Origin of the sequence: Pseudomonas sp. BT76 TE3572 (assembly GCF_050435365.1) — a bacterium.
GTDB lineage: Bacteria > Pseudomonadota > Gammaproteobacteria > Pseudomonadales > Pseudomonadaceae > Aquipseudomonas > Aquipseudomonas fluorescens_W.
Genome location: NZ_JBNDKE010000001.1, coordinates 1,254,942 through 1,370,284 on the forward strand (window position 1 = coordinate 1,254,942; position 115,343 = coordinate 1,370,284).

Below are 115,343 nucleotides of genomic sequence, written 5' to 3' on the forward strand. Positions count from 1 at the left end.
TCCATGGCCTTGCAGAGCCAGTTGTTTCTGACCCGCCGCGCAGAACTGGGCAGCCGCTTGCAGATCATCGAACACGAAGCCGCGGCATTGCAGCAGCAATTGCACGGCTACGAAGGCGTCAAGCGCAACTACGACACACAGATGAGCTTCCAGCAGCAAGAGCTGGAAGGCCTGCGCGAATTGGCCCGTGAAGGCTACATTCCGCGCAACAAACTCTTCGAGGCCGAACGCAACGCAGCCCAATTGGCCGGGCAGATTTCCTCCGGGGTGGGCGACGTCGGCAGGACCCGCCAGGCGATCAATGAAAGCCGGCTCAAGGCCTTGCAGGCGCAGCAGGAATTTCGCCGCGATGCCGAAACCCAGCTCAGCGAGGTCTCTGCCGAGGCGGCAGGTTATGCCGATCAGATTCGTGCCTTGCAGTTTGAAGTCGACAACGGTGCGATCCGTGCGCCGGTGTCCGGGCAGGTCATGGACGTGAGCATTCATACAGTCGGGGGTGTTGCGCAAGCCGGCCAAACCCTGATGCAGGTGGTGCCGCTGGATGCGCCGATGGCGATCACCGCGCATTTCGAGCCGCTGATGGCCAACAAGTTGCGCCCGGGTCTGCCGGTGCATGTGCATTTCACCGCGCTGCAACGGGTGGATACGCCGACGGTCACCGGCACCGTGAGTACGGTGTCGGCGGACCAGTTGATCAATGAACAAACGCACCAGCCGTACTTTTCCGCCAAGGTCGAAATTCCCGCCGACACCGTCGCCTCGCTGCAGGCCGCCGGCCTGCTGGTGCGCCCCGGCATGCTCGCCGATGTCACGGTGGTGACGGGGGAACGCACCTTGATGAATTACCTGATGAAGCCTTTGCGTGAACGCTTGCTTGCCGCCTTCAAAGAGGAGTGAGCATGACCGTACAGTTCCGATATAGCGCCCGCTTGTTGCTGAGTCTGTGTGCCGGTTGGGGGGCGATCAGTCCTGCCTGGGCGGTCCAGGGGAAACTGAGCCTGACCGCTGCCTACGATGCTTCGCGCCTCAACGACCCGACCGTGCAATCGGCCGCCCATGCCTTTGATGCTTCGACGCATGAAGAGGCGATAGGCCGCGGCGGCCTGTATCCGCAAGTGTCGTTGACCTCGCGCTATGGTTACGGCGGTCGGACCGATGGCGGCAGCGACAGCAGCTATGTCAACAGTAACGATTACCAGGCGAACAACGTCACCCTGGCGGCGCAGCAACCGCTCTATGACAAAGGGCGCTGGGCGGCGTACCAGGAGGGCAAGGCGCGGGGGCAGTTGGGGAACCAGCTGTTCGATGTTGCCGGCCAGACCCTGTACGACAGAGTTGCCAAAGGCTACTTCGATGTTGCCCGTGCCGAGAACGAGATCAAGCTGATCGCCCAGCAAAAGACCGCCATCAATGGTTTGGTGACGCAGAGCAAAAAGCTTTACCAGGGCGGCCAGGGCGCGATCACCGATGTTGATGAAGCCCAGGCGCGGCTCGACCTTGTCGAAGCCCAGGAGACTGAAGCCCAGGCTCGCCGTGTGGCTGCATTACGGGCGTTGTCCGGTCGCGCCAGTGTGGCCATCGATGACATCCAGTCGATGCGCGAAGAACTGCCGACCGGGAGTCCCATTCTGCCGGAGCGGGATTTGTCGTACTGGACGGCGATTGCCCGAGAAGCCAACCCCGAGCTGGCAGCCCGGCTGGCGGCGGTGAAAGTCGCCGAAGCGCAGGCCGACAGCCAGCGCGCCGGGCATTATCCGACCTTGTCGCTGACCACTCAGCTCAGTCGCCGGGAAAGCCGTCAGTATCAGGAGCAAGACCCGCGGCAGGACTCGTATTACGTGGGGGTTCAGCTGGATATTCCGTTGTATCGCGGCGGTGCGGTACGCGCCTCGGTAGCGAAGGCCGAAGCGCAAGTGGCCGGTGCCCAGTCCGACTACGACGTACAGCGTCAACAGTTGGCCGAGGACATCGAGATCGACTATCTGGGCGTCGTCGCCGGGTTCGCCAAGAGTAAGGCGATGCTGCGGGCGGTGGAGTCTAATCAGCGGGCGCTGACCTCGACGGAAAAAGGCTTCCAGGGTGGAGTGCGCTCCACGGTGGATATTCTTGATGCGCAGCAGCGAGTGTTCCAGGCCCGTCGAGATTTGCTCAACACCAAGCTCGACATGCTGCAAAGCTACGTGAGCCTGCACACCCACACTGGTCAGATGAACCGCGCAGTCCTGGAACAAGTGCAAAACCTGTTCTGAGAAATGAAGCCGGGCAGAGAATGCCTCACGTCTCTGACCCACGCCCACTCCTTCAAGTCTAAACATACAAGCGAACCTGCTCGCGAAAGCGGTGGGTCAGCTTGCATCCATGTTGGATGGGCCGCCGTCATCGCGAGCAGGCTCGCACATTGTTGATCGGTGGTGGTCCTCAGTTGTTCGAGCACTGCACAATCCCTGTGGGAGCAAGCAGGCTTGCTCCCACAGGGTGTTGACTTGACTCAGGCGGTAAAATCGCTGGCGTGCAGCTCCTTGACGCCCACCATTTGGACTTCGAACTCGGGGGTGGCGTCGGCGTTGACACTGCCGTAGAGAATGCCATCGGCAAAGCGCAGTTGGCCGGTAGCGTTGGTGGGGTCAAAGGCGTTGCTGCCGATGAAGGTGAAGGCGTCCATGTTGGCGGTCAGCGGGTTGGCGTCCAGGCCGGTAAAATCCAGATGATCACTCTCTGTGGTCTTGAAACCGCTGATCACATCGCGCAAAGCCCCGACGCCCATGTCCGACAGCGCACCAAACGCGTAGGTATCCGCGCCAGTGCCACCGGTGAGGTTGTCGGTGCCTGCACCGCCGATAAGCCGGTCATCGCCCGAACCGCCCACCAGCGTGTCATTGCCCGCACCACCACTCAAAACGTTCGCCGCGCTGTTGCCCGACAGAGTGTCGCCGTAGGCGCTTCCCGTCAGGTTTTCGACGAACTTCAAGGTGTCGAGCCCGGAACCCCCGGTGTTTTGTTGTGCGGACGTCGAGAGGTTTGCGGTAACGCCGGACAGGGCGCGTTCAAAAGACACCGTGTCATTGCCATCGCGCCCGTCCAGCACGTTGTTGCCGGCTCCGGCGAACAGCGTGTTGTCCAGTGCGTTACCCGTGCCATTGGCGGCGCCAGTGCTATCGATATAAAGACGCTCGACGTTGTTGCCGAGGGTATAGGCCGCCAGTCTGCTGTGCACGCTGTCGATCCCTCCAGGCACCGCATTGCTGTTGGTCTCGATCACGGAGTCATCGGCGTTGTCGACATAGTAGGTGTCGTTGCCATCGCCGCCGCTCATGCTGTCGGCTCCTGCGGCGCCATCGAGCACGTTGGCGGCGGCATTGCCGGTGATGAAGTTGCGCAGTTCATTACCGGTGCCGTCGATGTCCGACACGCCGGTGAGCACCAGATTTTCGAGATTGGCACCCAGGGTCCAGCTGACCGAGGCCTGCACCGCATCGATCTGCGATGGCGAGGAGTTGGTTTCCGTCACGCTGTCGGACGCGTTATCGACCACATAGATGTCGTTGCCGTCGCCACCGGTCATGGAGTCGGCACCCAGGTCACCATCCAGTGTGTCGTTGCCCGAGCTGCCCACCAGGGTATCGTCCTGGTCAGTGCCGGAAATCATCCCGCCCTGGTTTTGAGCATTGTCGAAAATCGCCTGTACGCTGTTGTTGTCGCTGGGGTCACCTTGAAAACCAAGGTCACCGGCGATGTAGTCGGCCAGGCGCTGGCCGACGATTTCCGCCGATTCCTCGTGCAGGTGCCAGACGTCGTCGGGATACACCAGCGGATCGACTTCGTAGCGCAAGGGCAGGTCGGTGTAGTCCACTGCCAGCTTGACGTCGGCACGCTCGGTGGCGATGGCTTCCTGGACGCCGCGGACATAGCCTACGCCCTCGACGATGGAGGCAATTTTCTCTTCGGAATAACCCCGGGCACGTGCCGCATCCTCCTGGTAGTGACCGGTTTCCATGATGTACACGCCGAAGTTGCCGAACTGGGCATGCAGGTAATCAAACACCTTCAGGGTCGCGTCTTTGTAGGCAGCGGCGGCCGCTGTTTTGTCCGTGGCACGGCCGATCTCCTGGGCGGCTTCCTCGCCCTGGCCCCAAATGATGCCCATGGTGACGTTATCGATCGATTTCAGTTCGCTGAGCTGGTCGCCCAGCAACGCGGCGGCACGCAACAGTGCAGGCCCGGGCTGGTTGGTGTCGGTCAACCACCAGCACAACTTGAGTTCCTCGGCGCTCATGGTCGACAGGCCATTGACCGTGCTGCCTCCCACCGCGAGGTCGATGCCATTGCCATCGGCATCGGTGAACTGGCTACGCACGTCATAAGGGGTGTAGCGATCCAGGTCCTTGACCAGCATCGAGGTGCCGGACTGATCGTCGTCCTCCGTCATGCGCAACAGGCGCGCATTGGATTGGCCGAGGGTGGGCAGGTAGAGGATGTCCTGTTGGGCGCGCTCGCCGAACACGAAGTCGCTGGCGGTCAGGGTGTTGAGGTAGTTGCCGTTGAGGGCGATTTCAAAACGATTGCCATCGGCATCCACGTCGGCGGATTTGATGTAGGTCTTGTCACCGGCCGTGTTGAGGGTCATGTACAACGTGTGATTACTGCCATCGCCGAGGCCGACAAAGCCCAGGCCCGACACATCGATCTTGTCGACGCCCGCGGTGAAGTCATAAATCGTATCGGTGGCCGTGATGCCGCCGGCGTCGTAGTCGCGGTAGCTGTCGAGCACATTGGTGTAGCGGAAGGTGTCGGCACCGTCACCGCCATACATTGCGTCACGTCCGGCGCCGCCGTCGACGATGTCCGCGCCGGTACCAGCCTTGATTGTGTCGTTGCCACCAAGGCCGAGGATCAGGTCCGCACCCGCCGTGCCGTTGAGGGTTTCGGCATTGTTGGTGCCGGTGATGGTGTTGGCAGGCGCATCGGCCACCGCCAGGGCGAAGCTGTCACTGACCGACGCACCTGAGGGATCGGTGGCCTTGACCAGTACGCTGTAATTGCCCGAAGCCGTGCTGATCGGCGTGCCGCTGAACGTCAGGCTGGTGGCGTTGAAACTCAGCCACGCGGGCAGGGCGCTACCGTCGGCGAGGGTTGCAGTGTAGGTCAACGCATCCTGGTCGGCGTCGGTGAAGCTGTCATGGGTGACGGTGTAATTGAACGGCGTGCTTTCGGTGGCGTTCTGGTCGAGGAGGGGTATGGTCACCACCGGCGCTGAATTGCTGGACGCGTTCTGGCCGGCGAAAACAAAATGACTCGCCGTCAGGCTGCTCACCAGGTTGCCTGCCATCGACACTTCGAAGCGGTTGCCGTTGGCGTCGACAGTGAGATCCTTGAGGTAGGTGCGGTTGCTCGAAGCGCTGTAGGTCAATTGCAGCGTGCCGTTCAGGCCGTTGCCCAGGGCCGTGTAGCCGAGCGCCGAGACATCGATCTTGTCGGCGGCCACGTCGAAATCGAGGATCTGGTCACTGACGCTGGTGGAGCTGGTGCGGTAGCTGTCGAGTGTTGAGGCGTAGCGGAACACATCGGCGCCTGCACCGCCGGTGAGTTTGTCCACGCCGGTGCCACCGACCAGGATGTCATTGCCGGCGCCGCCATTAAGAGTGTCGTTACCCGCGCCACCGAACAGTTGTTCGTTGGCTGCGGTGCCGGTCAGGGTGTCATTGTTCGGCGTGCCGTTGATCACAGTGGGTGAGGCGGGCACGTCCTGCACGGCGAGGGTAAAGCTGTCGCTGACGGTGGCGTTGCTGCCGTCGGCCGCGGTGACCTGTATGGAGTAGGTACCCGAGGCGGTGTCGTTGGGTGTGCCGCTGAACGTACGAGTCGCGGCATCGAATGTCAGCCAGCCGGGCAGGGCGCTGCCATCGGCCAGTTTGGCGGTGTAGCTGAGGCTGTCGTTATCCGGATCGGTGAAGCTGGTGGCCGGAACCACGTAGCTGAACGGCGTGTTTTCGCTCGCGTTTTGATCCAGCAACGCCGTTGCCACCACCGGCGCATGGTTGACCGTTGGCGTAGTGGCGAAGACGAAATTGGCGCTGGTGAGCTTGTCGACGTAGTTGCCGTTCAGCGTGATTTCAAAGCGGTTGCCATCGGCGTCGGCGGTCAGGGACTTGATGTAAGTCTTGGTGCCGGCACTGTTGAGCACCACGGACACGGTGTTGTTCTTGCCATCCCCCAGGCCGGTGAAACCTATGGCCGAGAGGTCGATCTTGTCGGCGCTGATATCGAAATCGGTGATCACGTCGCTAAGGTTGGCGCCGCCGGTGTTGTAGTTGTGGTAGCTGTCCAGGCGACTGGAGAACACAAAGGTGTCCGCTCCGGCGCCACCGGTGAGGGTGTCCATGCCGGCACCGCCGTCGAGTTTGTCGTCGCCCGCGCCGCCACTGAGGCTGTCGTTACCCGCCAGGCCGAGCAAGGTCTCGGCCGAATCGGTACCCAGCAGCGAGTCGCTGGCGCTGGTGCCGGTGACCACCCGATTGAAGATGAAGTTACTGGCGGTCAGGGTGCTGGCGAGATTGCCCGAGAGAATCAACTCGAAGCGATTACCGCTGGCGTCGGCATCGTAGTCCTTGATGTAGGTGCGGTCGTTGCTGGCGCTGTAGCTGACCTGCAGGGTGCCGCCACGGCCATTGCCCAGGCCGGTGAAGCCTAGGCCGGCGAGGTCGATCTTGTCCTGGGTGACGTCGAAGTCGGTGATGGTGTCATCGAAGCTTGCGGTTGCGTTGCGGTAACTGTCGGACTGAGCGACGAAACGGAACGTATCGGCGCCGGTACCGCCGGTGAGTTTGTCGGTGCCTGCACCGCCCACCAGAATGTCAGCACCGGCCCCGCCATTGATGGTGTCGTTGCCGGCACCACCGTAGAAAATCTCGCTTTCGGCGCTGCCCAGCAGGGTGTCGTTACCAGCCGTGCCTTGCACAGTGATCATCGGCACCGTGTCGCTGACGTAGCTGCCGTCGCCATAGACCAGCGTGGCGCCCTTGCTGGTGTGGCTGATGGTGTTGCCAATAATGGCGTTGCGATCGGTGCCGTTTTCATCGCGCTCTGCAACACCGTAGGTCGACAGGTTGCTGCCGCTGATGAGGTTGCCCTGGATCGTGTTGTCGCTGCCGTTGAAGTACTTGCCGGACACGCCCAGGGTGTCGTCGTAGGACTGGATGATGATTTCCGGTACGGGGTTGCCCAGGGAGTTGTTGTTGAGCGTGTTGTCGATGATCTCGACGTGGTTGCTGCCGTAGACGCGGATCCCGGCGCTGGTGTTGTCGTGGATATTGACGTCGCTGACGGTCACCTCGCTGGACAGCTTGATCAGCACCCCTTCGGCGCCGTTGCCGTACACCTCGCCACCGGTGATGGTGATGTTGCTGGGGGAGGGGATGTCCTCGCTGCCGCGCTGCACCACGATGCCATTGCCACCATTGTTGTAGGCAACGTTGTTGGTGAGGGTGAAGTCGTGGGTACTGGTGACGACGTTGAAACCGTGGCGATCATTGTCGTAGGCAACGTTGTTTTCGAAGGTGCTGTCGCTGAGGAAGTCAGCAACGAAGCCGTCCAGGCCATTGCCGTGGGACACGCTGTTCTTGATGACCATGTTGACGGTTTGCTCGTGGGGGTCGAAACCGTACCCGGAGCAATCCTTGATCTCGACGCTGTCGAGGGTGACGTTGGAGTCGTAGCCTTCCTGGCCGGGAATGAAGCCGTTGAACCAACCGTCGACCTTGCCGGTGGTGTGGTCACGGTTGCCGTCGATGGTGAGGTTGCTGACGCCAAAGTCGTGGGTTTCTTCGCCATAGGCCGAGCGGATGACACCCGTGATCTTGGTGTCGGAGCCGTCAGCTACCTTGACGGTGGTTTCGCCCATGCCGTCTCCGTACAGGTAGACGTTGCTCTTGAGCATCAGGCAACCGTCGGAGGGTTCCTCGCCTCCCGAAACGATGTAAGTGCCGGTCGGCACATACACCTGCCCCCCACCTGCCGCGGCGGCTGCATCAATTGCACTTTGTATCGCCGCGGTGTCATCAGTGATGCCATCTCCTTTGGCGCCAAAATTTTGTACGTTAAAAATCATGAGCTTATCTCCGTATCGGGCTAAAACGTCAAAAGCTGCCAATATTCCATCGACGACCAACGTGTTAGGGCCCAGCGGAGCGCGAAAGTTGTGACCGCATATCGGGGAAGTGTCAAAAAATCGCACTAACTGATCAGCGGTTGTGAACCTATTCGAAAAAACAACGTTCTGTTGACGCTCGCTCAGAGAGCGAACAAGCCCGCGGCCACAGGCTCCGCGATTACCGACGTCGAGATCGAGAAGCCTTTTATCCATCAGGCTGGCGTTGCGCTCAGGATTGGCTTGTCTCGCAAGACTCGACCGTTGAGCGGCTGAAGGCGATAGAGGGTCAAGGCATCGACCGTCGGGCCGATAAGTTCAACAAGTACATGACGGACTGATCCTGCCAACAGTCCGGAGCTGAAGGCGAGGAATCACTTCGAGTCAGGGAGCATTTTCAACGCATGTTTTTTAAAGCCTGCGTCGTCTCCTGTGCTGGCCTGTAGCCGTTGCACCGCCTGGAAGCCCTATGAAAAGCAAGTCTCTCGACCCTCTGCCGCAGATGCGAACCTCCAATCTTTCCCTGACCCGCAGGTCTTTGACGGGCTTCTCTTGCCTGTTGTTGTCGATCTTCCTGTTGGCCAGCACCTTGATTGTTTACATCGCCTTCGAGCAAAACCAGGACGCCGAGCGCCGCAGTCGCTTCTATGCGGAAAAGGCCATGCAGTCCTTGGAGAAGTCGGTTCTTTTGACGATCAAGGACTACGCATTCTGGGGCGACGCCTATGAGCACCTGCACAGGACGGTGGATACCGACTGGGCATTTGTCAGCCAGAATGCCGGCTCGACGCTGTTTGAGGATTTCGGGTTCGAGGGCGTGTTTGTGATCGATCCGACCGATCGTACGGTCTACTCGGTCATCAATGGGCAGCTGGAGTCGGTCACCGCTGAAGACTGGTTGAAACAACCCATCACCGCGCTCATCGAACGTGCTCGCATCGATGTCGAAAACGAAAAACCCATCAAGGCGTTTCTCGATGTCGACGGCACCCCGGTGTTGGTCGCTGCCGCGCCCCTGACGCCTGGTACTAACCCCCAGGTCGAAACGGATGACAGGCCAGCCTCAATACTGTTGTTCGTCTCCAGGCTCGATGCTGCCCGATTGAGCACCATTGCCAATGATTTCGGGATTGCGCAATTGCGTGTGGCCTCAGGTGATAGTGCAACGCTGGGCACATCGTTTTTGCGTCTGGGGGAAACCGGTACGGCAGGCACCCTGCAGTGGACACCGGCGCAGCCGGGGTATCGGTTGATGACCGTGGTGTTGCCGCTGATTGGTATAGCGGGGCTGATTATCGGAATAATGACCTGGTTTTTTCAGCGGCGTATCACGGCGGCTGCGCAAGTGATGGATGCCAGTTACACCTCTGTGCAGGTCAGTCGCATGGCGTTGGCGGCCAGTGAGGCGCGGTTTCGTGATGTCGCCGAAGCGTCCTCCGACTGGATTTGGGAAATCGATACCGGGTTGCGCTTCACCTACCTGTCAGAGCGCTTCGAAACCGTGACGGGACTGCGCAGGGCCGAGTGTCTTGGCCGGCCTATCGATGACTTGCTGGTGTCTGATCAGGGCCCGCTTTCCCAGTGGTTGAAAAACCACTCGCGACGGGCCAATGCCATCTTGCAATGCAGTTATCTGGCAGGGGACGGGCAAGCCAGGATTTTCCGTCTATCCGTGCGAGAAATGGAGGGGCTGGGCTATCGCGGCACGGCCTGCGATATCACCGAAGAAGTGGCGGCCCGCCGACGGATCGAATACCTGTCGCAACACGATGCGCTGACGGGCCTGGCGAACCGCGCCCGGATGCAGGAATTCCTCGACGGCAAACTCAAGGCTGCGCCGACCCTGGCCGATCCGTTGGTCATGCTCAGCGTCGACCTGGATCGCTTCAAACCGGTGAATGATTTGCTCGGGCATGCCGCCGGCGATCAAGTGCTCAACGAGGTCTCCAAAAGGCTGGGACAGTGCTTGCGCGCCGATGACCTGGTCGCGCGAATCGGTGGCGATGAGTTTGTGCTGGTGGTGGCGAATATGGTTTCTCAGGAGGAGGTCGAGCACCTGTGCCAGCGCCTGATCGACTGCATCGAACAGCCGTTCCAGATTAATGAGCATGAGGTGTTTATCAGTGCCAGCATCGGCATTGCCATGGCACCGGCTGACGCCACCCTGGCCGATGAGTTGCTGCGCTATGCCGACATCGCGCTGTATGAAGCCAAGGATGCAGGACGCAATACCTGGCGTTTTTACGCGGGCGACATGAATGCTCGAATCCTCGATCGTCGTCAGTTGGAAAGCGATCTGCGTCACGCGATCAAACATGATGAGTTGCGTCTGCACTTTCAGCCGCGCTATCAGATTGCAGGCAGGGTCATGGCCGGTGCCGAAGCGCTGGTACGTTGGGAACACCCGCTGAGAGGGTTGTTGTCGCCCGACGTTTTCATTCCCATTGCGGAAGAAACCGGGTTGATTCTGCCGCTGAGCAACTGGGTGCTGCACACCGCTTGCAGGGCCGCGTCGACCTGGCCCGAAGAGCTCTTTGTCTCGGTAAACCTGTCGCCGACAGAGTTTCAGCGCGGGCAACTGGTGTCCAGGGTTCAGGCGGTGTTGGCGCAGACCGGTTTGAATCCGGCGCGGCTGGAATTGGAACTGACCGAGAATGTCATGCTGGACGACGCCAAGGGCGCACTGCAGATCATGCACGACTTGAAAGCCTTGGGTGTCCGCCTGGCAATGGACGATTTCGGCACCGGCTACTCGTCATTGAGCTACCTGCGTTCATTTCCTTTCGATGGGTTGAAGATCGATCGCAGCTTTATTTCCGGGCTGGCTGCCAGCGGTGATGATCAGTCGATCATCGAGGCCATCGTCGGGCTGGGCAGGGCACTGTCGCTGACCGTCACGGCGGAGGGGGTGGAAACGATCGAGCAACTTCAGGCGTTGCAGGATGCGCGGTGCGATGAGGTTCAAGGGTATTTCTTGAGCCGGCCTATGGATGCGCAGGCGATCGGACAGTTGATTGACGTCCACGCGAAGCATTCAGGGCTGCGAGCGCTGGCCGAAAGCGCTCACGCTGAAGTTTGACACGTCAGCTGCGCACGCTTCACTGCGCCAGTTGCTCGACCAACTCTGGCGTCACGTAGTGCGGCCCATCGAACAGGTAGAGCGGATATCCGTCATAGGCCGCCAGTTGCGGTTTGAGCTCGGCAGCGGTCGCGGAGCGGAAGCCGCCGCCAAAGTTGGGGCGGAAGGCTTCGACGATGATCCGCACACGGTCTTTGCCCAGGCGCTGGCGCAGGGCGTCGGCGTAGGTTCGGGCAACCGGTGCAGTGCGGGCGTAGACGCCAACACCGTCCTGGAAGAACACGCCGATGTCATTCGGCAGCCACTGCTTGAGCCATTCGGCGGTGGCGACAGGGCCGATATTGGCACCGTCATACACGCTGATCCACAACGGTCGCGGCAGCTTGGCCAGCAGCGCGGGCAGGTCTTTGGCGCGGGTCCAGCTGGGGTCGACTTCAGCCGGGAAATACCAACCGGTCACGTGCAACGGCGTAGGCAATTTGGCGATCCGTTCCGAGACAGCGGCCAGTTGCTCGATGTTGTCCCGTGAGCGGTTCTCGCTGAAATAACCCGCCAGCCCCAGGATCACATCCTGCGCCCAGGGTGCCTTGGCGATGCGCGCCCAATCGGGCAGCACCGGTACGGCGGGCAGGCCGGTACCGGGAACGAAGGCCTGATCGTCGACGACTGTCCATTGCACCAGCAGCTCACGCGCGCCCAGTTTTTCCCAGTGTCCGCGGATACCGACGGTCTTGTTGTCCGGCTGCCAGACGATGCCGACAATCCCCGGATCCAGGGCCTTGGTCTTCGTTACGTAGAGCATGCTGGTACCTGCGCTGATGGTGACGGCAATCAATAAAGCAGCAACGGTCGCACGACTGACGGTGTAGCCGAAGATGTTCACGGAAGTGCCTTTTGAATGCGTTGATGCCATTGGCTCAGCGAGGTGACACCTTTGGCGTTCCAGTTGGCTGCCGCATCAGGGCCAAGGTGGAACTGGCCCTCGTTGAATTGCCAGACGATCACTTGCGGCTTGTGCTGGGCAAAATCCGCCGACTCCAGGTATTGCAGCAGCGTAGCCCACGGACCGACGTCGCCGGGGTTCCAGGTCAGTGCGACGGGACGGTCCAGGGCATTTGAGAGCTTCTGGGTAAAACCCAGGTAAGGCTGGACAAAGCTGTTGCCGATAACCTGGACCGGTGACGGCGCATCGTCGATCAGCAAGTCGTTTTCGGCCTGATGGCGAACGGTGTAGATGTCGCGACCAATCGCCTTGCGCTTGATCGCTGGCAGAAAATTGCTGGCCAGGTCGCCAAACGCGCGTCTGTCGAACCATTGGCCCAGCACCGCGCCACCACCGGGGTCACCTCGCAGGCGGTAGCGCTCGGTAATCAGTTGCGCCGTGGAGTCGGCGGTGTTTTCGGCGCTCCAGGCTGTCCAGTGGTAGTCGGCGCGGTAAAACGCGGTCTGTTTGCCTTGCTCGGTCCGTTGCAGGATCGGCTTGATGTTCAGCGTGGTCAGACCTGCTTGGGTCAAGTCGTTTTGCAGGTGGTCATAACGCTGCATCACGGCCACGCTCAAGGGTTGATCGGCGGGCAGCCTCTGGGCATAAAACGGCGCTTTCATCGGCACCACCAACACGACCAGCCCAATGTGTTCGCGTTGAAGTTGCTGCTGGAGTTCTTTGACCAGTGCAACGCTACGGGCAGTGCCGGTGTTGTCGACCTTGCTCAGGCTTTCCCAGGCCGGGAATAACCAGCCGCCGTTGCCGGTGATCACCGCCGAGGCGGCTTGAACGCAAGTGCCCGACAGACTCAACAACAGGCCGGCGATCAGGGCGGGAACCGGTAGGCGACATTTCAATTGAAGGGTCATGGCGCGGTCTGGTCGACAAGGCCGATCAGGCGTGGGGCCTGGCGGGAGCCGATCAAGAACAGGCTATAACGATCGCCGGCTTTGAAGGGCGCGAGCTTCATCGGCAGGCTTGCGTTCTCATTGCAGGTGGCAATCAGCGTTGCCTGCACCGGGTTGATCGTGCGCTGGGCTTGCCCGTTGAACGGCAGCTGGTTGAACACAGGAGCACCGTTGGCGAGTTTGACCTCGGCCTTTTCGCAACCGTTGGCCAGGTTGTAGACATTGAGTTCGGCGCGCAGGTCTTTACCGCGCAGCGGCGGGTCGATGACCAGGCGTGGCGCCCGTGCCGGGTCGCTGTCGAGAATCAGCGTGACCCACGCACTTTTGGGTGCGCTGAGGCCTTTTATCTCGCGACCATTGATGCTCACCTGTAGCGGCTGCAGCGAGTCCACGACCTGAAACGGACTGGCCAAGGCGGTTGAGGCGGCAAGGGCAAAACTCGGGCCTTGGCCGACCCGGACCTGCATGGCGGTATCGGACGGATTGACCACCCGCACCCAGGCCGAACCCTCGGGCAGTTTCGGCGCATACAGCTGGGCGATTTCAGGGGCCGCTTGTGCCCCCATTGAGACCAGGCCAAGACCCAGCCACAAACACATTCGAACGTTCATGCAAGTCCTCAATAGGAATAGGTCAGGCGCGCGAACACGCCTTCAGCGTTGTCTTCGCCCAGCACCTTCACGCGGTATTGCAGGGAAAAATCCACATAGGAGCGGGGGGCGTTGTACGCATCTTCGCGAAACCAGTACCGCACGTTGTTACCGATACCAACGCCGCCGGCCTTGCCCGATGACGAGTCCGTGCTGCCGTCGGCAGCGGTTTCGCTGTTCATCTTCGAGTCGTAGTCGAACGCGGCCACCACATGAGGGAACGTCACCCAGCGCGAGCCCGCGCCGCCGATGGCGTAGCTGCGGCCCACCTGCCATTCGCTGTTGAAGTAGTTGCGCGAGTCGTTGACGTAATGACCGGCTTCGGCGAACAACTGCGAGGTCCACCAGCTGTCGGCATCGACCCGCAGATCGGTGCCGATGCTGGAACCGTAGCCCAGGCGCAGCAACCAGTCACCGTCGACGTCCGACGAACCCAAGGGGAAGGTGCGCTCGACGGCGGCCATCACGTTCAGCGAGGTGAACGGTTTGACTCGCACACCCACGGCGCCTTGCAAGGCGTCGAATCCGGTATCCGAATCGCCGTTCTTGCTCCACAAAGTGTCGGTGACCCGTCCGTAGAGTTCGACAAACCGTGCGTTGCGGTAGCCCAACGGACGCCAGGAGAGCTCGGTACTATTTTGCACATTGTCATTGCTGCTACTGCCGCCGCTCGGTGCTGAGCTCAGGCCGCTGCTGGTGCTGTTGCCGCGATAACTGGTGGTGTTGGTCAAGCCCCAGGTGCGCGACACATCGGCCACGGCGCGGCGGGTGTCGAACAGCTGCTGCTCGGACATGTCGAGCTCACCGGCATTTTTCGCGTCGATGACTCGCTTGAAGTAGGTGACAGCTTGCTCGTCGTCATTGACCCGCATGGCGTTATAGGCCGCATCCTGCGTGGCTGTCGGCGTGAGGCGGGTGTCGGCATCGGCCTTGCGGAACGAAGTATGGGCAGCCTCATCGTCGCCGGCCTGGACCGACAGATAGGCGATTTGCAGTTCGCTCATCGATTCAAGTTCACCCGTGTCCCGCGCTTGTTGCAGGCGTTCGCGTGCAGTCCGACGCTGGCCGATGGCGGCATACAGGCTGGCCTCCTCGTAGGCGGGCAGGCTGCCTGACGCCAAGGCCTGGGTGAAGTCCTTGCGAGCGCCGGCATCGTCACCCGATTGCTGGCGCAGACGACCCCGTTGGGCCAGCAGCCGCGCATCATCGCCGGTGACTTTTAGACCGTCGCTGGCTGCCGCGATGGCCTCGGGCACACGTTTCTGATCACTCAGGGCGCTGACCAGCAGTCGGCGGTACGCCGGATTCTGTGGCGCGCGGGCAATGGCTTCGTTCGCCAGGGCAACCGCCGTCGCAGGGTCTTTGCGGGCCAGGGCCGCGTAGGCTTGGCCGGCCATGTCGGTGCCGCCGTCGCGCTGGTTGCCCGGCCAGATATCGCAGACCAGGCCGAAGGCCGTTTCTTGACAGTTCAGTGCCGGGGCAGGGAAGTGGGCAATCACGTTCGCGCCGTTGTCTTTCTGCCGCAACGCCATACGGGCGGCGGTGCGGCGGCGGGCCACTTCACCGCCTTCATCGTCGGCCAATGGCTGCAGATGATCGAGCGCTTGTTGCGGCTCGCCATGGGCCAGTGCGGCGTCGGCGGCGAAGAAACGAATGTCACGGGTTTCCGCTTCCAGCAGGCCATCGATGGCCAGGGCGTGATTCAGGTCAGCCTGGGCTGCCTGAGTTTTACCCTGACGATCACGGGCGTAGCTGCGCAGAATCCACGGAGCGATTTCCCCATCGTCTTGCGCCAAAGCGCCTGACGCGGCCTGTTCTGCAGCTGGGTAGTCCTTGGCGGCGAGGAGGGCGCTGATCAGCAGTTGCTGATTGGCACCGATTTCCGGAGCCCAGGCGACGGCTTTTCTGGCCTGGTCCACGGCCACGGACACCCGGCCTTGCTCCAGGGCACGATAACCCTCAACCGCCAGCGGGGCGGCCAATTGACGACGAATCGCTTCGCGACGCATCAGCAAGGTATCGTCGTCCGGGAACACGGCCAGTGCCTGGGTGGTGGCTTGATCCGCTTCCTGCAAATGCTGTTGGCGCTGCAAGGACTCGATCAGCAGCAATCGATAATCCATGCGTTTGGGTGCCTGGGCGATGGCTTTGCGTGACGCCTGGGCAGCCGTGCCGAAGTCATCGCGATCGTAGGCCTTGAACGCCTGGGCCGCGGCGCCGAAGCCTGGGGCCTGACGCGACTGCGGGTAGCGTTTGGGATGATCACGCAGTTCCTTGTCGCGCTGAGCCAGCGCAATCAAGGTGTTCAAACGGGTGATGTCAGCTCGCTGACGCAAGGCTTCGCGGGCCTTGGCGATGGCCAGGTCGTAATCTTTGCGCTCGTAGGCGCTGTAGGCCTCGTTGGCGGTGACATAGGCCGGGCCGGTCAACGGCAGCGGCAACGTCTCGGCAAGAGCAAGCGCAGGTAACAGGCTTAGCCCCGTGGCCATGAGGGTCAGGAAGGGGCGATTCATGCCGGAAGCTCCGCAGGGTAGTGGCTGTGCTGACGCGCCACGGCCTTTTCGATGGTGGAGCGGGGCAGCACGCCGCTGTCGACCAGATAGTCGCCGATGCGTCCGTGACGCTGCGGGCGGTACTGCAACATGGTGCGATTGAATACGTCGCGATCCAGCAGGCCCATTTCGATCAACAAGTCACCCAGCAGTGGCGCGCAGGCATCCGGCACAGACTGGCCTTCGCGCACGTTCAGTTGACGCAACTGCGCGACGATTTCGCTTTCCCGGGCAATCAGCTGCACCGGTTCGCCACCCAACACCTCGCTGACCTGTTGCAGACCTTCGGCCGGCAACGGGCTGGCCACGGCAAGTTGTGCTCGGCCGTCGGCATTCAAGCCAACCGGCACCACGCGCCAGCGCAGAGCGAATTCATCGTCCAGGGTAAGGGTCGACGCCTGCGCCTTGTTGGCCACATCGAACACCCGCGGCAGATCGTTCTGAAAGGCGATGGCTTCCGCCAGTGTTTCGTCGTCCAGCCAGCCATTGCTGAGCAAGATCCGCCCCAAGGGCATGTGCCGGGTTTTCTGTTCGTCGAGTGCGCTTTGCAGGTCGGTTTCGTTGATCGCCTGCCAGGACAGCAACACGCTGCCCAATTTGCGCGGTGCGAAGGCAACCAGGTCGGTGGACGGGAAGTCGTGCATGGTCTTGTCCCACACCAGTTTGCGGTTCATGACCTTGCCGACGATGAACATGCGCCACGCGCGGGAGGCGGCCATGAAGTTGACGAAGTTGCCCACCACCATGCGCGGAAGTGACAGCAAACCATGCTGCCAGCCGTACAGCACGGTGGTGAAATAGCAACGGTGCGCGATACGCCAAACCAGCGCGATACCGTTGGCCAGCAGCAAGTATTTGATGAAGCCGTTGGTTTCAAACGGCGTCGGGAAGCTCACATCCCACAGGCCACTCTGGCGCAGGACGACCAGGCCCAGCAGCTGTACCAGAATCACGTAGGCGATGATGCTGACGAACGCCGTCACCACGCCCTTGCGGTCACGGAACAGCAGATAACGGTTGGCCAGCGAACCGCTCCAGCCCATTTGCTCCCAGCCTTGCAGGCCGATGCCCAGGGTCCAGCGGGCTTTCTGGCGGAATGCGGTACGGAAGGTATCGGGAAAGAATTCGCGCACGCACAACGGCATCTTCAGGGTCGATTCGTAAGGCTTGCGAAACCAGGATTTGCGCAACACGCGAAACTGCACCGGGAAACGCACAAAGATCGCGTTCATGCCAACCTTGGCCAGGCGTGCGCCGACGTCGTAGTCCTCGGTGAGGCTGTCCGTGTTGAACGGCTGGTTCTGGGTTTCCCCGGCCAGCACTCGCAGGGCACGGTGGGAGAAACAGGTGCCGACCCCGGCAGACGGCACCGTGTCGGTCATGCTTTCACGCACCACCAAATCCTTGCCATGCCATTCGGCGAATTCGTCCATGTAGGTGCCGGCCACCCATTCGTACCAGTTGCGCTCCAGCGAAACCACAGGCAACTGGATCATGTCCTTACGCGGCAGCAAGTAGTTGAACAGGCGCAATTCCAGCGGGTGCAGCACGTCTTCGCTGTCGTGCAATACGACGCCAGCGAAGGTCATGCCGTGGGTTTTCTCGTGCAGGAAGATCGCCTGGATCACCCAATTCAGGCAGTCGGCCTTGCAGGTCGGCCCGGCATGCGGGACTTCCACGCGATGCAGCTGCTTGTAGCGCCGACGCATGCGTTCCACTTCATCGATGGTGCGCTGGTCATTGATGTAGGTGCCGACGAAGACAACATAGTTCTGGTAATCCAGGGTCGACACCATGTTCTCGATCATCGGTGCGATGACGTCATATTCCAGCCAGGCCGGGACCATGATCGCCAACGGCTGCTCATCCCGGGCCATCAGTTGCTCGGCAGTCAGCGGCCGGTATTTGCGATCCACGGTGAACTTGCGAAACAGGCGGCGAGACCAGTACCACAGGTCAATGAACAGATCGTCCAGGCTGGAAATCAGGATCAGCACCGCGATCACGATGGTCGAGATTTCCAGGAAGCTGTAGTAGTGGGCCAGCCAATAGGGCCAATAAAGCGACGTCATCGAAAGTTACCGTTATTGGCGATTGCGACGGGCGTTACGGCCGGCCAGCAACAGGATGAGGACCAACAGGATGCCACCCGGAATCAGCCACAACAGCGACGGCGTGCGCCAGGCGTCCAGGCCCTTGGGTTCTTCGTTGTCGATCAGTTGGCTGCCGCTTGGGTCCTGGGTGTCGAAGGTGGTCAGTGCACCGTTGTCACTGAGGATGGCCACGTCGCCGCGGGTCAGCAGAATCTGCTTGGCGAAACGTGGGGCGTCATTGCCCAGGGCGCGATAGACCAGACCGTGCTGGCCGGCGGCATCCACCACTTGCAACGAGGCCAGGTGGTTGAGGGGATGCACGTCCAGTAACACCTGATCCTTGTGATTGATGCGCAGGCGACCCTGTTCATCAACCTGCACCGATTCTTTGCTGTCCTTGATCGGCAGCTCGAAGGCGAGGAAGGCTTTGTCCGGTGTGACCGAGTCTTTCGGGTCGGCACTGACCTTCAGTTGCGCCCGCAGCGGCGAAACACCAGCGGCGTCAGCCACCGAAATCACTTGCGGCAAGCTGCTCGCCGGATGCTCGAGGTAGGCCTGTGGCACGAGGAGTTGCGTGTCCACTGCAAAACGCGCGGCCATGCCGGAGAAGTCATCGCCCAAGGCCGTTTTATCCAGCACGATGTGGCTGGTCGGCAGCACCGAGACCGGGAACGCCTGTGGCGTTTCCAGGCAACGATCGCTGACCGGCTGACGCTGGAACGACACGCGCAAAACGTTCTTCGAACCCAGGGCGTAACGCGGGATACGTGCTTCGATGCGTTGCTGTTCGCCGTTGGCCACGAGCTGTTGTGCGCCAATCAGGTAATCGTTGAGAAACAGCGAGGCCACCGGCGCGGTGTCCGAGGCGCCGGGTGCGGCAGATACATCGACTACCGCTTTCACCGGCAGGCGCCCGTCGTAGGCCACGCTGCCCAGAGGGAACGAAGTGCTCCAGTCGGACTTGGCCAGCACGTCGATGGCACCGGGGTTACCGCCCAGGCGCGACAAGGCCACACGACCGTCGGCGCTCAATGGCATTTGTGCTTCGCTGATCGTCAATTGGCGGCTGCGTGCCAGTGCGTTCCAGGCCGTGCTGAACAGGGCCAGCGCCTTGCCGGTTGCTTGCGGCGCGATCATCAGCACCGGGCGGGTGCCCAGCAATGCCAGGCGCACGTTGTCAGTGCCGGTGGCGGCCAGACCTGCATTGATATGCCGCTGACGCCATTGCGCGAAGGCGCTGGCGGCTGTGGCGTCGAGGCCTTGAATCTGGCTCGACAGCGCGTCCAGCGATTCGTTGACGGCTTTGAGCAGTTGCGGGTCGTTGATGGCCAGATCGGCCTGGACATTCGCCGTTTGCCCCAACATCAGCAATGCGCCGATTTCCGCAGGGTTGGCCAGTGTGTGCGGGCCTTTGCCGTTGAGGCTGGCGAACGCTGGAATGCTTTGCAGTTCGGCCGGGATGCGCAGGCCGCTCAGGTCAACGCTGTCTTTTACGGCAGGGAAGGGCAGGATCTGGCTGTGCTTGCCAATTCGCTCCAGTGCCACGCCCAGGCGCCAGGCTGCATCGTAGCTTTCGGCAGACAAGGTGCCCGGCGCGACCATGATTCCCGGTTTGCCAGGCAGTGCCGTCCAGGCAGCGCCGACGTCCTGCAACAGGCTGGCGTCGTAGCTGTAAGTGAGGCGGGTGTCCGGTTCGATACGCAAGACGTTGCCGATGGCGCGTTCGTCTTCGCACAACACACGAGACACGATCGACGACCAGGCAATGCCCAGGCGCAGCGAGCCGCTGTCCCGCGCTTTCTTGTCCACGCCGAGTGTGGCGCTGGCATCACCCTTTGGTTCGCTGAGGCCCTGGGCGCTCACCGGATAGCCGTCCAGCGACAGCAGCAAGGTGTTGCGTCCACCTTCGCCATTGAGGTAACTGGCGTCGAAATTAAGCGTCGCATCCGTCAGCGGCACGCCCGCCGGCACCGGCAGATACAGTTCCCGTCGGGCATCGGTGGAGCCGAGGATGATCGGCGCGTCGATCCCCAGATCGCTCAAGCGCACCTGACGCTCTTGTCGGGTGTCGGCGTTGAGTCGGTTGATCGCCTGGGTGAGCGGGCTGTCCGCGGCCAGAGCGAAAGTCGGAATGAGCGCGAGCAGGCTCACACCACAGGCAAGGGCGCTAAGCGTGCCCGTATGGATGGCAACGGAAGACTTCATTCAGGTAGATCTCGAGCTGATAAGGGGAGGGGCGGTTTGGTTTATAGAGAGGTGAAAGCCGGAAGACTTTTCTCAGGTGCAGGTAGCCCTGACAGGTAGTGCTGGAACTTGGGCAACCGCCCCCCAGTCACGACGAAATCATCGACCGGACGGCCCACCAGGGCATCGACGATGCGCGCACTGGCCTTGCCATCGCCGTAAGGGTTGGCAGCCTGGGAGCATCGGCGCCACAGCAGGTCATCATCGAACAGGGCGTTGACGCCAGCGATGATCGAGTCCGGCGAGGTGCCGACCAGGCGAACGGTGCCCGCGGCGACAGCTTCGGGGCGTTCAGTCACATCGCGCATCACCAGCACCGGTTTACCCAGCGACGGCGCTTCTTCCTGTACGCCACCGGAGTCAGTGAGGATCACATGCGCCCGTTGCATCAGGCGCACGAAGGCCAGGTAGTCCAGCGGCTTGATCAGGTGCACGTTGGGCAGATCGCCCAGATGCTCGGTGACCGGGCCCATGACATTGGGGTTCAAGTGCACCGGATAGACGATCTGGATATCAGTGCGCTGCGCCAGATGGCTCAAGGCCTTGCAGATATCCAGGAAGCCTTCGCCAAAGTTTTCCCGGCGATGCCCGGTCACCAGCAGAACCTTGCGGCCGGCTTGCAGGAACGAGAATTGTTGGTCCAGGCTTGCCCGCAGGTCAGCGTCTTGCTCAATACGCCGCGCCGTCATCTGCAACGCGTCAATCACCGTATTGCCGGTCACGAAGGTGCGACCTTGAAGACGTTCGTCGAGCAGGTTTTGGCGCGATTCGTGGGTCGGCGCAAACAGCATGTCCGCACTGAGGTCGATGCAGCGGCGGTTCATTTCTTCCGGCCACGGGCTATAGATATCGCCGGTACGAAGCCCGGCTTCGACGTGACCGACCGGGATGCGTCGATGGAACGCAGCCATCGAGGCAACCATGGCTGACGTGGTGTCGCCGTGTACCAGCACCCGGTCCGGGCGGGTCATTTCCAGCACGGGGTCAATCGCCCCGTAAAGCGCTGCGGTCAACGAGTTGAGTGATTGGTGCGGCGTCATCACATCAAGGGTGTAATCGGCCTTGAGGTCGAACAGATCCAGCACCTGTTTAAGCATGCTTTGATGTTGGCCAGTGATGCATATCTGCGAATGAATGCCAGGTTCCGCAGCGAGGGCTTTGACCAAAGGCGCCATCTTGATGGCTTCTGGACGGGTACCGAAGATCGAAAGGATTTTAATCCTTGAATGATGGCGAGCGATGATGTCTTCCTTGCGCAGTTTTAGTGCGCAGCACAACAACGACCCAGGTTTTATTCATACCGGAGTACGTCATCGTTATTTGAATTTAGTAAGACCGGGGTAATCAGCGTGAGTCTAATGTTCACTTCATACGAGGTGGCACATTGCCTAAGAACCCGGAGCCGGCCGGATTATTAGCATTAATATTTAATGTTTTAAAGCGTTATACGTGCAATTTTTTTAAATAATTAAAGTTTGAAACTTTTGTGATTGTGGTCGGTCTTTTTTAGGTTTTGATGATTTTTAGAAGTTTTCGATAAGTTGTTTTTACACCGCCAACTCATTGTTTTTTAAGACATTTATTTATTTTATATCCATTCGTCAATTTAAATGAATTATTCACTCATTATAACGGTCGTGATCGCATGCGGTTACGACCTGGATTTCTAGCGTGACGGTTATGATAGTCACTGAACTGACGCCTGTATATTGTCATGACGAAATAAGTGTTTATTTTTGAGTAATAAATGAACTTTCCCTCAGCCTTCAATTATTGATAAGCCTTTTGCCTATTTTGGTTAGGCAGGTGACTCGAAGAAGGGTTCTTTGAGTCACCCATAACAGTGAAGCAACATTCCATCTTCCACCGTTAGAAATGGCGCCGCCGCAGTCCGACGAAGACACCGCGGCGGCCGATCAATCAGGCGGCGGGGAGCAAGCCTTTCTGTTTGGCGACATGAGTTGCCATTGCGTCCATCAAGTCCGGGGACAGGCAGTCGTAGGGCTCAAGGCCGATCTCGCGCAGGCGCTCACGGATGGCCTTCATTTGCGCTGGCGGTGTGCCGGTTTCGATGATGGAGGACACGAACGCCGCGAAACCCGGCGCAGCCCATCCGCGCTGGGGAGAGAGCTCGGTATGGACGAAGTCCAGGCCATAAAACGCATGGTCCTTGTTCTCGATGCGCCCGAAGAGATGGGCATGGCACTGCTTGCAGGCGTGCCGCTGGATGGTGGCGGTTTCGTCGACAATTTCCAGTTTTTCGCCGTGGGCAATGACGCTGACCTTATCCCGAGGTACTACGGCAATGACGGCGAATGTCGCGTTTTGCGGTTTCCAGCATTTGCTGCAGCCGCACGCGTGGTTATGCAGGGTTTGTGCGTCGATCTTGACCTCGACCTTGTCGGTCGCACACAGGCATTGCAGGGTGCCGCCTGTGAAATTCGCGGCGGCGGGTTGGATACCGTTGTCCAGTGCGGGGTGAAGCTTCAAGGTGCTCACGTTGGCTTCTCCGTTTCAGGGTGTTAGACGAACGTGCCCGGGGGCGAGCTGTTGCCTCCGGGTAGGCCTGAGAAAATCATAGTTCAAAGGCGCACTAAAAACTGAGTAGACGGACCCGTTAGCCAGAAACCGGGTTAGAGTGCTCATCAATGTCTGTTCGACCTTCCACTCGATTCGTGTAGTCGCGCCAAGCGGTTTCAGCGAACGAAGCGGGCCAAAAAACCGTATATCAATCGTTATGTGAAGAATGAATCGTTCGCTATTTGTTTCTCTGGATGGGCCCAAGGGAGTCGGCAAAACCACGCTTTTGGAGGCCGTTACGAAAGCACTGAGGGCAGACAACAAGAAGGTGATCCGACTTTGCGAGAGCAAAAGCGATCCCTACAGGGGTGAAACAATGACCCTCGTGAACAAACTCGTCAGAAATCCCACCCGGGATTTGGAGATGCGGGTTTGTGAGCGCTTTGCTGATAGCCGTACCTGGATTTCCCAACACGTGCTGACTAAACAGCCACCAGACAGCATCATCCTGATCGATCGCTGGTATCCGTCTGATGCCGCGTTTCGACGGATAGTCCCGTTTGCAGAAATTCTACAGTTGAACCTTGATCGAAACGTGCGAGTGCCAGACCTGCATGTCGGGGTTGTCACTGCCCCTGAAATTTCATGGGCGAGGGCATCGGCACGACAGCGTGGGCTGAGCAGTACTGTGATCCATAAGCTGGAAGAACATGTTGCTTGTACCAAGTCGTTCGAGCGAGCGGTTGCGGATCACGGCTGGGTTTTATGCCGTAATGAAGGAACGATCGAAGACGCAACGATGCAGGTGATTTCCGAGATCTATAAAGTCCTTCGATGCCCGTAGGCGAAGTTCACTGAGAGGCCCTTGGAAGAAGTTCCATCCAGACACATCATTTAACATAATATACATTACACGTAACAAGATGTTTCGAGATTAGCCGGTTGCACGCAGATTTGGCAGCGATCAAATCGCCTCAACCACTCATTCTCTCATCAGCTTCTCAAACAGCTCCGTGTGCTCGGGAAATTGCTCGCTAAGCTTTTGCTGACTGCCCATCTCCATATCTGCAAAATCATACCCTGGTGAAACCGCTTCACTGATCAGACCGTATCCCGCCAGTCCGCTTGTAAGCTGCGAAGCTTTCCAGACGCCGCCCGGTACATGCAACTGCAGACATTGTCCGGCGATTATGTCGCTGCCCATCACAACCGTTTTTAATGTGCCGTCCGGAAAAATCAGGCTGTACTGAATCGCGTCTCCCACATGGTAGTAATGGACGATGTCCGATTGGTTCAGATGAAAATGGCCTATTGGCGAATCCTTGGTCAGCAAGTAGTAAATCGATGTCATCAGGTAGCGCCGACCCCCAGCGGTTTCGACCATCGCGTGGTGATCGGTTTGAAAGGTTCTGCGGTAGAAACCGCCTTCCATGTGGGGTTCCAGGCTCAGTGCTGCGATCACAGACTCAGCGCTGGGAATGGGTTTATCAATGGTGTTGGTCGTCATGTAGATTGAGCCCTCCAGCCTTTGAAATAGCGACCAACGCATACATGCACTCTATCGACATAATGCGCATAATTAATAATAACTATGCTAAATAGCTCTTTAGTAGAGCTAGCCATTAGAGCTTGAATGCACGAGTACTCACTACCCTCGCCCACTAAATTCATTCACGCCGCACTCGTGTTTGCGACACGGGCGGTGCGAATAAACAAGGCGCGCACTTTCTCCCAGAAATTCCCGCCCAATACAAAAAAGCTACCGATCAGCATGAGGTCGCCCAGCGCTTGAACTTGCCAGAGGTTGGGTCTGAGCCCCGGCCAAATGTTGTCGACGTAGGGTTCAAGAAAGGAGGAAATCATCGGCACGAAGAACATCACGAGGCCAATTCTATGACGCCATGGGCCCACTTCGACGTCCGTGCTGGGTGCAAGTTTGGACACATAACCGAACAGGGTACGCTTTAACTGTTGGAATCCGGACTTGCCCATGATGGCAATGGCGAGAATCAGCAGGATTTTGTTGCTGATGAACAGCACGCCAGTCAGTGCAGCGATTTTTGTGCCCGGCACATCGGCTGCGGCTGCGAGTGGCACCAACAGCCAGGAAACCAGCATCACGCAGATAATGACTATTCCCAACTTGAAGCGCCAACCGGCTGAGTGGGGTTCAGCAACACCCGGGGTGTTATTCATAATCGTCGTACCTTTCTAACGGATCACAGTAGATTTGATGGCACGTTAAAAAGCGTAGCAGCCGTGTGCTCATTTGGACGGCTATGCTCCAGTGATCTTTGTTGGTCGGGAAATGCGTAATGCATCCAGATACAACCCTGCTGAACTGGCGTGGCCGGTTCGTGCTGCTTGGCGTACTCGGCCTCAGTGGCTGCGTACGGCTTGGGCCGGATTTCCAGCCGCCCGGTGAAGAATGGGTCAAACACTGGAGCACCCCTGCCCTCGAGCAATCCAGCCAACGCAGCCCGAACCCGGACATTCGCCAGTGGTGGCAAGTCTTCGCCGATCCGGTCCTCGATCAATTGATTGCCGAGTCGGATGCACGTAACTCCAGCCTCAAAATCGCCGGCCTGCGCGTCATGGAAGCCCGCGCCCAACTCGGCATTGCTCAAAGTGGTCTTTACCCCCAACTGCAGCAAGCCAGTGTCGACAGTCTTTACTTCAACCGAAGGCAATCCGGCGGGACCAACCCGCGAGACAGCCATTTCTGGCAACACAGCGTGGGGTTCGACGTCGGTTGGGAACTGGACTTCTGGGGCCGCTTCAGTCGCGCCATCGAGTCGTCCGATGCCAGCTACTTCGCCGCCCAGGCCAACTATGAAGACGTGCTCGTACTGCTGCGCGCGCAAGTGGCCGACACCTATTTCTCGTTGCGCACCACCGAAGCCCGTTTGCGTGTCGCCCGGGAAAACGCCAAACAGCAAAAGCGCAACTTCGAGATCACCGAGAAGCTCTTCAACAGTGGTCAGACTGCCGAGCTCGACCTGCAACAAGCCAGGACCCAGTACCTGGGCACGTTGAGCACCATCCCCAATTTCGAAGACCAGTTGCAACGGACCCGCAATGCGTTGGCGGTGTTGATTGGTCAGCCGCCCGGCGCACTGCCGCAACTGGTCGAGAACATGGGACTGATCCCGCTGGTCGACCGTGCCGTTTTGCAAGATGTACCGGCCAACCTGCTGCTGCGTCGGCCCGACGTGCGCGCCGCCGAGCTTAATGTCGCTGCCCAGTCAGCGCTGATCGGTGTGGCCGAGAGCGATTTCTATCCGTCGCTGACCTTGCTGGGCAGCATCGTCTGGTCCACCGACACGCTCAGTGGCACGCCCCGGAATCTGGATTTGATCGGCGGCCCCAGCCTGCGCTGGAATCTGTTTGATCACGGCCAGATCAGCAACAACGTGCGCGTGCAGGATGCGCGGTTGCAGCAGCTGATCGAGGCTTACCGCGACAAGGTTCGCCAGGCGGCACGCGAGGCAGACGATGCGGCTTATGGCTTGATCAAATCCCTGGAGCGCGAAGGCATCCTGCGTCAGGCTGAAGTGGCCGCAAAACGTTCGCTGGTGCTGGCCAGCGCGCAGTATCGCGAAGGTTATTCGGACTTCCAGCGGGTGCTGGATGCGCAGCGCGCCTTGCTCGAACAACAGGACAATTATCTGGTCGCCCGCAGCAATGCCGTCAGCAATGTCATTGCCTTGTACAAAGCCGTGGGCGGTGGCTGGTACAGCGCCCAGCCGAAAGTCGATCCGACCACCCGCCAGCAAATGGAAAAACGCACCGACTGGGGCGATCTGCTGGAAGAACCCTCCACTGCTCAGCCTGCCATTCCAATGTCTTACAAGGTAAAAGACCAATGAGTGAAGCCGCCCAGTCCACGCCCGAGACACCTGTCACCCAGGCGCCAGCGCCGGCTGCCGACCCGGCAAAAAAAGGCATCAAGTGGGTGCTATTACTGATCCTCTTGAGCCTGGCCTGGTACCTGCTGGCGGATCGTTTCACACCCTATACACAACAGGCCCGGGTGGGTGCCTTTGTGATTCCGGTCGCCTCGGAAGTGGCGGGCCGCGTGGTTCGGGTGAACGTGCGCAACAACCAGGACGTCAAGGCCGGCGAAATCCTTTTCGAGGTGGACCCACAGCCGTACCAGATTGCCGTCGACCGTGCGCGCGCCGACCTCGAATCGACCCGCCGACAAATCGGTGCGAGCACCGCCGGCATTGCCTCGGCGCAAGCCAATTTGCGGGCCGCCCAGGCCAACGAGCTCAAGGCGCGCCAGGACAATCAGCGTCTTGAGGGTTTGTATCGCGAAGACCCCGGCACCATTTCCGTACGTCTGCTCGAAGTGTCTCGCGCCAACCGCGAGCAGGCTGTGAGTAAGGTCGCCGCTGCCCGCGCCGAAGTGCAGCGCGCGCGTGAGCAGGAAGGTGGCAGCGAGGAAGACAACGCCTTGCTGCGCAGTGCCGCCACGGCGTTGTCCAAAGCCGAACTGGATCTGTCCAATACGCAGATTCGCGCTCGCTCGGCCGGGCTGATTACGGATCTGCGTACTGACACAGGGCAATTCGCCGCTGCCGGTAGCCCGGTCATGACCCTGATCGCCATTCATGATGTGTGGATCAGTGCGGACATGACCGAGAACAACCTCGGTCTGGTGAAGCTCGACACGCCGGTTTCGATTGTTCTGGATGCGCTGCCGGGCGAGGTCTTCGAGGGCCGCGTGCGCAGCGTCGGTTACGGCGTCAGCGTGGGGCAGACACCCGCCCCTGGCACCTTGCCCAGCGTGCAGAACAGCCGCGACTGGTTGCGGCCGGCCCAGCGTTTTCCGGTGATTATCGAGTTTTCGCCAGACTCGTTGAGCACGTTGCGTGACAGTCGGGGGATCCGTGCCGGTGGGCAGGCCGAAGTCATGGCCTTCCCCACCGAGGGTAATCCGCTGAACCCACTCGGCCATGTGTTTGTGGGGTTCATGAGCTGGCTGAGCTATGCCTATTAAGGGTATGTCGACTCGGCGCACGCCGCGGGATCAACGGGCACTGCGCCTGGCCACCGGCACGGCGTTGAGCCTCGCCGCCAGTTTCGGCCTGGGCTTGCCGATTCCTTTTTTGGCGCCGGTGCTTTGCCTGCTGTTGCTGGCCTCGGTCAATCGCCCGCTGCCGTTCAAGGCCGGACTGGTTCTCGCACTGGCCGCCATGTTGACCACCGGCATCGGCCTGCTGTTGATCCCGCTCCTGCGTTATTACCCCGTCAGCGGCGTGCTATTGATCAGCATTGGTCTGTTCCTTGCGTTCCGCTTTGGCCTGCGGGGTGGCAACGCATTGATCATGACCTTCGTGGTGATTGGCCTGACGATGATTTCCTCGGCCGGTATCGCCAACTTCGATCTGGCGGCGACGGTCATCGGCGCACTGGTCAAGGGTTTGCTGCTCGCCGTTGTCGTCGTGGCGTTCAGTCATGGGTTATTCCCTGATCCACCCAATGCCCCTTCACCGCCCCCTGCCCCACCTCTGCCGGAAGAGGAAGTCAGTCGGATTGCGCTGCGTGCCACCCTGATCGTGTTGCCGGCATTCCTGCTGGCGCTGATCGACCCGGCCGGTTATCTGCCGATCATCCTGAAGGCCGTCGGCCTGGGTCAGCAAAGCTCCACGACGAACGCCCGCATCGCCGGTCGCGAACTGCTCGGTTCAACTTTGCTCGCAGGCCTGTTGGCGATTCTCTTCTGGAGTGCTCTCAGTCTGTTTGTGCATTTGTGGATGTTCTTTCTGTGGATGCTGCTGTTCGGCCTGGTGCTGGCGCGCAAACTCTATGCCCTGAGCCCGACGCGGTTTACCCCGGGGTTTTGGCTCAATACCCTGATCACGCTGATCATCCTGTTGGGTCAGTCGGTACAGGACAGCGCCGCAGGCAAGGACGTTTACACAGCGTTCGCCATCCGCATGGGGTTGTTCATCCTAGTGACGCTGTATGCCTGCCTGATGGTTCATCTGCTCGATCAACGGCGGCCAAATGACGTTCAAGGGTTAACCTGATACCCCTTCCCTTGCAGGCAACTGGTATAGGCCGTTGAACTGGTCGCAGCGCTGGTTTTCTCTTGCGCCCGGCGCTCCTGACGCTGACGCGAGCCTCCGACGACCGCTCCTGCCGCGGCGGTTTCCTTGGCGCGATTCTGGCGATAGTCCTGCTTGACGTTATCGTCGACGCGATCATAAAACTCGTCATGCTGACGTCCGCGTACTTGCGCCCCTGCGGCACCGGCGGCAGCGCCCACAGCGGCCCCTTTCAGCCTTCCACCGGAAGGCGTCGATGCAGTCGAGGCGCTCTGACTGGCCGCGATGTTGTGGCATTCGGTCATGTCCGCCTGGGTTTGTTGCGAACTCTGCCCTTTCATCGGCACGACCGTTTCCGCCCACCCCTGGGTCGAGGAAACCGCCAGCGCGATGCACAGGCTAATGGATGACAACCTTTTCATAATGACCTCCGACAGCTCAATACGTCACACCTCGTGATCCTGAGCGTAATTCAGCATAAAAGATTGTAGATCACCCCTTCTCACCCGCTCCCCTTCCCTACTACTGGTCAGCATGCGGAACAATTTTTCGCGCCAGCACACGCCATGACCTAACCTGAATGGCTAAAGCCGCTGGAGGCATGCCTATGCGTCCCGCATTGAAATTACTCATATTCGTTGTGTTCGCGCTGATGGGGGCGAACATCGGCGAACTGTCGGCGGACGAACTACCCAATGCGCCAGGCAGCAGTGAGGCCAGCGCCACCGCGACTGTGTCAAAAAGCGAGCTGGAAGCCCTGCAATTAAGGCTGGATGAACTTAAACAGCAGGTGTCACTGACCAGTAACTACACCCAGTTGGTAGGCTTTCAGGACAACGTTCAGTTGCTCTTCAGTGATGCAGACAAGTTGGCGACCTTGTTACTTCCCGAGCAGGTGCAACTGCAAGCGCAACTCAGTGTTCTCGGGACAGCATCCAACACCAGCCTTGCCGTGGAAAAGTCCGATCTTGTGAAACAGAGGTCTTATCTCACTGCACAAAAAGACAAGGTGGATGGCGATCTCAAGATATTGCAGGCCATCAAAGAAGGCGCGACTAACCTCATCACTCAGATCGCAAGCATTCGGCGCACCCAACTGGAGACCGAACTCGCCCAGCGAACCGCCAGCCTCCTCAACCCCCGGTTCTGGTTACCGCTGTTCTCTCCACTGGAGGAGGATACAAACCGTCTGAGGTTTTTGATCGAGCAGTCCAACAGTGTCATTCAGTCCGTCTGGCAACCCGGCCGGCGTGCCACGACCGTCACGTTGTTAGTATTGGCCCTGGCCTTCTGGACGACAGGGCGAAGACTGGCTGAACGTGGTTTGACCTGGATCTGCATCCATCGAGTACCGGAGGGTCGCCTGCGCAGAAGTTCATTGGCGATAGCGACGGTAGTTGCCACGATGCTGAGTGCGGGTTGTGCAATACAGCTCATCTCCGCCGCGGCTACCCGCCTACAACCATTGCCGCAGCCACTGGAAGGTTACTTCGACGATGTCGAAAAAGTCGCTTACGCCTGCGCCCTGATTATCGGCCTGAGTCGGGCCCTGCTGTCGAAACGCAATCCCTCATGGCGGTTGCCTGGCATCGCCGATGAAGTGGCAGTTGCAATAAGCCCTTTTCCGGCGCTGCTGGCCGGATCGATGCTGATACTCATCTCGCTGGTACAAGTCACCAATGCGACGGGTATGAGTTCGCAGGTGGTTCTCTTCAGCCGGGGCGTCGTGTCGTTAGTCGTCATCATGATTATGGGTGCGCTATTGATACGCGTCAGTAGAACCCGCCGAGCGATGGTCATTGCCGGAGAACACCCTGAGTCAGGTACTACGCTGGCGGGAGTGATTTATACCGGCGTCAGTATCGCCATGTTGATCTCGGTTTTTGGCCTGCTGGTCGGTTACATCTCCCTGGCCCGGTTCATCACTTACGAAATTGTCTGGCTCTATATCGTTATTGCCAGCTTCTATTTGCTGACGCAGTTGTTCAGGGACCTGTGTGATTACCTGTTTTCGCCCAGGCACCCAAGCGGCAAGGCAATCAAACAGTTGCTGGGGATCGGCGACGTACGGCTTGAACAAATCGAGGTTGTTGTGTCGGGTATTGGCAGAGCGGCCTTACTGTTGATTGCCGCGATTACAACGTTTGTGGGAGGGGTTGGAGCGACCTTTGGACAGCTGACTGACCGGGTTTCAGCGATCCTCGGCGGCGATGGCTTGCGCAAGCTGAACATCATTCCGGGCAATCTGTTGAATGCGGTCCTCGCACTGTTGATCGGTATTTACCTGATTCGATCGCTGCGCAGATGGCTGGATAACGAGTTCCTGCCGAAAACCGATATGGACCCCGGCATGGGGGCGTCGCTGAGCACCCTGTTCAGCAATATCGGGTACGCGCTGGTCATTCTGCTGGCGTTGTCTTCCTTGGGCGTAAAATGGACAAACCTGGCCTGGATCGTCAGTGCGTTATCGGTGGGGATCGGCTTCGGTTTGCAGGAGATCGTCAAGAACTTCGTATCCGGGTTAATCCTGCTCACCGAGCGTCCGGTCAAGGTCGGCGACTTGATCAGCATCAGCGGGGTCGAAGGCGATATCCGGCGGATCAATGTCAGGGCCACCGAGATACAGCTCAGTGACCGTTCGATCGTGATCGTGCCCAACTCGCAGCTTATTTCCCAGAACCTGCGCAATGTGACCATGGGCGGCAGCGCCCAAGGGGTGGCCACACTCGAACTGGTGTTCCCTCTGGATATCGATCCCGAGCAAGTCAAAAACCTGCTGTACACCACCTATCACGAGCATGAAACCATCCTCGAAAAACCCGCCCCCGTGGTCCGATTCAGCAATCTGAGCCCTGAAGGCATCACATTGACCATCACCGGCTATGTCAGCAGCCCAAGGATTGTCAGTACGACCAAGAGCGATCTGCTCTTCGAAATCCTGAAGCGATTGAGTGCGGCCGGCATCGAATTGGCCAAGCCTGTTCCCCCCGCGTAATGCCCATCAATAGCCTGCCTGGCGCCTGAACGAGCTCGTGATCACACGGATTCGTTGTGAATTTTTGCGCCATCGAGTGACACGTTTATTTTCATAGCGTTGCAATATGAAATAAAACATGTCATTTATAGCCACACAAAATCATCAGGACTGATACACCGCGCCAGATCGGATGGCCTGTACCACCCCAACGCCCCTCCAAGGAGTCAACAATATGAACAAGACAGAACTTCTAGGTGCTCTGGCACTGTGCGCCGCAAGCCTGTTGGCTCACGCCGACGAAGACAGCCTGCGTATCGGTATCGAAGCCGCCTACCCGCCCTTCTCTTTCAAGACGCCGGAGGGCAACGTCAGTGGTTTCGACTACGACATCGGCAACGCCCTGTGCGAAGAAATGAAGGTCAAATGCGAGTGGGTCATCCAGGAATTCGACGGCATGATTCCGTCGCTGAAAGTGCGCAAGATCGATGCGGTGCTGTCGTCGATGTCGATCACTGAAGACCGTATGAAGTCGGTCGACTTCAGCAAAAAGTACTACCACACACCCGGCAAGTTCGCGATGAAGGCCGGCAACGTGATCAACGACCCGCTGGTTGATCTCAAGGGCAAGAAAGTTGGGGTGCAACGCTCATCGACTTACGACCGTTTCGCCACCGAGCAGCTGGAAAAGGCCGGGGTCGAAGTGGTGCGCTACGGCTCACAAAATGAAGCCTTCCTCGATCTGGCGTCGGGTCGTCTGGACGCCACGCTCGCCGACATCGTCAACACCGACGAGAGCTTCATCAAAACGCCGGCAGGCAAAGGCTTCGCGCTGGTTGGACCGGACATCAGCGACCCGAAATATTTCGGCCGCGGCGCCGGGATCGCGGTGCGTAAAGGCGACAGCGTGAACGTCGCACGTCTGAGTACAGCGATCGACGCCATCCGCGCCAACGGCAAGTACCAGCAAGTGATGGCCAAGTACTTCGCGTTCGATATCTACGGCGAATAAGCCTTTACCCCAAACCCCGGCGCCGGCCCCTTGCGGGCGCCGTTTTGGGCTTGTCTCGCGCGCCTCTCGGCGCTCGTTTGAGGAACTTCATCATGCTTCACGGCTACGGATCGAGCATTCTCGATGGCGCCTGGCTGACCATTAACCTGGCCCTGACCTCCATGAGCATGGCGATTGCTTTGGGTCTGATCGGCGCGGCCTTTCGGTTGTCGCCGCTCAAATGGCTGGCGATGCTGGGCGAAGGGTACACCACCCTGATTCGCGGTATTCCTGACCTGGTGTTGATCCTGCTGATCTTCTACGGCGGCCAGGATCTGGTGAACCGCATCGCCCTGGCACTCGGTTACACCCGCTATATCGACATCAATCCCTTTATCGCCGGCGTCTGCACCATGGGCTTCATTTTTGGCGCCTATCTCTCGGAAACCTTTCGCGGCGCGTTTATGGCGATCCCTAAAGGTCAGGGTGAGGCCGGTGTGGCGTATGGCATGAGTGGCACCCAGGTGTTCTGGCGGATTCTGGTGCCGCAGATGATTCGTTTCGCCATCCCGGGGTTCACCAACAACTGGTTGGTGCTGACCAAATCCACCGCGTTGATCTCGGTGATCGGCTTGCAGGACATGATGTTCAAAGCCAAGAACGCAGCGGACGCCACCCATGAGCCGTTTACGTTTTTCCTCGCGGTGGCGGCGCTTTATCTGATGCTGACCAGCGTGTCATTGCTGGTCCTGCGTTACCTGGAAAAACACTACTCGGTCGGCATCAAAGCCGCCGAATTGTGATTGGGAGCAACCCCATGATTCTCGACTACAACCTGATCTGGGAAAACCTGCCGCTGTATTTCAATGGCGCCTTGTTGACCCTCAAAGTCCTGCTGATTTCCCTGGCCTTCGGCCTGGTGCTGGCGATTCCGTTGGCATTGATGCGGGTGTCCCGATCGCCCCTGATCAACTTCCCGGCGTGGCTCTACACCTACGTGATTCGCGGCACGCCGATGCTGGTGCAATTGTTCCTGATCTATTACGGCCTGGCGCAGTTCGCAGCGGTACGTGAAAGCGCGCTCTGGCCGTACCTGTCCAGCGCAACCTTTTGTGCTTGCCTGGCGTTTGCGATCAACACCAGTGCCTATAGCGCGGAACTGCTGGCCGGTAGTTTGAAGGCCACGGCGCATGGCGAGATCGAAGCCGCCAAAGCCATGGGCATGTCGCGCTTTACCTTGTACCGCCGCATTCTGCTGCCGTCGGCCTTGCGCCGGGCGTTGCCGCAGTACAGCAACGAAGTGCTGATGATGCTGCAAACCACCAGCCTGGCATCGATCGTCACATTGGTAGACATCACCGGCGCCGCGCGTACGGTCAGTTCGCGGTTCTATCTGCCGTTCGAGGCGTTCATTACGGCCGGCCTCATCTACCTGGCCCTGACCTTCATCCTGGTTCGCCTGTTCAAGCTGGCCGAGCGTCGCTGGCTGGCGTACCTGGCACCGCGCAAGCACTAAGGAGCTGTTATGGAGCACATTGAATACCTGTTGCCGTGGAGTGCTTCGGGCACTGAACGGAAACTGTCGCTGTTTCGCTTTGGCAGCGGACCGCGCAAGGCTTACCTCCAGGCGTCCTTGCACGCTGATGAGCTGCCGGGGATGCGCGTGGCGGTTGAACTCAAACGACGTCTGCGGGTGCTGGAAGAACAAGGTCGCCTGAACGGAGTGATCGAGCTGGTGCCAATGGCCAATCCGATTGGCATCGCCCAGATGTTCCAGGCCACCCATCAGGGGCGCTTCGAGTTCTCCAGCGGGAAGAATTTCAATCGGGATTTCCCGGAGCTGACTGAAGCCGTGGCGGCGCTGGTGAAAGACCACCTGGGCGACAATGCCGGCGGCAACACCGCTCTGATCCGCCGGGCCATGGCCGATGTCCTCGCCGACATGCCACCACCGACGTCGGAACTCGATGGCCTGCGCCGCCTGTTGCTGCAACATGCCTGTGATGCCGATGTGGTGCTGGACCTGCACTGCGATTTCGAGTCGATCATGCTGCTTTACGCCATGCCGCAAAACTGGCCGCGATTGCGTTCGTTGGCCGCTCGACTCGGTGCCGGTGCCGCATTGCTGGCCGAGGGTGCGGGCGGCAGTGCCTTCGATGAAGCCTGTGCGATCCCTTGGTTGCGGTTGGCCGAGCTGTTTCCTGAAGCCGATATTCCGCTGGCCTGTGCGGCCACCACCATCGAGTTGCGCGGCATGGCCGACACCGAACGCGAACAATGTGTCGATAGTGCCGAGGCCATTCTGGGCTATCTCGCCGAACAAGGCCTGATCAGCGGTGACTGGCCAGCAGCGCCAACGACCTGTTGTGAAGCGACGCCGTTCGCCGGCGCGCAGTACGCCTATGCGCCGCATCCGGGGGTGGTGAGTTTTCTGCAACCGCTGGGTGCCCGGGTCAGGGTGGGTGATCCGCTGTTCGAAGTGCTGGATCCGCTGACCGATCGCCACAGCATCGTGCGCGCCAGCACCGACGGCATCCTCTATGCCCGAGAACGCCTGCGCTTTGCCCAGCCCGGTTTGTGGCTGGCCAAAGTCGCCGGCACCCGCCTTATTCGCCAAGGTCGCTTGCTCAGCGACTGATTCCAGAGAATAAAAACCATGTACAAACTTGAAGTTCAGGATCTACACAAAAGCTACGGCAGCCACGAAGTGCTCAAGGGCGTGTCTCTGGAAGCGAAAGCCGGTGACGTGATCAGCCTCATCGGCTCCAGCGGCTCGGGCAAAAGCACCTTCTTGCGCTGCATCAACCTGCTGGAGCAGCCCAACGCCGGCAACATCGTGCTCAACGGCGAACAATTGAAACTGGTGTCCAACAAACTCGGTGGGCTCAAGGCTGCCGAACCCAAACAGTTGCAACGCATGCGTTCGCGGCTGTCGATGGTGTTCCAGCACTTCAACCTGTGGTCGCACATGAGCGCCCTTGAAAACGTCATGGAAGCCCCGGTGCATGTGCTGGGCATCAGCAAGAAAGAAGCCCGGGAAAAGGCCGAGCACTACCTGAACAAAGTCGGCGTGGCGCACCGCATGGGCGCCTGGCCGGCCCATATGTCGGGCGGCGAGCAGCAGCGTGTGGCGATTGCCCGCGCGCTGGCCATGGAGCCGGAAGTGATGCTGTTCGATGAGCCGACCTCGGCACTCGACCCTGAGCTAGTCGGCGAAGTGCTGAAAGTCATGCAGGACCTCGCCCTCGAAGGCCGCACCATGGTGGTCGTGACTCACGAAATGGGCTTTGCCCGCGAGGTCTCCAATCAACTGGTGTTCCTGCACAAGGGGCAGGTCGAAGAACGTGGCGACCCGCGCGAAGTGCTGGTCAACCCGCAGTCCGAACGCCTCCAGCAGTTTCTTGCCGGGAGCTTGAAATAACCCGCCCAGCCTAATGCCAGTCAGTTAAGCCATTTCAGTTGCAACGCATACTTTGTAGCAGCTGGCGAAGCCTGCGTTCGGCTGCGTAGCAGTCGTGAAATCAGGCGATGCGGTTCTTCAGGACTACCGCGCGGTCAGGTTTTACGACTGCTGCGCAGCCGAACGCAGGCTTCGCCAGCTGCTACAGGGACTGCGTTACGGCTCGACCGGCCTGATCACCGCCCCTTGGCAAGCGTTGCACACCAACGGTTGGCTTCGGATACACTCCAGCCAACCTTGTGCCACCCCTTCTCCAACCCTCAGGAAATGTTGAGCCGGATATGCCGACCCCATCGAAAAACACCACGGTCTATGCCGCACCGGTTATGCGCAAACTGGCGGAGATCGTTGGCGATTTGCAGCCGTCACTGCGCAAGGTGGCGGACTTTATCCTGCGTCACCCGCTGAGGGCTGCGACGCTGACCATCGAGGAGATGGCCCACGAAACGTCCACTTCGCCAGCAGCGGTCAACCGTTTGGCCAAGGCCCTGAACCTGGGTGGCTACACCGGCATGAAGGCCGAGCTGGTCGCGACATTGCAGCAAATGGTGTCGCCGGTCGACAAATTGCGCAACGAACTGGCGCATCGTCCTGGCGGCGCGTTTGGCCTGCATGAGCAAATCCAGAGCGCCAGCAGCAACCTCGCCACGGCGGCGACCAACAACCACGCAGACACCTTTGAAGCGTTCGTGACCCGCCTGACCCAGGCTCGCAAAATCTACATCCTGGGCTTTGGCAACAGCGTCTACTTCGCCGGTCTCGCCGCTTCGACCCTGATGCCTTTCTGCGCGGATGCCACCGCCATCAGCATGGAGGGCGGCAACGAAAACGCCGCGTACCGTCTGGCCGCGATTACCGATCAGGATGTGTTGCTGGCGATCTCCCTGCCGCGCTATTCCCTCGACACCCTGCAACTCGCCCGTTTCGCCAATGAGCGTGGCGCCACGGTGCTGGCAATCACCGATTCACCCGCCTCGCCGCTCACCAGCATTGCCGAACACGTGCTGTTTGCTCCCGCTGACCATCCGGTATTGACCAGTTCCAACATCGCGGTGCTCGCCTTGATCGAAGGCCTGGTGGCGGGCGTGATGGCGCGCAACAAGGAAGCCGTCAAGTTGGCGACCGAGCTGACCGAAAGCGTGATGGCTTACCTGCACATGCCGGGCAACAGCAAATCGACGAAAGCCACAAAGCCGCGCTGACGTGTCCCCGGCTTACCCGCGACCTGTTGCGCCACGGGGGTTGCGGGCGAGCGTCTGACTGGGAAGTTCGTTGAACAACGCGCGATAACTGCTGGAAAATCGCCCCAAATGCCAGAACGACCAGTTCATCGCCACTTCGGCAACGGTGGTGTCCATCGTTGTGCGGCTGAGCAATTCGCGGCGTGCGCTGTTGAGTCGGCGCAAGCGCAGCCAATGGGTCGGGGTCATCCCGGTATACGCCTTGAACGCATGCTGCAACTGCCGCAGTGAAACCCCCGCAACCTGCGAAAGCTCAAGCAGATTCAGGGTCTCTTCCGGGGTGTCAGCCGCCCATTCACCGATGCGTTTCATCACTGCACGCTCTTCGGCGCGGCGCTGTAAACCGCCGCGATCAAGGCAAACACACGCGTTGTCGAGGATGTAGAGGCAGTCTTCCAGCAACTGCTGGGTCAACGCCTCCTTGCTCGGCGGATCGAGCGTCTGCGCCAGTCGGGTCAACGTCCCGCTGAGCCAGCGACTGAACAACGCGTTTTGCCCCGAATTCAGTGGCGCCATGAACAGGCCTTCGAGCCTCGCCACGTTCAAACCGTGACGCTGCACAAACTCCGGACCGAACACCACGGCGATTTCCTGGTAGTTCTCCGGGGTGATCCAGATGTTGCGGCTCTCACCATTCAACACATAGAGCGCGTTGTCGCTGCGGTCGAAACAGAACGCGAGCGAGCCTTCGGGCGCGCTGAAATTCTGCTCGACCCGCGTGTTCATCTGTTCCTCGTAAATCTCCACGCCTTGCAGGTCCAGGTAGCGTACGCGCCCGGCGAAATGCCCCGGTGACATCTGCTGGTAATGCTGCACCCAACCCGGTGTGGCGCGGATTTGCTCGGCGACATCGGCGGTGTCGAACGCTTGGACTTGGAGAGGATTGCACGTTGTCATGGGTGACCTTACGCACTCGTTTGGTGCGTTTTGGTGCTGCTGAAAGTGGATAGATGGAACGTCAAGGCTCGCCCAAGATAGTCGTCAACGCGCCACAGGGGAAGTGTGTGGTGGATGAAACCAGCCTCCCCGGCGTTAATAAAACCAATAACGAGGTCTTTATGAATGTCCCTTTCGATCAGCTGCTCACGTGGCTGAAAGATCACAAGATTACCGAAGTCGAGTGTGTGGTCAGCGACTTGACCGGCATTGCACGCGGCAAAATTGCACCCACCAACAAGTTCCTGCATGAGCGAGGCATGCGCCTGCCGGAAAGTGTGCTTTTGCAAACGGTAACCGGGGACTTTGTCGACGACGACATCTACTACGACCTGCTCGACCCGGCCGACATCGACATGGTGTGCAAGCCCGTCTCCGACGCGGTGTACGTGATTCCATGGGCCATCGAGCCCACCGCCATCGTGATTCACGACACCTTCGACAAGTTCGGCAACCCGATCGAGCTGTCACCGCGCAACGTGCTGAAAAAGGTCTTGCAGCTGTACACCGACAAAGGCTGGCGGCCGATTGTCGCGCCGGAAATGGAGTTCTACCTGACCCAGCGCTGCGAAGACCCGGACTTGCCGCTCAAGGCACCGCTGGGGCGTTCGGGCCGTGCGGAAAGTGGTCGCCAGTCGTTTTCCATCGACGCCGCCAACGAATTCGATCCGCTGTTTGAAGACGTGTACGACTGGTGCGAGCTCCAGGGCCTGGACCTCGATACCTTGATCCACGAAGACGGCCCGGCGCAGATGGAAATCAACTTCCGTCACGGCGACGCACTGGACCTGGCCGACCAGATCACCGTGTTCAAACGCACCCTGCGCGAAGCGGCGCTCAAGCACAACGTCACCGCGACCTTCATGGCCAAACCGATTGGCGATGAACCCGGCAGCGCCATGCATATCCACCAAAGCGTGGTGGACATCGCCACCGGCCAGCCGATCTTTGCCGATGCCGACGGGCAGATGAGCGAGCTGTTCCTGCACCACATCGGCGGCCTGCAAAAGTACATCCCCAAAGTGCTGCCGATGTTCGCGCCGAACGTCAATTCGTTCCGCCGCTTCCTGCCGGACACATCGGCGCCGGTAAACGTCGAATGGGGCGAAGAAAACCGTACGGTGGGCCTGCGTGTGCCGACCTCCACGCCGGACGCAATGCGCGTGGAAAACCGTTTGCCGGGCGCCGATGCCAACCCTTATCTGGCCATCGCAGCGAGCCTGTTGTGTGGGTATCTGGGGATGGTCGAACGCATCGAGCCGAGTGCGGCGGTGCAAGGTCGTGCCTACGAACGCCGCAACCTGCGCCTGCCGATCACTATCGAAGACGCTCTGACGCAGATGGAAGAATGCGAAACCATCGGGCGTTATCTGGGCAGCAAATTCGTCCGCGGTTATGTAGCGGTCAAGCGCGCCGAACACGAGAACTTCAAGCGGGTGATCAGCTCCTGGGAGCGTGAGTTCCTGCTGCTCAGCGTCTGAGATCTGCGCCGCCCGTGAGGGCCGTCATCGCGAGCATGCTCGCGATGACGGCCGCAAGAACACCAAAGAAACTCCAGAAGAATCCAATAACTATAAGAGGTGTCGATATGCGTCTATTGAAATCCGTGGTTCCAGTCGCCCTGGCGCTACTGTTCAGCGCCGTTGCGCAGGCTCAGCCAACGGTCAGCGTCTACAACTGGACCGATTACATCGGCGAGACCACCCTCGCCGACTTCCAGGCGAAAAGCGGGATCAAGGTGATCTACGACGTGTTCGACTCCAACGAAACCCTGGAGGGCAAATTGCTCGCTGGCCGCACCGGGTATGACGTGGTGGTGCCGTCCAACCACTTCCTCGCTCGCCAGGTGAAAGCCGGCGCGTTCCTGAAGCTCGATCGTTCGCAGCTGCCCAACTTCAAGAACCTCGACCCGAAACTGTTGGCGCTGCTGGAGAAAAACGACCCGGGCAACGAACACTCGGTCCCGTACCTGTGGGGCACCAACGGCATCGGTTACAACGTCGACAAGGTCAAGCAAGTGCTGGGCATTGACCGCATCGATTCCTGGGCGGTGTTTTTCGAACCGCAGAACCTGAAAAAACTCAGTCAGTGCGGCGTATCGATGATGGATTCGGCCGATGAAGTGTTCCCGGCCGTTCTCAATTACATGGGCATGGACCCGCGCAGCGAAAACCCTGAGGACTACAAGAAGGCTGAAGCCAAGCTGTTGGCCATCCGTCCTTACATCACCTACTTCCACTCCTCGAAGTACGTTTCAGATTTGGCCAACGGCGACATCTGCGTGGCTTTCGGTTACTCGGGTGACGTGTTCCAGGCCGCGAACCGGGCCAAGGAAGCCAAGAACGGCGTAAACATCGCCTACGCGATTCCCAAGGAAGGCAGTAACTTGTGGTTCGACCTGTTGGCGGTTCCCGCAGACGCCAGCAACCAGAAAGAAGCACACGCCTTTATCAACTACTTGCTGGACCCACACGTGATTGCCAAGGTCAGCGCGTCGGTCGGTTACGCCAACCCGAACCCGGCGTCCAAGCAAGACATGGACCCTGAGCTGGTCAACAATCCTGAGGTTTATCCGCCTCAGGCAGTCCTCGACAAGCTCTACATTTCCACCACCCCGCCCCAGGCAATCATGCGTTTGATGACCCGTTCCTGGAGCAAAGTGAAGTCCAACCAATGAATCAGTACAGCAACGAACATGCCCGTTCCTATTACGCCGCGTCAGCCAATGAAATGGCGCGCTACCCCACACTGACCGCGGATCTTGAAGCCGATGTCTGTGTGATCGGTGGCGGCTTTACCGGCGTTAACACAGCGATCGAATTGGCGCAGCGCGGGCTCTCGGTAATTCTGCTGGAGGGACGACGGATCGGTTGGGGGGCCAGCGGGCGCAACGGTGGTCAGTTGATCCGCGGTGTCGGCCATGACGTCAGCGGTTTTGCCCGTCATGTCGGTGAAGAAGGCGTGCGTTACCTTGAGCGTGCAGGCGTCGAATCGGTAGCGCTTGTGGGCAACCGCATTCGTGAACACGGGATTGATTGCGACCTGCGCTGGGGGTTCTGTGAACTGGCCAATACCAAAGCGCAGTTCGCGGCGTTCAAGGCTGAGCAGCAAGGCCTTGCCGAATCGGGTTACGCCCACGAAACCCGACTCGTCGGGCCGGAGCAGATCCGGCAGCAGGTGGTGAACTCAGGCGTGTATGCCGGTGGTCTCGTCGATATGGGCTCAGGTCACTTGCACCCGCTCAATCTTGTCCTTGGCGAAGCGCTAGTGGCGCAATCTTTAGGCGTGCAGATCTTCGAGCAGAGCCCGGTGCTGGAGTTGATCCATGGCAGCACCGTGCAGGTTCGCTGTGCCGGCGGCACGGTGCGCGCCGGCAGTCTGGTGCTGGCGTGCAACGCTCACCTGGAAGAACTCGAACCGAAGCTTAGCGGTAAGGTTCTCCCGGCCGGCAGCTACATCATCGCCACCGAGCAGTTGACGCCCGAACAGGCTGCGCAATTGATCCCGCATAACCTGGCGCTCTGCGACCAGAAAGTCGGCCTGGATTACTACCGGCTCTCGGCGGACCGACGTTTGCTGTTCGGCGGCGCCTGCCATTATTCTGGGCGCGATCCGGCGGACATCGAAGCTTACATGCGCCCGCACATGCTCAAGGTCTTCCCGCAATTGGCCAACGTGCGCATCGACTATCAATGGGGCGGCAAGATTGGCATCAGCGCCAATCGCTTTCCACAGGTCGGGCGCTTGAGCCAGCATCCGAACGTGTTTTACGCCCAGGGTTACTCCGGTCATGGCCTGAACGTGACCCACTGGTGCGCAAAGCTGTTGGGTGAAGCGATCCACGTCGGACACAGTCAGGGCTTTGACGTGTTCAGCGCCGTGCCACACATGACCTTTCCCGGCGGGCCCATGTTGCGTTCTCCTTTATTGGCTCTCGGCATGTTCTGGTATCGCCTGCGCGAACTGCTGGGGTGATCAGTAAGACGCTGGTTGCCTGACAGGCCGCCTTCGCGAGCAAGCAGTTGTTTGAGCCTTTCGATTTGCTCTATCGCGAGGCGCTTCTATATTGAGGGAGTGCTCTGACTTTCCAGCCTCCTTTCGAGCCCGCCCCATGGCTACGACTGAATCACTGATCATCTGCGAGCACTGCGACTGCGTGTATCAAAAAGTCACGCTCGCCAAACATCAGAAAACCCTCTGTACACGCTGCGGCGGCGTGCTTCAGCGCTATAACGGCCTGACGGTGGAACAACGTCTGGCGTTGACCTTCACCGCGTTGATGCTGTGGATTTTCGCCAACTTCTATCCCGTCATGAGCATCAGCCTCAAAGGCCTTAAAAACAGCGCAACACTCTGGGATTCGGTGCTGGCCCTGAGTCTGGGGCCGATCACTTTCATCGCCATGGTGGCGGCGATCTCGATGATCATCGCGCCGATTTTCCAGCTGGTGCTGCTCATCTGGGTGCTTAGCTTCGCCCTTGCCCACCGGCGCTCGCCCGGCTTCAAGTTCTGCATGCGCTGGCTGGAAACCCTCAGGCCCTGGAGCATGCTGGAGGTCTGCCTGCTGGGGGCGATGGTCGCGGTGATCAAACTCGCCGGATTGCTGGACGTGCTGCCCGGCATCGGCCTGTTTGCCCTGGCCATTCTCAGTCTGATGATGATCCGCATTGCCGGGCGCGACATCCGTGATCTATGGGACACCTTATGAACCGGCCCCCGCTGGCGAGTGAACTCAACCTGTGCCTGTGTCATAGCTGCGGCCTGGCCTGCGACATGACCGATGAACCTCACGAATGCACACGGTGCGGCGCGCCGCTGCATCGGCGCAAAACCAACTCACTGGCCCGGACCTGGGCCTACATGTTCACGGCCCTGGCATTTTACTTCCCGGCTAATCTGCTACCCGTGATGAACACCAAGATGGTCGGCAACGGCGCCGATAGCACGATCATGAGCGGTGTGATCGAGTTCTGGCAGCACGGCGCCTGGGACATTGCCCTGATTATTTTCATCGCCAGCATCGCGGTGCCGGGCATCAAGTTCGTCGCCCTGACGCTGTTGCTGGTGACCGTTCAACGCGACAGCCAATGGGCGAGTAAGCAGCGTTCAACGCTGTACCGTTTCGTCGAGCTCATCGGTTACTGGTCGATGCTCGATGTGATCGTGGTCGCCCTGGTGGCCTCACTGGTGAAGTTTCAAGCCCTGGCCGATATCGAACCGCGCCCGGGCATTCTGTTCTTTGGCCTGGTGGTGGTGTTCACCATGCTGTCGGCAATGAGTTTCGACCCACGCCTGATCTGGGATAAAGAAGAGCGGGATAACCCAAACGAGGAGGTCATGGATGAAGTCGCAAGCCACTGATGGGCCGCAAACCCCTGGCCAGGCCCCTGTCAAAACCCGCCGTTTCAGCGTTTCGCTGGTATGGATCGTGCCGATCGTCGCGGTGCTGGTGGGGCTTTCCCTGGTCGTGCACTCCATGTTGCAGGAAGGTCCGACCATTACTGTCACGTTCAAGACCGGCAGCGGCCTGACGGCCAACAAGACCGAGGTCAAATACCGCAATGTGGTGATCGGCCAAGTCTCGGACGTGGAGCTGAGCAACGATCAGAAGAGCGTCAACGCCACCATCAAACTGTCCAAACAGGCGGAAAGTTTCACCCGCGAAGACTCGCAATTCTGGGTCGTGCGTCCGCGTATTGGCGCCGGCGGGGTGTCGGGGATCGATACCCTGCTGTCCGGGGACTACATTGGCGCCGACATCGGCCAGGCCAATGCTCGCTCGAAGAACTTTACTGGCCTGGAAAACCCTCCGCCAATTACCTATGGCGAGCCGGGCAAACGCTTCACCCTGCGCACCGATGACCTCGGTTCGCTGGACATCGGCTCTCCGGTTTACTACCGCAAGATTCCGGTCGGGCAAGTGGTGGCCTACGCCCTGAATGCCGACGGTAAAGGGGTCGATATCGAGATTTTCGTGCATTCGCCCAATGATGCCTACGTGACCGATAACACCCGTTTCTGGAACGCCAGCGGCATCGACGTGAACGTCGGCGCCAACGGCTTTTCGGTGAAAACCGAATCGCTGTCATCGATTCTGGTGGGCGGTATCGCCTTCCGCGCTCCTGATTACAGCCCCAATGATCAACCGGCCGCAGAGGACAAAGCCTTCGACCTGTTCGAAGACCAGCTAACCGCCCTCGCCCCGCCCAGCGGCAAGGGGCAATTCTTGAGTTTGCGTTTCGATCAGGCCTTGCGCGGGCTCAAGGTCGGTGCACCGGTGGAATTCCTTGGCATCGAGTTCGGCAAAGTGGTGGCGGTCAATCTGGATTTCGACGCGAAAAAACGCAGTTTCCCGGTCAATGTCGGCATCGTGATCTACCCCCAACGACTCGGCCAGGCTCACGCCAAAATGCTTGAGGTCTTGAAGCATGACCCTAACGACGAAGCCGCTGGCGTACGTCTGATGGGCAGTTTCATCGAAAACGGTCTGCGGGCCCAGGCCCGTAGTGGCAACCTGTTGACTGGTCAGCTCTACATTGCGCTCGACTTCTACCCCAAAGCGGAGAAAGTCGTATTCGATCCGACCGCCCGTCCAGTCTCAATCCCGACCGTACCTGGCAGCCTCGAACAATTGCAGGAAAAACTGGAGGGCATGATTACCAAGATCAACCAACTGCCCATCGAGCGCATCGCCGGCAATCTGGACAGCAACCTCGTCGAACTGCGTAAAGGTCTGGCGCAATTCAACGCCAAGACCCTCCCCGGCGTGCAGACCACCCTGGCGGACGTCAGCAAGACCCTGCAATCGGCCAGTTCGACCTTGGCCGAAGACTCGCCGCAACGCGAACAATTGGGTCAGACCCTCGAGGAACTCGGGCGCATGTCGCGCTCCTTGCGTGAACTCTCGGATTACCTGGGTCGGCATCCGGAATCGCTGATTCGCGGTCGTCCCGACAATGCCGCGCCGATGGACCTGCAGGGGCCGCCGCGCAAATGACCACAGGAGCATCACTCATGGTTAATCCGCTGAAGATCAGCTTGGTCACTGCATTGTTGCTACTCGCCGCGTGCCGCAGTGAGCCGATTCAATTTCACACCCTGACCCCGGCTCAACCGAGCGGCAATTCAAGGACCAGCGCTGCGGATATCCAGATCGAGGGCCTCAGCGTCCCTCCCCAGGTCGACCGCCCGCAAATCGTGATTCGCCAGGGCAACAGTGGCCTGGCGATCCTCGAAACCGAATGGTGGGGCGCGAGCCTGTCGGATGAATTGCGCAGTGCCCTGGTCGATCAACTGGTCAACAGCAATCCCCAGCGCAAGGTTTCGGTGCGGCTGGACGTGCAACGGTTTGATTCGATCCCCGGCCAATACGCGCTGATTGACGTCAAATGGCGCCTGCGTCGCCTCGGCGAAAGTGATAACGCGCTGGTCACTTGCCGCAGCACGTTGCAGACACCTTCGGGACCTTCCATCGATGAACTGGTGATCGCTCAACAGAACAACGTCAAACGTCTTGCCGCGCTGATTAACCAGGCCGCTGCCGGAACACCGAAAGGTTGTCCATCGGCCCAGTAAAACGTTTACTCGCGGTCCAGCTCAACGGTGAAACAACAACCGTTGGGCTGGCGGCTACTGAGTTGTACTCGCCAGTTCTGATTGCTGCAGATCCGTTGTACCAGTGAAAGGCCCAACCCCAACCCTTCACCTCGACGCTCGTCACCGCGCACGAACGGCTGAAATATCGCATCGCGTTCTTCTTCCGGGATGCCTATGCCACTGTCTTCGATAGTGAAGCCGTGTTCACGCAGGGTCAGTCGGATGAGGCCTTGATCCGTGTAGTGCCAGGCATTTCGCAACAAATTGCCCATGACCGATTGCAGGAACGTCAGGTTATGACGAACCGACGAAACGTGCTCGATGACGTAAATGAATTCGATGCCCTTCTCCCGGATCAATCGCCCCCAGATATCAACCAGCGCATCGGCGACTTCCTTGAGGGTGGCATTGGCCTGCGAACCGGAATCCTCTCGAGCGCGAGCCAGCATCAAAAACGTTTCGACCAATTGACGCATTTCATCGGTGGCCCGGGCGATTCGGCTGACCTGAGCCGCGGAACGAGGGTCCAGCGTGGGATTGCTCAGCAACAGCTCACAGGAGCTGCCCAACACCATGAGCGGTGTACGCAATTCGTGACTGACATCACTGGTGAAGAGTTTTTCCCGGCCCAGTGCTGCGCGCAGACGTCCCAGGGTCTGGTCAAAGGACTGCGCCAGCTCTCCCACCTCATCAGCCGCATAGTCGGGTCGAAGCGGCGACGCGAGGTCCAATAGTTGATCGCGATGACGCACCTGGCGTGCCAGGCGAATCACTGGCGCCATCACACGCCGGGCCAATAACCGGCCCAGCAGAATCGCCAACAGAATGCTTAAAACGAAACTGACCATGACGACAGCAAACAACATCCGCTCGCGCTGTTCGAGACTTTGCTGATCGCGCAGCAACACATACTTGCGCCCATCCACGACCTCGACCATCGCGTAGAAATCGGCGCCGTGATACAGGATTTCCTGAAATCCAAGACGTAGCGATTCCAGCTGCGAATCAAGCGCCATGAGGCCCTTTCCGCCCTGGGTAAAAAACAGCTCGTCTTTTTCCGGTTGATGGGTCCACTGAGCGGGATTGTCCATCGACAGCAGACGGTGCATCCCTCCGGCTAATCGCGTCGTCGTGAGCTTTCGGTCAACCACGTGCACTGTTGCGACGATGCCCACTGCAAATACGCCTGCCACCAACGCGCTCATCAGGGCGAATACGATGACGATCCTTTTCGTCAGGCTCTGTTTGAAATCCATTCTTTGTTTCCACTAACAAGGTGTAAAAGATAAGAGTTCGCAAACATGAACTAACCAGGCGCTGCCCATAGGCCGTGCAAATTTTTCACATCCATTTCACTTGCCCCACACCTGCCGATATTTAGCCTCTCTTATACCACCTCGATTTTTAATCCGCGCTCTGGCTTGACTGATATGTCATTCGGCATGGGCGTTGTAAGTAATTCGCTATTGCGTACTGACGGGTAAATAAAACGTGATTAAATCTTCATTGCGCAAGCAGTTACCCAAGCGAGTCTTGAGCCCGCGGCTGACCAGGCTGACGTTGTCGGCGGTGGCGCTCATCGCTGTAGCGTTAGTGACGGGTTTTGTCTTGTGGCCAAGATCGCCGGACAATCTGGCCACGACCGGAACCGACGCTACCACGCGCTTGATCAATCAGTGGCAAGCGGGCGAGATCATCGCACTGGTTCGTCATACCGAGCGCTGCGACCGCTCCACCAATCCTTGCCTCGGCCCGGCCGACGGCATTACTCGAGTCGGCAGCGATGCCGCCGCGGCCGTGGGTCAAGGGTTCCAGCGTCTGGGTATGGACCAGACCGATGTCTTGAGCAGCCCGGTCACCCGTACGGCACAAACCTCGCATTCCATGTTTGGCAAAGACGCAATGACCCAGGAATGGTTGGCCAGCTGTGGCAAAACCCTGCGTAATGATGTGGTGGCGCACAAACGTGCCCAGCACAATCTGGTGCTGGTGACGCACAGCGGTTGCATCAGCGATTTCGAAGCCCAGACCGGTTTTAAACACTCGGCTTCGAGTGAGTATGGTAGTTCGTTGTTTGTCCGCATTGATGCCAATGGTCAACTGCAAGTACTCGGCATACTTAATGCCGGTGATTGGCACTCCTTGTTTAAAGATCCGCGGATCAAGCAATAAGTTTGCAGTCTTGATGAGCGGCCCTCGATAAAAGCGCTCAGCGCTCGTCGCAACTAACAAATACAGGATCTGATGTTTGCAGTTCGGATCAGTATTGACCCACGACATAGATAAAGTTACGCGCACGCTGAAATACCCTGCGCACGTCCCCCTCCGAGCAACCTCTGCTGCGCCAAGGTCGAATCATGACACCTGATAACTTGCAGTCCTGCGCTGCTGACAATTTACTGCGCCCCGCTTTCCAGACCTCCACCCTCACCGAACGCTGGGCCCTACCTGCGTTGCTGCTGGCGTTTTTGGTGTTTTATCTCTTGCCCCTGATGTCCCATGGACTGTGGACGCCAGACGAAACCCGTTATGGCCAGATCAGCCAGGAAATGCTGCTGAGCGGGAACTGGACCTCCCCGCATTTCATGGGCATTCGCTACTTCGAGAAGCCGATCGCCGGGTACTGGATGATCGCCATCGCGCAGGCCATCTTTGGCGACAACCTGTTCGGGGTACGTATCGTCTCGGCACTGAGCACAGGACTGAGTGTCTGGCTGGCTTACCTGATGGCCAGCCGCTTATGGGGCGAGCGGCGCAAAAGCGTTGCCTGCGCAATGCTGTACATGAGTTTCGGGCTGATCGCCGGTCAGGCCGGATATGCCAACCTCGATCCGCAATTCACGTTGTGGGCCAACCTGAGCCTGGTCTCGCTGTGGTTCGCCATTGATAGCCGTTCTTTAAGTCGTCGCCTCGGCGCCTGGGCGCTGTTGGGCGTTGCCTGTGGAATGGGTTTCATGACCAAGGGTTTTCTGGCGTGGCTACTCCCTGTGTTGATCGCCCTGCCCTACATGCTCTGGCAACGACGCATGGGAGAGCTGTTGCGCTACGGGCCGTTGGCGGTGCTTGTCGCCGTGGTGGTTTGCCTGCCGTGGGCGCTCGCAATCCACCATCAGGAACCGGATTTCTGGCGGTTTTTCTTCTGGAACGAACACGTTCGCCGCTTCGCTGCCGATAACGCTCAACACGCCCGTCCATGGTGGTTCTACCTGCCACTGCTGGTCGTGTCGAGCTTGCCATGGGCTGCGTTATTGCCCACGACATTCGTCCAGGCCTGGCAGCAAAAACGCCAGCCAGCGATCGCTTTCCTGTTGCTCTGGCTGCTGTTGCCACTGGGGTTCTTCAGCCTGAGCAGCGGCAAGCTGCCGACCTATATCATGCCGTGCCTGTTACCCCTGGCGTTGCTGATGGGCCATGCTTTGACCGAGTTGCTGAACAACGCGCGCGGCCGAGCGATTCGTATCAACGGAATGATCAATGTCGTCATTGCTACCACAGCCCTGATCGTCCTGCTCTATCTGCAGACCACCAAAGAGATCTACGAAAACACTGAAATGTTCAGCCTGTCGCTGGTGTTTTTCGTGCTGGTTGGCTGGATCATCGCTAACGCGTTGCAAGTCTTGCGTCCATTGATGTTCTGGGCCATGCCGGCCCTGGGCATCTGGCTGCTGGTCGCGTTGCTGCCGGCGGCGATGCCCGGCCAGATCGTCGATAACAAGATGCCCGATCAGTTCATTGCCGAGCATCTGGGTGCCTTGAGTCAGACCACCTCGTTGCTGAGCAACGATTTGGGGGCGGCGGCAGCGTTGTCCTGGCGATTGAAGCAGCCGCAGATCGCTCTTTACAACACCATCGGCGAGCTGAAGTACGGTCTCGATGATCCCTCCATGGCCTCAAGAATCGTCACGATGAAAAGTATTGGGCCATGGATGACCGAGGCCCGCAAAAAAGGCGCGGTCGGCGTGGTGATGCGGGTCAACAGTGTCCAGGAAGTGCAAGAAGTCGAGTTGTTGCCCATCGATGGCAAGCGTTATCAGCGCGGCAATCTGGAGATTCTGATTTTCCCGCAAAGCCAGCCCTGACAAGACCGGAAAAGAAGAGAGGCCCCTGGGGCCTCTCGATTCATTCGGGTTTAAGAAACTGTCAGTGCGCGCCTGACTGTTTACGAGTCAGAGTTGCTGGCACGCAAACAACTGACGCCAGGCTGGGTCGTCCATGACGATGAGTTGCAGCGGGTGGACCAGTTTCTCGGCGCCCTGGGGATCACTGAACTATTCTTTCGCAACCTTGGGGAACAGTGTCCATCGCAATCCATGACCTGAATCAGGCGCTGCGCTTTGCCGATCAGGTATTAGTGATCGCCAATGGCACCAGCCAGGGCAGCGGTCCGAGCGATCAAGTGATTACGGTGAAGATGCTGCGCGATGTCTACGAGGTTGAAGCAAGGATCGAGCAATGCAGCCGTGGACAGCGCCACATTCTGATCGACGACATCGTTTGATACCCGATCCACCGCGCAATGGGCTGAGGTGCTGCTAATCTGAATGAAAATGACATGTATTAACGGTTTCTTTAACGTTTTTTTCTCATGTTGTTCTCTACATTCGCTGCAACTCAAAACATGCCAATGATTCGCATTGTTCTGCCAGCGAGTCTGCATGCATGACTTCTAAAAAAGACCAGGAGCTGCCCACAGAATGAATGCCCGTATCCCTTCTTTCCTGAAAAAAGCATTGCTGGCCACCGCGCTGCTGAGCGTCGGCCACGTGTATGCGGCGGATGCCGATGGCATCGTAGTCTACAACGCCCAGCACGAAAGCCTGACCAAATCCTGGATCGAGGGTTTTACCAAGGAAACCGGCATCAAAGTCACGGTGCGCAATGGTGACGACACCGAGATGGGCAATCAGATCGTACAGGAAGGCGCCGCCTCCCCGGCCGACGTGTTCCTGACCGAAAACTCCCCGGCCATGGTGCTGGTCGACAACGCGGGGCTGTTTGCGCCGGTTGCGCCGGCCACCCTGGAACAGATCGGTAATGCTTACCGCCCGGCCCATGGCAAATGGGTGGGGATCGCCGCACGCTCCACGGTGTTTGTCTATAACCCGAGCAAACTGCCCGAAGCCGAGCTGCCCAAGTCGCTGATGGACCTCGCTGGCCCGAACTGGAAAGGTCGCTGGGGCGCTTCGCCGGCCGGTGCCGACTTCCAGGCCATCGTCGCCGCCGTGCTGGAACTCAAGGGTGAAGCCGCCACGCTGGAATGGCTCAAAGGATTGAAGGCCAATGCCACGATCTATCGCGGCAACAGTGCGGTACTGAAAGCGGTCAACGCCGGGCAGGTCGACAGCGGCGTGATCTACCACTATTACAGCTTCGGCGACCAGGCCAAGACCGGCGAAAACAGCAAGAACACCGCCCTGCACTACTTCAAGCACAAGGACCCGGGCGCGTTTGTCAGCGTCTCCGGCGGCGGCGTGCTAGCGTCCAGCAAACACAAGGAACAAGCCCAGGCGTTCCTCAAATGGGTTACCGGCAAAGATGGCCAGGCCATCCTCAAAACCGGCAAATCGTTTGAATACGCGGTGGGCAAGAACGCTGAATCCAATCCAAAACTGGTGCCTTTGCAGCAACTCGACGCGCCGACAGTCGATGCTTCAAAACTCGACAGTAAAAAAGCCGTTGAGCTGATGACTCAGGCAGGACTGCTCTAATTGATGCCTGAAACCTTGCCCGCGGGTGTCGCCGAGGCAATACCCGCGAATTTGCGACGACGAACCCGCGGCCTCTTCGCGGGGCGCGGTGGCGCGTGGGTGATCGGCTTGTCGGTGCTGGTTTCGCTGCTGTCGCTGCTGCCGATTGCCTTCGTCATCGGCGTGTCGTTTCAGACAGGCTGGGCGACCCTTGTACCGCTGGTATTCCGGCCGCGGGTCGCTGAACTGTTGATCAACACTGTTTTACTGGTGGTGATCACGATTCCGTTGTGCGTCACGTTAGGTCTGTCTCTGGCCTGGCTGACAGAGCGCACCAACCTGCCGGGGCGGCGCTGGTGGTCGTTATTGGCGACCGCGCCGCTGGCGGTGCCGGCGTTCGTGCACAGCTATGCGTGGGTCAGTCTGGTCCCGCCGATTCACGGGCTGTTTGCCGGGGTTCTGGTCTCGGTCATCGCCTACTTCCCGTTCCTGTACTTGCCGATTGCAGCGACCCTGCGCAGGCTCGATCCGGCCATCGAAGACGTTGCCGAATCGCTGGGGCTCAAGCCTTGGGCGATATTTTTCCGCGTGGTGCTGCCGCAATTGCGCCTGGCCATCTGCGGCGGCGCGTTGCTGGTGGGCCTGCACTTGCTGGCCGAATATGGCCTGTACGCGATGATCCGTTTCGACACCTTCACCACCGCCATCTTCGATCAGTTCAAATCCACCTTTAACGGCCCCGCCGCGCACATGCTGGCCAGCGTGCTCGCCCTGTGTTGCCTGGTGATGCTGACCGCAGAGTCGGCCGCTCGCGGTACGGCGCGTTACGCCCGGGTCGGGTCGGGAAGTGCTCGCGAACAGCGAGTGGTGCGTCTGAAATCTGGAACCACCCTCCTCGCCCTGATCGTACAGATCGCGACCTGCGCGCTGACGCTGGGCGTGCCACTGGTGACTTTAGGCAGCTGGCTGATAGCCGGCGGTCTGCAGGTCTGGCAGATGGACGAACTTCTGCCGGCGCTGGAACAGACGCTGCTGCTCGGCGTCGCGGGTGCAGCCCTCACCACGTGCGCCGCCATCCCGATTGCCTGGCTGTCGATTCGTTCTCCGGGTCGGTTGCAACGTGTCCTGGAAAGCTGCAACTACATCACCAGTTCGTTGCCCGGGATCGTCGTGGCCCTGGCGTTGGTGACCGTCACCATCCATTTCGCCCGGCCGATTTACCAGACGACCATCACGGTGCTACTGGCATACCTGCTGATGTTTTTGCCCCGCGCCCTGGTGAGTTTGCGCGCCGGGATCGCCCAGGCGCCGGTGGAACTGGAAAACATGGCCCGCAGCCTCGGCCGCTCCCCCGCCCGGGCATTGTGGCTGATCACCCTGCGCCTGGCCGCGCCCGGCGCTGCCGCTGGCGCCGCGCTGGTGTTTCTGGCGATCACCAATGAGTTGACCGCTACCCTGCTGCTCGCCCCCAACGGCACGCGCACCCTGGCCACCGGGTTCTGGGCCATGACCAGCGAAATCGATTACGCTGCGGCTGCGCCCTATGCCCTGCTGATGATTTTGCTGTCGCTTCCCTTGACCGGACTTCTTTATCACCAATCCAAACGAACGGCTGGCCGATGAACGCTCTTGAACTCCATTCCATTTCCAAGTCCTACGGCTCCTATCAAGCGCTGGAGAGCATCAACCTGTCGGTGCCAACGGGCAGCCGAACGGTTATCGTCGGCCCGTCCGGCTCAGGAAAAACCACGTTGTTGCGGATGATCGCCGGCTTCGAATTCCCGGATACGGGCCGTCTCTCACTCAATGGCCAAACGCTCGTCGACGACACCCACGAAGTCCCGGCGCATCAGCGTTTGATTGGTTATGTTCCCCAGGACGGCGCCCTGTTCCCGCACATGACCGTGGCCGCAAACATCGGTTTCGGGCTTTCGATCAAGGGCGGTGCAAAACAGGAGCGCGTCGCAGAGTTGATGGACAGCGTGGCGCTGGATGCAAACATGGCCAACCGTTGGCCCCATGAACTCTCCGGCGGCCAGCAACAACGCGTGGCACTGGCGCGGGCATTGGCGCAGCAACCGCGCTTGATGTTGCTGGATGAGCCGTTTTCGGCCCTCGACACCGGACTTCGGGGCGCCATGCGCAAAATGGTCGCACGGCTACTGACAGACGCCGGCGTGACCACCATTCTGGTCACCCATGACCAGAGTGAAGCGTTGTCGTTTGCCGATCAGCTGGCGGTGATGCGCGACGGTCGGCTGGTGCAGTCGGGCCATCCGCTGGACCTTTACCGCTACCCCGAGGATGAACAAACCGCGCTGTTTCTGGGGGATGCCGTGGTCATGCCCGCCAGAATCGAGGCCGGCTGGGCCCATTGCGATCTCGGTCGGATACCGGTGAACAACCACCGGAACAACAAATCGGCGCAGATCATGCTGCGTCCCGAACAACTGCAACTCGTCAGCATCCAGCCCAACCCAACCGAGGCTGCCGGGTGTCGCGCCGTTGTGACCGAGCGGGATTTCAGCGGCAATACCTGCACGTTGACGGTGGAATTGGAGACGTTGGCTTCCGGGCAACAACCTGGACGATCATTGATGGTGCGCAGTTCGGGCCTGTATGCGCCACCCGCCGGCAGCGAGGTTCACGTCTCGACGATCGGCCATGCCCACGTACTGAGCGAATCCTGAACCCCGCCCATCAAAGATCGAACCGGTCCACGGCCCGACGCCGTTCGTTGTCATCGCGCACATCGTAGTTGGCCGTGGTCTGGATGTTGCTGTGATGGGCGAGTTTCTGGGCGATCGACAAGTCGTACTCCTCAATTACTCGGGTAATGAACGAACGTCGAAAATCATGCGGCATGATTTTCACCCCGACCTGCGCGCCGCGCTGTCGGGCGATGTAATAAATCGCATGTTTGGTGATGCGCTCGCGGGTGATGTGACTGCCGCGGCGGATGCGATTGAACAGGAACGAATCGTCCACTTCACCTTCCTTCAGTAGCGAGCGCCGCAGTTCCAGCCAGTCGTTGAGTTTGGCGAACGCCCAGGCCGGTGCGTACTTGATCAATTGCTTGTTGCCCTTGGCGGTCACACGCAGGCTGCGCTCGGCAAAATCGACCTGGCTCAGGTCCAGGTTCACCGATTCCGATTTGCGCATGCCTGAGCCATACAAAATCCCGATGATCGCCGCATCCCTCAACCCTTGTGGCCGTGGATCGGCAGCGCAGACCGCCATCAATTCCTGGATCAGCGTGCGCCTGAGGTTGCGCCCCTGGGACAATCGCGTGCCGGCAATCCCTTTCACCGAACGCATTTTCAGCAAGTGCTCCTGACTGATCAGGCTCATGCGCCATGCCTCGTTCATCACCCCGCGCACCGCGTTGACGTACAGCGAAGAGGTGTTCGGCGCGTAGCCGTCGGTGCGCAAAGTGGCCACCAGCGCGATGACATCTTCCGGTTGCAGGTTGTGCCAGGGAATCTCCTCGACGTTCATGTCTTCGAAGCCCAACCGGTCAGCGGCATCCTGCAACACATAACGCATGGTCAGTTGGCTGGAGGGCGCCAGACGCGCCAGATACAGGGTCAGCGGATTGGTCTTTGAGGGAATTGGGTCGGTAGCGGGTAAGTCAATCAAACGAAACGGCCTTCAGTGGAAACAGTTCATTAAACAACTAAGGATTGAAACATCCTTCATGTAAAGCAGGACACTTCTGTAGGACCTTCTACTAGAAAACTCGATGAACGGCTGAAGGCTGAACAGTGGCTGTATGACCTCCAGATAAACGATTCGCCGACCGGTTTTTCATGTCCCTTTCACAAATTCAGGAATAACCTCATTGAGTCCGGCCTGTCTCTTTGCGAGGGACCAACCTGCCGACCATGGCAGAAAATGTCAACCTATCTAAATCGTCAGGTATTTCAAGTAACTTGTTGATGCAGCTTTTGTTTTAGCGTCTACACTTGCACTGGATCCAAAATTTTTTTAGCCTCACAGGCTATTCACTCTTTAGCCCCGAGGTGCCCATGAGTCAGGCTTTTCTCCCCTTCTCCCGCCCCAGTATCGGCGATGAAGAAATTGCCGCCGTAGAGCAAGTACTGCGCTCCGGCTGGATCACTACCGGGCCGAAAAATCAGGAGCTGGAAGAGCAATTCGCCAACTACGTGGGGTGTCGTCATGCCGTGGCACTGTCCTCGGCCACCGGCGGGATGCACATCACGTTACTGGCATTGGGCATTGGTCCGGGCGATGAAGTCATTACACCGTCGCAGACTTGGGTCTCCACCGCGAACATGATCTGCCTGTTGGGCGCGACCCCGGTGTTCGTCGACGTTGATCGCGACACGCTGATGAGTGACCTGGCCAGCATCGAAGCCGCGATCACGCCGCGCACCAAAGCCATTATCCCGGTGCATTACGCCGGTGCCGCGTTCGATCTCGATCCGCTTTATGCGTTGGCCGACAAACATGGCATCCCCGTCATCGAAGATGCCGCTCACGCCGCAGGCACCTTCTACAAAGGGCGGCATGTTGGCGCGAAAGGCACGGCGATCTTCTCGTTCCACGCGATCAAGAACATGACCTGCGCCGAAGGTGCCATGTTCGTCAGCGATGACGAAGCCCTGGCCAGTCGCGTGCGCATGCTCAAGTTTCACGGCCTTGGGGTCGACGCGTATGACCGCCTGACCCATGGCCGCAAACCCCAGGCTCAGGTCATGGAGCCCGGCTTCAAGTACAACCTGGCCGACATCAACGCCGCCATCGCTTTGGTGCAGCTGAAGCGACTGGACGAAATCAACGCCAAACGCACGGAGCTGGCCGGCGCTTATTTACAGAGACTGGAAGGTTTGCCGGTGCAACCCCTGGCCCTGCCAGCCTATGCGCAACAGCACGCCTGGCACCTGTTCATCCTGCGCATCGACACCGAGCGCTGCGGGCTGGACCGTGAAGCGTTCATGAAGGCTCTGCAGGAACAGAACATCGGCACCGGCATTCACTTCATCGCCACTCACCTGCACACCTACTACCGCCAGCGCTTCCCCAACATCTATCTGCCTAATACCGAATGGAACTCGGCACGGCTGTGCTCGATTCCGTTGTTCCCCGACATGACCCTCGATGACGTCGATCGTGTGGTCGGTGCCATTGAAAACAGTGTGGAAAGAAGCCTGTGAAACCTTACCCGATCCGCTGCGTGTCGATCGTCATCCCGGTCTACAACGAGCAAGACAGCCTGCCCGAGTTGCTCCGGCGTACCGAAGCGGCGTGTCAGCAATTGCACCATGACTACGAGATTGTGTTGGTCGATGACGGCAGCCGCGATGACTCGGCGCAAATATTGGAACAGGCCGCATCGCTCAAAGGCAGCCCGTTCGTAGCGGTTATTCTCAACCGCAACTACGGCCAGCATGCGGCAATCATGGCCGGTTTCGAGCAGTGCAAGGGCGATGTGGTCATCACCCTCGACGCCGACCTGCAAAACCCGCCCGAAGAGATCCCGCGGTTGGTGGCTCAGGCCGAGCTGGGTTATGACGTGGTCGCCACCGTGCGCAGCAATCGTCAGGACTCGGCGCTGCGCCGCTGGCCATCGAAGCTGATCAACCTGGCGGTGCAGCGCTCCACCGGTGTCGCCATGACCGACTACGGCTGCATGCTCCGCGCTTACCGGCGAACCATCGTCGACGCCATGCTCGCCTGCCGCGAACGCAGCACCTTCATCCCGATCCTCGCCAACAGCTTCGCCCGGCACACCACGGAAATCCTCGTGACCCACGCCGAGCGCGAACACGGCGAATCCAAGTACAGCCCCATGCGCCTGGTCAACCTGATGTTCGACCTGATCACCTGCATGACCACCACCCCCCTGCGTTTGTTGAGCATTGTCGGCTTCGGCATGGCAGCGCTCGGCGTGCTGTTTGCCACGACGTTGATCGTGTTGCGCCTGGCCTTCGGCGCCCATTGGGCCGGCGACGGGACGTTCGTGCTGTTCGCCGTGCTGTTCATCTTCACCGGCGGCCAATTCATCGGCATGGGCCTGTTGGGTGAGTACCTGGGTCGCATGTACGGCGACGTCCGCGCCCGCCCCCGGTTCTTTATCGAAAAAGTCCTGCGTAACCAACCCGCTGCCCCGGCTCCCGTTGTCACCGTTGACGGTCTCACCTCCATTTCTACAGATCAGGTTCACTCATGAGTGCAAAAGCTGTTGTCTTCGCCTATCACGATATTGGCTGTGCTGGCATCGAATCCCTGCTCAGCTCGGGCTTTGAAATTGCCGCCGTGTTCACCCACGCCGATGATCCGAAGGAAAACGCGTTTTACGGCTCCGTTGCACAACTGTGCGCACGCAAGGGCATCCCGGTGCACGCCCCGGAAGATGCCAACCACCCGCTATGGATCGAGCGCATCGCCAAGCTCAACCCGGATTACCTGTTCTCGTTCTACTACCGCAACCTGTTAAGCGAGCCGCTGCTGGCCACGGCCAGCAAAGGTGCCTTCAACCTGCACGGCTCGTTGTTGCCGCGCTACCGTGGTCGTGCGCCGGCCAACTGGGTACTGGTCAACGGTGAAACCGAAACCGGCGTGACCCTGCACCGCATGGTCAAACGGGCCGATGCCGGCGCCATCCTCGCCCAGAAAACGGTGGCGATTGAGCGAAACGACACGGCGCTGAGCCTGCACGGCAAATTGCGTCTGGCCGCTACTGACCTGCTACGCGACACCTTGCCAGCGTTGCTCGCCGGCAAAGTCAGTGAAACGGCGCAGGACGAATCCCAAGCCACAGTGTTTGGTCGTCGCACCCCGGCCGACGGCAAACTGGTTTGGCAAAAACCGGCGGAAGAATTGTTCAACCTGGTTCGCGCCGTCACCCAGCCTTATCCGGGCGCCTTCTGCGCCGTGGGCGAGCACAAGCTGATTGTCTGGAGCGCAGAAGTCGCCAAGGGCAATGAAGGCCAGGCACCGGGCCGGGTCATCAGCGTCGACCCGCTGCGCATCGCCTGCGGCGAAGACTCCCTGGTGATCACCGCCGGCCAGCGTAACGACAACGGCCTGTACCTCAGCGGCCCGCAACTGGCCAACGAGCTGGGTCTGGTGGACGGTTCCGTGCTGCGCGGTGCCGAATCCGGTCGTGCTCCACGTCGTACCCGCGTGCTGATCCTCGGCGTCAACGGTTTCATCGGCAATCACCTGTCCGAGCGCCTGCTGCGCGACGACCGATACGAGGTGTATGGCCTGGACATCGGCTCGGACGCCATCGAGCGCCTGCGCAGTCATCCGAACTTCCACTTCGTCGAAGGTGATATCAGCATCCACTCCGAGTGGATCGAATACCACATCAAGAAGTGCGACGTGATCCTGCCACTGGTGGCGATCGCCACGCCGATCGAGTACACCCGCAACCCACTGCGCGTGTTCGAGCTGGACTTCGAAGAGAACCTGAAACTGGTTCGCTACTGCGTCAAATACAACAAACGTGTGATCTTCCCGTCGACCTCCGAAGTGTATGGCATGTGCCAGGACCAGAACTTCGACGAAGACACTTCCAACCTCATCGTCGGTCCGATCAACAAACAGCGCTGGATCTACTCGATCTCCAAGCAACTGCTCGACCGGGTGATCTGGGCCTACGGCCAGAAAGGCCTGAACTTCACGTTGTTCCGCCCTTTCAACTGGATGGGTCCACGCCTCGACCGCCTGGACTCGGCGCGGATCGGCAGTTCCCGCGCGATCACCCAGCTGATCCTGAACCTGGTGGAAGGCACGCCAATCCGCCTGTTCGATGGCGGTGAGCAAAAACGCTGCTTCACCGACATTGCCGACGGCGTGGAAGCGCTGGCGCGGATCATCGACAACGACAACGACGCCTGCAACGGCCAGATCATCAACATCGGCAACCCGGACAACGAGGCCAGCATTCGCCAGTTGGGCGAGGAGCTGTTGCGTCAGTTCGAAGCGCACCCTTTGCGCAACAACTTCCCGCCGTTCGCCGGGTTCCGCGACGTCGAAAGCAAAGCGTTCTACGGCACCGGCTATCAGGACGTGTCGCACCGCAAACCGAGCATCGCCAACGCCAAGCGCCTGCTGGACTGGACGCCGACCGTGGAGATGAGTGAGACCATCGGCAATACGCTGGATTTCTTCCTGCGTGAAGCCATGCTCGAAATCGCGGACAAGCGCTGATGCGGGCAGGTCTGCGGATTGATGTCGACACGTACCGAGGCACCCGTGAGGGGGTGCCGCGGCTGCTGGAAATCCTCGATGAAGCGCAGGTCAAGGCGACGTTTTTTTTCAGTGTCGGGCCGGACAACATGGGGCGCCATTTGTGGCGCCTGATCCGTCCGCAATTCCTCTGGAAAATGCTCCGTTCCAACGCGGCAGGCCTGTACGGCTGGGACATCTTGTTGGCCGGCACCGCGTGGCCCGGTAAACCAATCGGCCGTGATCTTGGGCATTTGATGCGTCAAACCGCGGCAGCCGGGCATGAAGTCGGCCTGCACGCCTGGGATCATCACGGCTGGCAGGCGAATGCCGGGCGTTGGAGCGACGCGCAACTGGTGGAGCAGATTCGTCAAGGCGTGGATGAACTCAGCGACATCATCGGGCAACACATCTGGTGTTCGGCCTCCGCAGGTTGGCGGGCGGACGAGCGTGTGATCGAGGCCAAGCAAGGTTTCAACTTTCGCTACAACAGCGACTGTCGCGGCCAGAGCCTGTTCCAGCCGAGATTGGCCGATGGTGGTTTGGGTGCGCCGCAGATTCCGGTGGACCTGCCGACGTTCGATGAGGTGGTCGGCCCCACCGTGGCGGCCAAGGACTTCAACGCTTTCATTCTTGATCGCTTCACCCCCGAAAAACTCAACGTCTACACGATTCACGCCGAAGTAGAAGGGATTCTGATGGCCCACGATTTTCGTCAACTGCTGGCCGATGCGCGCCAGCGAGACATCCATTTTCAACCCTTGGGCGATCTGCTGCCCGAGGCTCCCGAAACCTTGCCGGTCGGCCGGGTACTGCGCGGCTCCCTCGAAGGACGCGAAGGCTGGTTGGGAGTGCAAGGCGTATGAGCAAGCGCTGGGCATTACCGTTGTTGCTGGCCATCTTCGCTCTGGCGTACCTGCTGCCGCTGGGCAGCCATGGCTTATGGATTCCCGACGAAACCCGCTACGCCCAGATCAGCCAGGACATGCTCCTGAGCGGCAATTGGGTGTCGCCGCATTTCATGAGCCTGCGCTATTTCGAAAAACCGGTGGCCGGTTACTGGATGATCGCCGCCAGCCAAGCGTTGTTTGGCGACAACCTGTTCGGCGTGCGGTTTGCCTCCGCATTGAGCACCGGGTTGAGTGTGTTGCTGTGTTACCTGATCGCTCGCCGGATGTGGAACGAACCGCGCAAAAGCTTTGCCTGCGCGCTGCTCTACATGAGTCTAACCGTCATCGCTGGCGCCGCGGGCTACGCCAACCTCGATCCGCAATTCACCTTCTGGGTCAATTTGAGTCTGGTGGCCTTGTGGTTTGCCCTCGACAGCGTCAGCCGAGGCCAGCGCCTGATCGGTTGGGCGGTGTTGGGCCTGGCCTGCGGCATGGGGTTCATGACCAAGGGTTTTCTCGCCTGGCTGCTGCCGGTGCTGATCGCCCTGCCCTGGATGATCTGGCAAAAACGCTGGCGTGAACTGCTGATCTACGGCCCGCTGGCGATTGTCGTGGCCATCGCCGTCAGCTTGCCGTGGGTCTTGGCCGTGCACGCACAGGAACCCGATTACTGGCGGTTCTTCTTCTGGCATGAACACATTCGCCGCTTCGCCGGCGACGATGCGCAGCATGACGCACCGTGGTGGTACTACTTGCCGTTGCTGGTGGCGTTCAGTCTGCCGTGGGTGGCGTTGCTGCCGTCGGCGCTGAAGCAGGCGTGGGACACACGACGCCAGGCCAACATCGCTTTCCTGCTGCTGTGGCTGCTGATGCCGCTGATTTTTTTCAGCCTGAGCAAAGGCAAATTGCCGAGCTACATCCTGCCGTGCCTGTTGCCATTGGCGTTGCTGCTGGGGCACGCACTGGTGGACCGCTTGAAGCTTGAGCAAGGCCGGATTCTGGGCATCAACGGTCTGCTGAACCTGCTGCTGGGCCTGACGATCCTGGTGGCCCTGGTCTACCTGCAACTGAAAAAACCGCTCTACAACCATGAACTGCACAACCTGGTGCTGGTGTTCATCGGCCTGACCGGCTGGATCATGGCCAACCTGCTGCAAGCCTTCAGACCGTTGCAATGCTGGGCGGCCCCGGCCTTCGGCAGTCTGTTGCTGATCGCCCTGTTGCCGGCCGGGCTGCCCGAGTCGGTGGTCGCCAACAAGATGCCCGATCAATTCATCCTCGAGCATGCCCAGGAACTCGGCCAGACCGACCAGTTGCTGAGCAACGACCTCGGCGCCGCCGGGGCGTTGGCCTGGCGTCTGAAACGCCCGGACGTAGCGTTGTACAACACGATAGGCGAATTGAAATATGGCCTCGCCTATCCTGACGGCGCACAGCAGAAAGTCCATCCGAACCAGGTTCAGGCATGGATGCGTAACGCCCGCCAGAGTGGCTCGGTCGGCGTGGTCATGCGCGTCAAAGGTGACGAGGAATTGCGCGAAATCGAACGACTGCCCAAGGATGGCAAGCGCTATGAACAAGGCAACATTGTGATTCTGATTTTTCCTCAGGAGGCGTCATGAGCTTGTTACTGCTCTTGGCCGCCTGCCTGCTGACCTGCCTGGGCCAGATCGCCCAGAAATACGCCGTTGAAAGCTGGCGCGGCCAGTTGTCGGGCTGGAGCGAGAAACTGCGTTCGCCGTGGTTATGGCTGGCGCTTGCCTCTCTGGGATTGGGCTTGCTGGTGTGGCTGCTGGTGTTGCAACGCCTCGAAGTCGGCATTGCCTACCCGATGCTGAGCCTCAATTTCGTGCTGATCACCCTGGTCGCCCGCTTCGTTTTCCACGAAACCATCGACCGTCGCCACTGGTTGGGTGTCGCGCTGGTGATCGGTGGCGTGGTGCTGCTGGGGCAACACACATGAACCTGCGTCGCGGAATCACCTTCGCGTTGGGCAGCGTGTTGCTGGTCAGTGCCGCGCAACTGGGCATGCGCTGGAGCATGAGTCGCCTGCCATCGCCCGAGCACTGGTTCACCACCAGCATCGATCTGTCGGCGGTTGCCGTGGTGCTGGTCGCGATTCTGGCCTACGCCCTGTCGATGCTTTGCTGGCTCGCCGCCCTGCGGGATTTACCGCTGGGCCGGGCCTATTCGCTGCTGAGCATCAGCTACGCGCTGGTGTACCTGCTGGCCGCCAGCCTGCCGTTGTTCAACGAAGCATTCAGCCTTTCCAAAAGCCTCGGAGTGGCCCTGGTCATCCTTGGCGTCATTACCATCAACTCTCGGCCTGCTCGCTCGCGCGAACTCAGGAGTGCCCCATGAAAATCAGTGTATTTGGTAGCGGTTATGTTGGTCTGGTGCAAGCCGCCGTCCTGGCAGAAGTTGGCCACGACGTGGTCTGCATGGACATTGACGAGAAGAAAATCGAACTGTTGCGGCAAGGCCACGTGAGCATTTTCGAACCGGGGCTGGCCAGCCTGGTGCGCGAAGGCATCGACGCCAAACGTCTACAGTTCACCACCGACGAAAAACTCGCGGTTCAGCATGGTCAGGTGTTGTTTATCGCGGTCGGCACACCGTCCCGGGACGACGGTTCCGCGGATCTGAGTTACGTGCTGTCGGTGGGAGAAGCCGTGGCGCGTCATCGTGAACAACCGGTGATTCTGGTGGAGAAATCCACGGTGCCGGTGGGCACGGGTGACACCTTGCGCGCGCATATCGACAAGTGCCTGATCAAGGTCGGCCGCTTGCTGCAGTTCGATATCGTCTCCAACCCGGAATTTTTGAAAGAAGGCTCGGCCGTGGCCGATTGCCGGCGCCCGGACCGGATCATCATCGGCTGCGAACGCGATGAGGTACGTGACGTGATGCGTGACCTCTACGCGCCCTTCAACCGCAACCATGACCGAGTCATGTTCATGGACCTGCGTAGCGCCGAGCTGACCAAGTACGCCGCCAACTGCATGCTGGCGACCAAGATCAGCTTCATCAACCAGATCGCCGAACTGGCCGAACACCTCGGTGCCGACATCGAATCGGTGCGCCTGGGCATCGGCGCCGATTCGCGCATTGGTTACCACTTCATCTACCCCGGCTGTGGTTATGGCGGCTCGTGCTTTCCCAAGGACATGCGCGCGCTGATCCACAGCGCCGAAGAAGCGCATTGCTCCAGCGATCTGCTGCAAGCGGTGGAAGCGATCAATCAGCGTCAGAAGCACAAGCTGTTCGAACGCATCAACGCGTTCTACAAGGGCGATTTGCGCGGCAGGACCTTTGCCGTGTGGGGCCTGGCGTTCAAACCCAACACCGACGACATGCGCGATGCACCGAGCCGGGTGCTGCTGGAATCGCTGTGGGCCGCCGGGGCCAACGTCCGCGCGTTCGACCCGGAAGCCATGCAGGAAACCCAGCAACTGTATCCCGATGAACCCAAGTTGATGCTCATGGGCACACCGGAATCGGTATTGTCCGGCGCTGACGCGTTGATCATCTGCACCGAATGGCAGCAGTTCAAGGCCCCGGATTTCAGCCTGATCCAGCAGCGGCTCAACGCACCGGTGATCTTCGACGGACGCAACCTCTACGACGCCGATCGCCTGACTCGCTCCGGCTTCAAGTACTTCCCGATGGGCCGCGGTGAATCGCGCAATCTGCCGATTCCTTATCAGCAGTGGCCCGCTGCTTCGGTCACCGCTTGATTGCGACATCACCCGGTATCCGCCGACAGTCGCTGGGGTTAGGGCTGTTGGCGCTGCTGCTGTTCAGCGCCGGGGTATATCAGCAGGCAGTGATCGGCTTCGATTCGCGCTTTGTACTGTTCGCTGAGGAAATGCTGCGCCACGGGCCGAGCTTTTTTCCGACCACCTATGGCCAGCCGTATGCGGATTATTCTGCGCTGACGACACTGTTCATCTGGCTGCTGTCGCTGCCGTTCGGGCAGGTCAACAGTTTGGCTGCCTGGTTGCCGAGCGCCATTGCCGGGGCGGTAATCGTCACGTTGATGTACCGGCTGCTGGCGCGCTATTCCCAGCGCTGGGCGTTGCTGAGCATCGCCCTGATGATGCTGACCAACACCTTTGTTACTGAAACCCGTGCCGTGTCCCTGGATTTGATGCTCGCGGCGGTGGCTTTTTCGGTGTTCTACCTGGGTTATGCCGCCGATCATTTCGCCGCAAAGCGTCGGTGGTGGTTGATTTTTGTATTGTTACTGCTGGGTTTCGGGGTTCGCGGGCCGATCGGGTTGGTGATTCCAACGGGCATGCTGTGCAGCTATTTCTTGCTCAATCGACAATGGCAGCATTTTTTTGGTTTTGGCCTGATTGCGGCGGTGCTGCTGGCCGTGTGCGTTGGCGTGCTGCTGTGGCTGGCGGAAACCGTCGGCGGCCCGGACTTCATGCACGACGTGGTGCGCATGCAGTTCATGGGGCGCATGGACGGTAGCGAAGGCGTCAGCGGTTCGCTGTATTACTTCACCGGCTCGGTGGGCAACTATGCGCTCGCGTATCCGTTGGCGTTGCTGGCACTGGCCGCCGTCTGGCTGACAACGCCTCGGCAGGCCGGTCCCGCCTTGCGCCTGTTGCAGTACTGCACGGCGGCCGCCTTGATCGTGATGGTCGGGCTCTCGATCCCCCAGGCCAAAAAGGCCCGGTACCTGCTGCCGATGTTGCCCATGGCGGCGATCATTGCGGCGTATCCGTTTCAGGTGATGCAGGGTCGGGTATTCGAGTGGTTGCGGGGGTTGATGCAAGGGCTGTGGCTAGTGATCCCTGCCCTGTTGATCGGCGGACTGCTGGTCGCCCAGCGACGGTTTCCCGATGAACTAACAACGCTGACTTCGATACTGATCATTCTCGGCGTGCTGCAAGTCATTGCCCTGGCGGTGCTTGTACGACCGCGCTGGCGGGCGCAAACACTTGCCTTTTGCGCAGTCCTGGCGCTGTGGTCGGTGTATGTTTTGGTGTTCGAGCCGGTCGAACGCCGACTCTACGACACCCAGACCTTCAGCCGTGCGGCATTTGCGCTCGTACAAAAAGACCCGGCACCGCTGGTGTTGCATGTCATGGGAAAAGACGCCAAGGCGATCAAGTTCATGGTCAACATCGAGCAGGACTTACAGCCGGTTTTCACCGAATCGACCCAAGAACTGGAAAGTCTCGCGGCGCCCACCTGGCTGATGATGGACCAGAACGATTACAAGGCGTTGCAAGGCACTCGCATGGGTAACTTGCAACCGGTGTTGAGCGGGCGTTTCGACAAGAACGATTTCGTGTTGCTGCATAACCAACAACCGTAGGTGTTGCCGGCAAAAAAGTTACTGTTACCTGAGCACGCTTATCATCAAGCCGGCGCCTTCAAATCAACCCCCAACGCCTGGGCAAACGCCTTCACCAATGGACTGCGCACAGTGTTGTGGCGCAGGATCAGATTGAACGGCGTGACGATGTTGATGAGGTCCGGACGCACCGCGCGGAACTGCCCCTGCGCCACCATCGAGGCGGCGTAATGCTGGGGAAGAAAACCCACGAAACGCCCGGTCTTGATCAACAATGCCACCGCTTCGACCTGGCTGGCCGACGCGGAAAAGCTGTCGTAATGGGCAAAGTTCAGTTTGTCGCGATGGATCGCATAGCGGTGGTTGATGCACTCGTAATCCTTGAGCACATGACTGCCGATTTCTGCGTCCGGCACCGAGAACAATGGATGGCCGACCGCGCAATAAACTTCGGAGCGTTCTTCATAAAGTGCGTAGTAATCAAACTCTTCGCGTTTTTGATAAACCGGCACAATCCCTGCTACTAACCGCCCCTCTACCACGCCTCTTTCCACCTCATCCAACTGAGAGGCTTGAAGTTGGAACCTTACTTTCGGCGATGTCTCATTAATTATTCTAAGCGCAGCAACTAACGGCGAATTAACGTCGGAAATCGTATTGTCAATAACCCCCACGCCAAGGTCACCGATCAGTTCGTTTTGCGCTGAACTAAGGCGATCACGAAAGTTGTCGACCGAGGCAAATAAATCAATGGACGCCTGATACACCAGGCGGCCCTCTTCGGTCAGGTGAAACCCCTCGCGGCCGCGGGTGCACAGGCGCATGCCGATGCGGATCTCCAGGTCGGAGATCTGTTTGCTGATGGCTGCCAGTCCCACATTCAGCTCGTTCTGGGCGGCACTGAAGCCACCGGCCTCGACCACGGCCTTGAACACTTTGAGCAGTTTGAAGTCCAGACCGCTGAGGGTCAGCGATGCCCGATGGCCCGTTTTCAACGGCGGGTTTCCGGAATTGGAAAGTGGGGTTTCCATAATGCCTATTTACCTCTGGCGCCCTATTCAACAACCTGTGTCCAACAACAAAAATAGTGCTGGTAAATAATAATGACCACAGAAAACCAGGCTTGGCAACCGCTAATAAATCCCGCACATCAGTGCCAACTCACTGATTTCGAACTATTAAAAGCTGACACTACGATCAGCTCTCGTAACGATGCAACTGCGCTTTTCCCCTGCCCTTGAATAATGTTTAGGCCTCACCACGCCCCATTGATTTGCGGCGAGTGTTTCAGGCCCGGCACACCGATTTCAGTTCGCTTTACCGACGAGGAAAACAACAATGTCTCAAACCACCGACCGTCTCTGGGGTGCTCGCTTCAAAAGCGGCCCATCCGAAGCCCTGGCGGCCTTGTCCCGTTGCCCCGAGCGCTACTTTCGCCTCACCCCGTACGACCTCGCCGGCTCCAAGGCGCATGCCCGTGAACTGCAACGCGCCGGGCTGCTGAGTGAGCAAGAAACCCAGACCATGCTCGACGCTTTGGAGCGCATCGGTGATGACTTCCGCGCGGGCAGCATTGCACCGACCCTGGACGACGAAGACGTCCACACCTTCATCGAACGCCTGCTGACCGAACGCCTCGGCGCCCTCGGTGGCAAGCTGCGTGCCGGTCGTTCTCGCAACGACCAGACCGCCAACGACCTGCGCCTGTTCCTGCGTGATCACGTCCGCACCCTGGCCGTTGAAGTCCTGGCCCTGCAACAAGCGCTGGTGGATCAGGCCGAGCAACACATCGAAAGCATCTGCCCGGGGTTCACTCACCTGCAGCAAGCCCAGCCGATCGTTTTCGCCCACCACTTGCTGGCCCACGCCCAATCCATGCTGCGTGACGTGCAACGCCTGGTGGATTGGGACGTACGCACTTCGCTGTCGCCACTCGGCGCGGCGGCCATGGCCGGTTCCGCCATCGCTCGCCTGCCTCAGCAGTCGGCCAAGGAAATGGGTTACAGCGGCGTGTGTGAAAACTCCATCGACGCCGTGGCCAGCCGCGATCACGTTGCCGAGTTCCTGTTTATCGCCAGCATGCTCGGGATCAATATTTCCCGCCTCGCCGAAGAATTCTGCCTGTGGTCGTCGCGGCAATTTCGCTGGGTCGCCCTGGACGATGCCTACGCCACCGGCAGCTCGATCATGCCGCAGAAGAAAAACCCGGACATCGCTGAACTGGCACGCGGCAAGGCGGGTCGCCTGATCGGCAACCTGACCGGTCTGCTCTCCACCCTCAAATCCTTGCCACTGTCGTACAACCGCGACTTGAGCGAAGACAAAAACGGCGTGCTCGACAGTGTCGACACCCTGTTGTTGGTGCTACCCGCCATGGCCGGGATGGTCGCAACCATGAAGGTCAACGTCGAAGAGCTGCGTCGCCAAGCGCCACTGGGTTTCACCCTCGCCACCGAAGTCGCCGACTGGCTGGCCATGCGCGGCGTGCCGTTCAAGGAAGCCCACGAAATCACCGGTGCGCTGGTCCAGGCCTGTGAGAAACACGACATCGAATTGTGGGAAGCCTCCCCGGCGTTGTTGGCCGAGATTGATCCACGGTTGACTGCTGAAGTGCGCGAGAGCCTGACCCTCGAAGCCGCCATCGCCGCCCGCAGTGGCTGGGGCGGCACCGCGCCGCAACAGGTGCGCGAGCAGATCGGCCGGTTGAAAACGGCCCTCGCCGCGCAGCACGAATGGACCGAAAACTATCAAGGCTTCCGGCTCTGAAGCAGAACACAAACCCTGTAGGAGTGAGCCTGCTCGCGATAGCGGTGGGTCAGTCAACATCGATGTCGATGTAATACCGCCATCGCGAGCAGGCTCACTCCTACAGGGAATGTGGTTGGCCTGAATTACCAAGTGTACGGAGAAGCAACATGAGCCAGACTCAGGCAGAACGACTCCAGGCGGAGCGCAAACTGGCGGAAAACCAGTTCGATATCACCCAGTACCACCATGTGCCACGGCGTTATTACGGACGGATTTTCTTCGCCACCGTCATCGTCATTGCGATTCTCGGGCTGGTGCGGGCCTTTGCCGAAGGCAAGATCGAGTGGTCTTACATCGGCCAGTTCCTCACGTCCCAGGCGATCATGTGGGGTTTGCTCAACACCATCATCATGGCGGTGCTGGCCATGGCGCTGGGCATTGTCTTCGGGGTGATCACCGCGATCATGCGCATGTCGGCCAACCCGATCCTGCGCTACGTGGCAGTGACCTACACCTGGTTGTTTCGCGGTACGCCACTGATCCTGCAACTGCTGTTGTGGTTCAACCTGGCGCTGATCTTCCCCACCATCGGCATCCCCGGTGTGTTCGAGATGGACACCGTGAGCCTGATGACGCCGTTCGTGGCCGCCCTCCTCGGCTTGAGCATCAACCAGGGCGCCTACACCGCCGAAGTGGTGCGTGCCGGTCTGCTGTCGGTGGACACCGGCCAGTACGAAGCCGCCAAGTCGATCGGCATGCCGCGCCTGCAAGCGCTGCGCCGGATCATCCTGCCGCAAGCCATGCGGGTCATCATTCCGCCGGTCGGTAACGAGTTCATCGGCATGGTGAAGATGACCTCGCTGGCGAGCGTCATCCAGTACTCGGAACTGCTCTACAACGCCCAGAACATCTACTACGCCAACGCCCGGGTCATGGAGCTGCTGATCGTCGCCGGTATCTGGTACCTGGCCACCGTCACCGTCCTGTCCTTCGGTCAAAGCCGTCTGGAGCGTCGTTTCGCTCGCGGCGCCGGCAAGCGTTCTTGAGGAGTTCAACATGAGAAGCATCGTCAAGGCCGTGAGCCTGAACAAGTACTACGACCATTTCCACGCGCTCAAGGACATCAACATCGAAGTCGAGCAAGGCGAAGTGCTGTGCATCATCGGCCCGTCCGGCTCCGGCAAAAGCACCTTGCTGCGCTGCATCAACCAGCTGGAAAAAATCGACAAGGGCGGCCTGTGGGTCGACGGCGAACTGGTGGGTTACCGGATCGTCGGCAACAAACTGCACGAACTCAATGAGTCGCAGATCGCCCGTCAACGCTTGTCCACCGGCATGGTGTTCCAGCGTTTCAACCTGTTCCCGCACATGACCGTACTGCAAAACATCATCGAAGGGCCGTGCCAGGTGCTCAAGCGTTCGCCCAAAGAGGCGCACGAAGAAGCCGTGGAATTGCTCGCTCGCGTCGGCCTGGCCGACAAGCGCAACAGCTACCCGATCGAACTCTCGGGTGGTCAGCAACAACGCGTCGCCATTGCCCGTGCACTGGCCATGCGGCCCAAGCTGATGCTGTTCGATGAACCCACTTCGGCACTCGACCCGGAACTGGTCGGTGAGGTGCTGTCGGTGATGCGCGACCTCGCGCAAACCGGCATGACCATGATCGTCGTCACCCATGAACTGGGCTTCGCTCGCGAAGTCTCCAACCGCATGGTGTTCATGGACGGCGGGCAGATCGTGGAGGCTGGAAGCCCCGAAGAAATACTAATAAGTCCGCAAAACCCGCGCACCCAAAGCTTCATTTCTGCCGTTCGAACCTAAGCGCCGGCTGGCGTAACAACACTCATAAGAGAACGACCATGAAGAACATAGTTATCCCCGCAGTACTCGCAAGCGTTATGGCTTCCGGCTTCGCCTTCGCCGCCGAACTGCCGGCCAGCATCAAGGCAAAAGGCGAGGTCGTGGTAGCGATCATGCCGAACTACCCGCCGATGGATTTCAAGGACCCGGCCACCAACACCCTCACCGGCCTCGATTACGACCTGGGCAACGCCCTCGCCGAACGTCTGGGCGTGAAGATCAAATGGCAGGAAACCGGCTTCGAGCAAATGATCAATGCGCTGACCACCGACCGCGTGGACATGGTGATGTCGGGCATGACCGACACCGCCGAACGCCAGGCCAGCGTGACCTTCGTCGACTACTTCACCAGCGGTCCGCAGTTCTACACCTTGCAGAAGAACAAGGATTTCAACGAGATCATCGACCTGTGCGGCAAGAAAGTCGGCACCAGCCGTCGTACGACCTTCCCGGCGGAAATTGCTGAATACAGCAAGGCCAACTGCGAAGCCGCCGGCAAACCGGCCATCGTGGTGATCGGCACCGAAGGTTCGGCCGATGCCCGTGCGCAACTGCGCCAGAGCCGGATTGATGCCGCGATGCAAGGCAGCGAAACCCTGCCGTACCTCAAGACCCAGGAAAAGGACATGTACAAGACCGTGGGCCTGCCGATCTCCAAGCAGTTCACCGGCCTTGGCGTGAGCAAGAAAAAGCCTGAGTTGAGTGAAGCGGTGAAGGTGGCGATGCAGAGCATGGTGGATGACGGCACGTATCAGACCATCCTGAAAAAATGGGATCTGGAGCTGGGTGCGATCAAGACTGTGACCATCAACGCCGGCAAGTAATGCTTGCCCTGTAGGAGTGAGCCTGCTCGCGATAGCGGTGTATCAGTCAGCAGAGATGTTGAATGTGGCGGCCTCATCGCGAGCAGGCTCACTCCTACAAGGTTACGGGTTGACCGGAGATTTGATGATCGACCCAGATCCCACAATGTTCTGTGTTTTACCTATAGATAAATGGAGTGCCACTGATGTCCTCCTCACCACAACCCACCTGGCCCGACCAGCACAAAGCCTGCCTCGCCCTGGCCTTCGACCTCGACGGCCCGACCGGCGATGCCATGCTCAACGGCTCGATCTGGCGCAAGCCCGAATACTTCGGCTTCGGCGGTTACGGCCCTTACCGGGCGTTGCCACGCATCCTCGATGTGCTCGATGAGTACCAGATCCCGACGACGTTCTTCGTCCCGGCCTGGGTCGTGGAGAACTGGCCGAAACAGTGCCAGGCGATTGTCGAGCGCGGGCATGAAGTGGCCTACCACGGCTACAAACACGAATCCTTTTACGCCCTGACGCTGGACCAGCAAAAGGACGTGATGAACAAATCCCGCGAGGTGTTCTGGAAGCACCTGAACATCCGCGCCGAAGGTTTCCGCACCCCGTCCGGCGACTGGCGCGCCGAAACCCCGGCGATGCTGGTGGAAGCCGGCGTGACTTACTCCAGCAGCATGCGCGGTGATGACCGGCCGTACCTGGTGAAAGTGCCGGGCCACGACACCCCGCTGGTGGAGATCCCCGGCCGCTGGGAAATGGACGACTACGCCTCCCTCGCCTACACCCGCGCGCCGGACTTTCCTTCCGGGCTGGACCGCACCGCCAGCTACGCGTTGACCCTCGATAACTGGTGCCGCGAGTACGACGGTGCCATGAACGAAGGGCTGTGCCTGACCACCCTGTTCCACCCCAAGATCACCGGCAAACCGGGACGCATCCTGCTGCTGGAAAAACTCTTCGAACACATGCGCCAGCGCGATGACGTGTGGTTCGCCACGTGCCGCGATGTCGCCCAGTGGTGGCTGAAGGAGCATCACCATGGCTGATTCCACTGTCTGGCCCAAAGGCTACCGTTGCGCCGTGGTGCTGACCGTCGACTACAACGACATCCACGGCATTCTCACCCAGGCCCCGGAGGTCGCCGGGCGCGACAAGACGCTGTCAGTCTGGCGCTATGGCACCCAACGCGGCGTCGACCGGTTGCTCGGCTTGTTCGATGAACTGGGGGTTTCCAGCAGCTGGTTTATTCCCGGTATTGTCGCTGAGGAAAACCCCGAGCATATTCGGGCAATCCTGGCCGGTGGGCATGAGATCGCCTGCGCCGGGTATCGCCATCAGAACTACGACACCCTGAGTCTCAACGAGCAAAGCGCCGAGATTGCCAAAGGCTGTGAGGCATTGACCGCGCTGACGGGTCAGCGTCCAACAGGCTTTCGCATCCCGGCCGGCAACGGTGCGCCGGGCTTCATCGAGGCGTTGAAGGATCACGGAATTCGCTGGTCATCGTCGTGGCGCGGCGATGATTTGCCATTCGCTCATCCGACGGCGCCCGACGTCATCGAATTGCCGTTGCACTACGAACTGGAAGACGAACCCTACTTCGCCTTCAACCTCAGCCCGGCCGTGCCGCCGGCGCAATCGCGGATCGCCTCTTACAGCCACACCCTGGGCAACCTGCAAATGGATTTTGCCGGGTTTCACCGATTCGGCTTGTGTTATGTGCTGCGGCTGCACCCGGAGATCATTGCGACGCCTGGGCGGATTGGCGTACTGCGCGAGTTGCTTGAGGAGATTCAACAGCACGATGACGTGTGGATTGCCACGGGCGCCGACGTCGCGCAATGGTGGGCTGAATCGGCGCTGCCGGTGGCCGAGGATCATCCGGCCTCGGTGTATGAGCGCCATTATCGGGATTACCTCCTATGACCGAGCGGATGCAGCGATTGGCGCAGTTCTGCGTCGACACCCGATTCGAAGACTTGCCGCCCGCACTGGTGGCCCAAGCCAAGCGGCACATACTCGACACCTTCGGCGCGACGCTGGCCGGGGCTGGTAGCAATGTCGCGAAACAGGCACGTCAGGTGTTCGACGGTGAAACCGGGAGCACGCTGATCTGGGGCACCGATCAGCGCACCGGCGCAGCTCAGGCCTCGATGCTTAACGGTGTCGCCGCCCATGCCCTGGAACTGGACGACACCGGTGGCTGCGACCATTCCGGCGCGGTGGTGCTGCCGGCGGTCATGGCGGCGGTGTCGATGTCTGGCAAACCGGTGAATGGCCGGGAGTTGATCACGGCCGTGGTGATCGGCTACGAAATCGGCCGCCGGGTGCTCGAAGCCTGCGGCAGCTATTCGGCCCACAACGGCGCCGGCTGGCATTCCACTGCCACCTGCGGCGTGTTCGGCGCGGCGGCGGCCAGTGCGCGAATTCTCGGACTGGATACCGCGCAAACCGTCTCGGCGCTGGGCATTGCCGGCAGTTTCAGTGGGGGGTTGTGGGCATTCATCCACGACGGTTCGCAAAGCAAGAAACTTCACAGCGGTCGTGCCGCCGAGGGTGGATTGCTGGCGGCACGATTTGCCCAACGAGGCATCACCGGGCCGACGAAGTTGTTCGACGATGTCTGGGGTGGGTTTCTGAAGACCCTGGCCGGAGAGAGCTCACAACCTGACGCGCTGGATGCCGATCTGGGCGTCGTATGGAAACTCGCTCGCTGCTCGCTCAAACCTTATGCGGCGTGCCGAGGAACCCATTCGGCAATCGATGCGCTGGGCCTGTTGCTGGATCAACTGCAGGTCAGCGCGGATCAGGTCGAGGATGTCCGGGTGTCGTTGTGCGGATTTCTTCAGGACATGTGCGGCGGACGCGACGTCGGCACGCTGGCGGCGGCGCAGATGAGCCTGCCGTATGCCCTTGCGGCCCGGCTGGTGCAGGGTCATTGCCGGTTGGAGGCGTATGACGATCAACAACGGGGCGATCCACGGATTGCTCACTGGATGTCGCGTATCTGTCTTGAAGTGGACCCGCAACTGTCAGAGGATGGCGAGCCCGTCGTCAGCGTGCGGACCGTGGACGGTCGGCAGGCGAGCCTGTGTGTTGAAGTGCCGTTGGGTGCGCCGGGCAATCCGTTGAGTGATGCGGCGCTGGAAGAGAAGTTTTTCAGTCTGGCGGTGCGGGTGATGCCGCGGGAGCAAGCGGTAGAACTGCTTGAGCAGTTGTGGCGGGTTGAAGAGTTGGAATCTGTCGAGGCTCTGGGTGCATGGCTTGGGGGTTTGGGTGGTCGTTAACCCCCCCCTCACCCCAACCCTCTCCCCAGAGGGGAGAGGGGGAAAGGGAGCAGATTTTCATGCCTTTCAAAATCTGAGTTCGACTCGATGTTGCAGGTCGCAATATGTCGACCAAACACCTCGGTCAGTCCCCTCGCCCTTCTGGGGAGAGGGTTAGGGTGAGGGGTGGATCCCAAGCCAAACACCAAAATAAGGACATCCGCACCACCGTGGCCACTTACTCACTCGTTATCCGCCGGTTGATGATCGTTTCGCTGACCATCGTCGTCAGCCGCGCCATCACCAGCCCGCTGCTGACGTTGTTCCTGAGCAACAAACTCGGCCTCAACCAACAGGACGTTGGCTTGCTGCTGGGCATCGCGGTGTTCATCGCCACCCTGCTCGCGCTCTACGGCGGTTACATCATCGACCGCCTCGAGAAGCGCCGGCTGCTGATCCTGGCGATGCTCTCCAGCGCCATCGGCTTCGTGCTGCTGACCTTCGCCGACAACCTCTACCTGACCACCGCCACCTTGGTGATCACCGAAACCGCCTCGGCGCTGTTCCTGATCGGCTCGAAGGCGATCCTCAGTGAAAACCTGCCCATGGGCCAACGCGCCAAGGCGTTTTCCCTGCGCTACACCTTGACCAACATCGGCTACGCCACCGGCCCGATGTTGGGCGTGGTGATTGCCGGCGTGTATCCGATTGCACCGTTCCTGATCGCCGGCGGCATCGCGTTCTTCAGTATTTTCCTGATGATCGGGATACCCAAGGACGCGGCCCAGACACCCGCAATTGGCCAGCCCGCGAGTTTTCTCAAGACACTGGTCACCCTGAAAAATGACCGCACGCTGATCATGTTCACCTGCGGCTGCCTGCTCAGTACCGTGGTCCACGGCCGTTTCACCCTGTACCTGTCGCAATACCTGCTGGTGACCCACGACTCCAAACGGGCACTGGAAACCATGGCCGCCCTGCTCGCCTGCAACGCGATCAGCGTGATCCTGCTGCAATACCAGATCGGCCGCTTCCTCAAGCGCGAACAATTGCGTTACTGGATCGCGGGCGGTACCACCTTGTTCATCGTCGGGTTGATCGGCTTCAGCCTGGCTGACAGCCTTTTGAGCTGGTGCGTGGCAATGTTCATCTTCACCCTTGGTGAAATGATCATTTACCCCGCCGAATTCCTCTTCGTCGACACCCTGGCCCCGGAAGAATTGCGCGGCAGCTATTACGGTGCGCAAAACCTTGCGGCCCTCGGCGGAGCCCTGAGCCCGGTGATTTGCGGCTACCTGCTGATTCACACCCCGGCGCCAACGATGTTTTATGCCCTGAGCGTGCTGACCGCCATGGGCGGTTTTCTGTGTTTCATGAGCGGTCGCCGGGTGGCCTTACAGCAAAATTAATGCACTCAAACTGCATTAATATGAATTTGTCAGCATCAGGAATGAACGGCACACTGTGCTCGTTCCTCCCCCAATAGTTGGAACAACTTCAAGGGCTTTCTGGGTATCCCAGCTAAGCCTTTTTTTTGCCTCGGTTTTTTTCAACGGATCGTCTGCCTCATGTTCGCTCGCTGGTTTCCTGCCGCCATCAACACCCGCCCCTCCGAATGGAGCCGCGCTGCCATCGGCATGTCCCTGGGCACGATGTTCAGCGTCTGGCTGTGCAGCCAGGTCTTCGGCATGCAAGTGGCGCAGCACTTGATCGGTCCGTTGGGTGCATCGGCCGTGTTGCTGTTCGCGGTGTCTTCCGGCGCCCTCGCCCAGCCCTGGTCGATTCTTGGCGGCTACCTCAGCGCCGGGGTGGTTTCGCTGCTGGTCGCTCACGTGCTGGGACGAACCCTTGGCAGTGCCTGTCTGGCTGCCGGCATGGCGCTGATTCTGATGTGCTGGCTGCGTTGCCTGCACCCACCGGCCGGGGCCTTGGCGCTGCTGTTGGTGTTGGCGGACCCGGCGACCATTGCCCTGGACTGGAAAGCCCTCGGCCCGGTGATGCTCAGCGGATCGACCATGCTGCTCAGCGCCCTGGCCTACAACAACCTGACGCGCATTCGTTACCCAAAACGCGCCAGCGAACCGGTGTCCAGGGTCCCGGCCGACCGACCGCCCACCGACAGCCAGGCGATCACCGCCCAGGACCTGAAACTGGCCTTGGCGGAGATGGAAGCGTTCTTTGATGTCACGCCTGAGGACCTCGAACAATTGATCCATGCCAGTGAATTGCATGCCAGACGGCGCAGTATTGGTGAAGTGCTGTCCGGTCGGGCATAACCCGAGAGGAATCGACCAATGGTCTTACATCACCTTGCCAGTCGATAACTTGCAACTAAAGTAAAGAACGTACCGCATAGAGTTGTCTGCCTTTCACTACGAAGTCTGGTTCGCCGTAATATCCAGTAGCGATGACACAGGAAGTCTGGCTATGGAGACATACTCAACGTTGTTGAGTGGCGACGCTGCCTTCGCGCTTTGACAGAACCGCACCTCCCCAGAACACTCCACGGAATCTTCCGCGCAGCTTGCTGTTCGTCAATGCGAGCAGTCGCTATGGGAAGATCCCGGGGTTCTGTTCCGCCAGCTTTCTGGCTCTGGTGGTTTCGAAGTTTTATTCGAATCTGCGAGAGGGATTTTTCATGAACGACGCACTGCTGCAAATGCTGGGCACCCCCCTGTTCGACCCACGCATACGCCATCAACTGCCATTACGCGATTACATGGACCTGACCATCAATCGCATGCGCAAAATCGTCGAGACAGGCCTGATCACCAATGACATGTGGCTCGGCCAACCCCGCCAGTCGGACTTCCGACAAATGCTCGAGCACACCGCGATTGCCGGGGCTTACGACTACGCGCTGTTTTCTTCCATCGTCGACCACATGATCGCTGGCAATGCCTTGTTTGCTCAGGGCGACGTATTACAAGTGGCGCGCTACCGTCAGGAAGTCATCGAGTTGGGCGCGGTCTATGCCTTTGGCTGCACCGAGATCAACAGCGGCTCCGACGTACGTAATTTGCAAACCGTTGTCACCCACGATGCGCTGAATCAATGCCTGATCCTGCACACGCCTTCGCCTGCGGCGTGCAAGTTCTGGATCGGTAATGCGTTGCACGCGGCGCAGGTTGTCATGGTGTTGGGGCGTTTGATCGTCAATGGCGAGGATGAGGGGCTTCATTGGTTCCGGGTACCGATCCGCAAGGCGGAAAATGGCCCGTTGTTGCCCGGCGTCAATGTCACGGCCTGCGACCCCAAGGGCGGGATCCATGCCAATCAAGTGGCCGGCATCTGCTTCAGCCAGATGAAACTGCCGCTGGACGCCATGATGCAGCGGCACGCCCGGTTCACCCATGACGGTGAGTTCATCAGTGATGTTCCCAGAGATCGGCGCGTGACCCGCGCCATGGAGACGTTCATTCAAGAGCGCTTGTTTCTTCTGGCAGCGGCTCGTGGCGGCGCAGGTCTGTGCGCTCATCTGGCGTACCGTTTTGTCTGCCATCGACAGGTCAAAAACGCCTTGGTCAACGAGCCGCTCCTGGCCAAACCGCTGATTCGGCAACGACTGTATGTCGAGCAGTTGAAGGCGTTGGCCCTGAAACTGCTGGAGCAGGCGATCCTGTCTCGCTTCGAAACGATGTGGGGTCAACCAGACAAGCGCCAAGAGCTGCATATCCTCGCAGCCATCGCCAAAAGTGTCGGCACCTGGGTGGGGCTCGATGTCATGCGCATGTGCCGGGAAATCTGCGGTTCTCAAGGGTTTCACCATTACAACCAAATCGTCACGCTGTGCACGGATTGCGAAATCAGCATCACGTTTGCCGGCGACAACAGTGTCATGACTTACCAAGTGGCCAGGGATGCCGTGACCCGACCGCGATTTGCCTCGCGGCCAACGGGCAACGTCGCCCAGCGCATTGAAAAGAACATTGTCGAACTGTGTCGCGATCCGAGCGAAGTTTCCCATCGCCAGGCGTTAGCCCTGACCTATGCCAGGGCCCTGGACCTGATCATCGTAGAAGTCGAGCGCAATCATCTGGTGACGCCACAAACACTGCAGGACCTTCTCCACGTGTTTGCTCCTCAGTTAAGCGAAGGAGGACTGGCTGTTGAGAGTGCCGAGTTCAACGATCACGCCACCGAAGCTCAGCTTGCCCTGCTGGCGAAGTTGCTTGAACCACCCGCTGATCTGGTCAGCGCGCCGATCGACGATCCGGATTACATCCAGCACTTCACCGCCGCTTTGTACAAGTCGGATACTCAATCGCTACTCGATTTCACCAACCGCGATACCGTTCGCGACCCCTACCCGGCCTACAGCTACCTGCGCGAGCATCATCCGGTCTATTGGAGCCCGCACTTCAATGCCTGGTTTCTGACCCGGTTCAGCGATGTGTTCGCCGCCCAGGGGGACGCCAAACGCTATTCCTCAAACCGCATGCAACAACTGGTCGATGCTCAGGTTCCTCCTGAAAAACGTGCGCAACTGGCATCGTTCGTCAAGCTCGCTTCCGAATGGATGTATTCGCAGGATGGGTGTCCGCATACCGCCAGCCGTAAATTGCTAGGCAAAGCCTTTACGCCTCGCTCTATCGAGTCATTGCGCCAAAGTATCCAGGACATTACCGATGAGGCCTTGTCCCGGCTCGAACCGCAAACTGACTTGATGGCTAACCTTTTCAACCGTGTACCGGCGCTGGTCCTGGCCAAGCTCTATGGCATTCCCCCTGAAGACGCGTTGAAACTCAGGCACTGGACCGATGACATCCTGATCTTCCTGGTCGGCAACCTGGACCCTGACTATGGCCCCGCGCAGGCGCTGAAAGGCGTGGAGGAAATGTACGCGTATTTCGCGGACGTCATCGGGCAGCGCCGCCAACAGCCCGAGGATGATCTGGTCAGCCGGGTACTTGAGGCCAGCCTGGAAAACGCTTCGAGCAATGATGAGGTGCTGGCGCAGATCGTCTTTATCCTGGTAGCGGGCTACACCACCAGCGCCGACCAGCTCTGCATCGGCTTGCTGCACTTGCTGGAACATCCCGAGCAGCTCGAAGCGCTCAAGGCCGACCCGCTAAGGGTGAAGCCAGCTATTGAAGAGATGCTGCGCTTCGATTCGGCCGGTTCATTCAGTCATCGGGTGCTCAACGAAGACGTCACGATCGGCGACATTACGATGAAAAAAGGTGACCTGGTTTACCTGATGCGCGCCTCCGCCAATCGCGACCCCGACAAATTCAAAAAACCCGACAGTTTCGACATCAACCGCAAGAACAACGATCACCTCGCGTTTGGCCGAGGAGAGCATTTCTGCATGGGAACTGCACTGTTCCGAATTGAAGCTGAAGTGGTTTTTACCTCGTTGTTCAAGCGATTTCCCACGTTGAGCCTGATTGCCGGAAAACCCGCGATCTGGCGTACCAACAACCTGCAATTTCGTGGATTAAAGGAACTGCCCATTGATTTGGGCAAAGGAGTTGAGCAATGAAAATTCAACGTGTTTTTTCCGCAGCACCGTGGGAATCCGAAGCCTGCTATTGCAGGGCGATACGGGTGGGTGAGCGAATTCTGATGGGCGGTACGGTGGCATTCGACGACCAGGGCAAGCCGTTCAAACCGGGTAATGCGTATGCGCAGACCCTGCGTTGCCTGGAGATAATTGAAGCCTCTATCAAACAGCTGGACGTGGATCGTCGCAGTATTATCGGCATCCGCATTTACACCACTAGCATGAAGTTCTGGCCGGACATCGCCAGAGCGCACAAAGAGTTTTTTGAGGGCCACCCGCCGACATTGATGTGTCTGGCAGTCAGCGAACTAATCAGCAAAGAATATGTGGTTGAACTCACGACCGAGGCAACGGCTTGCGAGATAGAACTATGACGGTCAATCCTGAGTACAAGGTGTCCGAACAGCGGGACTCGGAACTGAGCGCAGAAAGTGCCAGAACAGCGCTTCGCGAGTTACTCGCCATCAACGTCAACGACTTGTCGATCAAGAGCCATGGACGGCCGTTGCCACTGCGACTCTATACCCCTGCAGGTCCCGGGCCGTTTCCGGTCCTGATGTTTTTCCACGGCGGCGGGTGGGTCACCGGCGATCTGGACACCCACGACGGCTTCTGCCGGCTGATGTGTGAATGGGCGGGTTGCGCTGTGGTGGCCGTGGACTACGCCAGGCCTCCTGAACATGTGTTCCCCGCGGCGGTAGAAGATTGCTGCGCAGCTACGCAATGGGTGATCGAGCAAGGCCCATCGACAGGGATGGATACTTCGAGGATCGCGGTGGCCGGCGGCGGTTCGGGCGGTGGGCTTGCGGCCGTCATTTGCCAATGGGCCCGTGAACGTGGCGCGCCACAAATCGCGTTCCAATTGCTGCTTTACCCATTGCTCGATTGCCTGACCCACAACCCTTCACACACAAAATTTGCCGAGGGACATGGTCTGACCGCACAAATGCTCGAGTGGTACATCGAGCAGTACGTACCGTCAGGTGTGTCTCGCGCCGATCCGAAGCTTTCCCCTGTGCGGCAGAAATATTTGCACGGGTTACCACCGGCGTTGATCATCACCTGCGGGTTCGACGTATTACGCGATGAAGGCCGCCAATATGCGCGTCGGCTAAAGGATGCCGGCGTACGTGTACAGCACGAAGAGTACGCAAGCATGCTCCACGGTTTTATCAACTACCCTGCTCGCTACGATGATGCGAAACGAGCGCTGCTGTTATGCGCTCAAACCCTGCAAGCGCAATTTCGACGCTGAGTGTTGGTCGGGACAGGATGGGGGTCCTGGCCCGAGCCACGCTCGATACAATTCAAGCCGCCGACTGCTGCCGCACGGGTACTGACAGGCTCACAACCCGAACCGATGAACCCACGGTCAGCCCCAGGCTCTTTGCAGTCTGCGCATCGACAATCAACGTACCCGCAGCCACCCGCGCCGGAGCCGCGGTAATCCGGCACTCGGCAAACTGGCGGTTGTGAATCAGGTAAGTCGCCGCCTGCTCACCCGGTGTGCCGATACTCAGTTGCAGCACCTGGCTGTCACGCACCGCACGAATATCCCCGGTGGCGCATTCGATCAGCGGGCCGCCGTCAAAGATGTCGATGTAGTCGCGGTGCTCGAATCCTTCAGCCTTGAGCATGCCCAGCGCCGGTTCGGTGTTGGGGTGGACGCGACCGATGACGGTTCTTGCTGCTTCCGGCAACAAGCAAGTCGGCAGCGGAAACTTGGGCATCAGCTCGGCGATGAAGGTCTTGTTACCCAGCCCGGTCAGGTAGTCGGCATCGGCAAAGTCCATCTTGAAAAAGTGCCGCCCCAGGCCTTCCCAGAACGGTGAAACGCCCTCTGCGTCCGAATAGCCGCGCATCTCGGCGATGACTTTCTCCCCAAAGTGCTGACGAAATTCCGCCAGAAACAGGAACCGCGCCTTGGACAGCAAGCGCCCGTTCAGGCCGCTGCGGTGATCGGCATGCAGAAACAGTGAACACAGCTCTGAATGACCGGTCATGTCGTTACCGAGGAACAACGTCGGCAACTGCTGATTGATCCCGAGGTTTTTCGAGGCCGCGACAAACAGGCCCAGTCGATAGTTGTACCAGGGCTCGCGCAGGCCGACGGCACCGGCCAGTGCGCAAATGCCGATGGCTTCATGCTGGTCATTCTCGAGCACGAACAGGTAATCGGCATCGGCGCGTTCGGCTTCGCCAGCGAAGGTTTTCGCCGCCCATTCCAGACGCTGACGCAGACGCCCCGCGTCGGCCGGCAAGGTGGTCAAACCGGTTCCGGCGCTATGGGCCAGGGCTAACAGTGCCGGCAGGTCTGCCGGTGTGGCTGGACGAACGATCATCGCACTTGCTCCTGGGTAACCTGATGTCTGGACAGAAAAACCTCGGCCAACATGCAGCGCGCGCTGCCGCCGCCGATGCGCTCGATGGTGTCGATATTGACGGGGAGTGGCGTGGTGTGGGCTTCGATCAAACGGCGTTGCGCGGCATCCAGCGATTGCCAGGCCGTGCGCGACATCACCAGCAAAGGTTCGCCCGCAGCGTTGTGAACCTCCAGCATGTTGCCGGCGAAGGATTCCAGCTGCTCCCAGCTCAGGGCGATGACCTGCTTGCCGCTGTCTTCCAGTCGCGAACGCAGGGCCAGGCGTTCGGCCGGCTGCGTGACCGACGCCAGGCAAGCCACGGCCAGGCGCGTGCCGACACTCATCATCACGTTGGTGTGGTAAATCGCGACGCCCTGGCGGTCCACCGCGTTGAAGGCGCACAGTTCGTAACCCAAATGACTGACCACTTGGTCCAGGGCACGGGCATGGGTGCGAGTGGAATAACCGGCGTAGCAAATCCGCTGCTGACGATCCAGCACCATGCTGCCGGTGCCTTCGAGGAACACTTCCTGCTGTTCGAGGCTGGAAAGGTCCAGCAACTGCTCGACCCGGTACTCGTCCCGCAGCCAGTCGAGCACGCCTTTGTCCCGCTCCAGACGCCGGTTGTGGCCCTGCATCGGGTACAGCACCAATGTGCCGTCGGGATGGCTGCTCCACCAGTTGTTGGGGAAGATCGAATCCGGGGTATGCGGCGCTTCGCGGTCGTTGTGCACGATGACTTCGACGCCATGGTGACGCAGTGCAGCAACATAGCCATCGAACTCTTGCAGGGCCTTTTGCTGAACGTCTTCGCTGACGTCGGCCGGCTGCTGGAAACGGTTGTTCGCCGCCGTGTCCTGATTGAAGGAGAAACGTGTCGGGCGAATCATCAAAACAGTATTGGTGGTTTGCATGGGCACAGATTCAATGACGGTTGAGAGGTACTCATTGTCTGTTTCGCAGGCTGGAAAACCCGGTTGATAAGTGGCTGCGGCGTGCTGGAAACGGCTGAAAAACGTGTGTAACCCAGCCGATTCGGCGGCGGCCAGACAAAAAAAATCGCAGCCCGAAGCTGCGATTTTTTTGATCTGCCAAACCTATTCCATCGTGGTCTTGACCATCGCCAGTTCCGGATGGCTGACCAACTTGTCGATGTGCAGATCCGGATCATCGAACCAGACTTCGGTCAGCACCCGATAGTGCTCCATGTCCCGGCAACGCATGCGCAAGCTGTAGTCGAACGCACCGCTGATCAACCGACATTCCAGCACCTGCGGGCAGGCGCGGACCTTGGCTTCGAACGCCTTTTGCGCCGCCCGCCCACTCTGGTTGGACAACGCCACCAGCACCAGCAATGACAAGCCTGGCGTCAGTTTCTTTTCATCGAGAATCGCGCCATACCCACGAATGACCCCGAGCTGTTCGAGTTTGCGCACCCGTTCCAGGCACGGCCTGGGCGTCAGGTGCACGCGCTCGGAAAGCTTTTGATAAGTGATACGCCCTTCGTGGCGCAGCACTTCGATGATTGCCTGATCGATACGATCAAGCACGATCGACAGATCGCGGATATCCGCCATGTACGTCTTGCCTCACTTCAAACGACCCGATAGAAATTGCTGCAAACGTTCACTTTTTGGCTGGTCGAGGATCGTAGCGTCACCCTGCTCCTCGACCTTTCCCTGATGCAAGAACAACACCTGGCTGGAAACCTGCCGGGCAAACCCCATCTCGTGGGTCACCATCAACATGGTACGGCCTTCTTCGGCCAGCGCCTGAATTACCTTAAGCACCTCACCCACCAATTCCGGATCGAGTGCCGACGTCGGCTCGTCGAACAACAGAATCTCCGGTTCCACCGCCAGGGCACGCGCGATGGCCACCCGCTGTTGCTGCCCACCGGACAGAAACGCCGGGTATTGATCGGCCACTCGTTGCGGCAGACCGACCTTGTCCAGATAGGCCCGCGCACTTTCTTCCGCAGCCTTGCGGCTAATCCCCAGCACCCGACACGGCGCCAGCACGATGTTCTCCAGCACCGTCAGATGGCTCCACAAATTGAAATGCTGGAACACCATCGCCAGGCGCGTGCGCAAGCGCTGCAATTGCGCCGGATGAGCGACGCGCATGCCACCGGCACCCGGGCGCGTGATGACGCGCTCGCCGTCCAGTTCAATGGCACCTTCGTCCGCGCGTTCCAGAAAGTTGATGCAGCGCAGCATCGTGCTTTTGCCCGAACCGCTGGCGCCGATCATGCTCACCACATCGCCTGCCCGTGCGTTCAACGAGACGCCCTTGAGCACTTCGTTGTCACCAAAACGTTTATACAGATTTTCAACCGTGAGTTTGTACATGTCAGCACTCCTGGAGCGGCGCGCCAAGCGGCACCGCTCTGGATAGAAAATGGGATTCAGTGAGTCGGGCCGAGAAAGCTCAGCCAGCGCTTCTCTGCCAGGCGGAAGGCTCCGACCAGGCCGAACGACAGCGCGAGGTACAGCAGGCCGGCAATGCCGAAGGCCTGGAAGGTCATGAAGGTCGCGGCGTTGGCGTCCCGGGCGATTTTGAGAATGTCCGGAATGGTGGCGGTGAACGCCACTGAAGTCGCGTGCAACATCAGGATCACTTCGTTGCTGTAATACGGCAGTGCCCGGCGCAATGCCGAAGGCAGAATCAGCCGCAGGTACAGGCGCCAGCCACTCAAGCCATACGCATGGGCGGCCTCGATTTCACCGTAGGGAATGCTGCGAATCGCCCCGGCGAAGATTTCCACGGTATAGGCGCAGGTGTTGAGCGTGAACGCGAGCAAGGTGCAATTCATCGCATCGCGGAAAAATGCTTCGAGCAGCGGTTGCGAGCGCACCACCGCAATGCCGTAGATCCCGCTGTAGCAAATCAGCAACTGGATATACAGCGGCGTACCGCGAAACACATAGGTGAACAGCTGAACCGGCCAACGCAGCAGGCCCCAGCGTGAAGTGCGCATGATCGCCAATGGCAACGACAGGAAGAACCCCATCACAATGCTCGCCACCAGCAGCCACAACGTCATGGCCAACCCGGTGAGGCTGTAGCCGTCGCTGAACAGAAAAGGTTTCCAGTATTCGGCAATTAACTCGATCATCGTGCCATCCCCCGCACACCCTGGTTATAGCGCCGTTCCAGCACGCGCAAAACGTAGTTGGAAGCGCTGGTGATCAGCAAATACAGGGCCGCTGCCAGCAGCAGGAAATCGAGCATGTTGAACGTGCTTTTGCCGGCTTCCTGCGCGACTTTGACCAGGTCCGACAAACCGATGATCGACACCAGCGCCGTGGCCTTGAGCAGTACCAGCCAGTTATTGCCGAGGCTCGGCAAGGCGAAACGCATCATTTGCGGGAACACCACGAAGCGAAACCGCTGCCAGCGGTTCAGGCCAAAGCACGCGGCGGCTTCCTGCTGGCCGCGCGGCACGCTCAGAATCGCCCCGCGAAAGGTCTCGGTGAAATACGCGCCGTAGATAAACCCAAGGGTGATGACGCCGGCCACGAACGGGTCGATTTCCATGTAGGGCCAGTCCATGGCCTCGGTCAGGCTACTCAGCCAGCCTTGCAGGCTGTAGAAAATCAGCAGCATCAGCACCAGGTCTGGCACGCCGCGAATCAGCGTCGTGTAGAAGGTCGCCGGCAGGTTCAACAGCTTCAGCGGCGACAGTTTCGCCGCCGCGCCGAGCAGGCCCAGCGCCATGCTCACCAGCAGCGAGAGCGCTGACAATTTCAGAGTGACCCAGGTGCCGTGCAGCAACAAAGGGCCATAGCCTTGCAGGGCCGAGAGATCGACCCCGATCAGATTCAGGAAGGAGTTCACGTCAGTCACCTGTCTTGAGGCGCCCGCGCGCAAGCGCTGCGCCTGTTACCAGGACGCAGCCTTCGGGGCGCGAGGATCAGTAGTTGTAGAGGTCCAGATCGCCGAAGTGTTTCTGCTGGATCTGCGCGTAGATACCCTTGTCGTGCAGGGCCTTGATGGCGGCATTGAGCATGCCTTTGAGTTCTTCGTTGTCCTTGCGCACGCCGATGGCGATGTCGGACGGCACTAACGGGTCGCTGATGCCTTCACTGTTCTTGAAGTCTGCGCCTTGAGGGGACGTCAAAAAGCTCATTTGCGCCTGCATCTTGTCCTGGATCGAGGCGTCGAGACGGCCAAATACCAGGTCGGCGTAGACCTGATCCTGATTCTGATAGGCACGCAGTTTCACGCCGCCGGGTGCCAGTTTGGCCTTGGCGTAGGTTTCCTGGATCGTGCCCTGCATGTAACCGATGGTCTTGCCGCGCAGCGACTCGGCGGTGGGCAACAGACCGGAATCCTTGCGAGTAACGATGGCGGTCGGCCCGGCATACAGGCGATCAGTGAAATCGATCTGCTTTTTACGCGCATCGGTCACTGTCATCGACGATTCGATGGCGTCGAACTTGCCAGCCTTGAGCGCCGGAATCAGCCCGTCGAAGTCATTGCTGACCCACACGCATTTCAACTTCAATTCGGCGCAGATCGCATTGCCCAAATCCACGCCAAAGCCCTGCACGCCGCCATCGGCGGTGGTGGACTCAAAAGGCGGGTAGCTCGGGTTGACGCCGAATCGCAGCTCTTTCCATTCCTTGGCGCTGGCGCCAGTGGAGCAGCACAGCAATGCGAGTACCGACAAGCTCAGCCATCTAGTCTTCATCTTCTTGAATCCCGATTTGTTTGGAGTTATCGCGGCCAGGCTAACCAGGCCACCTTTATGGGCAGGAACAGAGAGTCGATGCGGCTAACACCGCAACAGCGTTCTTATTGTTTTGCACGGTGGGCCGCACTCAGCGGCACCCGGCCTGAAACCCTCGGCACAGACGGCTTCAAACCCGAAGCCAGAATGCCAACAGATGAGCGGGTGCAGGTGTCGTACGGGCCGGTGTAGACACCCGGATTGCGCTGATAAGGCTGTTTTGACAGCCGAATCTGTCGTGAGCCCGGCCCGCGGCCGTTTTCGCAGAGAAATTCTTCGCCAGCATTGCAAAAATGCAGACGAGACCTGCACATATCCCGGTTGTACATCACAAATTTGCACTGTTACGATCCAGCATCGCTCGCGCGCGAGCTTCTCTATAAAGAACAATAAAAGCAGGGAGTTAGTGATGACTGCTCAGGTTTCTTCTCCGCGGACTTCGTCCATGGATGCCACGCAAAACGAAGTGCTGGCCGAGGTTCGCAACCACATCGGCCACCTGACCCTCAATCGCCCCGCCGGCCTCAACGCCATTACCCTGGACATGGTGCGCAACCTGCAGCGTCAGCTCGACGCCTGGGCGCTGGATCCGCATGTACACGCCGTGGTATTGCGCGGTGCTGGCGAGAAGGCGTTCTGTGCTGGTGGCGATATTCGCTCGCTGTACGACAGCTTCAAAAACGGCGACACGCTGCACGAAGATTTCTTCGTCGAGGAGTACGCCCTCGACCTCGCGATTCACCATTACCGCAAACCGGTGCTCGCCTTGATGGACGGTTTTGTCCTGGGCGGCGGCATGGGCCTGGTACAAGGCGCCGACTTGCGGGTGGTCACCGAGAAAAGCCGTCTGGCGATGCCGGAAGTGGCGATCGGTTATTTCCCGGATGTCGGTGGCAGCCATTTCCTGCCGCGCGTTCCCGGTGAACTGGGGATTTACCTAGGCGTCAGCGGTGTGCAGATCCGCGCGGCCGATGCGCTCTATTGCGGCCTGGCCGACTGGTACCTGGAAAGCGACAAGCTGGGCACCCTCGACGAGCAACTCGATCAGCTCGAATGGCACGAAACGCCGTTGAAGGACCTTCAAGGTCTGCTGGCGAAACTCGCCGTGCAACAACTGCCCGAGGCGCCTTTGGCGGCGTTGCGCCCGGCCATCGATCACTTCTTCGCCCTGCCCGATGTGCCGAGTATTGTTGAGCAACTGCGTGAAGTAACGGTCGCCGACAGCCACGAGTGGGCCATGACCACCGCCGACCTGCTGGAAAGCCGTTCACCGCTGGCCATGGGCGTGACCCTGGAAATGCTCCGTCGCGGCCGGCACTTGAGTCTGGAAGACTGCTTCGCCCTTGAGCTGCACCTGGACCGCCAGTGGTTCGAGCGCGGCGACCTGATCGAAGGCGTGCGCGCCTTGCTGATCGACAAAGACAAGAAACCGCGCTGGAACCCGCCGACCTTGCAGGCGCTGGACGCCGAGCACGTCGCGAGTTTCTTCACCGGTTTTGACCAAAGCGGGAGCTGAGCCATGCACGATATCGAATTGAGCGAAGAGCAAGTCATGATCCGCGACATGGCCCGGGACTTTGCCCGCGGCGAAATCGCACCCCACGCACAAGCCTGGGAAAAGGCCGGCTGGATCGATGACGGCCTGGTGGCGAAGATGGGCGAACTGGGTCTGCTGGGCATGGTGGTACCCGAGGAATGGGGCGGCACCTATGTCGACTACGTCGCCTACGCCTTGGCCGTCGAAGAGATTTCCGCCGGTGACGGCGCCACTGGCGCACTGATGAGCATCCACAACTCCGTGGGCTGCGGTCCGGTCCTCAACTACGGCACTGAAGAACAGAAACAGACCTGGCTGCCGGATCTGGCCAGCGGTCAGGCCATCGGCTGCTTCTGCCTGACCGAACCCCAGGCCGGTTCCGAAGCCCACAACCTGCGCACTCGCGCCGAACTGCGCGATGGCCAGTGGGTGATCAACGGTGCCAAGCAATTCGTCAGCAACGGCAAACGGGCGAAACTGGCCATCGTGTTTGCGGTGACCGATCCGGACCTGGGCAAGCGCGGCCTCTCGGCGTTCCTGGTGCCGACCGATACCGCGGGTTTCATCGTTGATCGCACCGAACACAAAATGGGTATTCGCGCATCCGATACCTGCGCGGTGACTCTGAGCAACTGCACAATTCCCGAAGCCAACCTGTTGGGTGAGCGCGGCAAAGGACTGGCGATTGCCCTGTCGAACCTTGAAGGCGGCCGCATCGGCATCGCCGCGCAGGCGCTGGGCATTGCCCGCGCGGCGTTTGAAGCAGCGCTGGCCTATTCGCGGGATCGGGTGCAGTTCGACAAACCGATCATCGAGCACCAGAGCATCGCCAACATGCTGGCCGACATGCACACCCGGTTGAATGCTGCACGACTGTTGATCCTGCATGCTGCGCGGTTGCGCAGTGCCGGCAAGCCGTGTCTGTCGGAGGCTTCACAGGCGAAATTGTTTGCGTCGGAGATGGCCGAGAAAGTGTGTTCGTCGGCGATGCAGATTCATGGCGGGTATGGGTATCTGGAGGATTACCCGGTGGAGCGTTACTACCGGGATGCGCGGATTACGCAGATTTATGAAGGGTCGAGCGAGATACAGCGGATGGTGATTGCTCGGGAGCTTAAGAACTATTTGGTGTGATGGCTGGAATTGGGGGTGGCCTTGAAATCCACCCCTCACCCTAACCCTCCCGAAACGTCGGACCGCCCCAGAGGGTAGAGGGGACTGACCGAGGTGTTTTTCGAGTTACATCGACCTGAAAATTCCGAGTCGAACTCAGGTTTGAAGAGCATGAAGATCGGCTCCCTTTCCCCCTCTCCCCACTGGGGAGAGGGCTGGGGTGAGGGGTGGATTTCAAGGCCACCCCGCAATATCACTTCCCCTTGAACTCCGCCTCACGCTTACCAATAAACGCCGCCATCCCTTCCTTCTGATCCTGCGTCGCAAACGCCGCATGGAACACCCGACGCTCAAAGCGCACACCTTCCGACAGGCTCACTTCAAACGCGCGGTTGACGCTTTCCTTGACCATCATCGCAATCGGCAGCGACTTCTTGGCAATCAGCGCCGCGACTTTCAACGCTTCTTCCAGCAACTCATCAGCCGGAACAATCCGCGCGACAATCCCGCAACGCTCTGCTTCCACCGCATCGATCAAGCGACCGCTGAGGCACATTTCCATGGCCTTGGCCTTGCCCACCGCGCGGGTCAGGCGCTGGGTGCCGCCCATGCCCGGCAGTACGCCGAGGTTGATTTCCGGCTGACCGAACCTGGCGTTGTCGCCGGCCAGGATGAAGTCGCACATCAGCGCCAGTTCACAACCACCGCCCAAGGCGAAACCGTTGACGGCGGCAATGATCGGCTTGCGGCGGTTAGCCACGCGATCGCTGTCGCTGAACAGGTCGTCGAGGTAGATCTGCGGGTAGGTCAGCTCGGCCATTTCCTTGATGTCGGCGCCAGCGGCGAAGGCTTTTTTCGAGCCGGTCAGCACGATGCAGCCGATGTTCGAATCGGCTTCCAGGCCATCGAGGGCGCGGTTCAGTTCGCTGACAATTTGCGCGTTCAACGCATTCAGCGCTTGCGGACGGTTCAGGGTAATCAGGCCGACGCGACCATGGGTTTCCAACAAAATCGTTTCGTAGCTCACAGATGACTCCTTTTTAAAGATTGCGCGAAATAACCATGCGCTGAATATCGCTGGTGCCTTCGTAGATCTGGCAGACACGCACGTCGCGGTAGATCCGCTCCAGCGGGAAATCGTTCAAGTAACCGTAACCGCCGAGGGTTTGCAACGCCGAGGAACAGACTTTCTCGGCCATTTCCGAGGCGAACAGCTTGGCCATGGACGCTTCGACCAAGGCCGGTTTGCCGCTGTCACGCAGCGCCGCCGCGTAATGCACCATCTGCCGGGCGACGGCGATTTGGGTTGCCATGTCCGCGAGGCGGAACGCGACCGCTTGATGCTCGATGATCGGTTTGCCAAAGCTTTCACGCTCGCGGGCGTAGTCGCGGGCCGCTTCGAACGCAGCACGGGCCATGCCCACCGATTGCGAAGCGATGCCGACACGGCCGCCTTCGAGGTTGGCCAAGGCGATTCGATAACCTTCGCCCTCCTCGCCCAACCGGTTGGCCACCGGCACCTTCACGTCCTCAAACAGAATCTGGCAGGTGTCGGAGGCGTGCTGGCCGAGCTTGTCTTCGACCCGTGCGACTTTGTAGCCCGGCGAATCGGTCGGCACGATCAGCGCCGTGATGCCACGCTTGCCGGCACTCGGATCAGTCACGGCGAACACGATCACCACCCCGGCGTTCTGCCCGGAGGTGATGAACTGTTTGCAGCCGTTCAACACGTAGTGATCGCCTTCCAGACGGGCACGGGTTTTCAGGCCGCTAGCGTCAGAGCCGGCCTGCGGTTCGGTGAGGGCAAAAGCCCCCAGCATCGAGCCGCTGGCCAACGGTTTGAGGAAGCGTTCTTTCTGGTCGTCGTTGCCGTACTTGAGAATCGGCACGCAACCCACCGAGTTGTGCACGCTCATGATGGTCGAGCAGGCGCCGTCGCCGGCCGCGATTTCTTCCAGGGCCATGGCGTAGGCCAGGTATCCGGTGTCGCAACCGCCCCACTCTTCCGGCACCAACATGCCGAAGAAACCCAGTTCCGCCATCTCGCCGATGGCTTCCTTGGGGAAGCGATGCTCGCGGTCCCACTCGGCGGCGAACGGTTTCAGCCGTTCCTGGGCAAACTGCCGGGCTGCGTCGCTGATCTGAAGTTGTTCGTCATTGGGCAGCATAGTGATTCCTTAATACAGGCATTCAACGGCCATGGCCGTGGCTTCACCGCCGCCGATGCAGATCGCTGCAACGCCGCGTTTCAGGCCTTTCTGGCGCAGGGCCGAGAGCAAGGTCACGAGGATCCGCGCGCCAGACGCACCGATCGGATGGCCGAGGGCGCAAGCGCCGCCGTGAACGTTGATCTTCTCGTGGGGGATTTCCAGTTTGCTCATGGTGACCAGGCTGACCACGGCGAAGGCTTCGTTGACTTCGACCAAGTCGACTTCGTCCAGCGACCAGCCGGTTTTCTTCATCAGCTTCTCGATCGCGCCCACCGGTGCCACCGGGAACAGGCCCGGGGTGTCGGCAAACGCCGCGTGACCGTGAATCACTGCCAGTGGTTTCAGGCCGCGCTTTTCAGCTTCGGAACGGCGCATCAATACCAGTGCGGCGGCGCCATCGGAGATCGAGCTGGAGTTCGCCGCTGTCACCGTGCCGCCGTCGCGGAACGCCGGTTTCAAGGAAGCGATCTTGTCCAGTTTGGCTTTCGGTGGCTGTTCGTCGTTGCTGATCAGCACCTGCTCTTTACCGACAGTCACGGTGAGCGGCACGATCTCGTCTTTGAAGCTGCCGTCCTTGATCGCCTGCTGCGCGCGGGTGGTCGAGGCAATGGCAAACGCGTCCTGGGCTTCACGGGTGAAACCGTTGGTTTCGGCGCAATCCTCGGCGAAGGTGCCCATCAGGCGGCCTTTGTCGTAAGCGTCTTCCAGACCGTCGAGGAACATGTGGTCGAGTACGCGACCGTGGCCCATGCGATAACCGCTGCGGGCGCGGTCCAGCAGATACGGGGCGTTGGACATGCTTTCCATACCGCCAGCGACAATCACGTCGGCGCTGCCGGCCACCAGCATGTCGTGGGCCAGAATGGCCGCTTCCATGCCCGAACCGCACATCTTGTTCAGGGTGGTGCAACGGGTCGATTTATCCAGCCCTGCGCCCAATGCGGCTTGGCGCGCCGGCGCCTGGCCGAGGCCGGCGGACAGGACGCAACCGAACAGCACTTCTTCAACCGCGTCTGGCGCCACACCGGCGCGCTCGACGGCAGCGCGAATCGCCGCAGCACCGAGTTGCGGTGCCGTCAGGCTTTTCAATTCGCCCTGAAAACCACCCATCGGGGTGCGGACGGCGCTGACGATAACAATGGGATCGTTGGAAATAGTCATGACAAATCCTCCTTATTTGGCGGCCATGCGCAAGGCACCGTCGAGACGGATCACCTCGCCATTGAGCATGCTGTTTTCAATGATATGCCTGACCAGCCCGGCATACTCGCCTGGTTTGCCCAGACGCGGCGGAAACGGCACGCCAGCCGCCAGGGACGCGCGGACTTCCGGGGTCATGCCGGCCATCATCGGGGTTTCGAAAATGCCCGGGGCGATGGTCATCACGCGGATGCCGAAGCGCGCCAGTTCACGGGCGGCGGGCAAGGTCAGGCTGACGATTGCGCCTTTGGAGGCGGCATACGCGGCCTGACCGATCTGGCCGTCATAGGCTGCGGCCGAGGCGGTGTTGATGATCACGCCGCGCTCGCCGTCAGCATCTGCTTCGGTTTCGGCAATCGCCGCAGCGGCCAGGCGCAGCATGTTGAAACTGCCGATCAGGTTGACGTTGATCACCTGGCTGAAATTGGCCAACACGTGCGGGCCGTTCTTGCCGAGGATCTTCTCGCCGCGCACGATGCCGGCGCAGTTGACCAGACCATTCAGGCCACCGAAAGCTTTGACCGTCGCCTGCACAGCAGCTTCGGCCGCAGCTTCGTTGCTGATATCCGCTACCACGCTTTGCGCGCCGAGACGTTCAGCCTGGGCCGCAACGGCTTCGGCGTTCATGTCCACCAGCATCACTTTGGCGCCGGCAGCAACCAGCATTTCAGCGGTGGCCGCACCGAGGCCCGACGCACCGCCGGTGACGAGAAAAACCTTATTTTCGATCTGCATCATTGTTTCCTTGGATTCAAGCTGAAACGTTTTTCGCGGCGGCCTCTTGAGCCTTGGCGATTTCCTGGTTGCGCAAGATAAAGCGCTGCAATTTGCCGCTAGGGGTTTTCGGCAACTCGCTGACAAATTCGATTTCACGGGGATAGGAATGCGCGGCCAGTCGTTTGCGCACGTGTTGGCGCAGTTCTTCGGCCAGCTCCGGCGTTGCGCGGTATTGCTCGCAAATCACCACGAAGGCTTTCACCAGTTCGGTGCGCTCCGGATCGGGCTTGCCAACAACGGCGGCTTCAATCACGGCCGGGTGTTCGATCAACGCGCTTTCCACGTCGAACGGACCGACGCGATAACCGGAGGTGGTGATCACGTCGTCGCTGCGACCGACGAAGCTGATGCTGCCGTCCGGGTTCCACTCGACGGTGTCGCCGCTCAGGTAATAGTTGCCGACGAAGGCCTTGGTCGGTGCACCTTCGTAACCGGCGAACCAGCACATCGGCGATTGGGTGCGGTCGATGGCCAGAATGCCCGGCTGACCGACGCCGAGTTCTTTGTATTCGTCATCCAGCACCACGATGCGGTGGCCCGGCGAGGCGAATCCGGCGGCGCCCATGTGGATCGGATGCTCCAGGCCATGGTGATTGCACAGCACCATGCCGAGTTCGGTCTGGCCGTAATGGTCGTGAATCACCACGCCGAGGTTGTCGGCGAACCAGCGAATCACTTCCGGGTTCAGCGGCTCGCCGGCGCTGCTGACGATGCGCAGTTTGCCCTTGATCGAGCGGGCAAACTCGTTGCCACCCGCGATCAACAGGCGATAGGCCGTCGGCGAACCAGTGAGGTTGGTGATCCCGTATTTGTTGATCACCCGACAGGTGCTTTCGAGGGAGAACGGGCCATCGTAAAAGGTGATCGGATGCCCCAGGGCCATGGGCCCGGTGACGCCGAAATAGATGCCGTAGGCCCAACCCGGATCGGCGAGATTCCAGAAGGCGTCTTCAGGACGCAAATCCACGGCGTCACGGGTGTAGCCCTGGAAGGCGACGATGGCCTTGAGCGGAACGGACAGCGCTTTCGACGGACCGGTGGTGCCCGAGGTGAACATCAGCAGGAACGGGTCTTCGCCGGTCAGCAGGACCGGTTCGCACTCAGGAGAATAATTGGCCAGTTCGGCCCAGAAGCTGTAATCGCCGCGGACGATGCCCTGGCCTTTCGGGCCAGCGACGGTGACGATGGTCGGGCAGTCGGCGACTTCAGAGAGTTTGGAGCGATTGCCCGCGTCGGTGACCACCACTTTGGCGCCCGAGGAGCTGAGGCGGTGTTCGATGGCTTTTGGGCCGAATGCCGTGAACAGCGGCTGGTAGACCGCGCCGATGCGCCAGGTGGCGAATACGGTGATCAATAATTCGATGTTACGTGGCAGGAGACCGGCCACCTTGTCGCCTTTTTTCACGCCTTGGGCCAGGAGGAAGTTGGCTAAACGCGCGGCTTTGTCCTGCAAGTCGCTGAAGGTGTAGGTCGCGCTGGCGCCATCGCGACCTTCCCAGAACAGCGCGATGCGCCCCGGCAAGGCATGGCGGTCGCAACACTCGACACAGGCGTTCAGGGCGGTCAAATCGCCCGCGAGCGCGGCGTCGACGGTGTGCTGGTAATTGAACTGTGATGTAGCAGACAAATAAGCGCGCATTGCCAGAATCCCTTTGTATTTTTATTAGGCCGGGGGAACCTTGATTTACAGGGAAATACTCGCTCTGTGCGGGGCGCGGGACAATGGTCAAAGCTATCAAGTTGCGTGACTGGTTTGGCCAAGATCCGAGAGATGCGTCGTCAGGACGGACGCCTTCGCGGGCAAGCCTCGCTCCTACAGGTACCGGATCGCCAAGCTCACCATCAAGCCTGTAGGAGCGAGGCTTGCCCGCGAAGGCGCCAGACGGCTCAACACAAGTTCCGGATCAGCTGGCTTCGTTGAGGATCAGGCTGCGGTAATGCCCGGGATTTGACCCGGACCACTTGCGAAACGCCTTGTAGAACGAGCTGGTATCGGCAAACCCCAGCCGCGCGGCGATCTCGGCGAAGCTGATGGCGGGCTCGGCCAGCCAGACAATCGCCAGTTCCTTGCGCACGCTGTCCTTGAGCCCTTGGTAAGTCTGGCCTTCTTCGGCCAGGCGCCGACGCAGGGTGGAAGCCGACATGCACAGCTGTTGCGCCAGGGATTCGGTTTCCGGCCAGTGTTCGGCGGGCAGTTGCCGCAAATCGTGCTTGATTCGACTGGCCAGGCTCTCCGGGTCGCGGTACTTGACCAGGATATTGGCCGGCGCATGGGCGAGGAAACGCTTGAGTTCTTCCGGGCTGCGCTTGATCGGCAAGTCCAGGCACTCGGCGGAGAAAATCATCCGCGTGCGGGGCCGGTCGAAACGCAGGTTCTCGGAGAACATCACCTGGTAGTCATCGCAGAAGTCCGGTGTCGGGCAGCGCAACTCGATGGCCAGGATCGGAATCCGCCGCCCCGCCAGCCAGCAGGCGACGCCGTGAACGATCATCCAGTAAGTGAAATACGTGAAGGCGCGACGTGGGTCCTGGTCGTCTTCGAGCAGGACGATTTCCGCCAGGCTTTGCTGACGGACCAACTGCGCGGGCAGGTGTTCGAGCATCAACGACAGAAAGCTCAAGCCCGTGGTCAGGCCAGCAGCCAGGCTCGGCTGGACCATGGAGCAGCGACAGAGAAACGCCAGGCTGCCGGATTTGAGTTTGCGCGGGTCCATGCCAAAAAACTCATCGTCTCCACGTCGCGCCAGTAAACGCCACAGACGCGCATAAGCCGTGGCCGGGACGCGTGCATCGCTGCTGTCGAGCAGTGCCGGATCGATGCCGACCTTGTTCAACACCTCATCGGTGGTCGCTCCGGGGGCGCAGCTTTGCAGCAGTGCTTCACGCACCAATTGAATGGAGATGGTGTCTTTTTCCGACATTGACCGAACTAAGCCCTGTTCTTGTTTGAAGTGGGGGGCATATTAGCTCGTTAAGATCAAAAGATCGTCCGAACCGCGTTCGGACGATCTTTTGCTTTAAGCGTTACAGAATCCGATAGAGCAACCGCTCGATCCGCACCCGACTCACGCGCTTGAGAAACTTGGCCACCGCCGCCGGGTATTCCAGCAGCGTTTCCAGTTCCTGATAACGCTCGATGCGGTGGGTGTTCTCGAAAATCTCCGCCAGCTCTTTACGACGCGGTTCCAGCAGTTCGCCTTTCGGATCATCGATCAGCAAGGCGTTTTCCAGGTCGAGTCGGAATGCCCGCGGGTTGAGGTTGTTGCCGGTCAGCAAGGTGTAGCGCTGATCGATCCACATGCCCTTGAGGTGGTAGGTGTTGTCGCCGTCACGCCACAGATGCAGGTTCAACTGGCCGCTGTCGACGCTGCGATGATGACGCTTGGCGAAACGCCGCAGGCTGATCTCGTAAAGATAAGGCAGCGCCGAAATCACCTTGAACGGCTCGCTTGGCGGGATGTAGAAGTCGTTGGCCGTCTTGTCGCCGACGATGATGTCGATCTTCACGCCCCGCGCCAGTGCCCGATTGATTTCCCGGGTCACGGGTAGCGGCATGTTGAAGTACGGTGTGCAGATGGTCAGTTGATGCTGAGCGCTGGCGATCAATTCGCAAATCACTCGGCTCAACGGGTTGTTCTTGCCGACACCGAGCAACGGGCTGACCGACAAACCGGCCTTTTCCGTGGTGCCTGTCGTAGTGTCGTACGCTGCGTGTTTGAGGCGGCTGCGCAGGTCGCCGATGTCGTTGCGCAGGCTGCGGGTGGTCGGCAGGTTCGGCAAATCGAGACGATGCACCGCTTTGGAGGCGATCAGACCGTGCTGGACCAAGTGCTGCATGGAATCGGCCAGGGCGCTGTTCTGCAGCAGGTGATAACGGTCATAGCGGTATTTGTCGAATTTGTGCAGATAGACGTTGTTCAGACTCGCGCCGCTGTAGATCACACAGTCATCGATCACGAAGCCTTTCAAATGCAGCACGCCGAACAGCTCTCGGGTCTGCACGGGAACGCCATACACCGGGACTTCACTGGCATGAGTGCGGGTGGTTTCCTGATACCAGGCCGAGTTGCCCGGCTGCTTGCCGGCACCGATCAAGCCGCGCTGAGCGCGCAGCCAGTCAACGACCACCACCACGTCCAGTTCCGGACGCGCCAGTTTGGCCGCGTGCAAGGCATCGAGAATTTCCTGGCCGGCTTCATCCTGTTGCAGATAAAGCGCGACGATATAAATGCGCCGGGTGGCGCTGGCGATCTTTTCCAGCAGGCACCGACGAAACTCGGCAGCGCCAGAGAGGATGGTGACGGCATCGGCGGTCAGCGGAAAACTGCGCAGTTTGGGCAGCAGAGAGCGTTTGAAAAGCGACGGCATAGGGCTCGCAAAAAGGTCGAATCCGAAGAACCCGAGAGCTTACACCATGGATTGCCTTGGGTCTTGTGAGTGTCTGTAAAGGCCCCTTCGCGAGCAGGCTCGCGAAGGCGATTTTTCAGACGACAAAAAATACCCTCTTGACCAAGGAGAACGATCGTTCTACTGTTCGTCACATGAACGAAATAACCAGCAACGACACACGCGACATCATTCTGGATGTCACCGAAAAGTTGATCTACAAAAGTGGCATCGCTGCCACCGGGATGGATCTTCTGGTGAAAACCGCCGGCGTCTCCAGAAAGAGTATTTACCGTTACTTCGCCAACAAGGAGGAGCTCACCGTCGCGGCCCTGCAACGCCGAGATGTGCGCTGGATGCAGTGGTATCGAAGCGAAGTCGACCAGGCTGAAACACCGGCCGACCGGTTGCTCAACCTGTTTACCGTGCTCAAGGCCTGGTTCGCCTCCGAAGGCTTCCGTGGCTGTGCATTCATCAATACCAGTGGCGAAACCGGCGACCCGCAAGACCCGGTTCGCCTGGTTGCCAAAGACCATAAACAGAAGCTGCTCGACTACGTGCGCGAGCTCTGCACCGAACATGGCGCCACAGACCCGGAGACGCTGGCCAAACAGCTGCTGATCCTGATCGACGGTGCCATTACCGTGGCGCTTGTCATGGGTGATCACAGTGCCGCCGATAATGCGCAATGCATGGCGCGAAAGTTATTGGACCTGTAACACTTTTACCAAGCCCGACAACTTGCTAGAACTTTACTTTGATAGGGAGACTATTAATGTCTAATGCCGAAGTTCGTCCGCCATTGCCGCCATTCACCCGTGAATCGGCCATTGAAAAAGTACGCCTGGCCGAAGACGGCTGGAACTCCCGCGACCCGGAACGCGTGTCGCTGGCCTACACCCTGGACACCAAATGGCGTAACCGCGCCGAGTTCGCCTACAACCGCGAAGAAGCCAAAGGTTTTCTGACGCGCAAATGGGCCAAGGAACTGGATTACCGCCTGATCAAAGAACTTTGGGCCTTTACCGGCAACCGCATCGCCGTGCGTTATGCCTACGAATGGCACGACGACTCGGGCAACTGGTTCCGCTCGTACGGCAACGAAAACTGGGAGTTCGACGAGAACGGTTTGATGGCCAATCGGTTTGCCTGCATCAACGACATGCCGATCAAGGAAAGCGACCGCAAGTTCCACTGGCCGCTGGGCCGTCGTCCTGACGATCATCCAGGTCTGTCCGACCTGGGCCTATAACTTCACATAGACCCAATGTGGAGCGAGCCTGCTCGCGAAGGCGGTGCGTCAGTCAACATCAATGTTGAATCTGATTGCCCCTTCGCGAGCAAGCTCGCTCCCACAGGGTTTTGTGGTGTTTAGGCTACCGCGGCGGTCTGTTTGATTTGTGCCTTGGCTTCCAGCTCCCTCACCAACGGCAATACCCGCTGACCGAAATACTCCACCTCCTCCTGAAAGTGCAGAAACCCCGCCAACACCAGATCCACGCCCACCGCTTTCAACGCGACGATCCGCTCGGCAATCTGCTGCGGCGTACCGATCAGGTTGGTCTTGAAACCGTCGTTGTACTGCACCAGATCCTCGAACGTCGACTTGGCCCAGTTGCCCTCGCCCTCAGGTGACGCCCTGCCCGCCTGCTTCGCCGCATCGCCAAACGCATTCACCGCCTCCGGGTCCGCCTGATCGATGATTTGTGCAAGCACGGCTCGCGCTTCTTCTTCGGTGTCGCGGGCAATGACAAACGCGTTCACGCCGACTTTCACCGAATGATTGTTGGCCGCCGCCTTGGCGCGGATGTCATCGACCTGGGCCTTGATGCCTTCCGGGGTGTTGCCGTTGGTGAAGTACCAGTCCGAAACCCGTGCCGCCATGTCCCGAGCCGCGCGGGAACTGCCACCCTGGAAGATTTCCGGCTGCCCCAGCGGTTTGGGTTTGAGGCTGTAGTTGTCGAAGCGGTAGAAGTCACCGCGAAAGGTAAAGTTGTCCTGGCTCCAGATGCCCTTCAGCGAGCGGATGAACTCTTCGGAGCGGCGATAACGCTCGTCGTGTTCCAGCCAGTGCTCGCCAATCGCCTGGAACTCACCCTTGAACCAGCCACTGACGATGTTCACCGCCACCCGGCCGTTAGTCAGCTGGTCGATGGTTGCCAATTGCTTGGCTGCCAGCGCCGGTTGCCAAGGGCCGGGCAGGATCGCGGCGATCACTTTCAGTTTAGTGGTGGCGGCCAGCAGCGCGTGGCTGAAGGCGACCGATTCGTGCTGGTACTCGGCGCCGTAACCGGCGGTGAAACGGATTTGCGTCAGGGCGTATTCAAACCCCGCCTCTTCGGCCAGTTGCGCCAGTTTGCGGTTGTAGTCGATGCCCCAGTGGGTGCGTTGCTCGATCTTGCTGACCACCAGCCCGCCGCTGACGTTCGGCACCCAGTAGGCAAATTTGACGGCTTGCTGACTCATTGGCATGTCCTCGGGACTTTAGGGATGTGCTGGGGTAAGAGCAGCAACCGTGCCAGCGCCAATCTTGAGGTGAGCCGAATACTGTGGCGAGGGAGCTTGTCGGACCGCCGCACCGTCCCGCTGGGCTGCGTAGCGGCCCCAAGTTTTTGTGAGCGCTGCGCACTCAAGCGGGAGCAAGCTCCCTCGCCACAGAGTGGGTGTATCAGAGGCAATTTGCTGATGCGCTGTTGGTACAGCAACAATTCGCTGCGAGCCGACATCCAATTCCTCCAGCAAATCCTGGCCCGCGAGCTTCGGCATGGACCATGCAATTGCCCCTGACAGACGCAACACTTTCTACTGCCGATCCAAGGAGCCGTCCCATGACCGAACACCAGGTAATCAATCCGCTGTCCACTGGCACTGACTATGAAGCGCTGGCCGCAAGGTTCCGGCCGATCTTCCAACGCATCGCCGCCGGTGCCGTTGAGCGCGAACAGTCCCGCAACCTTCCCTACGAACCGATTCAGTGGCTCAAGGACGCCGGTTTCGGCGCCGTACGGGTTCCGGTTGAATACGGCGGTGGTGGCGCCTCCCTGCCACAACTGTTTGAGCTGCTGATCGAATTGGCCGAAGCCGATTCCAACGTGCCTCAGGCCTTGCGCGGGCACTTCGCCTTTGCCGAGGATCGCTTGAACTCGGCGCCCGGGCCGGCGCGGGATCTGTGGTTCAAGCGCTTCGTCAACGGTGACATCGCCGGCAATGCCTGGACCGAAATCGGCAGCGTGGCGATTGGCGATGTCATCACCAAAGTGTCGCCTCATGGCGATCAGTGGAGGCTCAACGGCGAGAAGTTCTACAGCACCGGCAGCCTGTTTTCCGACTGGATCGACGTGTACGCGCAACGCAGCGACACCGGCGGCGATGTGATTGCCGCGGTCCGCACTCGCCAACCCGGCATCGTGCAGAGCGACGACTGGGACGGCTTTGGCCAGCGCACCACCGGCAGTGGCACCTCACGGTTTATCGATGCTGACGTGGAGGCCGAAAACATCATCGACTTCGCCACCCGCTTCAAATACCAGACTGCGTTTTATCAGTTGGTGCTGCTGGCGACACTGGCCGGGATCGGTCGTGCGGCGTTGCGCGATGTGGCTCACCAGGTGCGTGAACGCAAACGCATCTATAGCCATGGCAATGCGCAACATGTCAGCCAGGATTCGCAGGTGCAGCAAGTGGTCGGTGAGATTGCGGCACTGGTGTATGCGGCCGAGGCCAGCGCCTTGAGGGCTGCACAACCGGCGCAGCGGGCTTATCTCGCGCGATTCTCAGGTGATGACGCCTTGGAACAAGAAGCGAATGTCGCGGCGGAAATCGAATCGGCCAAGGCTCAGGTGGTGGTGTCGGAGCTGATCCAGCGAGCAACCACAGAGCTGTTCAATGCGCTGGGGGCTTCGGATACTCGGGTGGGTAAATCGCTGGACCGGCATTGGCGCAATGCGCGGACGGTGTCGTCGCACAATCCGGTGATCTACAAGGCACGGATTGTCGGGGATTGGGTGATCAACGGGACCGAGCCGCCGTTTGTGTGGCAGATCGGGAATGGGCCAAAGGCCGACTGATGTAGCGTCTGCAAGTCTGTCTTCGCGGGCAAGCCTCGCTCCTACGGGATTTGTGTCGACCTGTAGGAGCGAGGCTTGCCCGCGAAGGCGCCAGAGCGGTCGCCGCAGTAGTTGGATATAGGTAAGATATCGGCCCTCCCCCGCAGCCCTGTCCTGCGCCCCGCCGAATAAGCCGATTCCATGCCTTTCGAACTCAGTGTTGACCTCACCACCCTGGCCATTCTGGCCCTCGTCGCTTTCATTGCCGGTTTCATCGACGCCATTGCCGGCGGCGGCGGTCTGTTGACCACCCCGGCGCTGCTGACCGCAGGCCTGCCACCACACCTGGTGCTGGGCACCAACAAACTCAGTTCGACGTTCGGCTCGGCCACGGCCAGTTTCACCTTCTACCGGCGCAAGCTGTTCCATCCAAAACAGTGGATGCACGCCATTGTCGGCACGCTGGTGGGCGCGCTGACCGGGGCTGTGGTCGCTCACTACCTGCCGGCGGAATGGCTGAACAAGATGCTCCCGGTGATCGTTTTCGGCTGCGGCGTCTATCTGTTGTTTGGCGGCACGCCGAAAGCGCCGCTGGACAGCGACGCACCGATCAAGAAGAAGTGGCAATCAACCCAAGGCTTCGGCCTCGGGTTTTACGACGGCGTGGCCGGTCCCGGCACGGGTGCGTTCTGGACCGTCAGCACGATGCTGATGTACCCCATCGACCTGGTGAAGGCCAGCGGCGTGGCGCGCAGCATGAACTTCGTCAGCAACATTGCGGCACTGTCGGTGTTCGTGTTTTCCGGGCAGGTGGACTGGATCATCGGCCTGAGCATGGGCCTGTCGGTGATGATCGGGGCGTTCTTCGGGGCTCGCACCGCCATCAGCGGCGGTGCGAAGTTCATTCGCCCGGTGTTCATCACCGTGGTGCTGGGCTTGACCGTGCGGTTAGCCTGGCAACACTGGTTCAGCGTGGCCTAAGCGCCGCGCCACATAGACGTCGATCAGGTAACGGGCAATCGAGCGTGACGCCGGCAACGGCGGCAGCTCATGAACGTTGAACCACTGGGCGTCTTCGATCTCGTCTTCCTGACACACGATCTCACCGCCGGCGTATTCGGCATGGAAACCCAGCATCATCGAATGCGGGAACGGCCAGCACTGGCTGCCCATGTACTGGATGTTCTTGACCTCGATCTGCACTTCTTCGCGGACTTCGCGAATCAGGCAGTCTTCGGCCGACTCGCCCGGCTCGGCAAACCCCGCCAATGTGCTGTAGACCCCGGCGACAAAGCGTGGCGAACGCGCCAGCAGGACTTCATCGCCCCGGGTCACCAGCACGATCATGCTCGGCGAAATGCGCGGGTAGCTGCGTAAATCGCACGGTTCGCAATACATCGCCCGTTCCCGGATCACCTGGGTCATCGCCTGCCCGCAGTTACCGCAAAAGCGGTGTTCGCGGGCCCAGGTGCCGATTTGCGCGGCATAACCGAGCACCTTGTAGAGCGTATGGTCGCCTTCGAGCATGAACGCCCGCAGGCCTTTCCAGTTGCAGCCCGGCACGTCGCTGTGACTGCGCAGCTCCAGTAAATAGACCGGCTCACCGTCCAGGTGACCGATGCCATGTTCGGCGAGGATCGACAGGTCCTGGCGCTTGAGCCATTCGCGCGGGAACAGCGCGCCATTGTCATCGAACAGGAAACCTTCGGGGCTGCGCGCCACGGCCCAGCCGCCGGGTTGATCGGTGTCCAGTACTGCAGTGGTCCAGCGTGAAGTCATTTTTAATCAGTCCAGAAATTCGGGTTTCTGTTTGCTCATATGGGCGGCCATGGCCACGCGCAGATCGGTGGATTGCAGCATGGCGGCGTTCCAGGTGGCGACGTATTCGAGGCCGTCATCGATGCGATGGTCGCGCATGTAGCTGATCATCTCTTTGGTGCCGGTGATCGCAATCGGCGACTTGCCGGCGATCTCGCGGGCAATGCCCATGACACCGTCGAGCAGGCTGGCGGTGTCGCTGTAGACGCGATTGACCAGGCCCATGCCACGCGCTTCTTCGGCACCGAACGTGCGACCAGTGTAAGCCAGTTCACGCAGCATGCCGTCACCGATGATCCGCGGCAAGCGTTGCAAAGTGCCAACGTCGGCGGCCATGCCGATGTCGATTTCCTTGATCGAGAATTGCGCGTCTTCAGCGGCGTAACGCATGTCGCAAGCCGAAATCAAATCAATCGCGCCGCCCAGGCAATAACCCTGAACCGCCGCCAGCACCGGCTTGCGGCAATTGTCGACGGCATTGAAAGACGCTTGCAAGGCGAGAATCTTGCGGCGCAGCAGGCGCGCGTTGCGACCCACGTCCTTGCCCAATTCATTGGCCACGCCGGCCAGCATCATCAAGTCGATACCAGAAGAAAAATGCTTGCCCGCACCACTGAGTACCACCACCCGGACTTCGTCGGTGTCGTCGATCCATTGGAAAATCTCGATGATCTCGCTCCAGAACGCGGCATTCATCGAATTGATCTTTTCCGGCCGGTTGATCTGCACATGGGCGATTTTATCGGCCAGTTCGACGGTGAACGCAGTGTACTGAGACATGGCAGTGATCCTTTTACCGGGCAGAAAATGAGGTCCGGACTATAACAAGGCATCAAGGCGCACCGTAAGGCAGCGGTTCGGCCAAAGACGGGACTGACTGTCGCGCACCACAACGGTGCATAAGCCTTGCCGCGCTTCGCACATTCATGTGACATCTCGACTTTTTTTTGAGGCAAAACGCTAAAAAAACATGCCCTTCGTCGGTGCGTTTATCCCTCCAAGCGGTACGTCCGTACCTCTTTAAACCGATTGTCGAACAATTTTGCCATATGGTCTCCCCCGCTCTAAGTTCTGGCCTAGACTCAGTTCCGCGAGGCAAAACCAGTCGGTCATAAAGTGGAAAGAAAGTCGAAACTTTTGCCGGTCGTGACGGGTCAGCTTAAAAGGAGGGGCGTTGCGACTGGTGCAATCCTTGCAACGATCACTACAGCCATTCTGCTTCATCGTATTGGCAGCGCTTGCTCACCGATGCGTAGCGCGTTTGCGCCCGGCCACAGGAATTGGCCACGAAACACCGTTTGTGCCAGACCTAGAATTAGATCAACAACACGGGAGATTCATATGATCAGTGCGGCTTTAGATATTCAGGGAGAACGTGCTCATCAGCAGGTCGGCGAAACAAGCGCCGTGGGCGCCCCCAGTCACCAATCGATCAGCGTCCCGAGCACCAAGACGCTGACACCGGTGGCCAGTCAGAATCCCAACAAGAAGAAAGTGCTGTTCGTCACCTCGGAGATCGCCGATCTGGTGAAAACCGGTGGTCTGGGCGACGTTTCCGCAGCGCTGCCGCGAGCCATGGCTCACTTGCACGATGTGCGAGTGTTGATCCCCGGTTACCCGCAAGTGCTGCACAGCGAAAACCCGATTCATATCATTGGTGAGCTCGGCGGTCACGCCGCGTTGCCCCCCTGCAAGATCGGGCGCATGGACATGCCTGACGGTCTGGTCATTTACGTGTTGATCTGCCCCGAGCTCTATGAGCGCGAGGGTTCGCCTTACGGTGCCAACAACGGCCGCGACTGGCCGGATAACCACATCCGCTTTGCCCGCCTGGGCCTGGCAGCCGCCGACATCGCCGCCAACCTTGCACAAATTCACTGGTGCCCGGACCTGGTGCACGCCCATGACTGGCCTGCCGGTCTGGCACCCGCTTACATGCACTGGCGTGGACAGCGTACCCCGACGCTGTTCACCATTCATAACCTCGCCTACCAGGGCGTGACCAGTCTTGGGTCGTGCCCGGAACTGGGTATTCCCACGCATGCCTTGCAACAGGAAGGCATGGAGTTCTACGGCAAGATGTCGTTCCTCAAGGCCGGCATGGCTTATTCGAGCCACATCACCACCGTCAGCGCCACCTATGCCCAGGAAATCACCACCCCGGCCTTCGGCTGCGGTCTCGACGGTTTTCTTGCCGCCAAGACCCAGCAAGGTCTGCTCAGTGGTATTCCCAATGGCATCGATGAAAGCTGGGACGCCGCCACCGACCCGCACCTGTTCTGCCCCTTCAAAATTGGCGATTGGGAAGGCAAAGCGGTCAACGCCGCCCACGTGCGTGAGCTGTTCGGCCTGGACGACAGCGAAGGTCCGCTGTTCGCCGTGGTTTCGCGACTGGTCTATCAGAAAGGCCTGGACCTGACCGAGGCCGTCTCCGAGTACATCGTCAACTCTGGCGGGCAGATCGCGATCATCGGTCGTGGCGAGCCGGAAGAAGAACAAGCCATGCGTGAACTGGCCGTGCGCTTCCCAGGCCAGATCGGCGTGCGCATCGGTTTCAACGAAACCGACGCCCGTCGCATGTTCGCCGGCAGTGATTTCCTGCTGATGCCTTCGCGTTACGAACCTTGCGGGCTGAGCCAGATGTACGCCCAGCGCTTCGGTTCGTTGCCGGTGGCACGCAACACCGGGGGTTTGGCCGACACCATTGAAAACGGCGTGACCGGTTTCCTGTTCGACGAATCCACAGCTGAAAGTTACGAGGAAGCCCTGAGCCGGGCTTTCAAGGTTTTTGCCTTCCCCGATCTGCTCAACGCCATGCGTTGCCGTGCCATGGCCGCGCCTTTCAACTGGTGCAAGGCGGTCGAACCGTACGCCGAACTCTACGAAAAACTGGTGGCCAAAGCGCTGGGTAAATCGGGCAAACATTAAGAGGTTTTCATAGATGCCGTTACGGACCCTTGAGACCTGGCCCCACGGCGCAATCATGCTGGACGCAGAACACACGCGTTTTGCCTTGTGGGCGCCAGATGCGTTTTACGTCAGTGTCGAACTGGAAGATGGACAGTCCTTGCCACTCCTGCCCCAGGCAGATGGCTGGTTCGTGATCAACACCCGCTGCCCCGCTGGCACGCGTTATCGCTACAACATCGACGGCGAGCTGGAGGTGCCCGACCCGGCCTCCCGCGCGCAGGCCGGTGATATCGACCGCCACAGCGTGGTGGTCGACCCACTTGCGTATCAATGGCGACACAGCACCTGGTTCGGACGGCCGTGGAATGAGGCGGTGATCTACGAATTGCACGTCGGTGCGCTCGGCGGCTTCAGCGAAGTCGAGCAGCACCTGGCGCGCCTCGTGGAGCTGGGCATCAGTGCGATCGAATTGATGCCGCTGGCGCAGTTCCCCGGTGATCGCAATTGGGGCTACGACGGGGTTCTGCCCTACGCGCCCCAAGCGTCCTACGGCACTCCCGAACAACTCAAACACCTGATCGACACCGCCCACGGCCATGGCCTGGCGGTGATTCTCGACGTGGTCTACAACCACTTCGGCCCGGACGGCAATTACCTGCATCGCTACGCCAAGGCCTTCTTCCGCGAAGACAAGCACACCCCGTGGGGTGCGGCCATCGACTTCCGGCGGCGCGAGGTGCGGGACTTCTTCATCGACAATGCGCTGATGTGGTTGCTGGAGTACCGCTTCGATGGCTTGCGCCTGGACGCGGTGCACGCCATCGAAGACCCTGACTTTCTTCAGGAACTGGCAAAAAAGGTTCGCCAGCAAATCGACCCGGCGCGTCATGTCTGGCTGACGGTAGAGAACGAACACAACCAGGCCAGTCTGCTGGAACAAGGCTTCGACGCGCAGTGGAACGACGACGGCCACAATGCCTTGCACGTGCTGCTGACCGGCGAAACCGACGCCTATTACGCCGACTATGCGCAAAACCCCACCGAGCAACTGGCGCGCTGCCTGAGCCAGGGCTTTGTGTTTCAGGGCCACGTGACCCGTCACGGTACAACCCGTGGCGAGCCCAGCGGTCACTTGCCGCCCAGTGCTTTCGTGCTGTTTTTGCAAAACCACGACCAGATCGGCAACCGCGCCTTGGGCGAACGATTGCATCAACTGGCCCACCCCGATGCGCTCAAGGCAGCCACCGCATTACTGCTGTTGTCACCGATGATCCCGCTGATGTTCATGGGCGACGAGTTCGCCGCCGAGCAACCGTTCCTGTTCTTCACCAGCCATCACGGTGAACTCGCGGAACTGGTCCGCGAGGGACGACGTAACGAGTTTGCAGCGTTCAGCGCGTTTGCTGATCCGCACACACGCGAGCGAATTCCCGACCCTAACGCGCGCCAGACCTTTGAGGCTTCACGCCCCGAGCTGAGATCAACCCCACAGTCCGCCATGCATGATCTGTATCGCCAACTGTTGCAGATCCGCCATCAGCAGATCATTCCCCGTCTGCCCGGTGCTCAAGCATTGGGTGCCGAGGTGCTGGCCACCGGCGCGGTAACGGCGCGCTGGCGACTGGGCGATGGCAGTCAGCTGCGCATTGACCTGAACCTCAGCGACACGCCAGTGGTCCACTCCCCACAGACCGACGTTTCGTTGTTGTTGTTCGAATACCCGCCACAGTCAGCCGGTCTGTTGGATAAGGGCACACTTGCCCCGCATTGCGCGCTAGTCAGCCTCACGGCCGCAGCCCCTTTGCTACCCCCGGATGGAGAGCGCCAATGAGCGATACGCAACTGGAAATACTGGCCAGCCGAGCTGGCCTGGCTGTCGACTGGATCGACGCTAACGGCCGTCCACAGAAAGTCGCTCCATCGGTGTTACGCAACGTCCTCATCGGACTCGGCCACCCGGCCGGCACCGCCCAGGAAATTGACGCCAGCCTGCTGGAACTGCAACAGGTGCAACAGACCCGACACCTGCCGCCGCTGCTGACCGCAGACTTCGGTGTCGGCCTGAGCCTGGCGCATTACTTTGAGCCCGAAACACCGTGCGAGGTCCACCTTGAAGATGGCTCGCGACTTCATTTAAAACTGGATGCCCAGGCGATCCTGCCCGGCCTGATCCCAGTCGGTTATCAACACGTCAGCATCGACGGGCAGGCATTTACCTTGGCCGTTGCACCGACACGCTGCTACAGCGTCGGCGATGCCGTCGACAGTCCGATCCCCCGCACCTGGGGCCTGAGCGTGCAGTTGTACTCGCTGCGTCGTCCGGGCGATGGCGGTTTCGGCGATACCCAGGCACTCGAAGACCTGGCCCGGGTGGCCGGCGAACGTGGCGCCGAAGCGTTGGCGATCAGTCCGCTGCATGCGATGTTCGGCAGCGACACCGAGCGTTACAGCCCGTATTCGCCGTCCAGCCGCTTGTTTCTCAACAGTCTGTACGCCGCACCGGGCGCGATCCTGGGTGATCGAGCATTACGGACCGCGATTGATGCCACCGGCCTGGCGGCAGAACTCAAGCACCTTGAAGCCTTGCCGTTGGTTGATTGGCCGGTAGCGGCCGAAGCCAAACATCGCCTGTTGCAGGCGTTGTACGAAGGCTTTGTCCAGGGCGAACACCCGTTGCATGCCGACTTCAGCAGCTTCCGCCACGCCGCTGGCGAAGCCCTGGAAAACCACTGCCGCTTCGAAGCCATTCAAGAGTCCCGCGCCGCCAAGGGTGAAAGTCTCGACTGGCGGCACTGGCCCGAGCAATGGCAAAACCCGCGCAGTGCGGCCCTGGCCGAATTCGCCGAAGAGAACGCCGGACGCATCGGCTTCTTTGCCTTCTGCCAATGGCTGATCACCCGCTGCCTGGAACGCGCACAAACCGCCGCCCGCAGCGCCGGCATGAGGATTGGCCTGATCGCCGATCTCGCCGTGGGTGCCGATGGCGGTGGCAGTCAGGCCTGGAGTCGTCAGGACGAATTACTCGCCTCGCTGACCGTGGGTGCACCACCCGACATCCTTAACCGCACCGGTCAGGGCTGGGGGATTTCCGCGTTCTCGCCCGAAGGTCTGGTACGCAATGGCTTTCGTGCCTTCATCGAAATGCTCCGCGCCAATTTTGCCCACGCCGGTGGCCTGCGCATCGATCACGTCATGGGCCTGCAACGGCTGTGGGTGATCCCCAATGGTGCGTCACCCGCCGACGGCGCCTACCTCTATTACCCGGTGGACGACCTGCTGCGCTTGCTGACCCTTGAGTCCCATCGACATCAGGCCATCGTCCTCGGTGAAGACCTCGGCACCGTCGCGGATGGTCTGCGAGAAAAGCTCATTGCCCGCTCGATCCTCGGCATGCGTGTGCTGCTGTTCGAACAGGACAACACGCACTTCAAACCGATTCTCGACTGGCCGGACAATGCCCTCGCGACCACCAGCACCCATGACCTGCCAACGCTCAATGGTTGGTGGCATGGCCACGATATCGACTGGAATGCCCGACTGGGTCTGGTCGACGCTCCGGGTGAAATCGAATGGCGTCACCACCGTGAACGCGAGCGTGAAGGCCTGCGCCGGGTGTTGAGCGAGGACCCGCAGAACTTTCGCGAAGAGTCCCATGAAACCGATCAGGTACTCGACGCCGCCATACGTTTCCTCGGCCATACCCGTGCGCCGCTGGTGTTGCTGCCGCTGGAAGATGCCCTGGGCATCGAGCAGCAGGCCAACTTGCCCGGCACCACCGACACGCACCCCAACTGGTCCCGACGCTTGCCCGGCGACAGTGAAGCCTTGCTCGATGACCCGGACGCCGCCCGGCGCCTGGAACTGCTCGCCTGTGCGCGACTTCAGGCGGCCGAGCGTGACCAATGAAGCAAACGCTTATCCAACCGCTGCGGGCAACCCTGCGGCTGCAGTTTCATAAAGACTTCACGCTGGACGATGCGGTGCCGCTGGTGCCGTATTTCGCCAGCCTCGGCATCAGCCATGTCTATGCCTCACCCCTGCTGAGTGCCCGCGCCGGTTCCATGCATGGCTACGACGTCGTGGACCCGAGCACGGTCAACCCGGAGCTGGGCGGCGAAGCGGCGCTACGGCGTTTGGTCAGTGCATTGCGCAAGCAGCACATGGGACTGATCCTCGACATCGTCTCCAACCACATGGCCGTCGGCGGTGGCGATAATCCCTGGTGGCAGGACTTGCTGGAATGGGGACGCCTGAGCCCTTACGGCGAGTTCTTCGACATCCAGTGGCATTCGCCCGACCCGTTGATGGAAGGCCAGTTGCTGCTGCCCTTCCTTGGCAGCGACTACGGCATCGCCTTGCAGGACGGCACCCTGCCCCTGCGCTTCGATGCGCAAAAAGGCGCGTTTTATGTCGAGCACTATGAGCATCACTTCCCGATCTGCCCGACCCATTACGGCGAACTGCTCAGAACCGATGACCCGCTGAGCGCCGAATCGCTCAAGTCGTTGGCAGACCGCTTCAGCACCTTGAGCTACCAGACCGACGCCCACAGTCTCGCGATGCCGCTGAAAGCGGAGCTGCGTGAACTGGCCAATGATCCGGCAATTCTGCAAGCCATCCAGCAAAACCTCAGCGCTTACGACTCGCTCACCGCCGAAGGTTTCCAGCGCCTGCACCAGTTGCTTGAACACCAAAGCTATCGCCTGGCCAGTTGGCGCACCGCGGCAGATGACATCAACTGGCGGCGTTTTTTCGATGTCAACGAACTGGGCGGCCTGCGGGTCGAGCGCCCGGCCGTGTTCGAAGCCACCCACGCGAAAATCTTCGAGCTGGTGGCCGAAGGCCTGGTGGACGGTCTGCGCATCGACCACATCGACGGTCTCGCTGACCCTCGGGGCTACTGCCGCAAATTGCGGCGGCGAGTCGACAGCCTGTCACCGGATCGGCACCTGCCGATCTACGTCGAGAAGATCCTCGGCGAAGGTGAAACCCTGCACCGTGACTGGTCGGTGGATGGCACCACCGGTTACGAGTTCATGAATCAGCTGTCGCTGCTGCAACACGCTCCGGAAGGCGCCGACACCTTGGGCGAACTGTGGAATCGTTACAGCGAACGGCCCGCCGATTTCCGTCAGGAAGCGCAACTGGCCCGTCAGCAGATCCTCAACGGCTCCCTCGCCGGAGACTTCGAAAGCGTCGCCCAGGCCCTGTTGCAAGTGGCCCGGGATGACCTGATGACCCGCGATCTGACCCTGGGTGCGATTCGTCGCGCGTTGCAGGAACTGATCGTGCATTTCCCGGTGTACCGCACCTACATCAGCCCCCGCGGGCGTTCCGCTGAAGACGATGTGTTTTTCCAGCAAGCCATGGACGGTGCCAGGCTTACCCTCGGTGAGGCCGACTGGCCGGTGCTTGATTGCCTGGCCAACTGGCTGGGGGGTGAATCATGGCGTAAACGCCCGTTGGGCCGGCCACGCAAGATGCTCAAGCATGCCTGCGTGCGTTTTCAGCAACTGACGTCGCCAGCGGCAGCGAAGGCTGTGGAGGACACCGCGTTCTATCGCTCAGCGACGTTGTTGTCGCGCAATGACGTGGGCTTCAGCACCGAGCAGTTCAGTGCTCCGTTGGCCGACTTCCATGCGGCTTGCGTCAACCGTCTATACGAGTTCCCCGATAATTTGCTGGCCACCGCGACCCACGACCACAAACGCGGCGAAGATACCCGCGCACGCCTGGCGGTGCTGAGCGAACGCAGTGCCTGGTACGCCGAGCAAGTCCCGCTCTGGCAGGCCCTCGCCCGCCCCCTGCGCGACGACGACCAGATGCCGACTGCGGGCGATGAGTTGATCCTCTATCAAGCGCTCCTCGGCAGCTGGCCGTTCGATTTGCGCAGTGACGATCAGACAGCCTTGGAGAACTACACTCAACGTGTGTGGCAGTGGCAACAGAAAGCCTTGCGCGAAGCCAAGTTGCAAAGCAGCTGGAGCGCGCCGAACGAGGCTTACGAACAAGCCGTTCAGCAATTCCTGCAACGTCTGCTTCTGAGCCCCGAAGGTGAACCGCTACGCGCTGCCCTCGGCAACGCAGCCAACAGCATCGCCGTCCCAGGCGCACTCAATGGGTTGGCGCAAACCTTGCTGCGCATGACCGTGCCGGGGGTGCCGGACCTTTATCAGGGCAACGAGTACTGGGACTTCTCGCTGGTCGATCCAGACAACCGCCGGCCGGTGGATTACGCCAGCCGTCAGCAATCGATGCAGACGCCATTACAGCTGCCAAAATTGTTGGCTGACTGGCGCAACGGGCGCATTAAACAAGCGCTGATCGCACAGGTGTTGAACCTGCGGCTCGAGCACACCGAGCTGTTTCGGCGAGGGACGTATCAAGCCCTTGAAGTCGTCGGCAGCCAGGCTCACCGAGTGCTGGCATTTGCTCGCTCGCTGGAAGGAAAACGCGCCATCGTGATCGTACCGATACGCTGCGCCGAACTGCTGAAAAACAGTGCCGAACCCCGGATTGACGCGCCGCTGTGGGGCGATACACGGATCAAATTACCGTTCACCGCCCCTGATGAACATTTGAAGGGACTTTTTTCAAGCACCACAGTCACACACCAAAGGGAGCTGAACATCAGCGACGCGCTAGTGGATTTCCCGATCAATCTTTTTATCCAAACTACCCATACTTGAGTTCAGTTCAGGAGCATTGCGATGAGTATCAACGATAAACGCATTCGCGAATTCGCCTATCAAATCTGGGAATCGGAAGGAAAACCCGAGGGCCAGGACGCTCGCCATTGGGAGATGGCCCGCAAACTGGCTGAAGCCGAAGCCCTGGCACCGAGCAAGTCGCCAAAAGCGCCTGGCAGCAAAACCGCCGGCACCAAGGCCCCTGCCAGCAAAGCCAATGGCAAGGCAGCGGTGCCAAAAGCCAAAGCCAAGCCCGCCGCTGCCTCCAAGGTCATCCCGCCGGGCGAAAAAGCCAACGAGAAAAAGCCTCGGGCAGCGCGTAAACCGCCCGCTGTCTGACGCCTCTCACCTATAACCTGATTGACCTCGTGGCGGGTTTTCTCGCCACCGAGGGCTCGCTCGCCCTCAAAAAAAACCAGAGCCAAGAACTGTCCCCCTTTTTGCAGGAGCACCTATGACCAGTCCGAAGAAAGCCGCGCCAGAACCTCAAGCCGAGGCCTCGCGAATCCGTGAAGGCTTGCCCTTCCCGCTGGGCGCGACCTGGGATGGCCTGGGGGTCAACTTTGCCTTGTTTTCCGCCAATGCCACCAAGGTCGAGCTGTGCATCTTCGATGATGCCGGCGAGGTCGAACTGGAACGCATCGAACTGCCGGAATACACCGACGAGATCTACCACGGCTACCTGCCCGACGCGCATCCCGGGATGATCTACGGCTACCGTGTCTACGGCGCATACGACCCGGCCAACGGTCATCGTTTCAATCACAACAAACTGCTGATCGACCCCTACGCCAAACAACTGGTCGGCCAGTTGAAATGGTCCGAAGCCCTGTTCGGCTACACCATCGGCCA

General features: G+C 59.8%; 92 protein-coding genes and 1 pseudogene (2 of these 93 cut by a window edge). 60 read left to right on the top strand and 33 right to left on the bottom strand.

From position 1 onward, the window contains the following. Both ABH912_RS05705 and ABH912_RS05710 read left to right on the top strand, forming a co-directional pair. Positions 1–897 carry the 3' portion of an HlyD family type I secretion periplasmic adaptor subunit gene (locus tag ABH912_RS05705; RefSeq protein ID WP_033054864.1) on the top strand. The gene continues 474 nt to the left of window position 1, outside the view, so the window shows 897 of its 1,371 coding nt (coding positions 475–1,371); the start codon falls outside the window, past its left edge; its stop codon occupies positions 895–897. A 2-nt stretch (positions 898–899) separates the two neighbouring features. After that, positions 900–2,249 carry a TolC family outer membrane protein gene (locus ABH912_RS05710; RefSeq protein WP_429509978.1) on the top strand — a complete coding sequence of 450 codons (1,350 nt, stop codon included), beginning with the start codon at positions 900–902 and terminating at the stop codon, positions 2,247–2,249. A gap of 239 nt (positions 2,250–2,488) precedes the next feature. On the opposite strand, the gene ABH912_RS05715 is transcribed toward ABH912_RS05710, so the two are convergent. Continuing rightward, positions 2,489–8,104, bottom strand: coding sequence for a putative Ig domain-containing protein (locus ABH912_RS05715; protein ID WP_429509979.1), 5,616 nt, complete (start codon positions 8,102–8,104; stop codon positions 2,489–2,491). A gap of 508 nt (positions 8,105–8,612) precedes the next feature. On the opposite strand from ABH912_RS05715, the gene ABH912_RS05720 reads away from it, so the two are divergent. Continuing rightward, a complete protein-coding gene (locus tag ABH912_RS05720) occupies positions 8,613–11,222 on the top strand; it encodes a bifunctional diguanylate cyclase/phosphodiesterase (RefSeq protein ID WP_429509981.1) in 2,610 nt (869 codons plus the stop codon). A gap of 19 nt (positions 11,223–11,241) precedes the next feature. Here the strand turns inward: ABH912_RS05720 and ABH912_RS05725 are convergent, their stop codons facing one another. From ABH912_RS05725 to gfa, 8 genes are all read right to left on the bottom strand, one after another. Then, positions 11,242–12,024 (bottom strand): hypothetical protein, encoded by a 783-nt coding sequence (locus ABH912_RS05725; RefSeq protein ID WP_429513056.1) that lies wholly within the window; start codon positions 12,022–12,024, stop codon positions 11,242–11,244. A gap of 77 nt (positions 12,025–12,101) precedes the next feature. Then, entirely contained in the window at positions 12,102–13,076 is a 975-nt protein-coding gene (locus ABH912_RS05730) for an alginate O-acetyltransferase AlgX-related protein (RefSeq protein ID WP_429509983.1), read from the bottom strand. Then, complete coding sequence (locus tag ABH912_RS05735; protein ID WP_429509985.1) at positions 13,073–13,726, bottom strand: alginate O-acetyltransferase AlgF; 654 nt, start codon at positions 13,724–13,726, stop codon at positions 13,073–13,075. The genes ABH912_RS05730 and ABH912_RS05735 overlap by 4 nt, the downstream gene beginning before the upstream one ends. A gap of 8 nt (positions 13,727–13,734) precedes the next feature. Beyond that, complete coding sequence (locus tag ABH912_RS05740; protein WP_429509986.1) at positions 13,735–16,278, bottom strand: NfrA family protein; 2,544 nt, start codon at positions 16,276–16,278, stop codon at positions 13,735–13,737. Then, positions 16,275–18,389, bottom strand: coding sequence for a glycosyl transferase family protein (locus ABH912_RS05745; protein WP_033054851.1), 2,115 nt, complete (start codon positions 18,387–18,389; stop codon positions 16,275–16,277). Before ABH912_RS05745 ends, ABH912_RS05740 begins: the two co-directional genes overlap by 4 nt. 12 nt (positions 18,390–18,401) lie before the next feature. Then, positions 18,402–20,615 carry a hypothetical protein gene (locus ABH912_RS05750; protein ID WP_429509988.1) on the bottom strand — a complete coding sequence of 738 codons (2,214 nt, stop codon included), beginning with the start codon at positions 20,613–20,615 and terminating at the stop codon, positions 18,402–18,404. A gap of 41 nt (positions 20,616–20,656) precedes the next feature. Next, positions 20,657–21,895 carry a non-hydrolyzing UDP-N-acetylglucosamine 2-epimerase gene (gene wecB, locus ABH912_RS05755; RefSeq protein WP_429513057.1) on the bottom strand — a complete coding sequence of 413 codons (1,239 nt, stop codon included), beginning with the start codon at positions 21,893–21,895 and terminating at the stop codon, positions 20,657–20,659. Between the two features lie 679 nt (positions 21,896–22,574). After that, a complete protein-coding gene (gene gfa / locus ABH912_RS05760; RefSeq protein WP_429509990.1) occupies positions 22,575–23,153 on the bottom strand; it encodes an S-(hydroxymethyl)glutathione synthase in 579 nt (192 codons plus the stop codon). 247 nt (positions 23,154–23,400) lie between these two features. Between gfa and ABH912_RS05765 the strand changes: the two genes are divergently transcribed. Beyond that, positions 23,401–24,018, top strand: a complete 618-nt coding sequence (locus ABH912_RS05765) for a dTMP kinase (RefSeq protein ID WP_033054846.1) — start codon at positions 23,401–23,403, stop codon at positions 24,016–24,018. Positions 24,019–24,156: 138 nt separating this feature from the next. Here ABH912_RS05765 and ABH912_RS05770 read toward each other — a convergent pair whose 3' ends face one another. Next, a complete protein-coding gene (locus ABH912_RS05770; protein WP_429509992.1) occupies positions 24,157–24,681 on the bottom strand; it encodes a cupin domain-containing protein in 525 nt (174 codons plus the stop codon). A 164-nt stretch (positions 24,682–24,845) separates the two neighbouring features. Further along, positions 24,846–25,370 carry a transporter suffix domain-containing protein gene (locus tag ABH912_RS05775; RefSeq protein ID WP_033054840.1) on the bottom strand — a complete coding sequence of 175 codons (525 nt, stop codon included), beginning with the start codon at positions 25,368–25,370 and terminating at the stop codon, positions 24,846–24,848. 119 nt (positions 25,371–25,489) lie between these two features. Here ABH912_RS05775 and ABH912_RS05780 point away from each other — a divergent pair, with 119 nt between their 5' ends. Genes ABH912_RS05780 through ABH912_RS05790 form a run of 3 tightly spaced genes read left to right on the top strand, consistent with a single transcriptional unit; the run spans position 25,490 to position 29,212 of the window. Further along, positions 25,490–27,043, top strand: coding sequence for an efflux transporter outer membrane subunit (locus ABH912_RS05780; protein ID WP_033054839.1), 1,554 nt, complete (start codon positions 25,490–25,492; stop codon positions 27,041–27,043). Next, on the top strand, positions 27,040–28,179 hold the full coding sequence (locus tag ABH912_RS05785; protein ID WP_033054837.1) for an HlyD family secretion protein: 1,140 nt from the start codon (positions 27,040–27,042) through the stop codon (positions 28,177–28,179). Before ABH912_RS05780 ends, ABH912_RS05785 begins: the two co-directional genes overlap by 4 nt. A gap of 4 nt (positions 28,180–28,183) precedes the next feature. Beyond that, positions 28,184–29,212 carry a DUF2955 domain-containing protein gene (locus tag ABH912_RS05790; RefSeq protein WP_429513059.1) on the top strand — a complete coding sequence of 343 codons (1,029 nt, stop codon included), beginning with the start codon at positions 28,184–28,186 and terminating at the stop codon, positions 29,210–29,212. Here the strand turns inward: ABH912_RS05790 and ABH912_RS05795 are convergent. Next, positions 29,197–29,652 (bottom strand): hypothetical protein, encoded by a 456-nt coding sequence (locus ABH912_RS05795; RefSeq protein WP_429509995.1) that lies wholly within the window; start codon positions 29,650–29,652, stop codon positions 29,197–29,199. The two genes, ABH912_RS05790 and ABH912_RS05795, sit on opposite strands and share 16 nt — an antisense overlap. A gap of 185 nt (positions 29,653–29,837) precedes the next feature. Between ABH912_RS05795 and ABH912_RS05800 the strand changes: the two genes are divergently transcribed. The 7 genes from ABH912_RS05800 to ABH912_RS05830 all read left to right on the top strand — a co-directional run bounded on the left by ABH912_RS05800 (position 29,838) and on the right by ABH912_RS05830 (position 37,857). Beyond that, on the top strand, positions 29,838–32,225 hold the full coding sequence (locus ABH912_RS05800; protein ID WP_429509997.1) for a DUF3772 domain-containing protein: 2,388 nt from the start codon (positions 29,838–29,840) through the stop codon (positions 32,223–32,225). Between the two features lie 214 nt (positions 32,226–32,439). Continuing rightward, complete coding sequence (locus ABH912_RS05805) at positions 32,440–33,216, top strand: ABC transporter substrate-binding protein (RefSeq protein ID WP_046047038.1); 777 nt, start codon at positions 32,440–32,442, stop codon at positions 33,214–33,216. 92 nt (positions 33,217–33,308) lie between these two features. Further along, positions 33,309–33,998, top strand: a complete 690-nt coding sequence (locus ABH912_RS05810) for an ABC transporter permease (RefSeq protein ID WP_429509999.1) — start codon at positions 33,309–33,311, stop codon at positions 33,996–33,998. A 14-nt stretch (positions 33,999–34,012) separates the two neighbouring features. Then, positions 34,013–34,711 carry an ABC transporter permease gene (locus ABH912_RS05815; RefSeq protein ID WP_429510000.1) on the top strand — a complete coding sequence of 233 codons (699 nt, stop codon included), beginning with the start codon at positions 34,013–34,015 and terminating at the stop codon, positions 34,709–34,711. A gap of 9 nt (positions 34,712–34,720) precedes the next feature. Next, positions 34,721–35,833: a succinylglutamate desuccinylase/aspartoacylase family protein gene (locus ABH912_RS05820; RefSeq protein ID WP_429510002.1), complete on the top strand. Its 1,113-nt coding sequence runs from the start codon at positions 34,721–34,723 to the stop codon at positions 35,831–35,833. Between the two features lie 18 nt (positions 35,834–35,851). Continuing rightward, positions 35,852–36,616, top strand: coding sequence for an ABC transporter ATP-binding protein (locus tag ABH912_RS05825; protein WP_429510003.1), 765 nt, complete (start codon positions 35,852–35,854; stop codon positions 36,614–36,616). A 320-nt stretch (positions 36,617–36,936) separates the two neighbouring features. Continuing rightward, entirely contained in the window at positions 36,937–37,857 is a 921-nt protein-coding gene (locus ABH912_RS05830; protein ID WP_033054822.1) for a MurR/RpiR family transcriptional regulator, read from the top strand. A gap of 12 nt (positions 37,858–37,869) precedes the next feature. On the opposite strand, the gene ABH912_RS05835 is transcribed toward ABH912_RS05830, so the two are convergent. Then, on the bottom strand, positions 37,870–38,793 hold the full coding sequence (locus ABH912_RS05835; protein WP_429510005.1) for a helix-turn-helix domain-containing protein: 924 nt from the start codon (positions 38,791–38,793) through the stop codon (positions 37,870–37,872). A 161-nt stretch (positions 38,794–38,954) separates the two neighbouring features. Here ABH912_RS05835 and ABH912_RS05840 point away from each other — a divergent pair, with 161 nt between their 5' ends. The 7 genes from ABH912_RS05840 (at position 38,955) to ABH912_RS05870 (ending at position 46,407) form a co-directional block, all read left to right on the top strand. Further along, a complete protein-coding gene (locus ABH912_RS05840) occupies positions 38,955–40,313 on the top strand; it encodes a glutamine synthetase family protein (protein ID WP_282378368.1) in 1,359 nt (452 codons plus the stop codon). Between the two features lie 107 nt (positions 40,314–40,420). Continuing rightward, positions 40,421–41,509, top strand: coding sequence for a polyamine ABC transporter substrate-binding protein (locus tag ABH912_RS05845; protein ID WP_429510007.1), 1,089 nt, complete (start codon positions 40,421–40,423; stop codon positions 41,507–41,509). Beyond that, positions 41,506–42,807, top strand: a complete 1,302-nt coding sequence (locus tag ABH912_RS05850; protein ID WP_429510009.1) for an NAD(P)/FAD-dependent oxidoreductase — start codon at positions 41,506–41,508, stop codon at positions 42,805–42,807. Before ABH912_RS05845 ends, ABH912_RS05850 begins: the two co-directional genes overlap by 4 nt. Positions 42,808–42,943: 136 nt before the next feature. Further along, positions 42,944–43,540 (top strand): paraquat-inducible protein A, encoded by a 597-nt coding sequence (locus tag ABH912_RS05855; protein ID WP_429510010.1) that lies wholly within the window; start codon positions 42,944–42,946, stop codon positions 43,538–43,540. Next, complete coding sequence (locus ABH912_RS05860; protein WP_033054810.1) at positions 43,537–44,193, top strand: paraquat-inducible protein A; 657 nt, start codon at positions 43,537–43,539, stop codon at positions 44,191–44,193. The genes ABH912_RS05855 and ABH912_RS05860 overlap by 4 nt, the downstream gene beginning before the upstream one ends. Further along, positions 44,174–45,829 carry an intermembrane transport protein PqiB gene (locus ABH912_RS05865; RefSeq protein WP_429510012.1) on the top strand — a complete coding sequence of 552 codons (1,656 nt, stop codon included), beginning with the start codon at positions 44,174–44,176 and terminating at the stop codon, positions 45,827–45,829. The genes ABH912_RS05860 and ABH912_RS05865 overlap by 20 nt, the downstream gene beginning before the upstream one ends. 17 nt (positions 45,830–45,846) lie before the next feature. After that, on the top strand, positions 45,847–46,407 hold the full coding sequence (locus ABH912_RS05870) for a PqiC family protein (protein ID WP_033054808.1): 561 nt from the start codon (positions 45,847–45,849) through the stop codon (positions 46,405–46,407). 5 nt (positions 46,408–46,412) lie between these two features. Here the strand turns inward: ABH912_RS05870 and ABH912_RS05875 are convergent, their stop codons facing one another. Next, entirely contained in the window at positions 46,413–47,684 is a 1,272-nt protein-coding gene (locus tag ABH912_RS05875) for a sensor histidine kinase (protein WP_429510014.1), read from the bottom strand. A 235-nt stretch (positions 47,685–47,919) separates the two neighbouring features. Between ABH912_RS05875 and ABH912_RS05880 the strand changes: the two genes are divergently transcribed. The 6 genes and pseudogenes from ABH912_RS05880 (at position 47,920) to ABH912_RS05905 (ending at position 54,805) form a co-directional block, all read left to right on the top strand. After that, positions 47,920–48,600, top strand: a complete 681-nt coding sequence (locus tag ABH912_RS05880) for a histidine phosphatase family protein (protein ID WP_050482767.1) — start codon at positions 47,920–47,922, stop codon at positions 48,598–48,600. 185 nt (positions 48,601–48,785) lie between these two features. Beyond that, the gene (gene arnT / locus ABH912_RS05885) at positions 48,786–50,507 is read left to right on the top strand and encodes a lipid IV(A) 4-amino-4-deoxy-L-arabinosyltransferase (protein ID WP_429510016.1); all 1,722 of its coding nucleotides are present in this window, start codon (positions 48,786–48,788) and stop codon (positions 50,505–50,507) included. 63 nt (positions 50,508–50,570) lie between these two features. Continuing rightward, positions 50,571–50,926 (top strand): annotated as a pseudogene (locus ABH912_RS05890) (ABC transporter ATP-binding protein); the annotation flags it as partial. A gap of 196 nt (positions 50,927–51,122) precedes the next feature. Continuing rightward, the gene (locus tag ABH912_RS05895; RefSeq protein WP_033054802.1) at positions 51,123–52,136 is read left to right on the top strand and encodes an iron ABC transporter substrate-binding protein; all 1,014 of its coding nucleotides are present in this window, start codon (positions 51,123–51,125) and stop codon (positions 52,134–52,136) included. Between the two features lie 3 nt (positions 52,137–52,139). Continuing rightward, complete coding sequence (locus ABH912_RS05900) at positions 52,140–53,738, top strand: ABC transporter permease (RefSeq protein ID WP_429510018.1); 1,599 nt, start codon at positions 52,140–52,142, stop codon at positions 53,736–53,738. Next, on the top strand, positions 53,735–54,805 hold the full coding sequence (locus tag ABH912_RS05905) for an ABC transporter ATP-binding protein (RefSeq protein WP_429510020.1): 1,071 nt from the start codon (positions 53,735–53,737) through the stop codon (positions 54,803–54,805). The genes ABH912_RS05900 and ABH912_RS05905 overlap by 4 nt, the downstream gene beginning before the upstream one ends. 10 nt (positions 54,806–54,815) lie before the next feature. On the opposite strand, the gene ABH912_RS05910 is transcribed toward ABH912_RS05905, so the two are convergent. Further along, positions 54,816–55,754, bottom strand: coding sequence for a site-specific integrase (locus tag ABH912_RS05910; RefSeq protein WP_429510022.1), 939 nt, complete (start codon positions 55,752–55,754; stop codon positions 54,816–54,818). 389 nt (positions 55,755–56,143) lie between these two features. On the opposite strand from ABH912_RS05910, the gene arnB reads away from it, so the two are divergent. Genes arnB through ABH912_RS05955 form a run of 9 tightly spaced genes read left to right on the top strand, consistent with a single transcriptional unit; the run spans position 56,144 to position 66,536 of the window. Then, entirely contained in the window at positions 56,144–57,292 is a 1,149-nt protein-coding gene (gene arnB, locus ABH912_RS05915) for a UDP-4-amino-4-deoxy-L-arabinose aminotransferase (RefSeq protein WP_429510023.1), read from the top strand. Then, complete coding sequence (gene arnC / locus ABH912_RS05920; RefSeq protein WP_033054797.1) at positions 57,289–58,308, top strand: undecaprenyl-phosphate 4-deoxy-4-formamido-L-arabinose transferase; 1,020 nt, start codon at positions 57,289–57,291, stop codon at positions 58,306–58,308. Before arnB ends, arnC begins: the two co-directional genes overlap by 4 nt. Next, positions 58,305–60,296 carry a bifunctional UDP-4-amino-4-deoxy-L-arabinose formyltransferase/UDP-glucuronic acid oxidase ArnA gene (gene arnA / locus ABH912_RS05925; RefSeq protein ID WP_033054796.1) on the top strand — a complete coding sequence of 664 codons (1,992 nt, stop codon included), beginning with the start codon at positions 58,305–58,307 and terminating at the stop codon, positions 60,294–60,296. Before arnC ends, arnA begins: the two co-directional genes overlap by 4 nt. Next, a complete protein-coding gene (gene arnD / locus ABH912_RS05930; RefSeq protein ID WP_429510026.1) occupies positions 60,296–61,180 on the top strand; it encodes a 4-deoxy-4-formamido-L-arabinose-phosphoundecaprenol deformylase in 885 nt (294 codons plus the stop codon). Before arnA ends, arnD begins: the two co-directional genes overlap by 1 nt. Beyond that, positions 61,177–62,826, top strand: a complete 1,650-nt coding sequence (arnT, locus tag ABH912_RS05935; protein ID WP_429510028.1) for a lipid IV(A) 4-amino-4-deoxy-L-arabinosyltransferase — start codon at positions 61,177–61,179, stop codon at positions 62,824–62,826. Before arnD ends, arnT (ABH912_RS05935) begins: the two co-directional genes overlap by 4 nt. Beyond that, positions 62,823–63,167 carry a 4-amino-4-deoxy-L-arabinose-phosphoundecaprenol flippase subunit ArnE gene (arnE, locus tag ABH912_RS05940; RefSeq protein ID WP_033054791.1) on the top strand — a complete coding sequence of 115 codons (345 nt, stop codon included), beginning with the start codon at positions 62,823–62,825 and terminating at the stop codon, positions 63,165–63,167. The genes arnT (ABH912_RS05935) and arnE overlap by 4 nt, the downstream gene beginning before the upstream one ends. Further along, positions 63,164–63,565, top strand: coding sequence for a 4-amino-4-deoxy-L-arabinose-phosphoundecaprenol flippase subunit ArnF (gene arnF, locus ABH912_RS05945; RefSeq protein ID WP_033054790.1), 402 nt, complete (start codon positions 63,164–63,166; stop codon positions 63,563–63,565). The genes arnE and arnF overlap by 4 nt, the downstream gene beginning before the upstream one ends. Continuing rightward, entirely contained in the window at positions 63,562–64,941 is a 1,380-nt protein-coding gene (locus ABH912_RS05950; RefSeq protein ID WP_429510030.1) for a UDP-glucose dehydrogenase family protein, read from the top strand. The genes arnF and ABH912_RS05950 overlap by 4 nt, the downstream gene beginning before the upstream one ends. Beyond that, the gene (locus tag ABH912_RS05955) at positions 64,938–66,536 is read left to right on the top strand and encodes an ArnT family glycosyltransferase (protein WP_429510032.1); all 1,599 of its coding nucleotides are present in this window, start codon (positions 64,938–64,940) and stop codon (positions 66,534–66,536) included. Before ABH912_RS05950 ends, ABH912_RS05955 begins: the two co-directional genes overlap by 4 nt. A gap of 44 nt (positions 66,537–66,580) precedes the next feature. On the opposite strand, the gene ABH912_RS05960 is transcribed toward ABH912_RS05955, so the two are convergent. Further along, the gene (locus ABH912_RS05960) at positions 66,581–67,546 is read right to left on the bottom strand and encodes a LysR family transcriptional regulator (RefSeq protein ID WP_429510034.1); all 966 of its coding nucleotides are present in this window, start codon (positions 67,544–67,546) and stop codon (positions 66,581–66,583) included. 307 nt (positions 67,547–67,853) lie between these two features. Between ABH912_RS05960 and argH the strand changes: the two genes are divergently transcribed. The 12 genes from argH to ABH912_RS06020 all read left to right on the top strand — a co-directional run bounded on the left by argH (position 67,854) and on the right by ABH912_RS06020 (position 81,962). After that, positions 67,854–69,281 (top strand): argininosuccinate lyase, encoded by a 1,428-nt coding sequence (gene argH, locus ABH912_RS05965; protein ID WP_429510035.1) that lies wholly within the window; start codon positions 67,854–67,856, stop codon positions 69,279–69,281. A 149-nt stretch (positions 69,282–69,430) separates the two neighbouring features. After that, positions 69,431–70,309, top strand: a complete 879-nt coding sequence (locus ABH912_RS05970; RefSeq protein WP_033054780.1) for an amino acid ABC transporter permease — start codon at positions 69,431–69,433, stop codon at positions 70,307–70,309. 10 nt (positions 70,310–70,319) lie between these two features. Continuing rightward, positions 70,320–71,084 (top strand): amino acid ABC transporter ATP-binding protein, encoded by a 765-nt coding sequence (locus ABH912_RS05975; protein ID WP_033054778.1) that lies wholly within the window; start codon positions 70,320–70,322, stop codon positions 71,082–71,084. A 38-nt stretch (positions 71,085–71,122) separates the two neighbouring features. Beyond that, positions 71,123–71,947, top strand: a complete 825-nt coding sequence (locus ABH912_RS05980; protein WP_033054775.1) for an ABC transporter substrate-binding protein — start codon at positions 71,123–71,125, stop codon at positions 71,945–71,947. 185 nt (positions 71,948–72,132) lie between these two features. Continuing rightward, positions 72,133–72,981, top strand: a complete 849-nt coding sequence (locus tag ABH912_RS05985) for a polysaccharide deacetylase family protein (RefSeq protein WP_429510037.1) — start codon at positions 72,133–72,135, stop codon at positions 72,979–72,981. Continuing rightward, positions 72,974–73,861: a polysaccharide deacetylase family protein gene (locus ABH912_RS05990; protein ID WP_429510039.1), complete on the top strand. Its 888-nt coding sequence runs from the start codon at positions 72,974–72,976 to the stop codon at positions 73,859–73,861. Before ABH912_RS05985 ends, ABH912_RS05990 begins: the two co-directional genes overlap by 8 nt. Next, positions 73,858–75,222 (top strand): MmgE/PrpD family protein, encoded by a 1,365-nt coding sequence (locus tag ABH912_RS05995; protein ID WP_429510041.1) that lies wholly within the window; start codon positions 73,858–73,860, stop codon positions 75,220–75,222. Before ABH912_RS05990 ends, ABH912_RS05995 begins: the two co-directional genes overlap by 4 nt. Before the next feature lie 209 nt (positions 75,223–75,431). Continuing rightward, positions 75,432–76,610 (top strand): MFS transporter, encoded by a 1,179-nt coding sequence (locus tag ABH912_RS06000; RefSeq protein ID WP_429510043.1) that lies wholly within the window; start codon positions 75,432–75,434, stop codon positions 76,608–76,610. Between the two features lie 159 nt (positions 76,611–76,769). Then, positions 76,770–77,477 carry an HPP family protein gene (locus tag ABH912_RS06005; RefSeq protein WP_429510045.1) on the top strand — a complete coding sequence of 236 codons (708 nt, stop codon included), beginning with the start codon at positions 76,770–76,772 and terminating at the stop codon, positions 77,475–77,477. Between the two features lie 362 nt (positions 77,478–77,839). Then, positions 77,840–80,686, top strand: coding sequence for a cytochrome P450 (locus tag ABH912_RS06010; RefSeq protein WP_429510047.1), 2,847 nt, complete (start codon positions 77,840–77,842; stop codon positions 80,684–80,686). Then, positions 80,683–81,081, top strand: coding sequence for a Rid family hydrolase (locus ABH912_RS06015; protein WP_429510049.1), 399 nt, complete (start codon positions 80,683–80,685; stop codon positions 81,079–81,081). Before ABH912_RS06010 ends, ABH912_RS06015 begins: the two co-directional genes overlap by 4 nt. Further along, positions 81,078–81,962: an alpha/beta hydrolase gene (locus ABH912_RS06020; RefSeq protein ID WP_429510050.1), complete on the top strand. Its 885-nt coding sequence runs from the start codon at positions 81,078–81,080 to the stop codon at positions 81,960–81,962. Before ABH912_RS06015 ends, ABH912_RS06020 begins: the two co-directional genes overlap by 4 nt. 52 nt (positions 81,963–82,014) lie before the next feature. On the opposite strand, the gene astA is transcribed toward ABH912_RS06020, so the two are convergent. The 7 genes from astA to ABH912_RS06055 all read right to left on the bottom strand — a co-directional run bounded on the left by astA (position 82,015) and on the right by ABH912_RS06055 (position 87,766). Then, positions 82,015–83,049 (bottom strand): arginine N-succinyltransferase, encoded by a 1,035-nt coding sequence (gene astA / locus ABH912_RS06025; RefSeq protein WP_429510052.1) that lies wholly within the window; start codon positions 83,047–83,049, stop codon positions 82,015–82,017. Next, the gene (gene ctlX, locus ABH912_RS06030; RefSeq protein WP_033055200.1) at positions 83,046–83,984 is read right to left on the bottom strand and encodes a citrulline utilization hydrolase CtlX; all 939 of its coding nucleotides are present in this window, start codon (positions 83,982–83,984) and stop codon (positions 83,046–83,048) included. Before ctlX ends, astA begins: the two co-directional genes overlap by 4 nt. Positions 83,985–84,167: 183 nt before the next feature. Continuing rightward, positions 84,168–84,647, bottom strand: coding sequence for an Lrp/AsnC family transcriptional regulator (locus ABH912_RS06035; RefSeq protein WP_007974731.1), 480 nt, complete (start codon positions 84,645–84,647; stop codon positions 84,168–84,170). Between the two features lie 12 nt (positions 84,648–84,659). Next, the gene (locus tag ABH912_RS06040) at positions 84,660–85,421 is read right to left on the bottom strand and encodes an ABC transporter ATP-binding protein (RefSeq protein WP_008155281.1); all 762 of its coding nucleotides are present in this window, start codon (positions 85,419–85,421) and stop codon (positions 84,660–84,662) included. A gap of 56 nt (positions 85,422–85,477) precedes the next feature. Next, a complete protein-coding gene (locus tag ABH912_RS06045) occupies positions 85,478–86,188 on the bottom strand; it encodes an ABC transporter permease (RefSeq protein ID WP_008155279.1) in 711 nt (236 codons plus the stop codon). Next, positions 86,185–86,910 carry an ABC transporter permease gene (locus ABH912_RS06050; protein WP_033054762.1) on the bottom strand — a complete coding sequence of 242 codons (726 nt, stop codon included), beginning with the start codon at positions 86,908–86,910 and terminating at the stop codon, positions 86,185–86,187. The genes ABH912_RS06045 and ABH912_RS06050 overlap by 4 nt, the downstream gene beginning before the upstream one ends. Positions 86,911–86,986: 76 nt before the next feature. Further along, on the bottom strand, positions 86,987–87,766 hold the full coding sequence (locus ABH912_RS06055; protein WP_033054759.1) for a transporter substrate-binding domain-containing protein: 780 nt from the start codon (positions 87,764–87,766) through the stop codon (positions 86,987–86,989). Positions 87,767–88,214: 448 nt separating this feature from the next. On the opposite strand from ABH912_RS06055, the gene ABH912_RS06060 reads away from it, so the two are divergent. Together ABH912_RS06060 and ABH912_RS06065 are read left to right on the top strand one after the other, a co-directional pair. Beyond that, positions 88,215–89,321 (top strand): enoyl-CoA hydratase/isomerase family protein, encoded by a 1,107-nt coding sequence (locus ABH912_RS06060; RefSeq protein ID WP_429510054.1) that lies wholly within the window; start codon positions 88,215–88,217, stop codon positions 89,319–89,321. A 3-nt stretch (positions 89,322–89,324) separates the two neighbouring features. Beyond that, complete coding sequence (locus ABH912_RS06065; protein ID WP_429510056.1) at positions 89,325–90,476, top strand: acyl-CoA dehydrogenase family protein; 1,152 nt, start codon at positions 89,325–89,327, stop codon at positions 90,474–90,476. Positions 90,477–90,708: 232 nt separating this feature from the next. Here the strand turns inward: ABH912_RS06065 and ABH912_RS06070 are convergent, their stop codons facing one another. The 7 genes from ABH912_RS06070 to pssA form a co-directional block, all read right to left on the bottom strand. Further along, entirely contained in the window at positions 90,709–91,482 is a 774-nt protein-coding gene (locus tag ABH912_RS06070) for an enoyl-CoA hydratase (RefSeq protein ID WP_429510058.1), read from the bottom strand. A 13-nt stretch (positions 91,483–91,495) separates the two neighbouring features. Continuing rightward, positions 91,496–92,623, bottom strand: coding sequence for an acyl-CoA dehydrogenase (locus ABH912_RS06075; RefSeq protein WP_429510060.1), 1,128 nt, complete (start codon positions 92,621–92,623; stop codon positions 91,496–91,498). 9 nt (positions 92,624–92,632) lie between these two features. After that, a complete protein-coding gene (locus ABH912_RS06080) occupies positions 92,633–93,826 on the bottom strand; it encodes an acetyl-CoA C-acyltransferase (RefSeq protein ID WP_429510062.1) in 1,194 nt (397 codons plus the stop codon). Positions 93,827–93,838: 12 nt separating this feature from the next. Continuing rightward, positions 93,839–94,600 (bottom strand): SDR family NAD(P)-dependent oxidoreductase, encoded by a 762-nt coding sequence (locus tag ABH912_RS06085; RefSeq protein WP_033054749.1) that lies wholly within the window; start codon positions 94,598–94,600, stop codon positions 93,839–93,841. 16 nt (positions 94,601–94,616) lie between these two features. Continuing rightward, a complete protein-coding gene (locus ABH912_RS06090) occupies positions 94,617–96,281 on the bottom strand; it encodes an AMP-binding protein (RefSeq protein WP_033054748.1) in 1,665 nt (554 codons plus the stop codon). Positions 96,282–96,546: 265 nt separating this feature from the next. Continuing rightward, positions 96,547–97,563 (bottom strand): AraC family transcriptional regulator, encoded by a 1,017-nt coding sequence (locus ABH912_RS06095; protein WP_429510064.1) that lies wholly within the window; start codon positions 97,561–97,563, stop codon positions 96,547–96,549. Positions 97,564–97,666: 103 nt separating this feature from the next. After that, positions 97,667–99,010 carry a CDP-diacylglycerol--serine O-phosphatidyltransferase gene (gene pssA / locus ABH912_RS06100; RefSeq protein WP_429510066.1) on the bottom strand — a complete coding sequence of 448 codons (1,344 nt, stop codon included), beginning with the start codon at positions 99,008–99,010 and terminating at the stop codon, positions 97,667–97,669. 173 nt (positions 99,011–99,183) lie between these two features. On the opposite strand from pssA, the gene ABH912_RS06105 reads away from it, so the two are divergent. Further along, positions 99,184–99,747: a TetR/AcrR family transcriptional regulator gene (locus tag ABH912_RS06105; RefSeq protein WP_033054743.1), complete on the top strand. Its 564-nt coding sequence runs from the start codon at positions 99,184–99,186 to the stop codon at positions 99,745–99,747. Between the two features lie 56 nt (positions 99,748–99,803). Next, positions 99,804–100,280, top strand: coding sequence for a DUF1348 family protein (locus ABH912_RS06110; RefSeq protein WP_008152708.1), 477 nt, complete (start codon positions 99,804–99,806; stop codon positions 100,278–100,280). 119 nt (positions 100,281–100,399) lie between these two features. Here ABH912_RS06110 and sfnG read toward each other — a convergent pair whose 3' ends face one another. After that, positions 100,400–101,494 (bottom strand): dimethylsulfone monooxygenase SfnG, encoded by a 1,095-nt coding sequence (gene sfnG, locus ABH912_RS06115; RefSeq protein ID WP_033054742.1) that lies wholly within the window; start codon positions 101,492–101,494, stop codon positions 100,400–100,402. Between the two features lie 362 nt (positions 101,495–101,856). Between sfnG and ABH912_RS06120 the strand changes: the two genes are divergently transcribed. Together ABH912_RS06120 and ABH912_RS06125 are read left to right on the top strand one after the other, a co-directional pair. Next, complete coding sequence (locus tag ABH912_RS06120) at positions 101,857–103,095, top strand: acyl-CoA dehydrogenase family protein (protein WP_429510069.1); 1,239 nt, start codon at positions 101,857–101,859, stop codon at positions 103,093–103,095. Between the two features lie 180 nt (positions 103,096–103,275). Then, positions 103,276–104,055 (top strand): TSUP family transporter, encoded by a 780-nt coding sequence (locus ABH912_RS06125; RefSeq protein WP_033054740.1) that lies wholly within the window; start codon positions 103,276–103,278, stop codon positions 104,053–104,055. Here ABH912_RS06125 and nudC read toward each other — a convergent pair. Beyond that, a complete protein-coding gene (nudC, locus tag ABH912_RS06130; protein WP_429510071.1) occupies positions 104,023–104,853 on the bottom strand; it encodes an NAD(+) diphosphatase in 831 nt (276 codons plus the stop codon). The two genes, ABH912_RS06125 and nudC, sit on opposite strands and share 33 nt — an antisense overlap. Positions 104,854–104,859: 6 nt before the next feature. Then, positions 104,860–105,672 (bottom strand): crotonase/enoyl-CoA hydratase family protein, encoded by an 813-nt coding sequence (locus tag ABH912_RS06135; protein WP_033054737.1) that lies wholly within the window; start codon positions 105,670–105,672, stop codon positions 104,860–104,862. Between the two features lie 561 nt (positions 105,673–106,233). Here ABH912_RS06135 and glgA point away from each other — a divergent pair. The 6 genes from glgA to glgX form a co-directional block, all read left to right on the top strand. Continuing rightward, complete coding sequence (glgA, locus tag ABH912_RS06140) at positions 106,234–107,820, top strand: glycogen synthase GlgA (RefSeq protein WP_429510073.1); 1,587 nt, start codon at positions 106,234–106,236, stop codon at positions 107,818–107,820. 13 nt (positions 107,821–107,833) lie between these two features. Continuing rightward, positions 107,834–109,633, top strand: coding sequence for a malto-oligosyltrehalose trehalohydrolase (gene treZ, locus ABH912_RS06145; protein WP_429510074.1), 1,800 nt, complete (start codon positions 107,834–107,836; stop codon positions 109,631–109,633). Further along, positions 109,630–111,708: a 4-alpha-glucanotransferase gene (gene malQ, locus ABH912_RS06150; RefSeq protein ID WP_429510075.1), complete on the top strand. Its 2,079-nt coding sequence runs from the start codon at positions 109,630–109,632 to the stop codon at positions 111,706–111,708. The genes treZ and malQ overlap by 4 nt, the downstream gene beginning before the upstream one ends. Further along, positions 111,705–114,491 (top strand): malto-oligosyltrehalose synthase, encoded by a 2,787-nt coding sequence (locus ABH912_RS06155; RefSeq protein ID WP_429510076.1) that lies wholly within the window; start codon positions 111,705–111,707, stop codon positions 114,489–114,491. The genes malQ and ABH912_RS06155 overlap by 4 nt, the downstream gene beginning before the upstream one ends. Positions 114,492–114,512: 21 nt before the next feature. Then, the gene (locus ABH912_RS06160) at positions 114,513–114,830 is read left to right on the top strand and encodes a DUF2934 domain-containing protein (RefSeq protein ID WP_429510077.1); all 318 of its coding nucleotides are present in this window, start codon (positions 114,513–114,515) and stop codon (positions 114,828–114,830) included. Between the two features lie 115 nt (positions 114,831–114,945). Next, positions 114,946–115,343 carry the 5' end (the start) of a glycogen debranching protein GlgX gene (gene glgX, locus ABH912_RS06165; RefSeq protein ID WP_429510078.1) on the top strand. 1,762 nt of this gene lie beyond the right edge of the window, so 398 of the gene's 2,160 nt are visible here — the first part of the coding sequence; its start codon is at positions 114,946–114,948; the stop codon falls past the right edge of the window.

Bases quoted from the DNA above. Each gene is read 5' to 3' on its own strand.
- ABH912_RS05710 (WP_429509978.1), top strand. From the start codon at position 900: ATGACCGTACAGTTCCGATATAGCGCCCGCTTGTTGCTGAGTCTGTGT.
- ABH912_RS05715 (WP_429509979.1), bottom strand. From the start codon at position 8,104: ATGATTTTTAACGTACAAAATTTTGGCGCCAAAGGAGATGGCATCACT.
- ABH912_RS05720 (WP_429509981.1), top strand. From the start codon at position 8,613: ATGAAAAGCAAGTCTCTCGACCCTCTGCCGCAGATGCGAACCTCCAAT.
- ABH912_RS05725 (WP_429513056.1), bottom strand. From the start codon at position 12,024: ATGCTCTACGTAACGAAGACCAAGGCCCTGGATCCGGGGATTGTCGGC.
- ABH912_RS05730 (WP_429509983.1), bottom strand. From the start codon at position 13,076: ATGACCCTTCAATTGAAATGTCGCCTACCGGTTCCCGCCCTGATCGCC.
- ABH912_RS05735 (WP_429509985.1), bottom strand. From the start codon at position 13,726: ATGAACGTTCGAATGTGTTTGTGGCTGGGTCTTGGCCTGGTCTCAATG.
- ABH912_RS05740 (WP_429509986.1), bottom strand. From the start codon at position 16,278: ATGAATCGCCCCTTCCTGACCCTCATGGCCACGGGGCTAAGCCTGTTA.
- ABH912_RS05745 (WP_033054851.1), bottom strand. From the start codon at position 18,389: ATGACGTCGCTTTATTGGCCCTATTGGCTGGCCCACTACTACAGCTTC.
- ABH912_RS05750 (WP_429509988.1), bottom strand. From the start codon at position 20,615: ATGAAGTCTTCCGTTGCCATCCATACGGGCACGCTTAGCGCCCTTGCC.
- ABH912_RS05765 (WP_033054846.1), top strand. From the start codon at position 23,401: ATGAATCGTTCGCTATTTGTTTCTCTGGATGGGCCCAAGGGAGTCGGC.
- ABH912_RS05770 (WP_429509992.1), bottom strand. From the start codon at position 24,681: ATGACGACCAACACCATTGATAAACCCATTCCCAGCGCTGAGTCTGTG.
- ABH912_RS05775 (WP_033054840.1), bottom strand. From the start codon at position 25,370: ATGAATAACACCCCGGGTGTTGCTGAACCCCACTCAGCCGGTTGGCGC.
- ABH912_RS05780 (WP_033054839.1), top strand. From the start codon at position 25,490: ATGCATCCAGATACAACCCTGCTGAACTGGCGTGGCCGGTTCGTGCTG.
- ABH912_RS05785 (WP_033054837.1), top strand. From the start codon at position 27,040: ATGAGTGAAGCCGCCCAGTCCACGCCCGAGACACCTGTCACCCAGGCG.
- ABH912_RS05790 (WP_429513059.1), top strand. From the start codon at position 28,184: ATGTCGACTCGGCGCACGCCGCGGGATCAACGGGCACTGCGCCTGGCC.
- ABH912_RS05795 (WP_429509995.1), bottom strand. From the start codon at position 29,652: ATGAAAAGGTTGTCATCCATTAGCCTGTGCATCGCGCTGGCGGTTTCC.
- ABH912_RS05800 (WP_429509997.1), top strand. From the start codon at position 29,838: ATGCGTCCCGCATTGAAATTACTCATATTCGTTGTGTTCGCGCTGATG.
- ABH912_RS05805 (WP_046047038.1), top strand. From the start codon at position 32,440: ATGAACAAGACAGAACTTCTAGGTGCTCTGGCACTGTGCGCCGCAAGC.
- ABH912_RS05810 (WP_429509999.1), top strand. From the start codon at position 33,309: ATGCTTCACGGCTACGGATCGAGCATTCTCGATGGCGCCTGGCTGACC.
- ABH912_RS05815 (WP_429510000.1), top strand. From the start codon at position 34,013: ATGATTCTCGACTACAACCTGATCTGGGAAAACCTGCCGCTGTATTTC.
- ABH912_RS05820 (WP_429510002.1), top strand. From the start codon at position 34,721: ATGGAGCACATTGAATACCTGTTGCCGTGGAGTGCTTCGGGCACTGAA.
- ABH912_RS05825 (WP_429510003.1), top strand. From the start codon at position 35,852: ATGTACAAACTTGAAGTTCAGGATCTACACAAAAGCTACGGCAGCCAC.
- ABH912_RS05830 (WP_033054822.1), top strand. From the start codon at position 36,937: ATGCCGACCCCATCGAAAAACACCACGGTCTATGCCGCACCGGTTATG.
- ABH912_RS05835 (WP_429510005.1), bottom strand. From the start codon at position 38,793: ATGACAACGTGCAATCCTCTCCAAGTCCAAGCGTTCGACACCGCCGAT.
- ABH912_RS05840 (WP_282378368.1), top strand. From the start codon at position 38,955: ATGAATGTCCCTTTCGATCAGCTGCTCACGTGGCTGAAAGATCACAAG.
- ABH912_RS05845 (WP_429510007.1), top strand. From the start codon at position 40,421: ATGCGTCTATTGAAATCCGTGGTTCCAGTCGCCCTGGCGCTACTGTTC.
- ABH912_RS05850 (WP_429510009.1), top strand. From the start codon at position 41,506: ATGAATCAGTACAGCAACGAACATGCCCGTTCCTATTACGCCGCGTCA.
- ABH912_RS05855 (WP_429510010.1), top strand. From the start codon at position 42,944: ATGGCTACGACTGAATCACTGATCATCTGCGAGCACTGCGACTGCGTG.
- ABH912_RS05860 (WP_033054810.1), top strand. From the start codon at position 43,537: ATGAACCGGCCCCCGCTGGCGAGTGAACTCAACCTGTGCCTGTGTCAT.
- ABH912_RS05865 (WP_429510012.1), top strand. From the start codon at position 44,174: ATGAAGTCGCAAGCCACTGATGGGCCGCAAACCCCTGGCCAGGCCCCT.
- ABH912_RS05870 (WP_033054808.1), top strand. From the start codon at position 45,847: ATGGTTAATCCGCTGAAGATCAGCTTGGTCACTGCATTGTTGCTACTC.
- ABH912_RS05875 (WP_429510014.1), bottom strand. From the start codon at position 47,684: ATGGATTTCAAACAGAGCCTGACGAAAAGGATCGTCATCGTATTCGCC.
- arnT (WP_429510016.1), top strand. From the start codon at position 48,786: ATGACACCTGATAACTTGCAGTCCTGCGCTGCTGACAATTTACTGCGC.
- ABH912_RS05895 (WP_033054802.1), top strand. From the start codon at position 51,123: ATGAATGCCCGTATCCCTTCTTTCCTGAAAAAAGCATTGCTGGCCACC.
- ABH912_RS05900 (WP_429510018.1), top strand. From the start codon at position 52,140: ATGCCTGAAACCTTGCCCGCGGGTGTCGCCGAGGCAATACCCGCGAAT.
- ABH912_RS05905 (WP_429510020.1), top strand. From the start codon at position 53,735: ATGAACGCTCTTGAACTCCATTCCATTTCCAAGTCCTACGGCTCCTAT.
- arnB (WP_429510023.1), top strand. From the start codon at position 56,144: ATGAGTCAGGCTTTTCTCCCCTTCTCCCGCCCCAGTATCGGCGATGAA.
- arnA (WP_033054796.1), top strand. From the start codon at position 58,305: ATGAGTGCAAAAGCTGTTGTCTTCGCCTATCACGATATTGGCTGTGCT.
- arnD (WP_429510026.1), top strand. From the start codon at position 60,296: ATGCGGGCAGGTCTGCGGATTGATGTCGACACGTACCGAGGCACCCGT.
- arnT (WP_429510028.1), top strand. From the start codon at position 61,177: ATGAGCAAGCGCTGGGCATTACCGTTGTTGCTGGCCATCTTCGCTCTG.
- arnE (WP_033054791.1), top strand. From the start codon at position 62,823: ATGAGCTTGTTACTGCTCTTGGCCGCCTGCCTGCTGACCTGCCTGGGC.
- arnF (WP_033054790.1), top strand. From the start codon at position 63,164: ATGAACCTGCGTCGCGGAATCACCTTCGCGTTGGGCAGCGTGTTGCTG.
- ABH912_RS05950 (WP_429510030.1), top strand. From the start codon at position 63,562: ATGAAAATCAGTGTATTTGGTAGCGGTTATGTTGGTCTGGTGCAAGCC.
- ABH912_RS05960 (WP_429510034.1), bottom strand. From the start codon at position 67,546: ATGGAAACCCCACTTTCCAATTCCGGAAACCCGCCGTTGAAAACGGGC.
- argH (WP_429510035.1), top strand. From the start codon at position 67,854: ATGTCTCAAACCACCGACCGTCTCTGGGGTGCTCGCTTCAAAAGCGGC.
- ABH912_RS05970 (WP_033054780.1), top strand. From the start codon at position 69,431: ATGAGCCAGACTCAGGCAGAACGACTCCAGGCGGAGCGCAAACTGGCG.
- ABH912_RS05975 (WP_033054778.1), top strand. From the start codon at position 70,320: ATGAGAAGCATCGTCAAGGCCGTGAGCCTGAACAAGTACTACGACCAT.
- ABH912_RS05980 (WP_033054775.1), top strand. From the start codon at position 71,123: ATGAAGAACATAGTTATCCCCGCAGTACTCGCAAGCGTTATGGCTTCC.
- ABH912_RS05985 (WP_429510037.1), top strand. From the start codon at position 72,133: ATGTCCTCCTCACCACAACCCACCTGGCCCGACCAGCACAAAGCCTGC.
- ABH912_RS05990 (WP_429510039.1), top strand. From the start codon at position 72,974: ATGGCTGATTCCACTGTCTGGCCCAAAGGCTACCGTTGCGCCGTGGTG.
- ABH912_RS05995 (WP_429510041.1), top strand. From the start codon at position 73,858: ATGACCGAGCGGATGCAGCGATTGGCGCAGTTCTGCGTCGACACCCGA.
- ABH912_RS06005 (WP_429510045.1), top strand. From the start codon at position 76,770: ATGTTCGCTCGCTGGTTTCCTGCCGCCATCAACACCCGCCCCTCCGAA.
- ABH912_RS06010 (WP_429510047.1), top strand. From the start codon at position 77,840: ATGAACGACGCACTGCTGCAAATGCTGGGCACCCCCCTGTTCGACCCA.
- ABH912_RS06015 (WP_429510049.1), top strand. From the start codon at position 80,683: ATGAAAATTCAACGTGTTTTTTCCGCAGCACCGTGGGAATCCGAAGCC.
- ABH912_RS06020 (WP_429510050.1), top strand. From the start codon at position 81,078: ATGACGGTCAATCCTGAGTACAAGGTGTCCGAACAGCGGGACTCGGAA.
- astA (WP_429510052.1), bottom strand. From the start codon at position 83,049: ATGATCGTTCGTCCAGCCACACCGGCAGACCTGCCGGCACTGTTAGCC.
- ctlX (WP_033055200.1), bottom strand. From the start codon at position 83,984: ATGCAAACCACCAATACTGTTTTGATGATTCGCCCGACACGTTTCTCC.
- ABH912_RS06035 (WP_007974731.1), bottom strand. From the start codon at position 84,647: ATGGCGGATATCCGCGATCTGTCGATCGTGCTTGATCGTATCGATCAG.
- ABH912_RS06040 (WP_008155281.1), bottom strand. From the start codon at position 85,421: ATGTACAAACTCACGGTTGAAAATCTGTATAAACGTTTTGGTGACAAC.
- ABH912_RS06045 (WP_008155279.1), bottom strand. From the start codon at position 86,188: ATGATCGAGTTAATTGCCGAATACTGGAAACCTTTTCTGTTCAGCGAC.
- ABH912_RS06055 (WP_033054759.1), bottom strand. From the start codon at position 87,766: ATGAAGACTAGATGGCTGAGCTTGTCGGTACTCGCATTGCTGTGCTGC.
- ABH912_RS06060 (WP_429510054.1), top strand. From the start codon at position 88,215: ATGACTGCTCAGGTTTCTTCTCCGCGGACTTCGTCCATGGATGCCACG.
- ABH912_RS06065 (WP_429510056.1), top strand. From the start codon at position 89,325: ATGCACGATATCGAATTGAGCGAAGAGCAAGTCATGATCCGCGACATG.
- ABH912_RS06075 (WP_429510060.1), bottom strand. From the start codon at position 92,623: ATGCTGCCCAATGACGAACAACTTCAGATCAGCGACGCAGCCCGGCAG.
- ABH912_RS06080 (WP_429510062.1), bottom strand. From the start codon at position 93,826: ATGACTATTTCCAACGATCCCATTGTTATCGTCAGCGCCGTCCGCACC.
- ABH912_RS06085 (WP_033054749.1), bottom strand. From the start codon at position 94,600: ATGCAGATCGAAAATAAGGTTTTTCTCGTCACCGGCGGTGCGTCGGGC.
- ABH912_RS06090 (WP_033054748.1), bottom strand. From the start codon at position 96,281: ATGCGCGCTTATTTGTCTGCTACATCACAGTTCAATTACCAGCACACC.
- ABH912_RS06095 (WP_429510064.1), bottom strand. From the start codon at position 97,563: ATGTCGGAAAAAGACACCATCTCCATTCAATTGGTGCGTGAAGCACTG.
- pssA (WP_429510066.1), bottom strand. From the start codon at position 99,010: ATGCCGTCGCTTTTCAAACGCTCTCTGCTGCCCAAACTGCGCAGTTTT.
- ABH912_RS06105 (WP_033054743.1), top strand. From the start codon at position 99,184: ATGAACGAAATAACCAGCAACGACACACGCGACATCATTCTGGATGTC.
- ABH912_RS06110 (WP_008152708.1), top strand. From the start codon at position 99,804: ATGTCTAATGCCGAAGTTCGTCCGCCATTGCCGCCATTCACCCGTGAA.
- sfnG (WP_033054742.1), bottom strand. From the start codon at position 101,494: ATGAGTCAGCAAGCCGTCAAATTTGCCTACTGGGTGCCGAACGTCAGC.
- ABH912_RS06120 (WP_429510069.1), top strand. From the start codon at position 101,857: ATGACCGAACACCAGGTAATCAATCCGCTGTCCACTGGCACTGACTAT.
- ABH912_RS06125 (WP_033054740.1), top strand. From the start codon at position 103,276: ATGCCTTTCGAACTCAGTGTTGACCTCACCACCCTGGCCATTCTGGCC.
- nudC (WP_429510071.1), bottom strand. From the start codon at position 104,853: ATGACTTCACGCTGGACCACTGCAGTACTGGACACCGATCAACCCGGC.
- ABH912_RS06135 (WP_033054737.1), bottom strand. From the start codon at position 105,672: ATGTCTCAGTACACTGCGTTCACCGTCGAACTGGCCGATAAAATCGCC.
- glgA (WP_429510073.1), top strand. From the start codon at position 106,234: ATGATCAGTGCGGCTTTAGATATTCAGGGAGAACGTGCTCATCAGCAG.
- treZ (WP_429510074.1), top strand. From the start codon at position 107,834: ATGCCGTTACGGACCCTTGAGACCTGGCCCCACGGCGCAATCATGCTG.
- malQ (WP_429510075.1), top strand. From the start codon at position 109,630: ATGAGCGATACGCAACTGGAAATACTGGCCAGCCGAGCTGGCCTGGCT.
- ABH912_RS06155 (WP_429510076.1), top strand. From the start codon at position 111,705: ATGAAGCAAACGCTTATCCAACCGCTGCGGGCAACCCTGCGGCTGCAG.
- ABH912_RS06160 (WP_429510077.1), top strand. From the start codon at position 114,513: ATGAGTATCAACGATAAACGCATTCGCGAATTCGCCTATCAAATCTGG.